Raw genomic sequence first — 115,343 nt, 5'->3', positions numbered from 1 at the left:
CCGCACGCGATCCGCGCCGGCGTCGAACTCAAGACCCATTGCCGGGTGCGCGAGATTCTGACCAACGAGCACGGCATGGCTTCGGGCGTCGTCTATTACGACAAGGATGGGGTCGAGCAGTTCCAGCCGGCCGAGGTCGTGATCATCGCCTGCAACGGTGTCGGCACACCGCGGCTGCTCTTGAACTCGGTCTCCGGCCGTTTTCCGAATGGCCTCGCCAATTCATCCGGCCTGGTCGGCAAGAACCTGATGTTCCATCCCTATGCGCAAATCTACGGTTTCGTGAAGGAGCCGACTGACTCTAACCGCGCGCCGCCGACCTGCCTCTGGAGCAAGGAGTTTTACGACACCGATCTGTCGCGCGGCTTCGTCCGCGGCTACGGGATCCAGTTCGGCCGCGGCGCAGGGCCGGTGTTCGAAGCCGTCGCGAGCGAGCAGAAGGGCATTCTGCCATGGGGCGCGGATCACCACCGCGTCTTCCGCAGGCTCAATGGCCATCGGCTCGGGGTGTCAGCGATTTGCGAGGATCTGCCCGAGGAACACAACCGCGTCACGCTCGATCCCGTGCTGAAGGACTGCCACGGCATTCCCGCACCGAAGATCGACTACACGATCAGCGAAAACAGCCGGAAGATGATGGCGCACGGACTGGCGCGGGGTAGGGAGATCCTCGAAGCCGCGGGTGCCACGGACCTCTGTATCAACGACCCGATCCCATGGGGCGGCTGGCATCTGCTGGGTACGGCGCGGATGGGGACCGATCCGGCGCGCTCCGTCGTCAACGAATGGGGCCGGTCGCATGATGTGAAGAATCTCTTCATCGTCGACGGCAGTGTGTTCGTGACGTCAGGTGGCGTGAACCCGACCTCGACGATCCAGGCGATCGCGCTCTACGTCGCCGACCAGATGAAACAACGTCTAGCCAATCTCTTCGACTGAGGCCGCCATGTCCGTGTCAAATGAACTGACCTCAGCCCAGCGCGACGATCTCCGCATCGTCGCTGCGATGATCGTCCCCGCCAGCGACGAGTACAAGGTGCCCGGCGCAGACGACCCTGCGATCCAGGCCGACATGCTGGCGACGCTCGGGCGCGACACCGCACTGGTAGCACAGGCGCTCGATCACCTAGCGCAGCTTGCCGACAAGCCGCTCGCCGACCTCGATCCGGTGCGTCGCGATGCGGTGGCGCAGGAGTTCCGCGCATCGGGTGGTGCTGCGGCAGCAACCCTCGTTCGCGTCGTGCTGCAATGCTACTACCGCGACGATCGTGTGCTGCGATCGCTCGGGCTGGAGCTCCGCGCGCCGTTCCCGCAAGGTTACACGCTGGAACAAGGCGACTGGTCGCTTCTCGATCCGGTCAAGGCGAAGCCGCCGCATCTGCGGCGGGCCACGTAAGCCTCAGGGCAGGTTTACGCGGAGGTTGAGGCTCTTGCGGCGAGGTAATCCCGTAACCATCTGATCGGCGAAGGAATTCGCCATGTTGGATTTTAGCCCAGATAACGCCGATGACGGATCGTCATCGCGCGCGACCGAACACGCCCCCGCCAACGACCAGGCGCTGCTGGACGCCTATTCCAACGCCGTGATCGGCGTGACCGAACGCGTCGGCCCTGCCGTCGTGCGCGTCGAAACCGGCCCCAAGGTGCGCACCGCGCGGGAGCGCGGCGGGCTTGGCTCGGGCATCGTCATCTCGCCCGATGGTTTCGTGCTGACCAACAGCCATGTGGTCGGGGCGTCGAAAGAAATCCGGTTGCGGGATACCGAAGGTTTTGTCACCGACGCGCACGTGCTTGGCGTTGATCCCGACACCGATCTCGCCTTGCTGCGCGCCGACGGCGCGCGCGATCTGCCCTATGCCTCGCTCGGCAATTCCAAGAGCCTGCGCCGCGGCCAGCTGGTGGTCGCGATCGGCAATCCACTTGGATTTGAGTCGACCGTGACCGCCGGCGTGGTGTCGGCGCTGGGCCGTTCGATCCGCTCGGTGAGCGGGCGGACCATCGAGGACGTGATCCAGACCGACGCTGCGCTCAATCCCGGCAATTCCGGCGGGCCGCTGGTGTCGTCGGCAGCGGAAGTGATCGGGATCAACACCGCGATCATTCAGGGCGCGCAAGGTATCTGCTTTGCGGTCGCCAGCAACACCGCGCAGTTCGTGCTGTCGGAGATCATCCGCCACGGCTATGTGCGCCGCGCCTATATCGGTGTGTCCGGCCAGACCGCCCCGATCCCGCGACGACATGCAGTGGTGGCCGGTGTCGACAACACAATGGGCGCGCTCTTGGCGCAGATCGAGGCTGACAGCCCTGCGGCGCAGGCCGGCCTGTTGCCGGGAGATGTCGTGATAAAACTGGATGGCGTCGAGATCAACGGCGTCGACGACCTGATCCGCGCACTCGACCGCGACCGCATCGATCGCAAGCTGGAAATGGACGTGCTCCGCATGGGAAGGTTGCGGGCGGTGGATATTCATCCGGTGGAGCGGAAGAGGGCGGCAAGGCAGTAATTATTGTATCAGCGGGCGCCGCTCTTCCCCTCTCCCCTTGTGGGAGAGGGTGGCTTCGCGAAGCGAAGACGGGTGAGGGGTTCTCTCCTCACGGCAAGATGAGCGATGTGGATAGAACCCCTCATCCGGCGCGCCTTGCGCGCCACCTTCTCCCACAAGGGGAGAAGGAAGAAGAGACACCCATGTTCGCGCCGTTACCCCCGCAACGCCGCCAGCAATTCATCCGGCGCTTCGGCCATCATCATGTGGCCGGCGCCTGATAGCACCACGACGCGCGCGTTCGGCGTTGCCGCTGCCAGCGTCTTGCCGGCTTTTGCCGGGGTCATCATATCGCGTTCGCCGAGAATGAATGTCGCTGGCACCTTGACCGCCGCTGCGGCAGCGAGCGCGCCCTCGTAGGAATTGCAGGCGTTGAGATCGTTGTACAGCACGCCCGGACGGGTCTGCTGCAGCACCCGCTGCGCGCCCTGATGCATCCATAGTCCCGGCGCGAGGCTGCCGCCGAGTTCGGCCTTGAAGCCGAGACCCCAGATCGAGACCATGTCGATCGCATCGGGATTGTTGAACTCCGCGGCCTTGAGCAGGTCGGGGCCGACGGTCATCGTGGCCGCGGTTCCGATCAGGCTGAGCCCTGAGACCTTGTCCGGATGACGCGCCGAGGTTTCCAGCGCGATCAGCGATCCCATGGAATGTCCGACCAGTTTTGCCTTGGGCGCGCCGGCCGCATCCAGCAGTGCCGCGGTCCAGTCGGCCATGTCCGATATCGTCGGCAAGGCGTTGCCGGCCGAACGGCCATGGCCCGGCAGATCCGGCGCCAGCACGGCATAGCCGTGATGGGCGAACCAGCGGCTGTGCAGCGCCCAGGTCGAATGATCAAAACCCGCGCCGTGCAGCATCACCACCGCGGGCAGCGACGGATCGAACGGACGACCGCCGGTGGCAACGAACGTATCGGACCCTTTGACTGACAGTTGCATGGCTCACACCTTCTGCGATGCGCGAAGCGCCTGGCCGAGATCGTCGATGATGTCAGCCACAGCTTCAATCCCGACGGATAGCCGCACCAGTTCCTCGCCGACGCCGGCGGCCTTGAGTTGCGCCGCGTCCATCTGCTGATGCGTCGTACTGGCGGGATGGATCACCAGCGTCTTGGCGTCACCGACATTGGCGAGGTGGCTGACCATGCGCAGCGTCTCGATGAATTTCTTGCCCGCGGGACGGCCGCCCTTGATGCCGAAGCTGACGATCGAGCCGGCGCCCTTCGGCAGCAGCCGCAAGGCCAATTGATGGTCGGGATGATTTTCCAGCGCGGGATGCAGCACCCACTCGACCGCCTTGTTGGCTTTGAGGAATTCCAGTACCGCGAGCGTATTGCTCATATGGCGTTCCATGCGAACACCCAGCGATTCCACGCCCTGCAGCAGCTGGAACGCATTGGTCGGCGACAGGCACGCGCCGAAGTCGCGCAGGCCTTCGGTGCGGGCGCGCATGATGAAGGCGGCCTGGCCGAATTGCTCGTCGAAGACGATGCCGTGATAGCCGGCATACGGCTCGGTCAGGACAGGGAATTTGCCGGAATCGTGCCAGTCAAAATGCCCGCCATCGACGATGACGCCCCCGATCGCGATGCCGTGGCCGCCGATCCATTTGGTCGCCGAGTTCATCACGATGTCGGCGCCGAGCTCGATCGGCCGGCTGAGGAACGGCGTGGCGAAGGTGTTGTCGATCAGCAGCGGGATCTTGGCGTCATGGGCGATTTCCGCGACCGCCGGAATATCCAGCACCTCAAGGCCGGGATTGCCGATGGTCTCGCCGATGACAAGCCTTGTGTTCGGCTTGATCGCGTCGCGGAACTCGTCGAGCGCGCGCGGTTTCACGAATGTCGTCGTGATGCCGAAGCGCGGCAGCGTGTGCGCCAGCAAATTGATGGTGCCGCCATAGAGCGAAGAGGAGGCGACGATATGGTCGCCGGCATTGAGTAGGGTGGCGATCGCCAGATGCAGCGCCGCCATGCCGCTCGCGGTGCAGATCGCGCCGACACCGGCTTCCAGCGCCGCAAGCCGCTCTTCGAGCACTGCGGTCGTCGGATTGGAAATCCGCGTATAGATATGCCCGGCGCGTTCGAGGTTGAACAGCGCGGCGGCGTGGTCGGAATCCTGGAACACGTAGGACGTGGTCTGGTAGATCGGCACCGCACGGGCGCCGGTGACGGGGTCCGGGCGCTGGCCGGCATGCAGGCTCAGGGTTTCAAAGGCAGGCGGCTTGGGTGCGGGCATGCGGGCCTCGTCAGATCGTTGGGTGGCCAGGGATTGCGTGTTGCGTGTTGCCGGTTCAGACGTGCACGGCGGCGCGGACGCGGCCGGCATTTCCGAATACGCGTATGTATCGCTCGACCTCGGAGGGCGAGCCTGTCGCCTTTTCCGGATTGTCCGACAGTTTGACGGCCGGCCGTCCATCGACCGACGTCACCTTGCAGACGATCGAGATAGGATCGAGATCGGCCGATCCGTCCGGCGCGCAGCCGACGAAATCATTGGTGAGGTTGGTACCCCAACCGAAGCTGACGCGGACCCGCCCGGTAAAATGCCGATAGGTCTCTTCGATCGAGCCGACGTCCATGCCGTCGGAGAACACCAGCAGCTTCTCCCGGGGATCACGGCCCTTCTGCTTCCACCACTTGATAATGTCTTCGCCGGCCGCGATCGGCGGCGCGCTGTCGGGTCGAAAGCCGGTCCAGTCGGCGACCCAGTCCGGCGCATCGCGCAGGAACGGCTTGGTGCCGAAGGCGTCGGGCAGGGCGATCAGCAAATTGCCGCCATAGGTATGGCGCCATTGATCGAGGATGCGATAGGGCGCCCAGCGCAATTCGGTATCGTCATTCGCAAGGGCCGCTGCAACCATTGGCAATTCATGCGCATTGGTGCCGATCGCTTCGAGATCATTGTCCATCGCGAGCAGCACGTTGGAGGTGCCTGTGAACGATGAGCCGAGGCCTTCCTTGACCGCCTCGACGCACCAGCGTTGCCACAGAAAACCGTGACGGCGGCGGGTGCCGAAGTCGGACAACCGCAAGCCCTCGAGCTTGCGCAGCCGCTCGACCTTGGTCCAGAGTTTTGCCTTGGCGCGGGCATAGAGCACGTCGAGCGCAAATCGCCCCTGTCCCTTCAGCGCCTGGCGCGAGCGCAGTTCGTTCAGGATCGCGAGCGCCGGGATTTCCCACATCGTGGTGTGGGTCCACGGCCCGTGGAAATGCAGTTCATACTGGCCGTCCACCTTGCGCAGCTCGTATTCGGGCAGGCGGAAATTGGCGAGCCAGTTGATGAAGTCGGGCGAGAACATCTGGGTCTTGCCGTAGAACGTATTACCGGCGAGCCAGATCAGTTCCTTCTTGGTGAAGCGGATGGAGCGGGCGTGGTCGAGCTGGGCGCGCAACTCGCCCTCATCGATGATCTCGGCCAGCCGCACATGCTTGCTGCGGTTGATCACCGAAAACGTCACCTGCTGATCCGGGTAGAATTCCCGAATCATCTGCAGCATCAGCAGCTTGTAAAAGTCGGTATCCAGCAGGCTGCGAACGATCGGATCGAGCCGCCAGCCGTGGTTGTAGGTCCGGGATGCAATATCTGTGACTGCCATGCCGGAACTCTATCGCGCCCGCGGCGGCCCAACCAGTGGCTTTTGGCGGCAGCATGCCAGCTCAGCGCGCCATTTCCTGCCGGATTCGCCCAACGGTTGCGTGGATATCGCCCCATCCCGGCCTCTCCGGGGCAAATTGTCGCCGCAGGTAGGCGGCGAGTTCAGCGACCTGGCCGTCGGTCAGGCTGTCCTTGAAGGCGGGCATATAGCCGAGGTCGCTGGTCACGGGGGCTTTGATGCCGTGCAGGATCACCTGGATCAGATTGTCAGGCACGGCGCTGTGCAGGTTGCTGTTCAGCGCCAGCGACGGCCGGCTGCCGAACAAGGGCGCGCCACCGACCTCGTGGCAGACCGCACAGGCACCCTGGTAGATCCGCGCGCCGACGCTGGAGGCCGCAACGAGCCGGGTGCTGGTCGCCGCCTCGAGTTTGGCGGCGAGGGCATCCTGTGCCCGCTTGTCGGCGGCGGTCTCATTGAACGAGCCGAGATAGACGGCCATGGCGCGGATATCCTGATCGGGCAGCGCAGCGAGTTCCTTCACGACCGGCGCCATCGGTCCCGCGGCGACGCCGTGCAAGCGCGACTCGCCGGTCCGCAAATAGGCGTAGAGCTCATCTTCGCTCCAGGGGATCGGCGCCTGCGACAGTGACGTCAGGGCGGGTGCTTCCCAACCTTCGGCGAAGCCGCCCGCGAGGTAAGCACTTTGCTTTTCCGCTCCCAGCGCATTGCGCGGCGAATGGCAGGCGCTGCAATGGCCGAGGCCTTCGACCAGATAGGCGCCGCGATTCCACACGTCCGATTTGCTCGGGTCTGCCTGGAACGGCTTTGGCTGATGGAACAGCGCGTTCCATCCGGCCAGCAGCGGGCGGATGTTGAACGGGAACGCCAACTTGTTTTCCGGATTTTCCGCGCGCACCGGCGATTGCGCCATCAGGTAGGCGTAGAGCGCCTGCAGATCGGCATCGGTCGTCTTCGCGAAGTGCGTATAGGGAAACGCCGGATAGAGGTGCCGTCCATCGCGATGGATGCCTTCGCGCATCGATCGCTCGAAGGCGGGATAGGACCATGCGCCGATGCCGGTTTCCACGTCGGGCGTGATATTGGTGCTGTAGATAACCCCGAACGGCGTATCGAGCGGCCGGCCGCCGGCATTGAGCACGCCATTGATGCTGGTGTGGCAGACCGCGCAGTCGCCGAGCGCCGCGAGTTGCTGGCCGCGCGCGATGGTCGCCGCCGAATAGACTGACGCATCCGGCCGCGCGATCGGCCCGATCGCGCGCCACGGCAGTACAGCAGCGCCGATGCCGACCACCGCCGCGCATAATGCCGCCGCCGTCGCCAGCACGCCGCGCCGTCCGGCAAACGGGTTTTGCCATTTGGTGAGATCGGGTACGGGCGGCGGCGCAGGCAATGCCTCCGGCACCGCCGCCGCGTCGCCGTGCAATCCCCGCAAAATGCGCTCCGGCGTGAACGGCAATTCGCGAAAGCGCACACCGGTCGCATCATAGATCGCGTTGGCGATGGCGGCAGCGCTGGGGACCGAGGCGGACTCGCCGACGCCGAGCGGTGGCTGGTCCTGCCGCGGCAGCATCAAGACATCGATCTTCGGCAGGTCAGGAAATTTGACGATGGGGTAGGCGCCCCATTCGCGCGCCGTCACGGACGCGCGGTCGAACGAGACTTCCTCCATCAGCGCGCGGCTGGTCGACTGGATCACGTTGCCGTGGATCTGATGACGCACCCCTTCCGGGTTGATCATCAGCCCGGAATCCTGGCCCGCGACCACGCGGGTGACGCTGACATCGCCGGTCGCCTTGTTGACGGCAACATCGGCGATCCACGCCGACCACGCCGCGCCATAGCCCGGGAATTTGCTGTGCACATAGAGCGCATAAGCAAAGCCGCGCCCGCGCACGATGTCGCCCTCGGCTTCAGGCTCCTGCCGTACCGGTCGCGGTTTCCAGCCCGCGCGCTCGGCGACCGCATTGACGAGATCGACGGCGCGCGTGTCCTTCAGGTAGCGCAGGCGATATTCGATCGGATCGACGCCGGCTTCAGCGGCGAGTTCGTCGATATAGGATTCATGCGCGAAAGTATTGGGCAGCGCCGAGACGCCGCGGAACCAGGAGGCGCGCACGATCGGCGGCATGTCGTGCGCCACCACGCGCATGTTCTCATAGTCATAAGGCGGGATCGCGGTGCGATCGCCCATCTCGAACACGGCGGGCTCCGGCGCGATCCGTCCGGTGAGCAGCAGCGCCAGTGTCGGCGCGCCGTTCGACGGATAGCGCGTCGCAAAATCATAGGCCGCGACGCCGCCGTCGGCGTTGAGCCCGCCATTGACGTCCATCAATTGCCCGGTGCCCTTCGGCTCCCAGGCGTGTTCCTGCTCGCGCGTCAATTGCACGCGGACGGGACGGCCGACCGCGCGCGACAGCAATAGCGCATCGGCGGTGACGTCGTCGGCGCAGTTGCGGCCATAGCAGCCGGCGGCTTCCATCCTGATCACATCGATCTCGGCTTCAGGCCGCTCGATCAGCAGTGCTAGATCGGTGCGCAGGATGTGCGGGTTCTGCGTGCCGGACCACACCCGGATCGCGCCGTCCTGATAGTCGGCGACCGCGCAGGAGGGGCCGATGGAGCCGTGCATCTGATACGGCCAGACGTAAGTCCGCGCCATCGGCTTGGCGGCTGATGCAATGGCGGCGTCGACGTTGCCCTTGTCGATCAGCGTCCGCGGCGTCGATGGGTTGGCCCGCAGCACCGTTTGGAGATCGCCGAGGTCGGGCAGGACAGGCACCGGCTTCCAGCTCACCTTGAGCTGCGCCGCCGCCTTGATCGCGTTCTCCTCGCGCTCGGCAACGATACCGATGAAATCGCCGATCCTCACCACGGCCACCAGCCCCGGGATATCGCGCACCGAAGCTTCATCGACCGCGATCAGGCTGGTGCCGACGAACGGGCCGGCGTCGATGCCGGCATAAGGCGGCCGCACGACGCGGCCATGCAGCATACCGGGCACGCGCATGTCGTGAACGTAAACGAGTTCGCCGGTCGCCTTCGCCGGCAAGTCGACGCGGGGCACCGATTGCCCGACGATGGAATAGGCGCTGACGTCCTTCACCGTTACGTCTTCGGTGAGTTCGAGCCGAATGATCTCGCCGGCGATCAATTCTCCATAACTGACAGTGCGGTTGTCCTTGCCGCGGATCAGCCCGTCTTCGATGTTGAGATCACTGGCCGCTACCTCCAGCCGTTCCGCCGCACGCGCGATCAAAAATTGCCGCGCCTGCGCTGCAGCCTTGCGCAGCGGCACCGCCGTGATCTGGATGGTTTCGCTGGCGATCGTCGCGCCCTGGTTGGGAACGACAGAGGTGTCGCCCAGCACCACGACGACGCGGGCAAAGGACACGTCGAGTTCCTCGGCGACGATCTGTCCGAGTGCGGTGCGGATTCCGGTGCCGAGATCGACGTGGCCGTTGTAGGCGGTGACCGAACCATCAGCGGTGATCTTGACGAAGGTTTCGAGCGCCTCTGCCTGACGAACCACCGACAGCGATCCCTGCGCTCGTTCACTGCTCGCTGGCGTCTCCGACGTTGCCATCAGTCGTGCGCCTCGACGGCGTGGCCCGCGGCCCGCATCGCCGCCCGGATGATCTCGATATGCGCGCCACAGCGGCACAGATTGTAGCGTAGTGCTTCCAGCACTTCGGCCTCAGAAGGGTGCGCGTTGCGCGACAAGAGCGCCTTGGTGCTGATGATCATGCCGTTCAGGCAGTATCCGCATTGCGCGGCCTGCTCGCGGATGAAGGCCTCTTGAACCAGATCGGGGTGCTCGCGCGAGCCGAGGCCTTCAAGCGTCACAATGTCGCGCCCGGCGCAGCCTTCGATCGGGATCACGCAGGAACGCGCCGCCTCACCGTCGATCAGCACCGCGCAGGCGCCGCACTCGCCGAGCCCGCAGCCATATTTCGGTCCGTTCAAGGCGAGGTCGTTGCGCAGCACATAGAGCAATGCGGTGTCGGGCGCGGCGTCGACATCGCAGCTTTTGCCGTTGACGGTCAGGCGCATCGTGCTCTGCGTCATGCTGTGCGCCTTGATCCCTGGGCCCCGGTTGCGCTGCAAAATGTGGTGCGGACGTCCTTCGAAGATACCGTTTGTATACAAACGTGCAAGCGGGGCGTTCCCTGACGCAATGCCTTGCCCGCTTTATAAACACGGCGCGAGGCAAATGAGTTTTTATGCGGCAATCGCGGTTTTTCGCTTGGGGCCCCGCTTGACAGGGTTTCCGTCCGCGCGCAACATCGTTCGTGTACGAACAAAATGATCGTCTCGCGGGAATGCGGGTATGATCGACGCCTCCCAGCGAGCAGGCTTGTTCACGATGACGGATACAACGACTGCCGGTGGCGACAAGATCCGCTGCGATGCCTGTCCGGTGATGTGTTACATCAAGCCGGGCGCGGCGGGCGCGTGCGATCGCTATGCCAATCATGACGGCGTATTGGTGCGCGTCGATCCGCATATCGTGCTGGAGCGAACGGTGTCGCATGGCGGACGGCTGGTGCCGTTCCAGGCCGGCGGCGGCGATTGGGACGGCAAGCTGGTCCGTGAGCCCAATGTGTTTGTGACTGCGATCGGCGCCGGCACGACGTACCCCGACTACAAGCCGGCGCCCTTTATCGTGTCGTCGGAGATCGACGGCGTCGACATGGTCACCGTCGTGACCGAAGGCATTTTCAGCTATTGCGGCGTCAAGGTGAAGATCGACACCGATCGCTATCTCGGTCCCGAGACCGCGACCGTCCGCGCGCAGGGCGAGGCGATCGGCCATGTCACAACAGGCGAATATGGCTCGCAGATGCTCTCGCTCGGTGGCGTGCATCATCTGACCGGCGGTTCCAAGAAAGAGGGGCGCGTCACCTGCGACGCGTTGATGGACCTCTCCAATTGCAAGCCGGTCGAACTGACGATCGACGGCGGCGCGACCGTCGTGGTGCAGGCCGGGTATCCGCCTGTTGTCAATGGCGTCGCGGAAGAGCGGATGCGGGTCGGCTGCGGCTCGGCCACCATCGGCATGTTTGCCAAGCAATGGCACGGCAAAGTCGATGAGGTCGTGGTGGTGGACGACCACATCACCGGCGTTCTCTCGGAGCACCAGGCCGGCAAGCTGCTGGATATTCCCGATACCGGGATCAAGATGAAGGGGCGGCGCTCGACGCCGGGGCGTTATTTCCAGGTCGCCGAACCCGGCACCGGCTGGGGCGGCACCAAAATTTCCGATCCGCTGTCCGTGCTGGGCCCGTTCAATCCGAAGGAGGCGCGGCCGGGCCTGACCATGCTGATGGTTTCGACCACGGGCGAGCACGCCGCCTACTACGTGCTCGACGAGGCGCTCAAGCCGGTTGAGACGCAGATGCCGCTCGATCTGAAGCTCTCGGTCGAGCGTATCCAGGAAAATTGCGAACCGGCGCTATGCACGGTGTTGTTCATGGGCGGCGCCGGCGGCTCGCTGCGCGCCGGGGTCACCGACAATCCGGTGCGGCTGACGCGGTCGGTCAAGGATGCGCTGACGCGGGTCACCAGCGGCGGTGCGCCGGTTTACGTCTGGCCGGGTGGCGGCATCACGTTCATGGTCGATGTTACCCAAATGCCAGCCGGCGCCTTCGGTTATGTGCCGACGCCTGCATTGGTGGCGCCGATAGAATTCACGCTGCGGCTTTCGGACTATGCGGCGCTCGGCGGCCACATGGACTACGTCCGGCCGCTGGCCTCGCTCAAGGACAACACCGAAGTCCGCCCGATGCCTTACATTCCGGTACGGCACGCATGAAACGCCTGCCGCAAATAGCGCTTCTTCCTGACGGCAAGCGGCTGCATTTGCAGGACGGTCCAATCGATCTGATCATTGAGGCCAAGGGGCAGGAGGCGGAGGTCCGCGCCGCCTATGACGCCGCAGTGCGTCGCTTCACCGGTTTGCTCGATGAACTCTGCGAGGAATTGACGACGCTGCGTCAGCCGGTAAATCCCGTGCAATGCGCCCTGCAAGGCGTGGTCGCGTGCCGCATGCATGCGGCGGTCGCTCCGTTTGCCGCCCATCATTTCATCACGCCCATGGCAGCGGTGGCCGGCTCCGTCGCGGAAGAGATTCTCGGCGCGATGCTGGACGCGGCTCGTCTCGAGCGCGGCTATGTCAATAATGGCGGCGACATCGCGCTGCATCTGACCGGCGGCGAACAATTCACCGTCGCCCTGATGGACCGGCCGGACCGGCATGGCCTGATGCGCACGATGATCGTCGATGCCGACGGCCCGGTCCGGGGCATCGCGACCAGCGGCCGCCATGGCCGCAGCTTCTCGCTCGGCATTGCGGATGCCGTCACCGTGCTGGCGCGAACGGCGTCGCAGGCCGATGCCGCCGCCACCATCATCGCCAATGCCGTCGATTTGCCCGGTCATCTCGCGATTGTCCGCTGTCCGGCCAATGAATTGCAGCCCGACAGCGACCTCGGTCCGCGCCGCGTCACCCGCGATGTCGGGCCATTGACCGAAGACGAGGTCGAAGCCGCGCTGGAGGCGGGGGCTCTCCGCGCGCAACAATTGTTCGCAGCCGGGTTGATTGAAGGCGCGGCGTTACGCCTGCTTGGCGAAACGCTCGTGGTCGGAACTACTGGCTGTGCGACGCCTGCGTTGCATGCCCATCACGGAAGCGCGATAGAAAGTGAAGTTCATGCTTGAGCGGGAAAAAGGCCAATGAGCGCCATCATTCGCAAGATCGTCACGGTGGTCGAGGAAACCCATCTGGAGATGGGAAAGACCATCGCGCCGCCGACGCGGCGTGCCGCGGCGATTGCCGTGATCGAAAATCCGTTCGCCGGAAAATATGTCGAAGACCTTTCGCCTTTGATCGCGATCGGCGAGGAACTCGGCGAATTGCTGTCGAAGCGGGCGGTGGCGGCGCTTGGGATCGACGGCGCCAACGCGCAGAGCTACGGCAAGGCCGCAGCGGTCGGCGAAAACGGCGAACTCGAGCACGCGGCCGCGATCCTGCACCCGAAGATGGGCGCGCCGGTGCGCAAGGTGCTGAGCAAGGGCGCGGCGCTGATCCCGTCCTCGAAGAAGCGCAGCGGTCCGGGCACGACGCTGGATATTCCGCTCGGCCACAAGGACGCGGCCTTCGTGCGCAGCCATTTCGACGGCATGGAAGTGCAGATCAACGACGCGCCGCGCGCCAACGAGATCATGGTCGCGGTGGCCGTCACCGACAGCGGCAGGCCGCTGCCGCGTGTCGGTGGATTGACGGTTGCTGAAGTCAAAGGTGAAGACGGTTTGAGATAGGGCATGATCCGGAAAAGTGAGTACCGGTCGTCCGAAGAGATCATGCTCAAGTAAAATTGGTTTCAACATTGGAGGGTGAGGGTATGCGACGAAGTTATTTGTTGGGAGCGGGATTGGCCATCGCGGTTACGGGCATGGCGAGCTCTGCTTTTGCCCAAAGCGAGATCAAGATCGGTGAGATCAACAGCTATTCGCTGCTGCCCGCCTTCACCGAGCCCTACCGCAAGGGCTGGCAGCTCGCGGTCGAGGAAGTCAACGCCGCCGGCGGCATCAACGGCAAGAAGCTTGTGGTCGTCTCCAAGGACGACGGCGGCAAGCCGGCTGACGCCACCACCGCCGCCAACGAACTGGTGTCGAGCGAGAACGTCGCGATGCTGACGGGCACCTTCCTGTCCAACATCGGCCTTGCCGTCAGCGATTTTGCAAATCAGAAGAAGGTATTCTTTCTCGCGGCGGAACCCCTGACCGACGCCATCACCTGGTCGAAGGGCAACCGCTACACCTTCCGCCTGCGTCCTTCCAATTACATGCAGGCGGCCATGCTGGTGGAAGAAGCCGCCAAGCTGCCGGCCAAACGCTGGGCCACGATCGCGCCGAACTATGAATACGGCCAGTCGGCCGTTGCCGTGTTCAAGAAGCTGATGTCGGAAAAGCGTCCCGATATCGTCTGGGTCGACGAGCAGTGGCCGCCGCAGGGCAAGATCGATGCGGGCCCGGTGGTGCAGGCCGTGGCCGCCGCCAATCCCGAAGCGATCCTCAACGTCACCTTCGGCGCCGATCTCGTGAAGCTCGTTCGCGAAGGCAATACGCGAGGCCTGTTCAAGAACCGTTCGGTGGTGTCCTTCCTCACCGGCGAGCCGGAATATCTCGATCCGCTGAAGGACGAAACGCCTGAGGGCTGGATCGTAACGGGTTACCCCTGGTACGACATCAAGACGCCGGACCATGATAAATTCCTGAAAGCGTATCAGGCCAAATTCAACGACTATCCGCGCCTCGGCTCGATCGTCGGCTACCAGACGATCAAGGCGGCCGCAGCGATCGTCGCCAAAGCCAACTCCACCGATCCGGAGAAGCTGATCGCCGCGACCGAAGGGCTGTCGATGCCGTCGCCGTTCGGCGAAATCACCTTCCGCAAGATCGACCACCAGTCGACGCTCGGCGCTTACGTCGGCAAGACCGCGCTGAAGGACGGTAAAGGCGTGATGGTGAACTCGGTCTATCGCAAGGGCACGGATTATCTCCCGAGCGATGCCGAAGTCGAAAAGCTTCGCCCGAAGGATTGAGATCGTCGGTTACTTCTCCCTCGCCCCGCTCTTGCGGGGAGAGGGTCGGGGTGAGGGGCTCTCACCGCGCGTCCTGTGCTCGTGGTTAGACCTGTACCCCCTCACCCGAATTGCTTCGCAATTCGACCTCTCCCCGCAAGCGGGGCGAGGTAAGAACAGACCTCATCCTGAGGAGCCACGCGTGAGCGTGGCGTCTCCAAGGATGATGCCACCGACCTGACCAACGCGAGCAAAAGACCGCCCATGGCCTTCTACTTCGTTCAGTTCCTGACCGGTCTCGCCAGCGCGGCGTCGTTGTTTCTGGTCGCGTCAGGTCTGTCGATCATCTTCGGCGTGACGCGGATCGTTAATTTCGCCCATGGCGCCTTCTACATGCTCGGCGCCTATGTCGCGTTCACGCTGACCGAGCGCTTCTCCGGCGCGCTCGGCTTCTGGGGCGGCATCGTGGTCGCGGCGCTGATCGTGGCCGTGGTCGGCGTGATCGTCGAGATGGTGCTGCTGCGGCGGATCTATCACGCGCCGGAACTGTTCCAGTTGCTCGCGACCTTCGGCCTGACCTTGATGGTCGAAGACCTCGTGGTGCTGATCTGGGGGCCCGATGATCTCCTCGGCCGCCGTGCGCCGGGTTTCAAGGGCGCAGTCGATTTCTTCGGCCAGAACATTCCGACCTACGATTTGTTCCTGATCGCAATCAGTCCAATCGTGCTCGGCGGGCTTTGGCTGCTGTTCCAGCGCACGCGCTGGGGCGTGCTGGTGCGCGCGGCGACGCAGGACCGCGACATGGTCGCAGCGCTCGGCGTCAATCAGAAATGGCTGTTCACCAGCGTGTTCGCGCTCGGCGTCTTTCTGGCAGCGCTGGGCGGCGCTCTGCAGATCCCGCGCGATGCGGTGCATCACGCGCTCGATCTGCGCATTATCGTCGACGTGTTCGTCGTGGTCGTCATCGGCGGGCTCGGCAGCATCATCGGCGCCTTCGTGGCCGCGGTGCTGGTGTCAGAGCTCAACGCCTTCGGCATTCTGATCTTCCCGAAGATTTCCATCATCCTGGTATTCCTGGTCATGGCGGTGGTGCTGATCGTCCGTCCGTGGGGCCTGTTCGGCAAGCCGGAGGCAGCCGCGCGTCGCACGCCGGGGCTGACTGTCAATCCCTGGCGGCCGCTGACGACAAACGAGCGCTGGCTGGCGATGGCCGGGCTTGCGGTTGCGGCGATGCTGCCGCTGTTCGCCGGCAATTATGCGCTCACCGTCGGTTCGGAAATCGCGATCTTCGTGATCTTTGCCGCCAGCCTGCATTTCCTGATGTCGGTCGGTGGGCTCGCCTCGTTCGGCCATGCTGCCTATTTCGGGCTCGGCGCCTATGGCGTTGCGTTCCTCGCCAAAATGGCGGGGCTCCCGATGATCGTCTCGCTGCTTCTCGGCCCGCTGCTCGGTCTGCTCGGCGCGGCCATCTTCGGCTTCTTCGCCGTGCAATTGTCCGGCGTCTATTTCGCGATGCTGACGCTGGCGTTTGCGCAGATCGTCTGGTCGATCGCGTTCCAGTGGGTCACGGTGACCGGCGGCGACAACGGAATTTTGGGCGTCTGGCCGGAGAAATGGGCGGCGGGTCCGGCGAGTTTCTACTGGCTGTCGCTCGGCATCGCCGCGATCGCGGTGGCCATATTGCGGGTGATCGTGTTCTCGCCGTTCGGTTTTGCGCTACGCGCAACGCGGGATTCGCTGCTGCGCAGTGAAGCTATCGGCATCAACGGCAAGCGCGTGCAGTGGACCGCCTTCGTCATCGCGGGCACCGTCGCCGGATTTGCCGGCGCGTTGTTCGCGTACCTGAAAGGCAGCGTGTTCCCCGACAGCCTCGGCATCTCGCTGTCGGTCGATGCGCTGGTGATGGTGCTGCTCGGCGGCGTCGAGACCGTGTCCGGCGCCGTGGTCGGCGCCATCGTCTTCAAGGCGCTCAACATCTGGCTGGTGAGCCAGACCGATTTGTCCAAGCTTGTGCTCGGCGGCTTCGTCGTGCTGATCGTGGTGGCGTTCCCCAAAGGCATCGTCGGGGTGCTGGAGACGATCCGCAATCGCCGCAAGTCTTCGACGTCTGAATCATCGTCTAAGTCGTCCCTAGCCACTTCCCGGATCGAGACCGCCGAATGAGCATGGTCCCCACATTGCTGTCGGTCGAGAACCTGAGCAAATCCTATGGCGGGGTCCACGCCGTGCGGAGCGTTTCGTTTGCGCTGCGCGCCGGCGAAATCCTGGCGCTGATCGGGCCCAATGGCGCCGGCAAGAGCACCTGTTTCGACATGCTCAACGGCCAGAACACCCCCGACAGCGGCCGGATCAATCTGCTCGGCGAAGAAACCGTCGGCAAAAAGCCGCGCCAGGTCTGGCGGCTCGGTGTCGGCCGCACCTTCCAGATCACGGCGACGTTCCCGACCATGACCGTGCGCGAGAACGTGCAGGTCGCGCTGGTGTCATACGGGCGGCAATTATTCAATCTCTGGGGCTCGACGGCGCGTTACGCCCGCGAGGAAGCCGGCCGGCTGCTCGACCTCGTCGGCATGGGCGCCTATGCCGGGCGTCCCTGCGGCGAGCTTGCCTATGGCGATCTGAAGCGGCTCGAACTCGCAATCGCCCTCGCCAACCAGCCAAAACTTCTATTAATGGACGAGCCGACCGCGGGCATGGCGCCGCGCGAGCGCATCGAACTGATGCGGCTCACCGCGCAGATCGCCCGTGAAAAATCGATCGGCGTGCTCTTTACCGAACACGACATGGACGTGGTGTTCGAGCATGCCGACCGCATTCTCGTGCTCAACCGCGGCAGCCTGATCGCCGAGGGCACACCCGAACAGGTCCGCGGCAATCCGCAGGTCCGCGCGATCTATCTCGGCGAGGGCCTGGTCTATGATTCGCGGCACCGCGAGGGAGCCGGCGCATGAAGCTCTCGGTGCAGGACCTCAACAGCTATTATGGCCCGGCGCATATCCTGTTCGATATTGCGCTCGAGGTCGGCGAGGGCGAAGTCGTGGCACTGCTCGGCCGCAACGGTGCCGGCAAGTCCACCACCTTCCGTTCCATCGTCGGTCTGGTCCAACAGCGCTCCGGCCGTATCCTGTTCGAAGGCAGAGACGTCTCCACCGAGCCGACGCATGCGATCGTGCGCGGCGGGCTCGGCTATGTGCCTGAGGAGCGGCGCATCTTCACGGACCTGACGGTCGAGGAAAATCTCGAAGTCGGCCGCCAGCCCAAGCGTCCCAATGCGCCGCATTGGACCCGCGAAAAGTTGTTCACGCTGTTTCCGAATCTGGGCGAGATGCGCGGGCGCCCTGGCGGGCGCATGAGCGGCGGCGAGCAGCAGATGCTGACGATCGCGCGGACGCTGATGGGCAATCCATCCCTCGTGCTGCTGGATGAGCCTTCCGAAGGGCTGTCACCGAAGATCGTGGAGCAGATGGTCGACGCCATCCTGGCCATGAAGAAGGAAGGCGTCAGCATCCTCGTCTCCGAACAGAATTTGCATTTCGCCCGGCTGATTTGCGACCGTGCCTACATCATCGAGCGCGGCAAGATCTGCTATGGCGGCACGATGGCTGAACTCGACGCACGTCCGGACATCCGCGACGCGCATCTGTCGCTGTGACCGGCGGCGGCAAACAAGAAGAGAGAGCGTAGATGGGCAGGAGTGTTTCGGCGAAACGGAGCGTCAAGCCTGCGCGGCCGTCCTACATTCTGGACGAGCAGGTCGGCTTCATCCTGCGCCAGGTCTGGCAACGCCATTCGACGATTTTCGCCCGCGAGATCGGCATCAATCTGACCCCGACGCAATGGGCGGCAGTTGCGAAGCTGACCGAGACCGGTCCGTGCTCGCAAAATCTTCTGGGCCGGCTGACCGCGATGGACGTTGCCACCATCAAGGGTGTGATCGACCGCCTCACGGCGCGCGGTCTGACCGAGACCAGCCCGGATCCCGAGGACGGCCGCCGTCTGCTGGTCAGTCTCACGCGGGCAGGGCAGCAGCTCGCGGAGAAAGCCGCGCCCAATGCACTCGCGATCACCCGGGAAACGCTGGCGCCGCTCGACGCCAAGGAGCGCGAGATGCTGATGGCGCTGCTGGACAAGCTGCGCTGACGCGGAGGCGTGCCTTCCGATCGAAGCGAATTCACGCCGCAGCGCCGCACGGTGGTTGCGCTACTCCGCAAGACTGAGCACCAGTGCAATTGCTCCCACCAGAATGAGACTGATTGCCCATGACCTATCCAGGTTGAACCAGCTCCGCGATACGAATTTGAGGCCAAGATAACGGTACACCAGCCATGCCAGGCATCCGCCGGCCGCGATCATCGCGATGGCGTGGACGACGGCGACCAGTCCGGCCATACCGAGATTGGCGTTGATGAGGCTCAACGCTGCCTCGTGGCCCTTGTCGAGGTCGGCCTCCCGGCAGAGCCCGAGATAGATCGGCACCAGCATCAGCCCCGCGCCGTGCGCGATTGCCACGGCAAAGGACCACAGCCCCAGTTGCGTCGGCCGTATCCGCGCCAACGCTCTTGGATGGCGCCGATCGACAAGGCGGAAGATACCGAACCCGATAACCAGGAGACTGGCGCCGATCTGGATCTGGCGTTGCCATTCGACGAGGGTGACCAGCAGCGCGAAGGGGAGGAGCACCAGCAGCATCGCCAGCAGATGGCCGGCCGTCAGCGGCACCAGCGCGGCGCCGAGGGCACGCGTCGTCCTTTCCATCAATCCGGCGGATACAGCGAGCGGCCATCCCATTCCCGGATTTACGCCGTGGTAGAAACCGCTCGCGATGACAGCCAGCCAGAGCCAAGCCGGTGTCCAATCCGCCGTAGTGCTCACATTCAAGCCGACGGATAACAGAATGAATCGGTCGAACAGTCTCCTCCATCGAGCCTGATCTGATGCGCGCGGTATCCGTCGGGGAAGCTCACGCAATAGTCCTTTGCCAGTTCGAGGCCGCCTTTCGGGTTTGCATTGGCCATCACCTCGACGCCCGGAATGCCCTGCGGATAAAATTGGTCGTCCCAGGTCGAGTAGAGCGAGTTGGTCCAGTAGACGCGTTTGCCGTCGCGGCTGATCTCGACCATCTGAGGTCCGCCGGCGTAGGCCTTGCCGTTCGGATGAGGCGTGCGGCGTGCGATGCCGCCGATATGGACCGATCCGGCAAGTTCGGGCTTTCTGGGGTCACTGACATTGTATTGACGCATCTCGCCGGTGCCCCAGCAGGCGACGTAGAGAAACTTGTCATCCATCGACAGGTCGATGTCGGACACCAGCGGCGGCACTGCGCCAAAGCCCTGCAGAAGCGGCGGCAACTCGTCCTTCGCCGCGGGCTCGGGCGGGATGGTCGCCGTCTTCTCGATGTGAAATTTTCCGCCATCGCGCCACCAGGTCCAGATCGAACCTTCAAGGTTCGTGGTGTCGACCACGACGCCCAGGAAGCCGTACTCCTTGACGGGATCATGCGCGGGACGCACCTCCAGCGCCATTTGATGGTTGGCGCCGAGATCGATGGTCTGGACGTTTCGCCGGGCCCGCAGATCCCAGAAGTGGACCCGATGGCCGTATTTGTTCGAAAGCAGATCCTCGGGCACGATCCCGTTCTCGAACTGCGGCGGCAGCGCCCACTCGCTGCTCACCATGTAATCGCGGGGCAGATTCCACCAGAAATCATAGTGCTTCTCTTGAGGACCGCGATCGATCTCCCACCGTCCGAGCACTTCGAATGTCTCGCAATCCATGATGAAGATGCCGGGCGGTCCATCGGTGCCGTCCTTGCCACCGCCGCCGAGCGTTGAAACGTAAATACCATCCGGCCCGCAATGGATCGTGTGCGGCCGGGAGTACCCGGTCTTTTTGAAGACCTCCTCGGGCTCGATGATTTTGTGAATCTTCGCCTGTGTGGGATCGGGTTTGGTATCGACGATGTAGATCCGGGAGGACCGCATACCGGGGATGATGAGGTAGCGGCGCTCGAGGAAGGCGTGCCCGGTGAGCGGCGACAAGGCCGATGAACAGGCGTTCCATCCGAAATGATGAAACTCGTCGCCCTTGTTGGGCATCGTCACGGTGTGGACGATCTGACCGAAACGCGGAGAGCCGGGCTTGACGTCGATCACGGCAAGCGCGTCGGGTTTTGAAAAGTCCGGGCTGAGCAGCAAGGTGTAGGCGAAGCTCTCTGGCGGAGCTTCCATCGCAAGCTTCGGCGACGCGTGAAACGTGGGGTCTGGTCTCATCGTCATCGTACTGCCTCCCTGTTTGCCTTGGTGGGTACCAACATGGCTCAGCGGCATGCAGCAGAACTAACCCGGCTCGTTGAGTCCTCTTAGACTGTGCCGCCGGCGGGGTTCGCTGACGGTGACCATACACCTCAATGCCATCAGGTGAAAGAAACGATCCGGGCTCCGATCTCGCGGCGGCCGGGAAGGCCGCACCGCACGCGCCCGCCATCTCGAGACAAATGCCGGCGTCGCTCAGTCAGGGAGAGCGAGATGCTGATGGGTTTGTTGAACGAGATGCGGTGATTGCGGATAGCCCGGGAATTTCACATAATTGCGTCGGGCTGGATCCGGACACGGGGCGGGGAGCGCAATGAGCGACTGGTTGCACAATCTGCCTGTGCCAGTGATGGCGCTTTCCATCTTTGCCTTCACCTATCTGCTTGCCATCATCATCTTCGCAGCGGTTGCGGCGCTCGCGACGGGAGAACGCGCAAAATCATTCCCAGGCGATTTCGCCGGGCATGCTGCCGGTGCTGGGCATCATCTTCGGCCTGTTCGTCGCCTTCACCGCCGCCCAGGTCTGGAACGACAATGATCGCGCCAGTGCGGCGGTGAGCCGTGAAGCCAGCGCGCTGCGGGCCATCGTGCTGCTCGCCGCCGGCCTGCCGTCCGAACAGGAGGGCCGGGTGCGCAATCTCGTTCGCGGCTATATCGAGCAAGCCGCCAAGGTTGAATGGCCGATGATGGCAGGGCAGACAGCCTCGCTGAGGCCAGCTCCTCCGGCTCTCACCGAGGCGCTGCAACTCGTTGTCTCGATGTCGCCGCAGGGAGCGGGCCAGCAGACCGCGCAGCGCGAGATCATCAGCGCATTGGGAGTAGCGCTCGATGCGCGCCGGCAGCGGATCATCATCAGCCAGGCGGAAGTCAATCCGGTTAAATGGTGGAGCCTGTATTTGCAGGCGATTTGCGAACTCTTCGTGATCGCGCTCGTTCACTGCGGTAACCGGCTGGCATCGGGGATCGCGATGGCGCTGTTCGCGACCGGCGTCGCCGCCTCGGTGTTGCTGATCGCCGCCCACGACCGGCCATTCACCGGTCAAATTTCGGTCGGACCGGAGCCGCTTCTGCAGATCATGCCGGATGCGTCGACGGGCCGGTGAGCGCTGTATTCTGCGAGCGCGAGATCAAACGAGGCCCGGAGTGCCTAGGAGTCCGGGCCTCGTGATCAAACAACCCCTGGACATCGGTGTGATGACCGAAGTCCATCCCCCAGCTGTTCGCGAACGCTTTATAGGCAATGTCGCTTAAGGTGACTAACCCGGAGAACTACGGGGCGCGCACTTCCATCGTCACAACTGTGGGCACACTTGCGCTTGCGTCAGGGCCGGTCGCCATGTCTCAAAGGTGCCATAAGCGAACGTCGGCACTTCACTCGATCACCTCGTCGGCGCGCGCGAGGACGGTCGCAGGCAGCTCGATGCCCAGTTGTTTTGCGACGCGGAGATTAATCCTGAGATAGAATTTGGTAGGTCGTTCGAAAGGCAGGTCGCCCGGCTTCGCGCCTTTCAGAACGCGATCAAGCTGCGAGATCAAGTGACGGTTAGCGTCGGAGAAATCCGGCCCGAACGACATAAAGCCGCCGTTAGCGACCCAGTCGGGCGAAGGAAAGATCGCGGGTTTGTTGCTCGCGCCGACCAGCTTGATGACCTCGGCCATGTGAGCACTGATCAAGGCATCTGGGACAAACACGAGGGCGTCTAATCTGGTCAGGACTTCCGGGCCTAATGCCTTCGCAAGATTAGCGGGGTCATCGATGTTGATGGACTCGACCGTAAAACCGAGCTTACGGCCGGTCTCCAGGACAGGCGCCAGGCTCTGCGCACCGCTGCTTAGCTTTGTCGTCACCGTCCCGAGGCGGAGGGCGCGCGGGACAACCTCCCGCATCAGTTCGACGCGCTTTTCTGTGGTTTCCTCGGAAAAAACCGCGATACCGGTTACGTTGCGGCCGGGACGCGCGAGGCTATCCGCCAATCCTGACCCGACCGGGTCAACGGCGGTGAGCGCGACAATCGGAATTGTTTGAGTTGCCTTGTAAGCAGCCAGCGCGGCTGGCGTGCTTATCGCGAGAATGACGTCGATGCCGTCCTCTCGTATCAACTCTTGCGCCAGCCGAGGGAGCGCATCAACATTCCCCGCCGCGTCCCGAAACTCAAGACGAATATTGCGTCCTTCGACGTAGCCGAGCTCCCTCAAAATCCTGCGGGTTCCTTCCGCCTGCGACGCAACGTGGACCGGGGCGAGACTTATGACGCGCGGTATTCTTGCCGGCTGTTGTGCTCTTGCGGCAAGCGGCCACATCACCGCTCCGCCCAGAAGACTTACGAACTGGCGTCGTCGCATGTGACCTCGCTGGTCGCTCTCCGCGCTATCGCCGAACTATAGCAGGCTAAGGCTGTGCGGCGAACGGCATGTGACCACCAACTCGGCGATAGCCACGCCGGCAATCCAAGTGCCGACAGGTGAAATGTCGCGTTGGGTCAAACTCGGAAGTCTGAGTGCGCAAGTGGGAAGTCCGCTTTGCCCTCAGCAAGAGGCATCTTCAGCCAGACCTTTCAGGTCCGAAAAAGCGCGCCAATACCCGACATCATCCGCCGGTCAGGACAGGGAGGTGGGACCGCGGGGGCGGGTGTACCACGGATTATCTCCCACGCCGCAGAGCCCCTGCGTGCTATCGTTCTGGGTATCGAAAATATCGGCCTTAGCCCGGGACGGAGTTGCGATGAACCGGCGCGATTGCTCGGCGTTCTCGGCGGCGCGGCCATCGCGTGGTCGCTCGCCTTCCCTGATGCGAATGGGCAGGAATTGAGAAAGGTCTATCGAGTGGGCTTTCTAACATTGTCTCAACTCAAATAGGACATTCTGGACATGTCGACGCTCACCCCGCATGGCGCGTGCCTGCTGTGGAAGCCGGAATTGATCTGGCTGAATGCCGTTTCCGACGCCATGCTCGCCAGCGCCTTCTTTGCTACCGCGTTCGTCCTCGGGTTTTTCGTGTGGCGGCGCCGCGATGTTATGTTCCGCGGCGTATTCTGGACATTCGCCGTCTTTGCCGCAGTCTGCGGAGTGACCCGGCTGCTGTCGATCCTCACGTTGTGGGTGCCGGCCTACGGCATCGAGGCCTTTACCAAAGGCTTCCTGGCGCTGATATCGGTCGTGATCACGGCGGCACTGCTGCTAATGCTGCCGCGAATCCTGGTGCTGCCGACACGCAGGCAACTTCAGCAAGCCAATGCGGCGCTTGAGGAGGAAATCCGACAACGGCGCAAGGCCGAGGCCATGGTCAAACGCTTTCAGGAGATAGAGGCGAGCGAGGCCCAGGTCCGGCAAGCGCAGAAGATGGAAGCCATCGGCCAACTCACCGGTGGTGTCGCGCACGACTTCAACAACATTCTGACCGTGATCACCGGAACCATCGAAATCCTCGGCGAGGCGGTCAAGGATCGTCCGCATCTCGGCCAGATCACCGATATGATTAGCGCCGCCGCAGCGAGGGGGGCCGACCTGACGCGGCATCTGCTGGCCTTCGCCCGTCGACAACCGCTGCAGCCGCGCAACACCGACGTCAACGTCCTGGTCATCGATGCAGTACGCTTGCTACGACCGACCCTCAGCGAGCAGATCGAAATCGAATCGATGCTGGTGCACGATTCCGCGCCGGCCCTGATTGATCCCAGCCAGCTCTCGACTGCGATCCTGAACCTTGCACTGAATGCGCGTGACGCCATGCCGAACGGCGGCAAGCTGACGCTCGAAACCAAGAATGTCGTGCTCGACGAGAACTACGCCAGCATGAACAGCGAGGTTAATCCGGGCAACTACGTCATGATCGCGGTGAGCGACACAGGGGCGGGAATTCCCGGCAGCCTGCTCGACAAAGTGTTTGAACCATTCTTCACCACCAAGGAGGTCGGGAAGGGATCGGGGCTCGGTCTCAGCATGGTCTACGGCTTCGTCAAACAGTCGAACGGACATATCAAGATCTACAGCGAAGAGGGCCACGGCACCACCGTGAAGCTTTACCTTCCGCAGGCGGCAGGTATTACGGACGCGCTGGCCGCCGAGACCGGCATCCCGGGGGTCGAGCACGGCGACGAATCCATCCTGATTGTCGAGGACGACGCGCTGGTGCGCGAATACGTCGTGGCGCAGATCAGCCGTTTCGGATACCATACACAGGCCGCCGGCAATGGCGCCGAGGCGCTGGCAATCATTGATCATCCCGGACGCATCGATCTGTTGTTCACCGACGTGATAATTCCCGGGGGACTGAACGGCCGTCAGCTCGCGACCGAGGCGTTGAAACGCCGTCCTGGACTAAAGGTGCTTTATACGTCCGGTTACACCGAGAACGCCATCGTCCACCATGGCCGGCTCGATGCCGGCGTGCTGCTACTGCCGAAGCCTTACCTCAGCTCCGATCTCGCGCGGATGATTCGAACCGCGCTGGCATCGTGAATTCCCTGGGATGGGGAGGCGATCCTTTGATCCAGGGGGCGGCGTCGCGCGGCCAGCACCGGACCGGCATTGGCCGATGAGGTTGGCCGGCTTTGGCGCAATCACATCGCTCTGACCGTCGACCGGTGAGGCCCGGTTTACCCTATGAGCGGACTTCTCAGCAAAGACGGGTATAGCCACAACCGGATGTCATGGCCCTGTGGCACGAGGCGTGCAGTCTATGCAGTGCTGGGAATTTTAGTGTCCCAGTTCAGGAATAAGCGCCGCCGGGCGATACATTTTGATCCCGGCGGCGTGTCTTTTTGATACTGGCGCCGGCCAGGCCGCCAGCCACGGCCGTCGACCGCGCGAGATGGATGATCATCTCTGCGTTCGTAGCTTGCTGTGGTTAATGATGGGATATCTGAGGCTGCCGTTCCTTAGCCTCGTAGTATTCGGCCGAGAACTGAATTGACCATCGCGAGAAGAACGAACGCAACTTCTGCGTGGGCTTTTCCACGCCGAACCGTTCGGCGACATGCACCCCGCGCAGCCACCTTACCGCCGATGTGAAGCCGGCAGTGCGCTCGAGCCTCTCAACCGCCGCGATGCCGGCGGTCTCTGCCTGCCGATAGCGAAAACCGATCTTCTTGATCACATACAGGCGCCTGATGGTTTCATAGCTCTTGAACACGCGCTGCACGAACGGATGTTTCCTGGCCTGTGGCCAGGCTGCCGGGTACACCGGCAGCACCAGCAGCTTGCTCTTGGCGATGACAGTTGCCAGCGGATGCAAGAGCTGCATCCAGGCCGGCCAGGACGCGACCTTGGCAAACAATACCGCGTGCATCGCCGTTGCAGCCCCGAAGGAGATCGGCAGCCAAAGCACCGCGCCCACGAGCACGAGCAACGCGGTGTTCGGCGTCAGGTGCCGGCATTTTCGGAACACCCATGCCATACCGCTTTCAAAGGCAAGGTACACAGCATGTTCGAACGTCCGATAGCTGATCTTCCGCCGCAGCCACGACCAGTTCCGGCGGATCGATATACCCCACTGTCGACGTTTCGTCTCGGAAACGGGCAGGAAGTGCAACGCGCCGTTTATGACAGTAACGATGACATTGCCGAGAACCCTGACAGCGAAGAGCGGAAGCCAGACAACCTGCATTGCCAATGGGAAGGCGTAGTCGAGCAGCCGCATCAAGATCGAAAGAATGAAACGCAGGATCTTGTTTGCGGCGAGCGCGACAGAAACAATTGGTATGATGATCACATCGTCGAGTGCACCGGAGAAGCGGCTTTCCTCGTTCCATGCCGGGTTATGATCATGGGTCACGGTGCAACGGCTCCGGGCCGAAGACAGGGGATCGTGCCGGCTCAGACTAGCACACTGCAAGGGCCAGCGGGTGGCCTCAGATGCGGGTCCGGGTCGTGGGAGCGATGGCCCTATGCCCGCTAAGGGTCAAAAGCGCCGATAGCCGGTGGGATGAAGCGAGCATTTCATGCCCATCGACGATCTCTGGCACCGTCGTCGCCGGCGGCGTGTTGAGGTTGCGCTGGCGTATTACGGTGAAGTATCAAGGGTGCACTGGTCCGGCGATGATCTCTTGAGCCGAACTTTGAGTGCACCGTCGCTGCAATGTGGGCGCGCTCATTCCCTGCGGTCATGCTCCGTGCTGCCGACGGCATGATCCGAAGGGAATATGCTTTCGTAGATCGCACGGGCTTCCCGGATCAAGCGGGCTCGCTCGAGTTCGGATTTCGGAACAAAACGGATGACTTCGCCCACGGGGCTCTCCAGGGTTGGAAAAACATTCCTCCAACAGTTGGTTCGGATATTCATGGTTGTAAGATCCACTCCGATCACAAGAACTTATTTCTCGATGGATATTGCGCTGTGAAAATCCCCTCTCTTTTCGGGGTCACTGGGGGAAAACTGTGAGTGCAGGTTCCTTTCCGATGCAGGCGGCGCGAGGCCGCAGGGCCCCGGGGGGCCGATGGGTTCCGGTCACCGTGTTCTTACGGGTCGCAATTGGCAAACAGCTTGCGACGGGTGTGTCAGCTGTTCGGCATCCATGCACATTGTGTGCCGAACCAGGCCATAGGGAGCATGCAAATGAACATACAAGCTCGTTTTGAGACAGCACGCGAAAGCGCAATACGAGAGGTCGCAGCAATCAGCAAGATGCTGGCGGATCTTGTTCGCACCGTTCAACTGATCGAATTCGAAATCGCAGCCGAGGAAGAGCGCGCCCGGGTTTCCGACCAGTCCGACGTCAAGTATCCGATACTGGCGAGGACGCTGATCGAGCGGCGCGACAATCTTAAGGTGACCATTGCCGCCCTTGAACAGCGTCACACCGAGCGAGCGCTGCACGAGCAGATGGCACCCGCGGCTTAACGGCACCGCCGCCGAGAGGCGCGGCGGCGGCGTCGTCCGATACGAAACCGCGGGTCGTAACGAAGGGAAGGCATCACGCGCTAGGAACGCGAGAAAACGCGCAAGCACTCTGACGTCGCTTCCGCAAGCTGCTCGACCAACGCGCCGGCAGTCGTGTCGCTGGCGAGTGCTGCGGATTGACCGGCAAATAAAGCGGTAAGCTCCCTGTCTCCCGTGCCCCCGAGCGGCGCGGTGAGACTGAGCTGGCCGGGAAATGCCACCGGCCTCAGCTCCGAGGCCACGAGGTCGTCGATCAATCCGTTTTTCACATAGCGCGCCGGCCGGCCGGTGATCACGTCGGTGACGACAGTACAGGCGTCGGTGGGCTCGCGCAGCGCCGCGCGATGGGCATCGAGCACGTTGGCCTCTTCGCAGCGCAGGAAGGCCGTGCCCAACTGTACGGCGCTCGCGCCAAGGACAAAGCTAGCGGCCACCGTTCGCCCATCGGCCACGCCCCCGGCGGCAATGACGGGAACCCTCACCGCATCCACCACTTGCGGCAACAGCGCGAACAGGCCTGGCTGCATGCTGATGTCGACACCGGTGAAGGTGCCGCGATGTCCGCCGGCTTCGGTACCCTGCGCGATGATGGCGTCGACACCGCGCTGCTCAAGCATCCGTGCCTCAGCCACGGTCGTGGCGCTGGATATGATGAAAATTCCGGCGTCCTTGATGGCGTTGATGACCTCCTGATCAGGCAGGCCAAAATGGAAGCTCACCATCTGTGGCTTGGCCCGCATCAGCATCGAAAGGTGTTCGTGGCTCACTTCACCCGCCGCACCTTTCGGCTCGGGCACCGCTCCGAGACCCTTTGCGTCGAAGTGCGCCTGCAGACGCGTCCGCATCGGCTCGCTGACGTCAGGGGTAATCCTGGGCTCCGGCCAGAGCGGATAGTTGACGTTGAGGCTGCCGCCGCTCAGCTGTTGGAAGCCAGCGATCCGCCGCTCTGCTTCCTCGGCCGAAAACCCCCACATGCCCAGGCCGCCCAGACCACCGGCATTGCTGACCGCCGCGGCGAGTGCAGGGGTACTGAGCGAGCCCATCGGCGCCTGAAGGATCGGCCATTTGAGATTGAGCCTGTCGGTGAACGCGTTTTGGGACCACATCAATCGTTTTCCCATTCGTTATAACTGTCGTAAGTATTCTGTAATTGGCCGAAAGTCTCTCGCCATCCGATACGCGCCGGGTGCCATCGCCGCCGGCGGCACGCGCCGTTTCCTAATCAACGTACGCCTGGCACTCGATCTCGACCTTCATTCGTGGATCGACCAATCCCTTCACCTCGACGAGCGTGGAGGCCGGCAGATTTTCGCCGAAATAGGCGATGCGGCGCGGGTTGATTTTGGGCCGTTCCGTGATGTCGGTCATGAAAACCTGCACCTTGACGACATGCTCGGGCCCGGCGCCAGCCGCCTTCAGGCACTTGTCCATCACAGCGATGGCGATGTCGAATTGGGCAACAACGTCGGACGGTATGCTGCCGTCCTGCGCCTGGCCGACGACGCCAGCGACCCAGACGTGGGGGCCTGCACGGGTCACGTGGCAATAGTGGCTGACTGGCTTTGGAACGTCGGGAACGATGATGCGCTGGATTTTGGGCATGCCTGGCTCGCGAGTTGGGATCGACGCCCGGAGGTTAGCTGCAGTTGGCCGGGCCGGCCAGCACTGCCGCTCCCCGTGGTTTGGTGGCTGTCGGCCCTAGTGCAGCAGCGGCCCGATATGCTTTGATGCGCCGGGCTGGAACTGAAACGCGTGGGTGGCCTCATGTACATAGTCATTCGAAAGTACACCAAGGTTCGCTCGGTTGCGGATGCTGCTCGCCGCGCCAAAAGCGGCATCGGTCAGATGCTCAGGGAATCGCACGGATTCAGATCTTATTATGTCCTCGATGGGGGCGACGGCGTCGGTGTCGCTGTCATGATGTTCGAGGACCGCGAAAGCGCCAGTGCGGCGAACGAAAAGGTGCTCGAGTTTGTTCAGGCAAGCCTGCATGACCTGAATCTTGGAGACCCCGAAATCATCGCCGGGGAGGTTTTGGTGAATATTGAATCTGATGCGTAGCTGTTCATAAAGCCTACCCATCCGCTGCGTGCGCAAGCAAGGCGTCGCCACGAAGCCGTGAGCGCGCAGCGCGAACCACGCTGTGCAATTCAACGAGGGCGGATGAAGCGAGTGTTTAGTGCCCGACGATCTCCGGCACCCGTGTTGCCGGCGGCGTGTTGAATTGCTTTAATTCTGTATAGAACCTGCAGGTGTAGTTGAATGTCGTGCAATTTTTATTTGCACCCAAGAAAAGATGCGATAGCGTTGATTGTTCGGTGTGGGTCTCCCAATGCCAAGTGCATTCGACTGGGGCAACAATATGCGCCTCGTTTAATTCGCCTTAGTAAGCCTTCGCGACTGGGACGCTTCCGATTGGAGATCGTGCGTTGATCGGCGAAATCGGAACTGCCAATGTCTCATGATCGAATCTGCCTTTCGTACTCGCCAGCAGGTCGGCGATCGTTGCAACTCGCCTCATTGAACGGTGATGAATGAGCAGCCTCTTGAGGGTAGCGATCATCGTCGCCTGCGTTTGTGTCCAAATCTTTGGGACGTCTGCGGCGCAGTCAGGCCAGTTTGCGAGACCATTGAGCGGAAAACAGGTAACTTTGCGCGGCCAAAAAGCCGAGGTGGCGATGATAGCTGACAGTTCGAAAGCAGAGTGTTCTGTCCGTGTCGGAAGATTCGTCGATCAGTTAGACAAGGTGCTCAGCACCCAGAATTCGGTGGATCCAGTACAAAAGCTATTCAAAGAGTACTTTCCTCTTGAGGGATGCGATCCGGACGAAGTTGTTAAACTCTGTCGACGGTCGCAGTACTTCAGCGGAATTACGACTGATCCAAATTCATTCGTAATTTCCTTCGACAGCCGAATTCGTAATCCGCATTCGGGAATCTACGTGCAATTTAGTCTTGATAGGCGCTCGGGAAACTCTGAATTGCCGTTCGTCAAGATAAAGATTTAGGGGCTGAGATGGCTGAGATTGGCGTTCTTCAGAACGTGTCGCTTGCGAACCGTAGCGCCAGCGATTTCCATATCGTGTAGGAAAACCGTCTGCATGAGACGCAACACCGAAACGACAGGTGCGGTCGGCCAATCCGCCGGCCGCGCGTCAACTAGTGCCCGCCAACAATCTCCGGCAGCCGTGTCGCGGGCGGCGTGTTGCGGCTGCGCTGGGTGCGGACGATGCCGTCGATGATGGTCATGCCGATGCCGGGCAGGTCGCCGAGTTGCACGCTGTGCAGCAGGCTCTTGCCCGGCGAGTGCTGCGCCATGTCCATGATGACGAAGTCGGCGGAGCGGCCGACCTCGATCAGGCCGCAGTCGAGCGCGCGCATGCGGGCGGTGTTGCCGGTGGCGAGGCAGAAGGCGATTTCCGCCGGCAGTTCGCCGAGCGATGACAATAGCGACACCATGCGCAAAATGCCGAGCGGTTGCACGCCGGAGCCGGCCGGCGCGTCGGTGCCGAGAATGACGCGGTGCAGGTCGCCCATCTCGCGCGCGGTGCGCAAGGTAAACAGCGCCGAGCGTTCATTGCCGTTGTGAACCAGCTCCAGCCCGCGCTTGCAGCCCTCGCAGATGCAGCGGATCTGGTCGTCGGGTAGCGCCGTGTGACCGCCATTGATGTGGCCGACCACATCGGTGTCGGCTTCCAGCACCACGTCCTTGTCGATCAGGCCGGAGCCCGGGATCGAAGGCCCGCCGGTGTGGATCGTGCTCTGGATGCCGTATTTGCGCGCCCATCCCACCATCTTGCGCGCGGTCGGGCCGTCCTTGACGCCACCGAGGCCGACCTCGCCGAGCAGCTTGACGCCAGCCGCGGCGAGCTCCTTGAAGTCGTCCTCGACCATTTCGTTTTCGATCACGGGCGCGCCGGCATGGATCTTCACGCCGCCGGGCCGCAGCGTCCAGAATGCGCGCTGCGCGAAAATCGCCATCGCCTTGACGCCGACGACGTCGCGGGGACGGCCGGGCATATGCACTTCACCGGCCGATATCATCGTGGTGACGCCGCCATGCAGATAGCTGTCGATCCAGCCCATCTGGTTCTGCCGCGGCGTCCAGTCGCCGGCGACGGGATGGACGTGGCTGTCGATCAGGCCGGGGGCCACCGTGGTGCCGTTGGCATTGACGACAGTCGTGGCGCCCTCGGTGTCGACGTCCTTGAAGCGGCCGATGGCGGTGATTTTGCCGTTCTCGGCCACGATGGTGTCGGCGTCCAGGATCGGCTTTTCCAGCATCCCCGACAGCAGCAGTCCGATATTGCGGATCACCAGCTTGCTCGGGCCGCTTGCCTGGGGTGCGTCGTGCGCCATGGATTCTTCCTTGTTGTTCAATGCCTTCAGGGCGTTGCCGGCCATCTTGCCCGCGGCTTGACGGCGGGATCAAGAAGGATTATTCATTCGTACACGAATGATCGTATACGAATGATTTTGCCGACGCAATCTGCCTCCAATCGGATCGAAAGATGAGCAATTTCAATCAGGAAAGCGTTCTCAGCGTCCATCACTGGACCGACACCCTGTTCAGCTTCACCACCACGCGCGACCCCTCGTTCCGTTTTCGCAACGGCGAGTTCACCATGATCGGGCTGAAGGTCGGCGAGAAGCCGCTGCTGCGCGCCTACAGCGTCGCCAGCGCGAATTATGAAGACCGGCTCGAATTCTTCTCGATCAAGGTGCCGGACGGGCCGCTGACTTCGCGCCTCCAGCATCTGAAGGAAGGCGATGAGATCATCGTCAGCCGCAAGGCCACCGGCACGCTGGTCATCGACAATCTGCAGGACGGCCGCAACCTGTATCTGATCGGCACCGGCACCGGGCTCGCCCCGTTCCTCAGCGTGATCAAGGATCCCGAGACCTATGAGCGGTTCGAGAAGGTGGTGCTGCTGCACGGCTGCCGCCGCGTCGCGGAACTGGCCTATGGCGAGATGATCACCAAGGAACTGCCGAACGACGAATTGATCGGCGAACTCGTGCGCAACCAGCTGATTTATTATCCGACGGTGACGCGCGATCCCTTCCACAACCGCGGCCGCATCACCGATCTAATCAATTCAGGAAAGCTGTTCGCAGATATCGGGCTCGCGTCGCTCGAGCCTGCGCATGACCGCGTCATGATCTGCGGCAGCCCGGCGCTGGTGGCGGATACGCGCACGCTGCTGGGGGCTAAGGGCTTCGTCGAAGGCAATCACGGCGAGCCGGCGCAGTTCGTGGTCGAGAAAGCGTTCGCGGAGCGGTAACCGAGGACGCGAGACCGGGCCCATCCTTTCTTTGCATGGGGTTGTTTTCGCGATTTTTGTGTCTCGGCCCTCTGGGCCCATGACTAGGGTCGAATGGCCGGCGCTTCCAGCGGCATGCCCCTGGCACGCGACATCAGATAAAGCTCCAGCTCGACCAGTTCCGGCGCACCGTAATCATAGGCCTGCGCGCGGATGCCCGTCATGCAGGCGCGCAGGCGGCGCTGCAGCGATCCCAGTGATTGCCATTCCAGCCGATAAAGCGGGTAACCCGTCGGGTGTCCTTGCGTGATCGCCGATCCGGCCAGACGCTTATCCCAGTTCTCATCGTGGCAATTGGTGCAGCCGAGATTGAGCTGGCCCTGCCGCTGCATGAACAGCTCACGGCCCCTGGCGACGAACGGCGCTAGCTGCGGATCGTTGCCGGGCTCGATTGCAGCCCCGCGCGATTGCTGCGCGACAAAGGCGGTCAGCGCCAGCAATTCGCGGCTTTCGTAAGGAAGCGGCGTCGCCTGCTGTTGATTGGTGCGGCACAGATTGATGCGCTGCTCGAGATCGACGGGACGGCCGAGCGCCTTGTCGAAGGCGGGATAGTGCGCCGCGACACCCTTCATGCTGACGCGCGCGTCCTGATGGCAATCGGCGCAGGCCTTGTTTGCAACGCCCGTCTTGCGCGCCCACAATTTCTCGCCGTCGAGCACCCACAGCATGCCGGGATTTGTCGTATCGTCGTCCTGCATCGCCCTGGTGTCCGGCGCCATAAAGCTATAGCCGGAGCGGCGTTCTGCTTGCGGGATTTCAGCGCCGACGGCATCCACCGCGAGCAGGGCAGACAGGGCGATGAGGCCGGCAAATCTCATTCGACTGATATCGAGGCCGATGCGGTTTCGGAAAAGCCGTTATCGCCGATCCATTCGAACTCGAACTTGCCGCTCGCGGTCGCCGTGGTGAAGAAGGTGATGAACGGGTTGGCGGCGATCGCGGGAAACAGATCGGCGCGAAAAATCTCGGTGCCGTTATAGCGGCATGCAAAACTCGTGATGATGTCGCGCGGCACCACCTCGCCGGTGGCGGTGTGCCGATAGCCGGTTTCCATGATGTGCGACATCAGCGTCTTGATCTCGATGATGTCGCCGCGTTTGGCCTTGGCGGGAACGTTGATCAGCGCGGAGGTCATCAGATCACCTCATCGGTGCAGGCCGCCAGCGTCACCACGACGTCGACGCTGGCCGACCAGAACGAGCCGTCGGACAACCGCGCGATGGCGACGATCTTCTGGCTGTCGGCGAGGCGAATCCGCGTGGACACCTGCGCGCGGCCGCAATGCGGGCCGAGATGGAAATTGCCGATATTGGGCTGCGGGTTCTTCTCGTTGAAGATGTGGATGCTGCGGACGTGATCCTCCGGCGCCATCGGGCTTGCGACGTTGACGGTCAGCGGCACCGTGTTGCCGTTCTCGACCAGCGGCGGCACGTCGAGCTTGACCTTGCCGGTGCGCACTTGCGCGCCATTGGTGACGCTACGAATCGCGGATGCGAGTTCGGCGGGTGTCGCTTCGCCCGGTCGCACCGTGACGATCGGGACGGCGCCGAGCACGGCCACGCCGCCGGCGAGGCCGAGGAACTGGCGACGTGTGGAATCCTTGTGTTGCATCGTCACTTCCTATTCGCGCAGTGTCACCAGATAAGCCACGATATCTTCGATCTGTTCCGCCGACAGGATCGGCTTGCCGCGCCATGCCGGACCAACACGATGCAGGCCGTCCACGCGATAATAGGACGGCATGATCGTCGCTTCATTGAGGCGGCTCGCGTCCACCAGCCGCAGCCGTAGCTGGCCCTCCGACCAGCGGCTACCGGAACCGGCGAGGTTGGGCGCCAGATCGCCCTGAAATTTCTCTTCCGGAAACGGTCCGTTGTGGCAGAGGATGCAGGTGCTTTGGCGGTTGAGGAGTGTCATCCGCCCGCGCACGGGATCGCCGGGCGCGCCGGTCAGCGACATCGCAATGGCATCGCCGGTCACGGCATAGCCTCGCAGCTCTTGCGCGGCAGCGAGGCCGGGCAAAGCGAGCAGTGCGCCCGCAAGGATCGGACCCGACATGTAAAGCTTAGCCAAAGACTTCCGCCGTGATGGTCGCGAACCAGGATTGCGCATAGTCGGCCTCGCGCGCGCGGAAGTCGCGCGGCACATCCGCCGGGCTGACGCCGCCGGCGCCTTCGACGTCGGCGAACAGCCCGTTTTTCGGCTGGTAGACGCCGGCGACCGAGAAGCCGTAGCCGGGGGCCGCCAGGCTGTAGCAGGTATTGATCAGCTTCGGCGCCTCGGGCGCTCGGCCCGCGATCAGCGTGGCCACCGCGCTCGCGCAAGCCTTGGCCTGGGAATTCGCGGAGAACGCGGATTTCGGCATCGAGCCGGCAATACAGGCATCGCCGATGACGTGGATGTTCGGCGCCGATTTGGATTCGAAGGTGAGGGGATCGATCGCGCACCAGCCGGTATTGTCGGTCGCGCCTGCGATGGTGGCGATGCGGCCGGCGCGCTGCGGCGGAATCACGTTCGCCACCTGCGCGGTGTGGTTGCCGAAATCGGTAATCAGCGTGTTAGTCGCCGGGTCGACAGAGTTCACCTTGCCGCCCTGTGACAGCGACACCCATTCGATCATTCCCGGATAAAGTTCCTTCCAGGCGTTCTGGAAAAGCCGCTGCTTGGAGAAGGTGTCCTTGGCATCGAGGATGATCAGCTTCGAACGTGGCTTCTTGGTTTTCAGATAATGTGCGATCAGGCAGGCGCGTTCGTAAGGTCCCGGCGGGCAGCGGAACGGATTGGCAGGCGCGGCGATAACGACAAGGCCGCCATCGTCCATGGCTTCGAGTTGCTTGCGCAGCAGCAGCGTCTGCTCGCCGGCTTTCCAGGCGTGCGGCATCTTTGCAGCGGCAGCTTCGTCGTAGCCGGGCAGCGCTTCGAAACGCAGATCGACGCCGGGAGACAGCACCAGCCGGTCGTAGGCCAGCGACGTGCCGTCGGCGAGCCCGACGGTCCGCGCCTTGGCATCGACCGCCGTTGCCGCCTGTGCCACCACGGTGACGCCGCCGGCGGCGATCTTGTCATAGCCGAATTGCTGTTCCTCGAGCGAACGCAGTCCCGCGATGACGTTGTTGCTGAACGGGCAGGCGGTGAAGGTCCGGTTCGGCTCGACCAGCGTGACCTGCAGTTTCGGCTCGATCTGTTTCAATGCGCGGGCGCAACTGGCGCCGCCGAAGCCGCCACCGATCACGACGACGCGCGCCGCGGCTTGCGCGAATGCGGGCAGTGGAAACGCCAGCGCCGTCACGGCGGCAGCACCGGCACCAACGAATTCCCGCCGGCTCATGCGATGGTTGATGCCCATGGCTTGCGGCCCCCTTACTTCTGTGCTGCGAGCCACGCCGCAATCGCGCGCAACTCGTCGTCGGAGAAGCCTTTGGCGATGCGGGTCATCACCGTGCCGGGAAGCGAACCGTCGCGGAATCCCGTCATCGCGGTCATGATATCGCCGGCGTCACGGCCGTACAGCCGCGAAATCGGCGAGGCCGCCACGGCTCCTGCGGCGTGACAGCCGGAACAGGCCGCTGCACCAGGCGGAGGGATGGAAGCCGCCAGCAGCGGCGAACTCCACGCCACGGCCGTTGCAATTCCGATGGCAACGCAAAACGTTCTCATCCGCGGATATCCCCGAAGTTGGGGGCGGCGGCCGGTGAAGGCCGCCGCCCGCGTTGTCAAGCGAAGCTGATATCCTGGTCCTTCAGCGGCACCGAGCGGATGCGTTTTCCCGTTGCCGCGAAATACGCATTGAGCACGGCGGGCGCCGCGACGCAGATCGTCGGTTCGCCGACGCCGCCCCAGAAGCCGCCGCTCGGCACGATGACCGACTCCACCTTCGGCATCTCCGCGATCCGCATCGAATTGTAGGTGTCGAAGTTGGACTGCTCGATGCGGCCGTCCTTGACGGTGCAATTGCCGTAGAACAGTGCGGACAGGCCATAAACGAACGAGCCTGCAATCTGGCGCTCGATCTGCGCCGGATTGACGACGTGGCCAGGGTCGGTGGAAGCGATGATACGGTGTACCTTGATCTTGTTGCTGTCCGTCACCGAGATTTCGGCAGCACCCGCGACGTAGCTGCCGTAGCCCATGTGCTGGCAGATGCCGCGGTAGACGCCCTTTGGCGGCGGCTTGTCCCAGCCGACTTTTTCCGCCACCGCATTCAGCACCGCGAGGTGCTTGGGATGCTTCGACATCAACTTACGCCGGAACTCGACCGGATCCTGGCCGACCGAATGCGCCAGCTCGTCGATGAAACACTCGAGATAGATCGCGTTCTGATTGACGTTGACGCCGCGCCAGAAGCCCGGCGGGACGTGGGGGTTGCGCATCGAATGCTCGACCAGCAGGTTCGGAAAACTGTATCCGATCGCCCAATCGCCGGTGGGCGCGAGGCCCTGGAATGCCGCCGTGTCCATGCCGTTGACCAGTGCCGCCGGACGCACGGTGAACAGGATGGATTGGCCGGAGATCCGCACATGCAGCGCCGTCAGATTGTTGTCCTTGTCGAAGGCGCCGGTCAATTTGCATTGGGTGACCGGATGATAGGTGCCGTGCTGCATGTCGTCTTCGCGTGACCACAACAGTTTGATCGGCGTGCCCGGCATCTGCTTGGCGATGGAGACGGCCTGCCGGACATAGTCGGTCATGCCGCGACGGCCGAAGCCGCCGCCGAGGATCAGCTTGTGAACCTCGCATTTGTCGGCAGGCAGGCCGGAGGTTTCCATCACCGCGGCGAATGCCGCTTCGCCGTTCTGCGTTCCGGTCCAGACTTCGCACTTGTCGGGTGTGTAAAGCGCGGTGGCGTTCAACGGCTCCATCGCGGCGTGGTTCTGGTAGGGGTAGTTGTACACCGCCTCGAGCTTCTTGGCGGCGCCGGCGATGGCGGCTTTGGCATCGCCGTTCTGGTTGCCGATGAAAGCGGGCTGCGAATTGTCGAGGCCCTCGGCCAGCCATTTGGCGATCGATTCGCTCGACACCTTGGCGTTCTCGCCTTCATCCCAGACGATCGGCAACGCGTCGAGCGCGGTCTTGGCGTGCCACCAGGTGTCGGCGACGACGGCGACGGTAGAGTCGTTGACCCGCACCACCTTCTTGACGCCCTTCATGCCCATGACCTTGGCTTCGTCATAGCTCTTCAGCTTGCCGCCAAAGACCGGGCATTCCTTCAGCGCGGCGTTCAGCATTCCCGGCAGCTTGACGTCGATGCCATAGATCATCTTGCCGGTGGTCTTGTCGGCGGTATCGAGCCGCAACACGCTCTTACCGGCAATTTTCCAGTCCTTCGGATCCTTCAGCTTGACGTCTGCATCGGCGGGAGGCGACAGCCTGGCCGCGGCTTCCACCACCTTGCCGTAGGTCGTCGTCTTGCCAGACGGCGTGTGTGTAATGGTGCTGTTGGCGGCGGTGCATTCAGAAATCGGCACCTTCCACTCATTGGCTGCGGCCTGGACCAGCATCATGCGCGCGGTGGCGCCGCCCTTGCGGACGTAGTCCTGCGAGGTGCGGATGCCGCGGCTGCCGCCGGTCGAGAAATCGCCCCAGGCGCGCTTGCGTGCGACACTTTGACCCGGTGTCGGATATTCGGTGGTGACCTTCGACCAGTCGCATTCGAGTTCTTCCGCGACGAGCTGGGCGAGGCCGGTGAGCGTGCCCTGTCCCATCTCCGAACGGGCGATGCGGATCACGACGGTGTCGTCGGGGCGGATCACCACCCAGACGTTGACCTCAGGCGATCCATCGGCAGCGCGGACCACGGTGGGGCCACCGAAGGGGATGTCGAGACCGACCGCGAGACCGGCGCCGGCAGCGGCGGTACCGATGACGAAGGCGCGGCGGCTGAGTGCAGGTGTGATGTGCTTGTTCATGACATCCCTCAAGCGTTCGCGGCGGCGTGGATTGCCTCGCGCACCTGTTGGAAGGTGCCGCAGCGGCAAATATTGGTGATGGTCTCGTCGATGTCCTTGTCGGTCGGCTTCGGCTTTTCCTTTAGCAGGGCCGCTACCGCCATGATCATGCCGGTCTGGCAATAGCCGCATTGCGGCACGTCGTTCTTGATCCAGGCCTGCTGCACCTTGTGCAGTGCGCCATCGCTGGTGGCCAGACCTTCGATCGTGGTGATCTGCTTGCCAACGGCTTCGCTGACAGAGATGCCGCAGGAGCGCATCGCGATCCCGTCAATATGGATCGTGCAGGCGCCGCATTGTGCAATGCCGCAACCGTATTTGGTGCCGGTCAGTCCGACATTCTCCCGGATCGCCCACAGCAGCGGGGTATCGTCCTCGACGTCCACATTGATTGATTTTCCGTTGATAGTGAGGTTTGCCATCGCGTTTCCCCTGTTAGCTCAATTCATCAATTGAACCCGGCGCGGACAGTGGACCGCAATTTGGAACAGTTCAAATCAAGAAAATGCGTTTGCGATGCGGGAAGAAAATTGACCAGCCGGGGTTTGGTGGGCGCAGGGCGCCACATGGCCGTCATGTTCGCCAGGTGCGGCTAGGGTTTGCCTGTCTTATAGGCACAGTCCTTCAATCAATCTCGCGATGGAGCCACCGCCAGACGCAGGAAACTCATTACGCACCCGAGCGCGGCAAAGCCGGCGCCGAGTGTCAGTGCAAGCGTCGCGCCATCGTGGCCGCCGAGCGCAAAGCAGAGTGCGGCGAACGCAGCACCCAGCGTTTGTCCGGTGAGCCGTGCGGTCGCGACGATGCTGCTGGCGCTGCCGCTGCGATGCGACGGTGCGCTCGACATCAATGCACGCAAATTTGGAGTTTGAAAGAAACCGAAACCGATCCCGCACACCACCATGCGCCAGACGATGTTGGCGACGCCGGGATCCGCCGGCAGCGTCGCCAGCAACACCATCCCCGCGCATAGCAAGGCGAGGCCGATGCCCCCGAGAATGCCGACGGGATAGCGGTCGGACAGCCGGCCGCCGATCGGCGCCATGATCGCGACCACCAGCGGCCACGGCGTCATGAAGAAACCGGTCTCGACCTGGGTGCGCATCAGCACGTCTTCGAAATAGAACGGCAGCGAGACGAAAGCGATCCCCTGAACCGCAAAGGTACATACCGACGTCGCCGCCGATAGCGCAAACATCGGCCGCCGGAACAAATCGATCGGCAGCATCGGCGCCGGGTGATCCGCCTGCCGCCGCATCATGATCCAGCCGAGGATGATGGCGCCAACCAGTTCGGCCGTTACCAGCACCGGCGGTGCGCTGTGTGCCGCACTTCCGATCCCGATGATGAACAGGCCGAGGCAGCCCGTGGTCAGCGCCGCGCTCGCAAAATCGAATGCGTGCGTCGCACGTGGCGTCGGCGGCAGCGTCTTTAGTCCGATCCACACCGCGATCAGGCCGAAGGGAATGTTGATCGCGAACAGCCACGGCCAGGGGCCAAGCGCTAGAATGCCGGATGCGATCGTCGGTCCAAGAGTGAAGGCGGTGCCGACCACCAGCGCGTTGTGACCAAAACCGCGGCCCAGCATGTGCGTCGGGTAAACATAACGAACCAGCGCCGCATTCACGGCCATGATGCCGCTGGCGCCGAGCCCCTGCAGCGCACGCGCCGCCACGAGACTGGGCAGCGACCACGCTAACGCGCAGCCGATCGAAGCAATCGTGAACAGCAACAGGCCGCCGATATAGATGCGCTGATGGCCGACGATTTCGCCAAGCGCGCCGAGCGGCAGCAGCGTCGCCACCAGCGCGATCTGATAGACATTGACGACCCAGACCACATCGGCCGGGCTGACATGAAGGTCGGCGGCGATGGCGGGCAGCGCGATGTTGGCAATCGCGGTATCGAGCGAGGCCAGCGCCAGCGCGGTGAAGATCGCCGCGACCGCCCAGCGCCGGAGTTCCGGCGGCAAGCCGTCGATACCGGGCGTAGCAGGCGGCTTGGCGGTCGCAACTTCTGACATCGAGATCGGGGTTCTCCACAGCCGGCGCGGGTAACGGCCTTAAGGGGCGTGTACTACGGACGCGAGGTGTTCCACAGGCACGCCGCTGCATGATGCGTATGCGAAGGCCGGCTTCCGCGGCATTTTGAGCGCCGACTTTGTGCTACTTCCCGCCCGCCGCCTGATCGACTAGGCTCGCGGCGCATTGCGGGCGCAAGATCCGAAAACGGACGGTCGCAGGCCAAGGGGAAGCGCTTTGGACGGACAGGGGAACCGGCGCAGCGAGGTCATGCGTAGCGCCAGTGAGGGGATGCGTCGGCGCGTGTGGGCGAACCTGTGGGTTGTGCTCCTGCTGGCTATTCTCGGCTTTCTCGTCATCTATCCAATCCTGATGCTGCTGCTCGGTTCGCTCACCGACACCAACCCGGTGGTCGAGGGCATCAGCCTGCGCCATCTTTCGATCGCGAATTTTCTCGTGGTGCTGGCGAATCCCAATGTCGGGGAGGCGCTGGTCAACACGTTGATCGCCTGCGGCGGCGGCACCGCGATTGCGGTCGTGATCGGGTTGCTGTTCTCCTGGATCGTGGTTCGCACCAATACGCCGTTCAAGGGCTTTATCGCCGCCGCCAGCATCCTGCCGCTGTTTGCGCCGCCGCTGGTCGCAGGCGTGGCATGGGCGATCCTCGGTTCGCCCAAGACCGGCCTGATCAACACCATGTTCAAATGGATCGGTCTCGACTGGCGCGTCGATTTCTATTCGCTGTGGGGCCTGGTGTTCGTGTTCGGCATCTATTACGCGCCTTACGTCTACATGTTCACTTCCTCGGCGCTGCGTAACATGGACCCGAGCCTGGAGGAGGCCGCCGAGATTTCCGGCGCCAGCGCGTTCGCGACATTGTTCTCGGTGACTTTCCCGCTGATCATGCCGGCGATCATCTCAGGCATGCTGCTGTCGTTCATCGTGATGCTCGGCATCTACGGCATTCCGGCGGTGCTGGGGTCGTCGACCAATCTGGCGCTATTGACGACTTATATCTTCAAGCTCACCAACTGGTCGCCGCCGCTCTACAACACGGCCGCAGCGGTTGCGATCATCCTGATGGTCGTCACCGGCGCGCTGGTGTTTTTGCAAAACAGGGTGCTCAGCGGCCGCAGCTACACGACGGTGGCCGGCAAGGCGTTCCGCCCGCGCAGCCTCGATCTCGGGCGCTGGCGCTGGTTCACGTTCGCCATCGGTATCGTCTATCTGCTGATCGTGGTGGTGCTGCCGCTGCTCGCATTGATCGTGGCGGCGTTCCGCAAGTTCATGTTCATCCGCGACGTCAGTAGCCTGTTCGACATGCGCCAATACTCGATGGTGCATTTCAACAGCATCTTCGACAATCCGCTGACGCTGCGGTCGATCTACAACGCGGTCGAGGTCGGTGTGATCACGGCCGTGGTCGGCGGCGCGCTGGCGTTTGCGATCGGCTACACCATTCATCGCACGCAGCTGACGGGCCGGCGATGGATCGATCTGATCTCGACCGTGCCGGTCGCGATTCCCGGCCTCGTGGTCGGCGTCGCTTATTTATGGGCATGGATCGGCATACCCGGCGGGCTGTACGGCACGATCTGGATCCTGGCGCTGGCGTTCATCGCGCGCTTCATGCCGGACACCGTCAAGGCGTTGTCGACCTCGTTCATGCAAATCCATCGCGAGCTGGAAGAGGCCGCCTGGGTCTGCGGCAGGGGCATGTTCGCCACCATACGGACCATCGTGCTGCCGCTGGCGCGGCCCGGCGTGATCGCGTCGATGACGCTGTTGTTCGTGCTGGCGATCCGCGAACTCGGCTCGTCGCTGTTTCTCTACACCAGCAACACCATGGTGATGTCGGTGCTGCTGCTCGACTATTACGAGGGCGGAAATCTCGGCAAGACCGCCGCGTTCAGCCTGGTCCAAACGGTACTGCTCGGCGTTCTCATCGGCGGCGCTAACTGGCTGTCGCGCGAGGCGACGCAGAGCGGCGTTGCCCGCACCGGATAGAAAACTTGAGGGAGGATTGCTATGAATAGACGGATCTTCACCAAAATGGCGCTGGCTGGCGTCGCCGGTCTCGGCATCCTGTGGGGCGCACCATCGCAGGCGCAGGAGTTCGGTTCGCCCGAACTGATAGCGGCGGCGAAGAAGGAGGGGAAACTGGTGTTCTACACGGCGAATTTCGCCGAGGTCGAGCAGCAGGTGATCAAGGAGTTCCAGAAGCGTTACCCCGAGATCAAGGTCGAGATGGTGCGCGCGCCGGGCGGCCAGCTCATCACCCGCGTCAAGACCGAGGCCGCTGCCGGCAAGCTGATCGCCGACGTGGTCGATCATTCCGATCGCGCGCTGATGCAGCCTTTGGCCGACCTGTTCCAGGACTACGCGCCGCCGAATGCCGCGGATTACAATCCCGATTCCCTGATTTCTCCCAAACTGTGGCCGCGCGTGACCCTGGTCTGGTCGATCGCCTACAACACCGAACTCGTCAAGAATCCGCCTAAGTCGTGGATGGATCTGACCAAGGCGGAATACGCCAAGCAGACCGGGCAGGTGTTCGCCCGGTCCGGCGGCACCACCTGGACCCGCGTGATGTTCGAGCGCCAGGTGCTGGGCGAGGACTATTGGGCCAAGCAGGCGGCGACCCGTCCGATCCTTTATCCGTCGGGTGCGCCGATGTCGGACTCGCTGGTGCGCGGCGAAGTCGCTATGGGTCCGCTGCTCTACAATGCGATCTATCCGAAGCAGAAGGACGGCGCGCCGATCAAGATTTTCTTCCCGCCCGAAGGCGCCCCGGTCAATCCTTACGCCACGGGAATTCCAAAGACCGCCGCCAATCCCAATGCCGCGAAGCTGTTCCTGAACTGGTGCCTGTCGAAGGAGGGGCAAACCTTCATGATCAAGGAGCTCGGCAATCTGACCTCGCTCAAGGTGGCGCCGGTCTACCCCGAGGGTTTCGATCCCAAGGTGGTCAAGGTCTGGTTCCCGAAATTCGACGAATACGTCAAGCTGCACGAGCCATGGGTGGCGGAATGGGACAAGACCTACGGTCACCGGCAGTGAGCGATCTACGCATGACGCGGGCTTCTTCATGACGGCGACTCTTGAGGTAACTGACCTGCGCAAGCAGTTTGCGGTCGGCCGCCCGGCGATCGATGGCGTCAGCTTCGCCGTGCCGGCCGGCGAGATCGTAGTGCTGCTGGGACCGTCCGGCTGCGGCAAGACCACGACGCTGCGATGCGTGGCGGGGCTGGAACATCCAACCGACGGCGAGATCAGTATCGCCGGCCGGATCGTGTCGGCACCCGCCAGCGGCATCCTCGTGCCGCCGCGCCTGCGCGAACTCGGTATGGTGTTTCAGTCCTACGCCGTGTGGCCGCATATGACGGTGCGGCAGAACGTGGTCTATCCGCTCAAGCATCGGAAAATCTCGCGCGCCGACGCCCGCCGCAAGGTCGATGAAGCGCTCGAGCTGGTCGGCCTGTCGGAATATGCCGAGCGTCCGGTGGTCGCACTGTCCGGCGGCCAGATGCAGCGCGTCGCCTTGGCGCGCAGCATCGTCTACCGGCCGCAATTGCTGCTGCTTGACGAGCCGTTGTCGAATCTCGACGCCAAGCTGCGGTTACGTTTGCGCGACGATCTGCGCGTCATCCTCAAGCAGACCGGCATGACGGCGCTCTATGTCACCCATGACCAGGCCGAAGCCGTGGTGCTCGGCGACCGCATCGGCGTGATGCGCGACGGCAAATTGCTGCAGATGGATACGCCGGACGCGATCTATAACCGGCCGGCGGATCTGTTCGTCGCCAATTTCACCGGCGCCACCAACGAACTTCCGGGCACGCTGGTGTCGCGCAACGGCGAATTTGGCACGGTCGATTTCGGCGACGGTCGCCGCGGCGAGGTGGCGTTGCTGCATTCGCTGGGTCCGGACGAGAAGGTACGCATCGCGTTGCGGCCGGAGAACATCACCATCGGCCAGCACAACGGCGCCAATACTTTTCCCGCCCGCGTGCTCGATCGCCGCTACCAGGGCACGCAAACCGCCTATGGCATCGAACTGTTTGGCCGCCGGCTGGAAGTGGTCGAACTCGGCACCGCCGCCCGGCACCAGGTCGGCACCGAGACCCCGGTGTCGCTGCCGCGCGAAAGCTGCTGGGCCTATCGCGACACCGGGCCGGTGTCGTATGAATAGCGGGATCCGTCGTTGCGAGCGAAGCGAACCAATCCATTGTCACCTCGCGTGCCGAAGGATGGATTCCTTCGCTTCGCTCGCAATGACGCGGATAGATTCTACCCGCTCGGCCCCATCCCCAAACTCCCGTAAATCCGCCTTGCATAGGCGCCGAACTCGTCCGTGGTCTTGATCGGCAGATCGCGCGGAAACGGTAGGTCAATCGCAAAGTACTCCGCCATCCGCGCCGGGCCCGCGGTGAGCACCGCGCAATGCGAGGCGAGGAACACGGCTTCCTGGATGCTGTGGGTGACGAAGATGATGGTCTTGCCGCTCTCGCGCCAGATCCGCAGCATTTCCAGATTCATCTGTTCGCGCGTCAGCGCGTCCAGCGCACCGAATGGCTCGTCCATCAGGATCAGTTTGGGATCGTGGATGAAGGCGCGCGCGATCGCAGTGCGCTGCTGCATGCCGCCGGAGAGTTGCTGCGGATATTTGTCCTCGTAGCCGCCAAGGCCCACGAGATTGAGCAGATCGCGGGCGCGGGCGCGGGCGGCCTTCATCGGCAGCCCGACGATTTCGGCCGGCAGCAGCACGTTGTCGAGAATAGTGCGCCACTTCAGCAGCAACGCCTGCTGGAATACCATGCCGATATCGCGCGCGGGGTCGAACGGCGTCTTGGTATTGCCAATCTTGATGGTGCCGCCGTCGGCCTCGTGCAACCCGGCCAGAATTTTCAGCACCGTGGTCTTGCCGCAGCCGGATGGTCCGACGAGCGAGACCAGCTCGCCCTCGCTGACGTCCATGGTGACGTCGGAGACAGCCAGAAACTCCGTGCCCTTCGACCGGTAAACCTTGCGGACGTTGCGCAGGCTGATAAAGGGCTCTTCCGCCGTCATGCCAGCCATTTCTGCAAGTTGTCGGCGACGAAGGCGTCGTCGGAAAGATCGGCGTGCTCGCGGCAGACCCGGTCGATCTCCTGCATCTGGCCAGGGCTCAGCCCGTCGGCCGGATCGAGGCACCATAGCCCCTGCATCAGTCCCTGCCGACGCAGGATTTCGTGACAGCCGGCGATGCAGCCATGGAAATTGTTGGCGACATCGAAGAAGGCGCTGTTGCAATCGGTCACTCGGGCATCAAGTGCCAATAGGTCCGCCGGCACGGTGTCCTTGTAGCGCGCCGCCTTGCACACCTCGAACTGCTTGATCGCGGCCGCCGTCCACACCGACCAATGGCCGAGCAGGCCGCCCTTGAAGTAAGTGCGGGTGGTAACGCCGTTGTCGCGCAGGTCGAACGGCAGCATCAGATCGAGCAGGATGTGGTCGTCATTGCCGGTATAGAGCGCGACGCGGTCGAGCGCACCGGCGGCGGCGACGCCGCGCAGCACGTCGAGGGTGCGGTAGCGGTTGAACGGCGCGATCTTGATCGCGATGACGTTGTCGATCGCTGCAAAGCGCCGCCAGAAGTTTGCCGTGAGAATGACGCCGCCGACCGCGGGCTGCAGGTAGAATCCGACCAGCGGAATCTCGCGCGCCACCGCCTCGCAATGTGCGATGATCTCGTCTTCTGAGGCCGATTTCATCGCGGCAAGGCTGAGCAGGCCGGCATGGTAGCCGATGCCGCGCGCAATCTGTGCTTCCGCAACGGCTTGCTGCGTCGGACCGGCGAGGCCCGCGACCATTGCCAGCGGCCGCTTGGTCCAGTCGGCCGTGGTCTGCGCCGCCAGCTCCAGCACGGGCTTGTAGAGTCCGACATCGCGGATCGCGAACTGCGTGGTATGCACGCCCACCGCAAGGCCACCGGCGCCGGCATCGATATAGTAGCGCGACAGCGCGCGCTGGTGCCTGGTGTCGAGCGTGCGGTTGGCATCGAGCGCCAGCGGATGCGCGGGGATCACCGTGCCGTCGGCGATCAGTTGTCGTACCTCGGATTTGATTTCGCTGTGGTGCATGAAAATCCCTATCCAAATTCCGGGCCGGCGACCGCGAACGGCAATTCCCCGGCCAGCATGGTGGCGCGGCCGAACCGCATGCGCTGGAACGGCCGCTCGATGGTCCAGCCGTTGTCGGTGAGGCCGCGCAGGAACTCTTCCTGCGAATGCACGGCGTCAAGCAGCCACGGGCCTTGCTCTGACCGTACGATGGCATCGACCAGCGTCAGCGCGCTTTCGCCAGCGTCGGCAAAGACAGGGCCGACATGGCGGGCAGCGCGGCCGTCCCGGACCAGCGCAACGGCGTTGCCTGATGATACCATGCGGGAACCGGCGCGGCCGCCGAACTCGGTCAGGAGAGCGCGGCGGTCAAACCCCATGGCGCTGACATCGCGCGCGATGAAATCGGCGACGCTGCAATTCGATAGCGATTGCGCGGCGCTCACGCCTTTCGGGGCTTCCAGCCGCAGCCGCCGCAATTGCAGCGTCGGTGTGAAGCCGAGCGGGCCATAGACGTTGGCTCCATCGGGCGTCGCGTCGAGCCAGGTGGTGAGGCCGCGCTTTGTCGCTATCTTGAGGCAGGCGTCGACCAGCCGGGTCGCGACACCGCGGCGGCGCCAACTCGCGGTCACCAGCACCATGCTGATCCAGGCGTTTGCGGCGGAGTAGGGCAATAGCGCCGCGGTCGCGACCAGTTGCTTGCCGTCACGCACCCCGAACACGGTTCCCTTGCTCAGGAAAAACCGCCAGTCGGCCTCGTTCTGGTTCCAGTGCGCTTCGGTCGACAACAGCAATCCAGCCGGCGCATCGCCGACGCCGAGTTCGACGAGCTCGATGTGCTCAGTACCGGCCATCGCGCACCTCATATTTGGTGGGCTTGCCGAGGCTCGGCATCGACCGCGACACCCAGTCGGCGGTCCAGCGGATCAACTGATCGGTATCGACAACAGGCAGGCCGAACAAGCTTACGGCTTGCGACGTATTGGTCAGCCACGCCGTCGGCTCTTCCTTGCCGATGATGACAGGCGCAATTCCAAACCGTTGGCCGAATCTGGCGGCGAGATCGCGCACCGCGAGAATTTCGTGGCCGCTGACATTGATCGGCGAGGTCGGCGTGTCGCAATGTGCGAGGCAGCGCAGCGCCTGCGAGGACGCATCGCCCTGCCAGATGAAATTGACATGGCCGAGGCTGACGTCGATCGGCTTGCCCTGCAAGACCTTGCTCGCGATGTCGTGCAGCACGCCGTAGCGCATGTCGATCGCGTAGTTCAGCCGGAAAAGCCGGCCCGGCGTGGAATGCTTGCGCGAGAAATACTCGAACATGCGCTCGCGCCCGACACAGGATTGCGCGTATTCGCCGGGCGGATTGGGTGCAAGGTCCTCGTCGGCGCCCTTGCCGTTCACGGGCACGAAGGGATAGACGCAGCCGGTCGAGAACGCCACGATCCGCGAACCGGCAAAGGCCTGAGCCACCAGTGCCGGGACGTGCGAATTCATCGCCCAGGTCAGCGACAGATCGCCCTCGGCGCCGAACTTGCGGCCAGCCATGAAGATGATGTTTTGAATTCTCGGCAGCGCCTTGATCGCGGCTTCGTCGAGCAGGTCGCAATTGATGGTCTCGACGCCACGGGCCTGCAGCCAGTCCTTGACGTCAGGCTCGCTGAAGCGTGCGACGCCGATAACCCGGCGGTCAGGTGTGGCGGCCTTAGCAAGCCCCGCCAGCGTCGGCCCCATCTTGCCGGCAACGCCCAGGATCATGATGTCGCCATCGACCTTGCGCAGGTCGTCGATCAGCGCCTGGCTCGGCAGGCACAGCAGTTCATCGAGGGCGGCGATATCCGGGATCGTCTCCGGCAATTGGTCGCGTGTCAGCAGCATGCCTGTTCCCTTGTATTATTGCAGCCTGACGTCACGGACCACGAACAGCCGCTCGAGGCCGAGCACCAGGCCGTACAACGCCACGCCGAGCAGGGTCAGAAGAATGACGGCCATCACCATCGCCGGCGTATCGAGCGAGGCCTGCACCTGGATCATGAGATAGCCGAGCCCGCGCTCGGAGGCGATGAACTCGCCGACGATGGCGCCCGCGACCGCCAGAATGGCGCCGACCTTCATGCCTGAGAATACGTAAGGCAGCGCGCCCGGCAGCTGGATCTTCCGGAACAGCGTCCAGCGCGAGCCGCGCAGCGATTTCACCAGGTCCAGCAGATCAGGCTCGACCTCGCTCAGCCCCCGCGCGGTCGTCAGCAGGATCGGGAAGAAGCAGATCGAGAACGCGATCAGGATGTTCGGAAAGATGCCGTAGGAGAACCAGACGATGAACAGCGGTCCCAGCGCCACTTTCGGAATCATGTTCAGCGTGACGAACAGCGGCAGCAGCAGCAGGCTGATCAGCGGCGACCAGGTGAACATGACCGCCAGCATGACGCCGACCAGCGCGCCGAGGCAGAAGCCGCCGAGGATTTCGGCGCCCGTCACCCAGAGGTTCGAGAGCCAGGCGTACTTGGCCGACGTCAGGGTCGAGAGCGCGGCCAGCGGCGAGGGCAGGATGAATTTCGGCACCTGGAAGGCGTCGACCAGCACCTGCCAGAGCACGATCACGGCAAGATGCGCGATCAGGATGATCGCCACCGTCCTCGCCGATCGCCCTGCATCGCCAGACACCGCGTACTCCTTGTTGAGGCGCGTCCGGTTCCCGGGCGCGCGGTGGCAGTCTATCGCGGGGCGTCCCAGGTTTCAACCAGTTGGTTGATTAGGGAAGCTCTCCGCCGTCGTCCCGGGCTTGACCCGGGACCCATACTCCGCGGCCTATCGGTGAGGGCGCGAACGTTAGATACCGTTCGTAAAATAACCGCCGCGGCGTATGGGTCCCGGCTCAAGGCCGGGACGACAGACCATCACGGCCGCAGCGACTGCATCACCAAATCGACCACGTGCTTCCGGCGGGCGCGCCTTGCCGTCGGGCTCGACAGGTCCTTGCCGAAGATTGCCGACAAAGTGGGCGTGTTCGAAAAGTAGAAATAGCTCAGCCCGGCGATCGAGATGTAGAGATGCACCGGATTGATTCCCTTGCGGAACACGCCGGCGCGGACACCTTCGCTCAGGATGGCCGAGACCATGCTGACCAGCGGCGAATGCATTGCCTCGAGCTTGCGGGAGCCACGCACATGGCGGGCGCCGCCGCGGTTTTCGTCGTTGAGCAGCACGATGAAATCGGGATGGGCGGCGAGGTGGTCGAAGGAGGCCTCGATCAGCCGCTTGATGGCCTGCTGCGGCGGCAGGCCTTCGAGGTTGAGCTTGCGTTCCTGGGCGCGGATTTCCTCATAGACCCACTCCAGCACCGCCAGATACAGCGCGTCCTTGTCGCCGAAGTAATGATAGACCAGCTGCTTGTTGACGCCGGCGCGCGCCGCGATCTCGTCGACCCGGGCACCGGCGAGGCCACTATCGGCAAATTCACGGCGTGCCGCCGTCAAAAGCTTCTCCCGCGTCGCGGCCGGATCGCGCCGCTTTGGCCTGGTGCTATCAGCTCGTCTTATAGGCATTTCCAACCAAACAGTTGACAATTCGTCTCGTCCTTGTTGCATTGGTAGCGTCACGGGCGTGCAACGACAAGGCCGGCCTTGCGATCGACATCGATGACCGGTTTGCAAACCAGGAGAGATGCCATGAAGGGTTTGAGGATTGCGTCACTGGCGCTTGCGCTTGCGGTCCAGGCGGCTCCCTCTCATGCCGGCGAGGCCGTCAACCTGATCCTGAACTGGGCGCCGACCGCGGATCATTCGCCGTTCTATTACGCCAAGGCGCAGGGCTGGTACGAGAAAGCCGGCATCGATCTCACAATCGAGACCGGCAAGGGTTCCGGCGTCTCGTCGCTGAAGGTCGGCTCCGGCGGTTCACCGTTCGGCATCGCCGATCTCGCGACCATGCTGGTGGCGAAGAGCAAGGGCGCCGACGTCGTGGCGCTGATGAGCATCTACGCCAACACCGGGCAGACGTTCTATTGGCTGAAGAGCTATGGCGTGAACAGCGCCAAGGACTTTCCGGGCCACAAGATCGGCAATCCACCCGGCGACGCTTCGCGGGTGATGTGGCCGGCGTTCGCCAAGGCCGCCGGTATCGCGCCCGACGCGGTCAGTTTCGTCAATGTCGGGCCGACCGCCAAGATCGCGGCGCTGAAGAGCCATACGGTCGATATCATCAGCGATTTTTACAACGAACACGATCTCAAGGTGATCGAGTTCGGTGCCGACCTCGGCTACGTCAATTGGAAGGATATCGGGCTCAACCCGTACGGCAACTCGCTGATCGTCAACGGCGCCTACCTGGAAAAGAATCCAAAGATCGCCGACGCGTTCGTCAAGGTCAGCCAGAGGGCGTTCGCCGCCTGCGTCGCCGACGTCGCGCCCTGCCTGAAGGCGCTGCTCGAGGCCGCCTCAGGGCTCGACAAGGAGAACCAGGAGCGCCAGTGGGAGCGCATCAAGTTCCTGATGACGGACGATTTCACCACCACCAAGGCGCTGGGCTGGATCGACGCCGAGCGGATGAAGAAGGACTATGAACTGGTGCAGACTTATCTCGGCATGGAAAAGCCGTTCGAGGTCGGCACCGCGTTTTCGACTAAGATGCTCGACACGAGCATCAAGATGGATGCGAGCAAGGTGAAGAAGTGACGCGCAGCGTCATTCCGGAGTGATATCTCTCCCTCGTCATGGCCGGGCAAAAGCGCGAAGCGCATCTTCGCACCAGATGACCCGGCCATCGACGCCTTGCTTCCTTTAGTGCAGAAAAGACGTGGATGCCCGGGACAAGCCCGGGCATGACGGAGATCGCGGCCGAGAATTCAACCGCGCTCACTAGCGTCATCATTCAGCCCTGCCTCCAGCCGCTCGCACAACTCCGCAACCACCTTCTGCGTGGTCGCAAGATCCTTCAGGCGGACGCCGTCGGCGAGCGCGTTCACCCACGGCACCTGAAGTTTTGTCGCAGCCTCAAACGCTTCCTTCCCCCGATTGGTCAGCACGACCAGATGCGCCCGCCGGTGATGCGGGTTGGGCTGCAGCTCGAGCAGGCCTTCATCCCGCATTTCGTTGACGATGCGCTGAACGCCCTGACGGTTGAGTCCCATGTTGCGCGCCAGCCACGCCACAGGCTGCGGCCGCTCCGCCAGCGCAATGGCGCCCAGCACCTGCCAGCGCGCGCTGGTGAGCTCGAGGCCGGCGACCAACCGGTCGCCGGCCAGCAGCAGCCGGCCGTTGAGCCGGAATATGGCAAGGATCAGCCCGGTCAGGGCCTGTCCGGCTGGCGTATGTGGCTTGCTTCTCATTGGCAATGAGTATACGAAATGACAATATATTGTCAATATGGGGGTGCGTCATGATGCTGATCGGACAACTGGCCACCGTCGTCGCCGCCGCCTTCGCCGGCGCGGCCTTCTTCATCAATTTCGCCGAACAGCCAGCGCGTCTGCTGCTCGATGACAGGAGTCTGCTGACGCAATGGAAACCCAGCTATGCGCGCGGCTTTGCGATGCAGGCGAGCTGCGCGGTGATATCGGGAATTTTGGGATTGACCGCGGCGTGGCAGACCGGCGATTGGCGCTGGACCGTCGGCGCCATTCTCATACTGGCCAACTGGCCCTACACCATGTTCGGCATCATGCCGACCAACCGCAGGCTTAACGCTATCGCCAACGCGGATGCCGGTCCGGAATCGCGCCGCCTGATCGTGCATTGGGGAGGGCTGCATACCGTGAGAACCGCGCTCGGCTTCGCGGCGACTGCAGCCTATCTCTGGGCGCAGCACTGACGGCTTGGTGATCGCCTGGTTGATCTTTTCGCCGTGCGGACGCTTACTGCGTGTCGGCTACGGGGTATATCGGCAGCAGATCAGAGGCAATTTCGGATGACGGTCACGGACGAACCGCAAAACCAGCGCAGCCGCGCTTTCGACAAGGAGCAACTGCGGGCGAAGTATATGGAGGAGCGCAACAAGCGGCTCCGCGCCGACGGCAACGACCAGTACATCGAGGTCAAGGGACAGCTCGCGCATTATCTGGACGATCCCTATACGCCCGTCACCCCGCGCGATCCCAGGACCGACCACGTCACCTTCGCCTTCATCGGCGGCGGCTTTGCGGGCCTTGCCACCGCCGCGCGGCTGACGGAAGCCGGAGTTAAAGACGTTCGCATCATCGAGAAGGGCGGCGATTTCGGCGGCACCTGGTACTGGAACCGCTATCCCGGCGCGCAATGCGATACGGCCTCGATGGTTTATATGCCCCTGCTCGAAGAAACCGGGCACATGCCGTCGGAGAAATACGCGCACGCGCCGGAAATTCTCGCGCATTGCCGGCGCATCGGAAAGCAATACGGCCTCTACGACAACGCGTTGTTCCATACAGAGGTCACCGATCTGACATGGGATGAAGCGCATTCGCGCTGGATCGTCACCACCAACCGGGGTGATGCCTTCACGGCGCAGTTCGTCGGCATGGGCACGGGCCCGCTGCACGTGCCGAAACTCCCGGGCATTGCGGGCATCGAGGCCTTCAAGGGGCATTCGTTCCACACCAGCCGCTGGGATTACGATTACACCGGCGGCGATCCCTCGGGCGCGCCCATGGACAAGCTCGCCGACAAGCGCGTCGGCATCATCGGAACCGGCGCCACCTCCGTGCAGTGCGTGCCGCATCTCGCGCGCGCGGCCAGGGAACTCTACGTTTTCCAGCGCACGCCGTCCTCCGTCGACGTCCGCGCCAACGCGCCGATCGACCCGGAGTGGTTCTCGGGGATCGCCACGCCCGGATGGCAGCAGCGCTGGCTCGAGAACTTTACGGCGAACCAGGCCGGCGGCAATGCCGAGGAAGATCTGGTTCAGGACGGCTGGACCGATCTGTCGCGGCGGATCCGGGCGAAGATCATGCAGCTGCCGCGCGAGCAGCGCATCCCCAAAAACATGCTGGCGGCGTTTGAGGATTCCGACTTCGAAAAGATGGAGGAGATCCGATCGCGGATCGACACCATCGTTGATGACCGCGAGACCGCGGCAAAGCTCAAGGCCTGGTACCGCCAGCTCTGCAAGCGGCCATGCTTCCACGATTCCTATCTGCAGGCGTTCAACACGCCGGGCACGCACCTGGTCGATACCGACGGCAAAGGCGTCGAGAAGATTACTGAGAAAGGCGTGGTCGTCGCGGGCAGGGAATACCAGCTCGACTGCATTATTTACGCCTCGGGCTTCGAGGTCGGGACCGAATACAAGCGGCGGTCCGGCTTCGACATGGCGGGCCGGGGCGACGTCAAGCTGTCGGAGCATTGGGCCGAGGGGATGCGATCCAAGCACGGGATCCACGTCCACGGTTTTCCGAACGCCTTCTTCGTGCAGCCGACGCAGGGCGCCAACCTGATCTCCAACGTGCCGCACAACCTGACCGAAGCCGCAAAGACCATCGCGGTCATGGTCACACACGCGCAGCAGAACGGCTTCAGGCAGATCGAAGTTACCAGGGAAGCCGAGGACAAATGGGTCGAGCTGCTGTTGACCGGCGCCGGGCGGATGATCGGCGCACCGGACTGCACCCCCGGCTATTACAACAATGAGGGGCGCGAACCCGGTCCGGCGGCCAAGCTGAATGTCGGCCATCCCGCAGGCCCGCTGGCCTATTTCAAATATATCGACACGTGGCGCAGCAGCGGTGATTTCGAAGGGTTGGAGTTCCGATGAAGCAGTTCCCGGATTCTTTTTACGACGCGAGGGAGTGAACCAGTATGACCCAAACAACAAGTGCGGAAGCACCGAGCGAAACTCCCAAGCAGGCTTCCGCGCCGGTCATTGCGCAGCACGCGGCGACGCTCAAGGCGCTGCCGTTTTCGGACACGCGCGATTTCGACGACGCGGCGCGGGGATTCCTCGGCACGATCGAAAACGCGAAGGTGACGTCGCCGCAGGGCAGGGTGGTCTGGAGCCTCGAGCCCTATGGCTTCCTTTCGGCCGAGGAAGCGCCCGCGACCGTGGATCCGAGCCTGTGGCGGCAGTCGCGCCTCAACATGCATCACGGCCTGTTCGAGGTGGTATCAGGCGTCTATCAGGTGCGCGGGCTCGATATCGCCAACATGACGCTGATCGAGGGCGACAGCGGTGTGATCGTGGTGGACACGCTGACCTCGATCGAGGGCGCCCGCGCCGCGATGGAATTGTACTTCCAGCACCGGGGCAAGCGCCCGGTCGCAGCCGTGATCTTCACCCACACCCATACCGATCATTGGGGCGGTGCGCGCGGCGTGCTGGACGACGAGACGCTTGCGAGCGGCCGGGTGCCGATATTAGCGCCGAATTTCTTCATGGAGCACGCGGTCTCCGAAAACATCATCGCCGGGCCCGCGATGCTGCGCCGGGCGCAATATCAGTTCGGGCCGCTGCTGGCCAAGGGCGTGCACGGGCAGGTCGATTGCGGTCTCGGCAAGTCGATGGCGGCGGGATCGGTTGCGCTGCTGCGCCCGACCGACCTCATCATCGCAACCGGCGACAGGCGCGCCATCGACGGGCTCGAGTTCGAATTCCAGATGGCGCCGAACTCGGAAGCGCCGGCCGAGATGCATTTCTTCATCCCGCGCTACAAGCTGTTGAATCTCGCGGAGAACTGTACGCATAATTTCCACAATCTGCTGCCGTTCCGCGGCGCCGACGTCCGCGACGCGCTGGCCTGGTCGAAATATCTCGGCGAGGCGCTGCAAATGTGGGGCGGCAAGGCCGATGCAATGTGCGGCCAGCACCATTGGCCGGTGTGGGGCCATGAGCGGATCGACACCATGATCCGCCAGCAGCGCGATCTCTATAAATTCGCGCATGACCAGACCATTCGCCTGATGAACCATGGCCTCACCGCGGCCGAAATCGCCGAGACGATCAAATTGCCGGCGAGCCTCGACGGCGCCTGGCACGGGCGCGGTTATTACGGCCATATCAGGCACAATGTGAAGGCGATCTACCAGAAATATCTTGGCTGGTACGACGCCAATCCGGTCAATCTCGATCCGCTGCCGCCGGTCGAATCCGGCAGGAAATATGTCGAGTATATGGGCGGCGCGGACGCGATTCTGGCGCGGGCCGCTAAAGATTTCGCTAAAGGCGAGTTCCGCTTCGTGGCGCAGGCCGTCAGCCATCTGGTGTTCGCCGATCCCGACAATCAGGCCGCGCGCGCGATGCTGGCCGATACGTTCGAGCAACTTGGCTATGCCTCGGAAAGCTCGACCTGGCGCAACGCCTATTTGTTCGGCGCGCAGGAATTGCGGCTAGGCATGCCGAAGGTGCCGGCACGCGCGGCGATGCCGCGCGAAACGCTGGCCGCGCTGCGCACCGAGCAGCTATGGGACGTGCTTGGCGTGCGCCTCAACGGCCCCAAGGCCGAAGGCAAGCGTATCGTGCTGAATTGGCAATTTACGGACACCAACGAAACCTTCGTGCTCAATCTGGAGAACAGCGCGCTGACTTACGTGGCGGGCGCACAGGCGTCGGATGCCGATGCGACGTTCACGCTGGCGCGCAGCGTGCTCGACGAAGTGATCGTCAAGCTGACGACGTTTCCGGACGCGGTCGGCAGCGGCGCGATCAAGGTCAGCGGCAATCCGATGCGGCTCGGTGAACTGATGATGCTGATGGACGAATTCCCGCGCATGTTCGAGATTGTCGAGCCGAAGCGGACAGCGGTGACCTGAGCGGTCCGCCGTCGTCCAGATCAGCAGTCTTCATCCAGGCGTTGAAGCACGAAGCGCCGCCGGGTCACCCCGGCGGCCTCTTACTCGTAATAGGGGTCAGTGCAGCTTATCGGCCGCCACCACCACCGCCGCCGCCACCACCGCCGCCACCGCCTGCATTCAGCATGGCGTCATCGCGGCTACCGAAGGCCTGATGACGCGGGGGCGTTGGCAGACGCTTGGAGCGGGCCTCCTCCTGGTAGAACCAGCCACTTCCACAACCCAGCCTCGGCGAGGTTTCGTCACACATCCGCAGCGAAGAAAAAGCGCTGGCGCTGGTGGTTGCCAGGGCGCTCATTGCGACGAGGCCGGCCATGGCAGCCAAAGATAACTTCGATTTCATCGACATCTAAAACTCTCCATTTCTCGGTTTGGCGAAACCGGAATGGGTTCGCACAACACTTCGACGGCGTCAGATGGAAGCCGGTTCGAGCGCGCCGCTAAAAATAGGTTTGAACCGGGTGAGCATCTGGTGCGACAGCGTCGCCGCGCCGGCTCCGAGAGCCGGCGTGGCTTTGCGCGGAGGAGTATTGGAGGGGGCCTCCGGAGCCAACATTCGGTCGTCGGCTGAGGCGTTTGGTCAGCGGCGCTGCCCGCAATCGCGGTCACACACTGACGTGCGAGCCCACCGTCTTCCGGTACAGCGCGTTATAGAGCGAGGCCGAAAGATCCCAGCTGAAGGACCGCGCCATGGCGCTGCGGCGCATCAGGTCGAGGCGGTCTTTCGCCATGAAGGCATCGAACGCGCGGCGCACGCCGCCGAGGAAGGACTCCGCCGAAGGCTGCGAGAACAGGAAGCCGGTCTCGCCGTCCTTGATGGTCTCCGCCAGCCCACCGGTCTGATGACCGATCGGCAGCGATCCGAACCGCTGGGCATACATCTGGCTCAGTCCGCACGGTTCGAACCGCGAAGGCATCAGCGTGAAATCGCTGCCGGCGAAAATTCGTCGCGCCTGTCCATCGTTGAAACCGATGACGACCCCGATCGCGTCCGGCCTGCGGCGATGCGCATCGACCAGCGCCTGCTCGATATACGGCTCGCCGCTGCCGGTGACGACGATTTGTCCGCCGGCCTCGACGATCGCGTCGGCGGCGGACAGAACGAGGTCGATGCCCTTCTGATGCACGAGGCGGGCGACCAGACCGAAGATCGGACCGCGCGACACCGCAAGACCAAACTGCTTGCGGACGTAGTCGGCGTTGGCTTGCTTGCCTTGCCAATCGCCTGCGCCGAACTGCTGCGCCAGCTGCGCGCAGGCGCGCGGATCCCAGCTTTCGTCGATGCCGTTCAGGATACCGGTCAACTCCGAAGCATCCGAGCGTTGCCGCAGCAGGCCCTCGAGCCCGCAGCCAAGCTCGCGCGTCGTAATCTCTCTGGCGTAGGTCGCGCTGACCGTGGTCAGATGCGAGGCGTAAACGATGCCGCCCTTCAAGAACGACATCTGATCGTAGAATTCGAGACCGTCGATGTGGAAGGAGGCTTCGGGCGCGCCGATCCGCCGCAACGACTCCCGCGGAAACAGCCCCTGATAGGCCAGGTTGTGAATGGTCAGGATCGAGGGGACCTTGATGCCTTTCCAGGCGAGGTAGGCCGGCGCGAGTGCGGCCTGCCAGTCATTGGCGTGGACCAGATCCGCTGCCCAATTCCTGTCCAGACTGCCTGCGGCGAGTTCGGCCGCAGCAGATGCAAATCGCGCGAAACGGATGTCATTATCCGGCCAGTCGCGCCCGGATTCGTCGCCGTAGGGGTTACCCGGCCGGTCGTAGAGTTGTGGGCACAACAATACATAAACCGGCAGGCCGTCCCGTGTCGACGCCCGGCCGAGCGAGCAGGCCGGCATCTCCGCCAAAGGCGCGCATTGCCCAACGATTTCAATGTGAGTGAACTGTTCGAGGATGTCCCGGTAGCCGGGCAGCATGATCCGGACGTCGCTCCACGGGCGCAGCGCCCGGGGCAGGGCGGCGGAAACGGCGGCGAGACCGCCAACCCGGACGAAGTCATCCATTTCCGTGGTTACGAATAAGACCTTCAAGGAACGCCCTCGTACCAACCTGAACTATGACTTATGCAAGAAAGGGTCCAATTCGAACTGATGAAGGATAATGCGGCCGCGGATAAGTCGTTCCGTCAGAACGCTTCCCTGCCGGGATCGCACAAACTAGGGTCACGCCAGTGCCAGAAACCAAAGAGCCGAAGGGCCAAGGAAGCGTCAAGGGAGCTTACGGAATGACGATAGTCGGTAACGATGAGGGGAATTTGACGGGAAGCTTCGCTGGCCTGCGCGTCATCGATTTTTCGACCACGATTGCCGGACCTCATTGCACGCGCATGCTAGCCGATATGGGCGCCGAGATCATCAAGATCGAAACCGTCGAAGGCGAGACGATGCGGACCCGCCCACCGGTCCGGAACCATTGCAGCACAGCGTTCGGGCAGCTCAATGTCGGCAAGAACAGCCTCGTGCTCGATTTGAAGTCGCCGGCGGGCGTGGAAGCCGTGCGCCGCCTGATGGCGAAAGCGGACGTGCTGGTCGAGAATTTCCGCCCCGGCGTGATGCGGCGATTGAAGCTCGACTACGCTTCATTGCACGCGCTCAATCCGAAACTGGTCTACTGCTCGATCTCCGGCTACGGCCAGACCGGGCCGTCGGCGGAACTGCCGGCCTATGCGCCGGTGATCCATGCAGCCTCGGGGTATGAAATGGCCCATCTGGCCTATCAGCCCGGGCGCACCCGGCCGGACTATTGCGGCATCTATCATGCCGACGTTCTCACCGGCGTCTACGCGTTCGGCGCGATCTCGGCGGCGCTGTATCAGCGCGCCCACAGCGAAAAGGGCCAGCACATCGACGTATCGATGCTGGAATCGATGCTGAGCCTGACATTGAACGAATTGCAGTGGTCGCAATTCGAGGTCAAGGCGACGCAGCGGCCGATGTTCGGGCCGATCGAAACCTCGGACGGCTATGTCATGGTCGCGATCGCCAGCGAAAAAACCTTCCAGAGCCTGATGAAGGTGATCGGTCATCCCGAATGGGTCAACGATCCGCGCTTTGCGAAATATTCCGATCGCCGTGAAAACTGGGGCAGCCTGATGACCGGCGTCGAGGCGTGGTCGCGCGCGGTGACGACAGCGCAATGTCTCGTCGCACTCAACGAGCACGGCGTGCCTTCATCGGCCTATCGCACGGTGGCCGAGGCGCTGAAAGATCCGCAGATCGCCCATCGCGGCGCGTTGGCCGAGGTGCAGGATGGCGGCGGCAGCTTCAAGGTGCTCAATTTGCCGTTCCGCATGTCGGGCGCCAGGGTCGCGGCCGCGAAACGCATGTCGACGCTTGGCGAGCATACGCGTGCCTATCTGAAAGAGACCGGCCTGTCGGAAGACGAGATCGCGGCCTTTGCCGGCAAACCGCCGAAGGCGGCGCACGGCTAAGGGAAACCGCGCTGCGGCGACGAGGCTGAAGCCTGCGGCTTTTCATCCCGCCTCGCGAACGGCCTTGCCCGGGACTGCGATTCCAGACAATCTTACCGTCAGCCATCGACGATCCGGAACACCGGACGGACGACACTTTGAGAGGGAGCATCCATGACAGCTGCGGTCCGGTCGAGCGCACTCGCGCGATTATTTCTTGTGGCGGGATTTGCGGTCTCGCTCTGTGCCGTTCCCGCCAACGCCCAGAAGAAGGGCGGCAGCATCACGATGGGGCTCGAACTCGATATTGCAGGCTTCGACCCCCTGAAGGTCGGCGTGTACGATACGGCCGCCTTGACGGCGGCTGCGGCGATCTTCGACACCCTCACCTATCTCGATGACAAGGGCGTCGTTCAACCGAAGCTCGCGCTGTCCTGGTCGTCCTCGGAGGATTTCAAGACCTGGACCTTCAAGCTGCGGCCCGGAGTCAAGTTCCACGACGGCACACCGTTCAATGCGAAAGCCTTCAAGGAGAATTTCGACCGGCAGAAAGATCCGGCCAACAAGTGCCGCTGCGCGTTTTACATTTCGTTCGTCAATTCCGTGGAGGCGACCGATGAACTGACACTGGTCTACAATCTGAAGGATCCGTCGGTGAACTTGCCGTCGCTGGTGAGCTTCGCAAGCGGGAACAATTCCGTGCATTCACCGACGGCGTGGAAAGCCAAGGGAGACGACTACAACCGCAATCCGGTCGGCACCGGACCGTTCATATTGAAATCCTGGACCGCGGGCGACCGCTTGGTGCTTGAGAAGAACCCGGACTACTGGGACAAGGACCGCGTTTATCTCGATCGCATCGTCCTGAAGCCGCTGCCGGACGCGCAGTCGCGTTTCGCCAGCCTGCAATCCGGCGAAGCCGATGTCATCTGGGACGATGAGGCCGACGCCGACAATATCCAGAAGGCGCAGAAGGATCCGAAGCTGACGGTGCATACCTATGCCGGCTCCGGCGCGGCGGTTGCCGCCTTCAACACCAAGGTCGCGCCGTTCGACGACGTTCGCGTGCGCCAGGCGCTGGTGATGGCGCTCGATCGCAAGAAGATGTCGCAGGCGCTTACCAATGGCCTGGCCCGGCCAGCCACCAACCCCTATGGCGACGGCTCCTGGGTCAAATGCAAGGACGATGGTGCGCTTCCTGAAGACGCCGAGAAGGCGAAGGCGCTGATCAAGGAATACGGCAAGCCGGTCGAGTTCAAGATGCTCGTCACGGCGACGCCGCGCGGGCGCGCCACCGGCCAGGTGCTGCAACAGTTCTGGAAACGGGTCGGCGCCAACATGGAAATCGAGCAGGTCGACCAGGCCACGATCCCGCCACGTGCCTTCATGCGCCAGTTCCAGGTCACGCCATGGCGGATCGTCGATCTGGCCGATCCCGACGTCCAGATGTATGCCAATTTCCGCACCGGCAGCCCGGTTGCGCTGGCTAACTATTCGAACCCGGAACTAGATCAACTGCTCGACCGCGCGCGGGTCACCGCCGACCAGGCCAAGCGCGCCGAGGATTACTGCGCCATCAGCCGGCTCATCAACAAGGAAGCGATCTGGTACTGGACCTTCCAGAACACCTATTACGCAATGTCGAGCGCGAAGGTTAAAGGCTTGCCGAAGATGTACAGCGGAATCGTCGACGTATCCCGCGTCTGGCTGGAATAACAGCGCATGCTCGGTTTCGTCGCGCGAAGGCTCCTGTATCTCGTGCCGGTGCTGATCGCGGTATCGCTGCTGACGTTTCTGATCGCGTCGCTGCTGCCGGGCGATCTCGCCTACACGATCCTCGGCGATCAGGCGACGCCGGAAAAGGTTGCGGCCCTTCGTCAGGAAATGGGATTGGACCAGCCGATCTGGGTCCGTTACTTCGGCTGGCTCGGTAACATCCTCCAGGGCGATCTGGGCCGATCGTTCCGTACCGGCCAAACCGTATTGCAGGCGGTTACCGAGCGGCTTCCGATCTCGCTGGAACTCATGGTCCTGGCCCAGGTCATCGCGCTCGCAATCGGCGTTCCCCTGGCGATCATTTGTGCTGCGCGCAGCGGCGGACCGTTCGATCGCTTCATGACCGGCACCGCTTTCGGCATGCTGTCGGTGCCGACTTTTCTGTCGGCGATCCTGCTGATCTATCTGTTTGCGGTGGAGTTGCGCTGGCTGCCGGCGACGGGCTACGTGCCGTTCGGCGAAGATCCGGCCAAAAACCTGCGGTTCATGGTGCTGCCGGCGTTGACGTTGGCGCTCGCCGAATGGCCCGGCATCATGCGCGTGCTTCGCTCCGACATGATCGCGACGCTGCAGGAAGATTATATCGCGCTGGCCAAGGCCAAAGGCCTGAAGGCATCGCGCATCCTGTTCGTGCACGCGCTGAAGCCTTCGTCGCTGACGCTGGTCACGATCACCGGAATCAATATCGGGCGATTGATCGGCGGCGCCGTCATCGTCGAGACGGTTTTTGCGCTGCCGGGAATCGGCCGGCTCCTGGTCGGCGCCATTACCACGCGCGACCTCATCATTCTGCAGGGCGTGGTGCTGCTGGTCGGAGCCGGATTCGTGCTGATCAACTTCATCGTCGATATGCTCTACGCCATGCTCGATCCGAGGATCCGCCATGGCCACGCTTGAACTCGGCATCGACGCGTCAGTTGCCGAAGCCCCGGTGCGGCGCGGCCGCCGGCTCGGACCGCTGTTCTGGATGGCGATCGTCTGGATGATTTTCGTGTTTGCGGTGGCGATCTTCGCCGACGTGCTGCCGCTGCCGAGCCCGACCGACATGGACATGCTGGAAAAGCGCGCACCGTTCTCAGCAGAGCACTGGCTTGGCACCGACGGCCTCGGCCGCGACGAACTAGCCCGGGTGATCTACGGCGCGCGGATATCGCTGATTGTGGGGCTGTGTGCGCCGATCATCGGGCTCACCTTCGGCGGCGCACTCGGCATCCTGGCGGGCTATTTCCGCGGCCGATTCGAATCGGTGGTGGTCGGCAGCATGGATGTGCTGCTGGCGTTTCCGCCGCTGATTCTGGCGCTGGCCGTGACCGCCTATCTCGGCCAGTCGATCCTGCACTTGACCTTTATTCTCGGCCTGCTCGGCGTTCCCGCCTTCATGCGGGTGGCGCGGGCGGCAACGCTGACACTGGCGCGCCGCGAATTCGTGATCGCGGCGCAGGCGCTTGGCGCGACGCATACGCGCATCCTGCTGCGCGAGTTGCTGCCCAACGTGATGCTGCCGTTGTTTGCGTTCTTCCTGCTCGCCGTCGCCATCACCATCGTGGCCGAAGGTTCATTGTCGTTCCTGGGCCTCGGCGTGCCGCCGCCGATATCGAGCTGGGGCAGCATGATCGGGGAGGGGCGCGAAAGTCTCGAGATGGCGCCCCGGCTGGCTTTCATTCCGGCCATCGCGATGTTCCTGACCGTCTTGTCCTTTAACCTGGTCGGCGACACGCTCCGGGCGCTCACCGATCCCCGTCAGGGCGCGCTGTGACAGAGGGTACCCTGCTTTCCGTCGAGGATGTCATCGTCGATTTGCCGACGCCGCGCGGCAATCTGCGCGCGGTGGACCGTGTCGACCTCACCATCGGCGCCGGTCGGACGCTCGGCGTGGTCGGCGAGTCCGGTTGCGGCAAGACCATGCTGTCGCGCGCGATCCTGCAATTGCTGCCGAAAAGAGCAAAACTCTCCGGCCGCGTGATGTTCGACGGGCAGGATCTGCTGCAGCTGTCGCCGGAGAAACTGCGCAAGCTGCGCGGCCGTTCGCTGGCGGTGGTGTTCCAGGATCCGATGACCTCGCTCAATCCGGTGCTGACCATCGGCACCCAGTTGATTGAGACCCTGCAGGAACACCTCGAACTCGATATGGCCGCCGCGACCAGGCGCAGCGTCGAGCTGCTCGCAGCGGTCGGCATTCCCGCGCCCGAGCAGCGCCTGATGCAATATCCGCATCAGCTGTCGGGCGGCATGCGGCAACGTGTGGCGATCGCGATCGCACTGTCCTGCGAGCCGAAGCTGCTGATCGCGGACGAGCCGACCACCGCGCTCGATGTCACGATCCAGGCCCAGATCCTCGATTTGCTGGCACGCGAGCAGCGCCGCCGGCATATGGCGATGATCCTGATCACCCATGACCTCGGCGTCGTCGCCGGCCGCACCGACGAGGTCGCGGTCATGTATGCCGGCCGCGTGGTGGAGCGTGCGCCGACGCCGGCCTTGTTCAAGAAAATGCGGATGCCCTATACCGAGGCGCTGCTTGCCGCGCTTCCAAAGATCGACGCCGCGCCACATACGCCGCTGCCGGCGATCTCGGGCCGTCCACCCGATCCGACACGGCCGCTGAAAGGCTGTTCGTTCTCGCCGCGCTGCCGCTATGCGTGGGCCCAATGCCATGTCGAGAAGCCGCGGCTCGAGGAATCGAACTCGCCTGCTCACCAGTTTGCCTGCTTCCGTCCGATCGGCACCGGTGCGGGTGCCGGCGCATGACGCAGCAAGCCTCACCCGCCGTTTCAAACGACCCGCTGCTCGACGTCGATAATCTCGTCGTTGAGTATCCGGTCGGCAACAAGATCGTGCACGCGGTATCCGGCGTTTCCCTGCAGATCGCCCGCGGCGAAACGCTCGGGCTGGTCGGCGAATCCGGTTGCGGCAAGTCGACGCTCGGCCGCGCGGTGCTGCAGCTGCGCCGGCCGGTATCGGGCCGGGTGCTGTTCGACGGCCAGGACCTCACGGCGATGCACGGCGACACGCTGCGCCTGATGCGCCGGCGCGTGCAGCTGATCTTCCAGGACCCGATCGCGTCGCTGAACCCGCGGCGACGGATCGGCGACATCATCGCCGAGCCGCTGATCATCTCGGGCGTCAAGGATTCGGCCAAACGCCAAAAGCTCGTCGACGAAGCGCTCAGCGCCGTTGGGCTTGATCCGGCGCTGGTGGTCGGACGGCTGCCGCATGAATTCTCCGGCGGGCAATGCCAGCGCATCTGCATTGCGCGCGCGCTGGTGCTCAATCCGGAATTCATCGTTTGCGACGAGCCGGTCTCCGCGCTCGACGTCTCGATCCGAGCGCAGATCCTCAACCTGCTGGAAGAGATGAAGTCGCGCTATGGCTTGACGCTGCTGTTCATCGCGCATGATCTCGCCGTCGTGAAGGCGGTGAGCGACCGCGTCGCGGTGATGTATCTCGGTCGGTTGTGCGAGGTCGGTCCGTCCGAGCAGTTGTTCGCAAGGCCGGCGCACCCCTATACCGCACTGCTGATCGAGGCGATTCCGATGCCCGATCCCGACGTGCGTCCCGCCGAGACCGTGCCGGTCGGCGAGCCGCCTTCGCCGATTTCGCCGCCATCCGGCTGCCGTTTTCGGACCCGCTGTCCCCGCGCGGACCAGCGGTGCAGCGACGAGATGCCGGAACTTCGCGCCGTGGCGTCCGGACAGTTCGTGGCTTGCCATCATCCGCTGATCTGAATATCGAAGGATCGAGTGCGTTTGTCTCGTCTGGACAGACGTGGCAATGTCGGGCCGAAATTACCCATTCAAGAACAAGAATGACGGGAGAGAACCGATGAAGAGTTTCCAGGTCGCCGAGTTCAACGCCCCCTTGAAAGAGGTCGATCATCCGACGCCGGAGCCCACGGGCTCGCAGGTGTTGATCAAAGTGAAGGCGGCCGGCGTGTGCCACAGCGATCTCCACATCTGGGAGGGCGGCTACGATCTCGGTCACGGGCGCAAGCCGCTGTCGCTGAAAGACCGCGGCGTTTCGCTGCCCCGCACGATGGGCCACGAGACCGTTGGCGAGATCCTGGCTTTCGGTCCCGACGCCAAGGCCGCGAGCGGTGGCCTTAAGGTCGGCGACGTCACGCTGGTCTATCCCTGGCTCGGTTGCGGCAAATGCGAGACCTGTGTCGGCGGTGACGAGAACATGTGCGTCGTCAAGCCGAACTCGCTCGGCGTCTATTGCGACGGCGGCTACGCCGATCACATGACCGTGCCGCACCCGAAATATCTGTTGAACCTGAACGGGCTCGATCCCGTCACGGCGGCGCCTTATGCGTGCTCGGGTGTCACCACCTACAGCGCGCTGAAAAAAGTCGAGAACGTCCTGCATACGCCGATCGTGATCTTCGGCGCAGGCGGCCTCGGCCTGATGGCGCTGTCGCTTCTGAAGGCGATGGGCGGCAAGGGCGCGATCATGGTTGATATCGACGCGCGCAAACGCGAAGCCGCCGAGGCGGCAGGCGCGCTTGCGACCGTCGACGGCAAGGCCGCGGATGCACTGGAGCAGCTGCAGAAAAAAGCCGGCGGTCCGATCCGCGCGGTGATCGACCTCGTCGGCAATGCCCAGACCACGCAGCTCGGTTTCGACTGCCTGACCAAGGGCGGCAAGCTCGTGATCGTCGGCCTGTTCGGCGGCGGGGCGACCTTCGCGCTGCCGCTGATTCCGATCAAGGCCATCACGATCCAGGGCAGCTATGTCGGCAATTTGCGAGAAACCCAGGAGTTGCTCGATCTGGTCCGCAGCAAAAAAATCGCGCCGATCCCGGTTACGACAATGCCGCTCGCCAAGGCCAACGAGGCGCTGACCGATTTGCAGAAGGGCAAGCTGGTCGGCCGCGCGGTGCTGACGCCGTAGAGTATTTTTCCGTCATGCCCGGCCTTGTGCCGGGCATCCACGTCTTGCTTCTCGAAACAGCGATGAAGACGTGGATGGCCGGGAAAGGCGAGCGGAAGCGACGCCGTCCTTTCAGACGGCTTTGCCCGGCCATGACGAACTCATTATCAATCCGTCGTGAAGGAAATCCATGTCCGCCAATAACGCACTCCACATCGCCGTACTCGGCGGCGATGGCATCGGCCCCGAAGTGATGGCCCCGGCGCTCGAAGTCTTGCGAAAGATCGAGGCGACAACGGATCTGAAATTTCGCTTCACCGACGCGCCGGCGGGCGCCAATAATTATCTGGCGACAGGAAAATCGATGCCGGACAGCACGGTGCGGCTGTGCGAAGAAGCCGACGCCATCCTGCTCGGCGCCTGCGGTCTGCCGTCGGTACGCTACCCAGACAATACCGAGATCGCGCCGCAGATCGAACTGCGCATGCATTTCGATCTCTATGCCGGCGTGCGCCCGGCGCGGCTGATTCCGGGCGTGCCGAGCCCGATCGTCGGCGCCGATCAGAAGGGCATCGATCTGGTTCTGATCCGGGAATCCACCGAAGGCCTGTTCGCGTCGATGGGCAAGGGCGTCGTGACCGATACCGAGGCGCGCGAGACACTCGTCATCACCCGCAAGACCTCGGAACGGCTGTTCGAGTTTTCATTCCGCCTCGCCGAACGCCGCAAGGCGCGCGGGCGCACGAATGGCGGGCTAACCTGTGTCGACAAGGCAAATGTGTTCAGGGCGTTCGCGTTCTTCCGCGGGATGTTCGACGAGGCCGCGCAGCGCCACCCTGATGTCAGGGCCGAGCGGGTTTACGTCGATGCCTGCTCGCTCATGATGGTGAAGCGCCCCTGGGATTTCGACGTCATGGTGACGGAGAACATGTTCGGCGATATTCTTTCCGACCTCGCCGCCGGCCTGATCGGCGGTCTCGGCATGGCGCCGTCGGCGGATATCGGCGACCGCCACGCGGTGTTCCAGCCCTGCCATGGCACGGCGCCCGATATCATGGGGCAGGGCAAGGCCAATCCAACGGCCATGATCCTTTCGGCGGCGATGATGCTGGACTGGCTCGCCGAAAAGCACGGGCTGGAGACCGCCGCCGAAGCCGGCGAGCGCATCGAGCGCGCGGTCGACAAGGCCTATGCGAATGGAATCAAACCGATGGAGTTCGGCGGCGGCAACGGCACCGCGGATATTACGAAGGCGGTGCTGGCGGCGTTGTGATTTTTGTAGGGCGGATTGAGCCGAAGGCGTAATCCGCCGTCGACAGAACGGCGGATTACGGTAACGCTAATTAGCGAAGTATAACCCACCGAAGCAAGCAAGATGGCGGATTAGCTGACGCTAATCCGCCCTACGAAGACTCATCGTCCCTTGAACTTCGGCTTGCGCTTTTCCATGAACGCAGTGCGGCCCTCGCGAAAATCCTCCGAGTCCATGCAGGCGGTGCCGATCTGCTTGATCGCGTCCATGTCGCGACGGCTTTCGTCTTTCAGCACCTCGGCGATGGTGATCTTGGCGGCCTTGATCGCGAGCGGTGCGTTGCCGGAAATCGTGCGTGCGATCTCCATGGTCGCGTCCCACAAATCAGGCCCGGGCAAGACGCGGTCGACGAGCCCGATCCGCAATGCTTCGGTGGAGTCGATCCGCATGCCCGTGTACATGATGAGCCGCGCCCAGGACGGGCCGACCAGCGAGACCAGGTGCTTGAGGCCGTCATAGCCATAGGCGATGCCGAGCTTGGCGGCGGGAATGCCGAACTGGCTGTTGTCGGCCGCAAGCCGGATGTCGGCCAGCATCGCGACCTGCATGCCGCCGCCGAGGCAGAAGCCCCGGATGCAGGCGATCGTCGGCTTCGGATAGTCCGCCAACAGCGCGCGCTGTGCGGCGCTGCGTTTTGAGTACTCTTCGGAGGCTTCGGCGTTGTGGCGGGTCTTTTCGAACTGGCTGATGTCGGCGCCCGAGACGAACGCCTTGTCGCCGGCGCCGGCCATGATCACGACGCGGATGTCGGGATTGTCGCGCAATTCGATCAGCGCGCTGCCGAGCCCTTCCCACATCTCGAGCGACATCGCGTTGCGCTTCTCGGGATTGTTGAAGGTGATAATCCCGACGCCGTCGCTGACGCGCTGCAGGATCTTGCGGTCGGCGTAGGATTTTTCAGAGTTGTTGGGAACATCTAGCATCGCTCGGACTCCGGTCCGTGTTCAGGAGGCTTTCGGCTGTCGTGCCACGGTTCGGCGATCCCGGGCAAGGTCTGGAAGCACGCCCAATCCTGCCATGCGTTTTCGCTGTGGCGTGCTATGGTGGTTCGCAACAGACAAGAAGCAAGAAGCGTCATTCTCTCGGGAGGAATGCATGCCGCTGACGCGCCGGGAAGCGATTGCGGGATGCGGCGGTGGGCTGGCCTGGCTGGCCGTTTCGCCAGCGCAGGCTCAGGCGACCTATCCCAACCGGACGATCAGGATGATCGTGCCGTATCCGCCGGGCGGCACCACCGACTTGCTTGGCCGGCTGGTCACCGACCAGTTCAGGAGCGGCCTGGATGCAACCGTCATTGTCGAGAACAAGCCGGGGGCCGGTACCACGCTGGGCGCAGACCTGGTCGCAAAGTCGGAGCCCGACGGCTACACGCTGCTGATGGCGACCTCGACCACGCTCGCCATCAACAAGACGCTGTACAGGAAATTACCCTACGACCCCACAAAGGACTTTGAGCCGATCGGCCTTTTGGCCGGCGTGCCCTTTGCCCTGATCGTCAACCCGACGATCCCGGCCAAGACGCTACCGGAGTTCATCGCCTACGCCAAATCAAAGCCCGGCCTCAGCTATGGCTCGGCCGGCAATGGAAGTCCGCAACATCTCGGCGCCGAAATGCTGAAGTCGGCAGCCGGAATCGATGTCCGCCACGTGCCATATCGCGGCAGTGTGCCGGCGATGCTCGATGTGATCGCGGGGCATATCCCCTTCATGGTGGTGGACCTGCAGCCGGCGCTGCAACAGATCCGCGAAGGCAAGGTCAGGGTGCTCGGCGTGACCACGCCCAAGCGCGTTTCGATTGCGCCTGATATTCCCACCCTCGCCGAAGCGGGCCTCACCGGCTTTGAACTGGTGGCCTGGCAGGGCGTGGTCGCGCCGGCGGGCACGCCGCGCCCGATCGTCGATGCATTGGCGGCGCAACTCGCGAAGCTGACGGCTGACCCGCCAACGCGGGAGAAGTTGATAAAGCTTTCGCTGGAGCCGCTGCCGCCGTCGACACCGGACAGTTTTGCAGCTTACATCAAGACCGAAGTCGAGCGCTGGGCCGTGATCGTCAAGAACTCCGGCGCCGAACTCGAATAACAAGAATGCCTCTGCCAAGAAGTCCTCTGTAAAGGCTCCTCTGCAAGCGCACGGTCAGTGTCCGGCATGAATGATAGCAATGTCCTAATCGTTGGCGCCGGACCGGTCGGGCTCACCCTTGCGATCGACCTGGCCTGGCGCGGCATCGACGTGACCGTGGTGGAAACGCGGGCGCCCGCAGCGCCGCCGGAACCGAAATGCAACCACGTCGCCGCCCGCACCATGGAGATCTTCCGGCGGCTGGGCCTCGCCGAGAACATCCGCAATGCCGGATTGCCGGCGGATTATCCGCACGACATCAGCTACCGCACCTCGTTCACCGGGCAGGAGCTGACGCGGATTCACATTCCCTGCCGGCGCGATCGCTTCACCGCGACGGATGGCCCCGATTGCAACTGGCCGACGCCGGAGCCGCCGCACCGCATCAACCAGATATTCCTTGAGCCGATCCTGTTTGCGCACGCGGCGGCGCAATCGCGCATCCGGATCATCAACCGGACCTCGGTCGAGGACGTCGTGGTGGAAGATACCGGCGCGCGCATGAGCTTGCGTGATCTCGACACCGGCGCCGTGAGGACCGTGAATTGCCGTTACCTGATCGGTTGCGACGGCGCGCGCTCGATTGTTCGCAAGGCGATCGGCGCCGAATTGTCCGGCGATGCCGTGATCCAGCGCGTGCAGTCGACCTACATTCGCGCACCCGGGCTGATCGATCGTCAGCGATGCGAACGCGCGTGGGGCACCGGTGCCATCAACCCGCGCCGCTCGGGCATGGTATATGCGATCGACGGTCGCGAGCGCTGGCTGGTGCATAATTACATGAAGCCGGGCGAGGGCGGTTTCGACGAGGTCGACCGCGATGCCTGTCTGCGCACCATCCTCGGCATGGAAGGTGATTTCAACTACGAGATCCTCTCAAAGGAAGACTGGTACGGCCGCCGGCTGATCGCCAGCAAGTTTCGTGATCGCTGCGCCTTCATCGCCGGCGATGCCGCGCATATCTGGGTGCCCTACGCCGGCTACGGCATAAACGCAGGGATTGCGGACGCCATGAATCTGTCGTGGCTGCTGGCGGCGCATCTCAACGGCTGGGCGCCACCCTCCATCCTCGACGCCTATGAAGCGGAACGCTGGCCGATCACCAGCCAGGTGTCACGGTTTGCGATGTCGCATGCGGAAGCCGAAATTCGCCGCCGAGGGTCGGTGCCAGCGGACATCGAGGCGGCGGGTCCGCAAGGCGAGCGCGTGCGCGAAGAAATCGGCCGGCTCACCTATGAGATCAACGTCCAGCAATATGCCTGCGCCGGCCTCAATTTCGGCACCTATTACGATCGCTCGCCGATCATCGCCTATGACGGCGCCGCGGCTCCGGCCTACACGATGAGCCTCTATACGCCCTCGACAGTCCCGGGCTGCCGTACGCCGCATTTTCGGCGCGCCGACGGAAGTTCGATTTACGACGCCATGGGCGAGGGGTTTACGCTGTTGAGGTTCGATTCAGCCGCAGACGTCGCTGCGCTCGAGGCGGCGGCTCGCGTGAGGGGTGTGCCACTTGCGGTGCTCGATGTCGAGGGAGCGGACATTGCCACCGGTGATGGCAACGGTCTGGTGCTGCCGGGTCTGGTGTTGTCGCGGCCGGACCAGCACGTGGCCTGGCGGGGCGTTCGCGTGCCGGACGATCCGCTCGGGCTGATCGATCGTGTGCGCGGTGCCGGAAGCTAGAGCCGTTTCGGTTCTGACGGAGTCACAACCGGGCTCTATTTGTCGAAGGCGTGGATTTGTTGAAGACGTGGATTGTTGGAGCCGTGGTTATTCGCGGCGTATTTTTTTGACGCGTACTTTTTTTGACGCATACTTTTCACGCGTGTTCTTCGCGCGAACCGGCCCCGGTCCGCGCGAAAGCACCAGGCAACCGATCAGTCTTCGTTCGCTGCGATCGATTCCATCAAGGACACCAGCTGACGTTGTACGGTCTGGTCCTTGATCTTGCTGTAGGCTCGCAACAACCGCAGGCTGAAAGCGCTGTCGAGGAACAGCAGGCTCTCGACCTCACGCGCCTTGCCGTCGCCGTCGTAGAAGAAGGTGACGGGCACATCAAGCGCGGTAGCGATCTGCTGAAGACGAGCTGCGCCGACACGGTTGACGCCCTTCTCGTACTTCTGGACCTGCTGGAAGCTGACGCCGAGCTTGTCGCCAAGCTCTGCTTGCGAGATCTTCTGCTCAACACGCCGCAGGCGAATCCGCTTGCCCAATTCAATGTCGGGTTTGCCGGCACTGCGCTGCTTCATCTTCTTTGCTGCTGATGTTTTCATTCTGGTTTTACCGTCCTTCGATCGGGAAACCCTGAGCGATCAAGCCAGGGGTTCATCCGCATTTACCGCGTTAAGTTCGTCAGGGTCGTGAGTTCGTCGTTAGAACCACGGGATATCGAGTGATTGCGGGATGGTAGCCAAACGCATTTGCGCATTGGAAACACCCTGATACCGGCGCCGTCGGCTGCCTCCAGCCATTGGCGCCCGGGGCATAATTTAGCAAAACCCCGCACCCGTACATTTGGCAAACTATTCGACAAACTACAACCACCGCGAGTTCACTTGCCACAGATTTTGGGAGCATACTTACCGTGTAACGCCTGTGTACCCGGTACTTCTACGGATATTTGTGGCGGGTTGTGGGCCGATGAAATACCTCTTTAGGTGTACGAAAGGACTTCCCGTGGCTTGTATCGAGCACATGCCTCAACCGTGATATCTGAAAAAATACAGCACGGTCGATACGATTTTCAAATCGATAGTGTGCTGGACAATTGAGTAAAACTTCTGGATCATCAGGTCAGGCTCTCACACGATCCATTGCGTGACAGCGGCCGAATTATTTTGGTGCCTTTTCGTGGAGAGGCTCATGAAGCGACGATCCGAACCGCCTCCAATCTATCTTGCAAGCTCGGGAACTGACAAAATGCCGGCGGCCCATTCAGAAGAACGATTGTTGTCGCTCCTCGCAACGCTGGAGGAATGTCGGGCGTTTCTGATGGATAAGGCCAGCCCGGAGGCCGCGAGATTGCTGTCGCTGGCCATTCTCGAGCTTCGGATGGAACTGCATCGGGTGACGGATTCCGAACTCAAGGCGCTGTGCGACCTGATGGTGACGGATGCTCAGGCTGCGCATACCACCAAGGCCGCACCGGGCCCGCGATTGCCGCCTTATTTGAAGCTCATCAAATAAGCGCTGCCTTCGGCCCGATAGGCCTGCGCAAAAACTCCCCGACCGGCCGGCCTGCACGGCGCCTTTGCCGGTGCGACTCGTTGTCGCTCTTTGGTTGCGGGCAACCCCATCCCGACTCCAGCCTGCGGCGACATCCTCCGGTTAGGCTCTTCGAACTCGCGCCGCGGCTTGTCGCGGTCGAAATCGCCATCCGCTCAAGCCTCCTGATCGAGCGCCGCAGTCACCGTGCAGACGACGCCGCGCGGCAGGAAGTCGACGGTGGCTTCGCCGCCGAGCTGGTCTCGCGCGCTGCGTTCGATCAGGCGAGAGCCGAAACCGCGCTGCACCGGCGCAGAAACGTGCGGTCCGCCGGACTCGCTCCAGATCATCCGAAGTTTGCGGCCACCGCCTTGTGCGATGATCTCCCAATCCAGCGTAACGGTTCCACTGTCGTTCGACAGCGCACCGTATTGTGCGGCATTGGTCGCGATCTCGTGCACGATCATCGACAACACCACGGCGAGCCGCGGCGATAGCGGCACCTTCGGTCCGAACATCCGCACCCGCTCCGGATTGTTGAGCAGATAGGGATTGAGAACCCGTGCGACGACGTCGTGCAGTTCGGATCCCTGCCACTTCTCCTGGCTGAGCAGATTATGCGCTTCGGCGAGCGCACCCAGCCGGCCCTCGAATGTCTCACGCTCGGTCCGGCTGGCGCTGCGAAAGGTCTGCATGGCGATCGACTGCAGGATCGCGAGCGTGTTCTTGACGCGGTGGTTGAGCTCGTCAATCAGGAGATCGTGCAGCATCTCGCCGCGGGCAATCGCCGTCGCCATCCGCACTGCAAAGCCAAGGCCGACCAGCAGCAGCACGCCACCGATCACGCTGGTGATCGCCAGATTGCGCCATAACGGGGCGACCAGCGAGCTTTCCGCAATCCCGCCGGCGACCGTCCAGCCGGTGAGCGAGGAGCGCGCAACGCCGGTGGTCAGCGGCGCGCCTTCGAGCGACACGGTCGCAAAGGTTCCCTCGGGTTTGCGAAACAGCTCCGCATAGAGCGACGGCGATGCCCGCTGGCCGACCGTGTTCTGCGGGTTCGGTACACGCGCGAAATTGGTGCCTTCGCCGTCGAAGATCGAAATCGTCCAGTCCTTGCCCGGAAGCTGCTTTTCGATCGTGTCCTGGAAAATCTCGATCGGCGGGCTGAACGAGATGTCGTAGATCACCTCGCCGTCGCGAATGACAGGCACTTCGACCGTCACGATCAGGCCCTTCTTGACCACGCCGGTGAACAAGTTCGAGTAGTATAGGGCATCGAGCACGAGGCGGATGCCGCGCACGGTCTCCAGCACGCGCTGCGTCGCGTCCTTGCGGTCCTGGACGTAATTGTTGAAAACGATGCCGGCCGCGAAAATGATCAGCGGCAGCGTGGTTCCCGCCACCAGAAGGACGAGACGCATCGACAGTGAACGCTTTGGCAATGCTCGTCCCGGATCGGCGCCCCCAAACCGGCGCGAGCATAGGAGAAGCAGCCGGCATCCGCCAAGGATTTTAGTCCGATTTCGCGTTCGTGACCGGCGGAGCGGCGGCCTGCGTGGTGCGCCGCATCATTGCGTAAGCTGCAGCGCTGTGCTGTTCGATCCGCGCATTGGAATTAGCTTCCATCGCAACGCTCTTTTGAATACGCTTCGAAAATTGCAAGCCGCAACGTCGGCAAAGCTCACGACCCGGTACAAGGGCGGAGCACAGGGAGGGACAACATGAAACGCAGAACAGTATTAACCGGGCTCGGTGCGACAGCGGCCGTCTTTGGAATGCCGTCCATCTTAAAAGCGCAGGCGCCGGTCACGCTGAACGGCGCCGTGCAGTTCAACGACGACCACGCGTTTACCAAGGCGCTGGTTCGGTTCGAAGAGCTGGTGAAGAAGTATTACGGCAAGCCCGTCAATTTCACGCTGCACAAGAACTCGTCCCTCGGTCTCGAGAAGCAGTATTTCGAGTACATGTCGCAGGGCAAGGCGGTCGATTACGGCATCGTCTCTCCGGCCCACATGTCGACCTTCGCCAAGGCGGCGCCGTTCATCGATGCTCCCTTTGTGTTCAAGGGTATCGACCACATGAACAAGGTCGTCGAGGCGAACATCCTGGCGCCGGTCGCCGACGAAGTCGCTGCGAAGGCCGAGGTGGTGCTGATCGGGTACGCCGGGGGCGGCATCCGCAACATCTTCGCTAACAAGCCGCTCAAGAACCTGGCCGACATCAAGGGCCTCAAGGTGCGTGTACAGGGCGCGCCGATCTGGTCGAAGACGTTTGCCGCCGCCGGCATGTCTCCGACGGTCATCGCCTATAATGAGGTCTACAACGCCATCCAGAATGGCGTGATCTCGGCCGGCGAGAACGAAGCCGCCGGCGTCGAGGCGATGAAGTTCTACGAAGTGGCCCCGCACCTCAATCTGACCCAGCATGCGGTGTCGATCCGGCCGATCTGCTTCTCGGTCAAAACGCTCAAGACCCTGCCCAAGGATCTGCAGGACGCCATCATGAAGGCGGGCAAGGAGGCCGGGGACTTCGGCCGCAAGCTCGAGTCGAGTGAGGAAGTCATCAAGCTCGACGCGCTGGAAAAGGCGGGCAAGCTCAAGCGCGTGCCGTTCGAGGAGCGCGACGCCATGAAGAAGCTCGCCGATCCCGTGATGGCTACCTACGCCAAGGAAATCGGCGCAGAGGCCATCTTCGAGAAAATCAACGTCGCCTAGGCTGCGCGTCGCAGACCGGAGTTTCGGGGCAAGCTTCACCGCTTGCCCCGTTCGATGAGTGTTACCGCGCGGGGGCGCCAATGACCGAACTGCCGATCGATTTCAACCCGTCGCTGTGGCGGCGACTGACGCGCGCCTACGGCAAATTGCTGGAAATCCTCCTGGCCGCCTGCGTCGGAATCCTGGTGATTCCCGTCACGCTGCAGATCATCTCGCGCTATACGCCGTTCATCCCATCCTACATCTGGACCGAGGAGATGGCGCGGTTCCTGTTCGTCTGGACCATCATGATCGGGGCGATGGTCGGCGTCAGGGAGGCGCAGCATTTCGAAGTCGATGTCTGGCCCGATTTGTCGCGGCGGTCGGAGGCCGCTGTGCGGATCACGGGACGGCTCGGGATATTGGCGCTGGCGCTGGTGTTCGTGTGGGCGGGCCTTGAGTTCACGCGGTTTGCCTGGAACAGGACGTCGGAGCTGGCCGATCTGCCGCTCTGGCTGATTCACGTCGCATGGCCGGTGGCAGGCTTCACGTGGATCGCGTTCGCGGGCGAACAGATCGTCGATGAGGCGCGGATCTTGTTCGGGGTGGCACGATGAGCGGCAGCGTTCTTTCCGCCGGGCAGGCCGCTATGGTCCTGTTCGGCGTTTTCATCGGCCTGCTCATCCTGCGCGTACCGGTCGCGTTCGCGCTCGGGCTTGCCTGCCTGCCGATCCTGCTGATCGAGCCGCGGCTGTCGATGATGATGCTCGCGCAGGAAACCTTCAATGCCTACAACTCCTTCATCCTGCTGGCGGTGCCGTTCTTCCTGCTGACCGCGAACCTGATGAGCATCGGCGGCATCACCGACCGCCTGGTGTCGCTGTCGCGTTCGATGGTCGGGCACTGGCCAGGCTCGCTGGCGCAGATCAACGTCGTGCTGTCGGTGTTCTTCGCCGGCATCTCCGGCTCCTCGACCGCGGATGCGGCGAGTCAGTCGAAGATCTTCATCGATGCCCAGACCAAGGAAGGCTACGACCTCTCGTTTTCGATCGCCATCACCGCGGTGTCGGCGGTGCTTGCGGTCATCATCCCGCCGTCGATCCTGATGATCGTGTGGGGCGGGTTGATCTCGACGTCGATCGCGGCGATGTACCTGGCCGGCATCGTCCCCGGATTGTTGATCGCGGGCGCGCAGATGGTCACCGTGCATGTCTATGCGGTGCGCCGCGGCTATCCGACCTATCCAAAGTCGAGCTGGGTCGAGATGCGTTGCGCGCTCTGGCGATCTATACCGGCGCTGATCACCCCGTTCATCATCGTCGGAGGCATTCTCCTCGGCTGGTTCACGGCAACCGAGTCCGCCTGCGTCGCGGTGCTGTATTCGGTGGCGCTGTCGGCTTTCTTCTACCGCGAAACCGGCGCCAAAGAACTTTACAAGGCCTTGCTCGACACCGGGCGCCTCGCCGGCGTCGCGCTGTTCTGTATCGGCACGGCGAGCGCATTCGGCTGGCTGCTCGCCTATTACAAGATTCCGCAGGAACTGCTGGCCAACGTCTCGACATGGGGCATGGGGCCGATCGCGGCGGGCTTCTTCATCTCCTTCTGTTTTCTGGTGGTCGGCTGCTTCCTCGATGCCATTCCGGCGATCGTGATCGTCGGCACCGTGCTGGAGCCCCTGGCGCGGGCGGTCGATCTCCATCCGGTGCAGTTCGCGATCATCTCGATCGTCTCGCTGGCGTTCGGGCTGGTGACACCGCCTTACGGGCTATGTCTGATGATCGCGTGCTCGATTGCCGGGGTGCGGCTGCGTTATGCGCTCAAGGACACCGTGATCATGCTGATCCCGATGCTGCTGGTGCTGGCGGCGCTGATCATCTGGCCCAGCGTATCGCTGTTCCTGCCGCGCCTGATCGTGCCGGAGATGTTGAAATAGCAGGCCATCTATCCCGCGGCGATCATGCCGCGGGATGAGGCTCCGGCTTCAGAGATTGCTGTCGGTGATCGCCGCATACACCAGGGTGCGCAGCTCGCGCCGCAGCGGATAGGCGCTCGACGGCAGCACCTGGGTCATGAAGATCGTGATCAGTTCTTCGGCGGGATCGATGAAGAACGAGGTCGTCGCCGCGCCGCCCCAATTATACTCGCCGGGGCTGCCGGGAATCAGCGTCTGCTCGGGATGCATGGTGACGGCAAAGCCGAGGCCGAAGCCGATGCCGTTATAGGTGGCTTCGCTGAACAGTGAGCGCGACATGCCAGGCAGGTCCAACCCGCCGGGCAGATGGTTCGACGTCATCAGCTTCAGCGTCTTTGGCCCGATGAGCCTGACGCCGCCAAGCTCACCGCCATTGAGGAGCGCCCGGCAGAAGGTGAGATAGTCGGCCGCGGTCGAGCACAATCCGCCGCCGCCGGAGACGAGCGAGGGCGGGGTAAGGAACGAACTCGTAGCCGGGTCATCCTGCAGCTTCAATGTGGCCTCGCCGGCCGTCATGCCGATCTGTACGCCGGCGGAATAGCAGGCCGCAAAACGATGCGCCTTGTCTGCCGGCACGAAGAAGTCGGTGTCGTTCATGCCGAGCGGATTGAAGATGCGTTCCTTCAGGAACTGCTCGAACGGCATGCCGCTGATCTTGCCGATCAGATAGCCGACCACGTCGGTGGCAACCGAATAGTTCCAAGCTTCGCCCGGCGAAAATTCCAGTGGGATCTTGGCGAGATCCTCGATCATGCTTTGCAGCGTGCCGGCCTTGATGACCTCGCCGATCTTGTTCTCGCGATAGGCGGCGTCGACATTGGAGCGCTGCTGGAAGCCATACGTAAGACCCGAGGTGTGCCGCAACAGGTCCACGATCAGCATCGGCCGCGACGGTGGCCGGGTCAGGAAGGCCGGGAAGCTGCCGGCCTGGAACACGCCGAGGTTCTTCCATTCCGGAATGTATTTGTGGACGGGCTCGTCGAGCGCGACGCGGCCCTCCTCGAGCAGCATCATGAAAGCCACGCTCGTGATCGGCTTGGTCATCGAATAGATGCGGAAGATGGTGTCGTCCTTGACCGGGACCTTGCGCTCGAGGTCGGCAAAGCCCTGCGCGGTCGAATGCACGACCTTGCCGCGGCGGTAGATCAGGACCTGTGTTCCCGGGAAGCGGCCGGCGTCGATGTAGCGCTGCTTGAGATGGTTCTCGAGACGATCCAGCGCCGGCTTCGACATTCCGGCAGACTCGGGCGAGGCGGGGGTAGGGGCTAGCATCAGGGCTGATCTCCGGCTGGCGAGGGAGCCTTGATAGCCGAAAAGTGTGCCCCGTTCCAACCGCCTGCGCTTACCCCGTGCGGTATGGTGGTGTAGGCTTGACCGAGCCACCATGCACCCCGCAGGACAGCCAAAATGCCCCAATTCAACGAAACCGAACTGACCGCCGCTGTGATCCGCAGCTTCGATGACACGCCGGATCCGCGGGCGAAATTCCTGCTGCAGGAATTGGTGAAATCGTTGCACGATTATGTCAGCCGGACCGATCTCACCTTCGAGGAATGGGAATACGCGATCGATTTCCTGACCCGGACCGGACAGAAGTGCACCCCGATCCGCCAGGAATTCATCCTGCTCTCCGACGTGCTCGGGGTCTCGATGCTGGTCGACGCCGTCAACCACCGCGAACGCGAAGGCGCCACCGAGACCACCGTGCTCGGGCCGTTCTATGTCGGCGAACACAAGGTGACGCCGCACGGCACCGACGTCTCGGCCAATTTGCCGGGCGAGCGGATGTTCGTGCAGGGCCGCGTCACGGATCTTGCGGGCAAGCCGCTGGCGAATGTTCCCGTCGATATCTGGCACGCCGATGACGAAGGCTATTACGATTCACAGAAGGCGTCTTATGCCACCGAGGGACCCTCGTCGCGGGCGCGCTTCGTCACCGATGCCGATGGCCGGTTCTTCTTCCGCACCATTTTGCCGTGCAGCTATCCGATCCCGACCGACGGTCCGGTCGGCGAAATGATCATCCAGACGCGGCGGCACGCGATGCGGCCGGCGCATGTGCACTTCCTGGTCGATGCGCCTGGCTATCAGCCGCTGATCACGCATGTGTTCATGGAGGGCGACAAATATCTCGATTCCGACGTGGTGTTCGGCGTCAAGGACGAGCTGGTCGCGAAGATTGAAAAACGCACTGACGCAACGATGCCGGACGGCAAGCCCGCGGCCGCGCCGTGGCACCTGATGACCTACGAATTCAGGATGAAACCGGGCGATGGCGCCGCGCCAAAACCGATGATGGCCAGGACCACTGACAAGACACCTGACAACGCCAAAGAGGACGCCTGAGGCAGGCTGGTGCGAGGCCTGCCCAATCATTGTGCACCGCACAAGGATTGGGCGAATCGCAAATTTGAAAAGCGATGACTGGTTCCTGACCGCTGCCGATTTTTGCGGCATTGGTTCTGCATCGCACTGATATTTAAAAGTTTTTTGTAGTGAAGAAGGCTTGGCACGAAGCTTGAATAGCTAGTGCTGACGCCATTGATGCCGTCCCTTGAGACCACTCATCCGAATTGTGACGCCGCACTCCGGGGGCATCCCTGGAACGCGCCCTCGTGCGACCACGCGCGGTGATCCATTCGGACGGCCCCATTTCCAACGAAGGATAGAGAGACCCATGACGAAGCCCACCCATCCGACCTCACACGGCCTCAGCCGCCGCCGGCTCTTGAAAGCGACCGCTGGTACGGCGGCGTTGCTGGCCGCGGCCAAGCTAAATTTCCCGGCTGGCGCCTTCGCGCAAGGGGCGGGGCCCGAAGTGAAGGGGGCCAAGCTCGGCTTCATTGCGCTCAGCGATGCCGGCGCGCTGTTCGTGGCCAAGGACAAGGGCCTGTTCGCCAAGCACGGCGTCCCCGATGTCGACGTGCAGAAGCAGGCCTCATGGGGCACCACGCGCGACAACCTCGTGCTGGGATCGGAAGGCAACGGCATCGATGGCGCGCATATCCTCACCCCGATGCCGTATTTGATCTCGGCCGGCAAGGTGACGCAGAACAACCAGCCGACGCCGATGTACATCCTTGCGCGGCTCAATCTCGACGCGCAGTGCATCTCGGTCTCCAATGAATACGCCGATCTCAAGGTCGGCCTGGACGCCAAACCGTTCAAGGAAGCGCTGGAAAAGAAGAAAGCTGCCGGCAAGCCGATCAAGGCGGCGATGACGTTCCCGGGCGGCACGCACGATCTGTGGATCCGTTACTGGCTCGCCGCCGGCGGCATCGACCCCGACAAGGACATCGAAACCATTACGGTGCCGCCGCCGCAGATGGTCGCCAACATGAAGGTCGGCACCATGGACTGCTTCTGCGTCGGCGAACCCTGGCCCGGCCAGCTCGTGCATCAGAAGATCGGCTACACCGCGGTCAACACCGGCGAGCTCTGGAACAAGCATCCCGAGAAATCCTTCGCGATGCGCTCGGCCTGGGTCGACAAGAATCCGAAGGCTGCGCAGGCCATCACCATGGCGATCCAGGAGGCGCAGCAATGGGCCGACAAGATGGAGAACAAGGAAGAACTCGCCACCATCATGGGCAAGCGGCAGTGGATCAACTGCCCGGTTGAGGACATTCTCGATCGCGCCAAGGGCAAGTTCGACTACGGCACCGGCAAGGTGGTCGAGAACTCGCCGCACATCATGAAGTACTGGCGCGACCACGCCTCCTATCCGTTCCAGAGCCACGATCTCTGGTTCATGACCGAGGACATTCGCTGGGGCAAGTTCGAACCCGGCTTCGATTCCAAGGCGCTGATCGCCAAGGTCAACCGCGAGGACATCTGGCGCGACGCGGCAAAGGCGCTCGGCGTCGCGGCAGCGGATATTCCGGCCTCGAAGTCACGCGGCAAGGAGACCTTCTTCGACGGCAAGGTGTTCGATCCGGAAGATCCGGCCGCGTACCTGAAGTCGCTGTCCATCAAGCGTGCTGATGTCTGATCCGGCAGGACCGCCCGCAAGCGGGCGGTCCGCCTCGTGAACACGGAGACGCATTTCCCATGAACATGCCTGCGATCAAGACCGAACCCGCCACCGCGATTGTTACGCACGCGGCGGCCCCGGTTGCCACCCCGGTCGTGACGATGACGCCGAAGCGTCCGCCGCGTGCCGAAAAATACAGCAAGATGGTCAAGGACACCGCGGTGCGCGTCGTGCCGCCGCTGATCGTGATCGCGCTCCTGATGCTGTTCTGGGAGCTGGTCTGCCAACGCGCCGGCTCCACCTTGCCGCCGCCCTCGCGCGTGTTCAAGGACACCAAGGAACTGATCTTCGATCCGTTCTTCGATCGCGGCGGCATCGACAAGGGCCTGTTCTGGCACTTGTCCGCAAGTCTGCAGCGCGTCGCGCTCGGCTATTCGATCGCTGCGATCGTCGGCGTCGCGCTCGGCACGCTGGTCGGCCAGTCGGTCTGGGCGATGCGCGGCCTCGATCCCTTGTTCCAGGTATTGCGCACCATCCCGCCGCTGGCGTGGCTGCCGCTGTCGCTGGCCGCGTTCCGCGACGGCCAGCCCTCGGCGATCTTCGTGATCTTCATCACCTCGGTGTGGCCGATCATCATCAACACCGCGGTCGGCATCCGCAACATCCCGCAGGATTACCGCAACGTCGCGGCCGTGGTGCAGCTCAATCCGCTGGAGTTCTTCGGCAAGATCATGATCCCGGCCGCTGCCCCCTACATCTTCACGGGCCTGCGCATCGGCATCGGCCTGTCCTGGCTCGCAATCGTCGCGGCCGAGATGCTGATCGGCGGCGTCGGCATCGGCTTCTTCATCTGGGATGCCTGGAACTCCTCGCACATCAGCGAGATCATCCTGGCGCTGTTCTATGTCGGCATCATCGGCTTCGTGCTCGATCGCTTGATCGCAGGACTGGGCAAGATCGTCACCCGCGGCACTTCCGCAGGCTGAAGGGAGCATATCATGCAGGCCTATCTGAAGCTCGACCACATCGACAAGACCTTCACCCGCGGCAATGCCTCGACCGAGGTGCTGAAGGAAATCAACCTGACGATCGACAAGGGCGAATACGTTTCGATCATCGGCCATTCCGGATGTGGAAAATCCACGCTGCTCAACATCGTGGCCGGCCTTACCGACTGCACCAATGGCTGCGTGCTGCTGGAAAACCGCGAAGTCAATTCGCCGGGACCGGATCGCGCAGTGGTGTTCCAGAACCACAGCCTGCTGCCCTGGCTGACCGTCTATGAAAACGTACGGCTCGGCGTCGACAAGGTGTTCGCTTCGAGCAAGACCCGCAGCGAACGCGATGCCTGGGTGATGCACAATCTCAACCTCGTGCAGATGGCCCATGCCAAGGACAAGCGCCCGTCGGAAATCTCCGGCGGCATGAAGCAGCGCGTCGGTATCGCCCGAGCGCTGGCGATGGAGCCGAAGGTGCTGCTGCTCGACGAGCCCTTTGGCGCGCTCGACGCGCTGACCCGCGCGCATCTGCAGGACTCGGTGATGGCGCTGCACCAGAAGCTCGGCAACACCATCCTGATGATCACCCATGACGTCGACGAGGCCGTGCTGCTGTCGGACCGCATCGTGATGATGACCAACGGGCCGAGCGCGCGGATCGGCGAAGTACTGGAAGTGCCGCTGGCGCGTCCGCGCAAACGGCTCGAGCTCGCAACCAACCCCGGGTACCTCAAGTGCCGGCAGCGCGTGCTCGAATTCCTGTACGAGCGGCATCGCTTCGTCGAGGCGGCGTAGTTCTTGTTATCTCCGCGCCCGCGCGGGCGCTGAAGCGGCCGAGTGAGGGTACGTCATGAGCGAACCGCTGGTGATTGTCGGCAACGGAATGGCTGCCGCGCGTCTGGTCGACGAACTGGCCAAGGTCGCGCTCGGCCGCTACGCCATTGCCGTGATCGGGGACGAACCGCGGCTTGCGTATAATCGCGTGCTGCTGTCATCGGTCCTTGCCGGCGAGACCGCCTCGCATGATATCGAGCTCAGGCCCGCTTCATGGTGGCGCGACCGCGGCGTCACCCTGAAATACGGCTGCCGGGCCACCGAGGTCGATGTCGGGCGGCGCGAAGTCAAAATCGAAAATGAAGAGAGTGTCCCGTTCTCGAAACTGGTCCTGACCACGGGTTCGTCGCCGCTGCGGCTCAACGTATCAGGCGCCGATCTTGCCGGCGTGCACACGTTTCGCGACAGCCGCGACGTCGATCTCCTGCTGACGCTGGCCGCGCAGAAGAAGCGCGTCGTGGTCGTCGGTGGCGGGCTGCTCGGGCTGGAAGCGGCCTACGGGCTCGCCAAGGCCGGCGCGCCGGTGACGCTGGTTCATTTGATGGACCGGCTGATGGAGCGCCAGCTCGATGCGCCCGCCGCGGAACTGTTGAAATCGCTGGTCGAGCGCAAGGGCATCGAGATCCTGCTCAATGCCAACACCGCGCGCATCCATGGCACGACACGCGTCGAGGGCCTCGAACTGACCGATGGCCGCCGCATCGATGCCGATGCGGTGATCTTCGCAGCGGGCATCCGGCCGAATATCGCTCTGGCAAAGGAAGCCGGCATTGCCGTCAACCGCGGCGTCGTCGTCGACGACGTCATGCAAACCGTCGCGCCCGGCATCTTTGCGATCGGCGAATGCGCCGAACACCGCGGCATCTGCTACGGCCTGGTCGAGCCGGCCTACGAGCAGGCGCGCGTGCTGGCGCGGCATCTCGCAGGCCGCGACACCTCCTATAGCGGCAGCATCGTGGCGACCAATCTGAAGGTCTCCGGCGTCAGCGTGTTCTCAGCGGGTGATTTCGTGGGCACTGAGGGCTCCGAAACCATCGTGCTCAGCGATCTCAACTACGGCACCTACAAGAAACTCGTGGTCGCGGACGGACGGCTGACCGGCGCAGTCTTGATCGGCGATGTCAGCGACGCGCTCTGGTATCTCGAACTGATCCGTACCCGCCAGCCCACCGCGCCCATTCGCGCCGACATGATGTTCGGCCGTTCGCTCGCGATCCGTTCAGAGGCGGCATGAGCCGGTTGCTCGCATGACCGCCGTCGATCCCCATTTGCGCGTCACCAAGACCACCTGCGCCTATTGCGGCGTCGGTTGCGGCGTGCTGGCGACGCCCGACGGGCGGGGCGGGGCGTCGATCTCGGGCGATCCCGAGCACCCGGCGAATTTCGGCCGGCTGTGCTCGAAGGGCTCGGCGCTCGGCGAGACGCTGGGTCTGGAAAATCGCCTGCTGCATCCGATGATCCGCTGTGACAATGGGACCATGGAGCGCGTGGCCTGGAGCGACGCGCTCGACCATGTCGCGCATCGTTTTCAGCACATCATCGCGCGCGACGGACCCGGCGCCGTCGCGTTCTATCTCTCCGGGCAGCTGCTGACCGAAGACTATTACGTCGCCAACAAGCTGATGAAGGGATTCGTCGGCAGCGCCAATGTCGACACCAATTCACGGCTGTGCATGGCGTCGTCAGTCGCCGGCCACCGCCGCGCGTTCGGGGCGGACACCGTGCCCGGCTGCTACGAAGATCTCGACGAGGCCGATTTGCTGGTGCTGGTCGGCTCCAACGCGGCCTGGTGTCATCCGGTGCTGTACCAGCGCATGCTGGTCAACAAGCAGAGCCGCGGCGCTCGCATCGTGGTGATCGATCCGCGCCGGACCGATACGGTCGGCGATGACGATCTGTTTCTGGGGTTGAAGCCGGGAACCGACACCGCATTGTTCAGCGGTTTGCTGGTGCACCTCGCCGACAACGGCGCGCTCGACCGCGACTACATCGAACGCCATACCACTGGCTTCGACGACGCGATGATGCGGGCGCGCAGCATGGCCGGCAGCCTCGGCGCGACGGCGCTGGCAACCGGCCTGTCCGAGCCTGATGTCGCGGCGTTCTTCCAGATGTTCGCCAATACGCCGCGCGTGGTCACGATGTATTCGCAAGGCGTCAACCAATCGGCGCAGGGCACCGACAAGGTCAATGCGATCCTCAACTGCCACCTTGCGACGGGTCGGATCGGTAAATTGGGCGCGTCGCCGTTCTCGCTGACCGGACAGCCCAATGCGATGGGCGGCCGCGAGGTCGGCGGGCTCGCCAACCAGCTGGCGGCCCATATGGGTTTTTCGCCGCCGGATATCGACCGCGTGCGCCGGTTCTGGAAGGCGCCGCGGATCGCCACCCATGAAGGGCTGAAAGCGGTCCAGATGTTCGAGGCCATCGCGCGCGGCGAGATCAAGGCGCTGTGGGTGATCGGCACCAATCCGGCGGTGTCGCTGCCCAATGCCGACGCCGTCAGCGCGGCGCTGAAGAAGCTCGAATTGTTCGTCGTCTCCGAAAACGTTGTTACCAACGACACCGTCGATGCCGGGGCGCAGGTGCTGTTTCCGGCGCAGGCCTGGGGCGAGAAATCCGGCACCGTGACCAACTCGGAACGCCGCATCTCCCGTCAGCGCGCGTTTCTTTCTTCGCCGGGCGAGGCGCGGCCGGATTGGTGGATCATCGGCGAGATCGCAAAGCGGCTCGGCTTTGGCGCGGCATTCAATTTTGCATCAGCCGCCGATATTTTTCGCGAGCACGCCGCACTCTCGGCGTTCGAAAACGAGGGCAACCGCGATTTTGACATCGGCGGCTTGCAGGCGCTGTCGGACGAAGCGTTCGATACGATGGCGCCGGTGCAATGGCCGATCCGGCTCGATGCGCAGCCGCAGGCGCGCTTCTTTGCCGAAGGCGGATTCTTCACTGGCGAACAGAAGGCCGGTTTTATCGCACCCGAGACTCCCGCGCTGCGGACCGAGACTACGGCCGCGCGCCCGCTGCGGCTGAACACCGGCCGCGTCCGCGACCAATGGCACACCATGACCCGCACCGGGATGAGCCCGCGGCTCGGCCAGCATCTGCCGGAGCCGTTCGTCGAAGTGCATCCGGACGACGCGGCAAGGCACGGCGTCGCCGACGGCGATTTCGCGCGGGTCACGACCGATTACGGACAATGCACGCTGCGGGTTGTCGTCAGCGAGCGCCAGCAGCGCGGCATGCTGTTCGCGCCGATCCACTGGAGCGCGGTCACCGCGACCGGCGCACGCGTGGGATCGCTGGTCGCGCCGCTCACCGATCCGTTCTCCGGCCAGCCCGAGAACAAGGCGACGCCGGCCTCGATCACCCCTTACGAATATGTGTTCCGCGGCTTTGCGTTGTCGCGCACGCCGCTCGAGCTACCCGCGCATGCCTGGTGGGCGCGCGTCGCCGTCAATGGCGGCTATGGCTATCTGCTCGCGGATAACGCCGATCTCAGGGGCTGGCAGTCCTGGCTCGGATCGATCGCCGGCGATGACCTCGCCGAATACAAGGACTTTGGCGGCGGCGTCTATCGCGCGGCGTCCTTTGCCGCCGACCGTATCGAGACCTGCCTGTTCATCGGGCCCGCGCGGGACGCCGGCGACTGGAATGTGGTCAAGGGCCTGTTTGCCGCCGACGCGCTCAGCAACGATCAGCGCCGCATGCTGTTGTCGGGCAAATCGATGGACGGTCTTGCCAATGCCGGCCCGATCATCTGCGCCTGTTTTGGTGTTGGCCGCACCACGATCTGCGACAGCATCGCCGCAGGCGCGCGATCCGCGGCCGACATCGGCGCCAAACTGAAGGCGGGCACCAATTGCGGCTCATGCATTCCGGAGTTGAAGCGACTGATCGCGCAAACCGCGCCGAACGCCGTGCCGCAGTTGGCCGTGGCTGCGAATTAAAGCAGGTCCATCAACGTCATTGCGAGCGTAGCGAAGCAATCCATTCTTGCTTCCTTTTTGCCGCCCGATGGATTGCTTCGCTTCGCTCGCAATGACGGAGGAGGCGACGCGAATGACTCGAGCACACCCGTATCGTCCTACTCCGACGCCAGCCGCGAGAATCGGAAATTGCAGTGGCTCGCGCCGCCAGCCAGCGTTTGTGTCCTTTCCAAATGGATGCCCCGCGTTGCATAGGCGTCGAAATCAAGCCCGCAGATGTTCGGCAGGATTTCTTTGTCGCCATGGCGATCCGCGAATTTGCAGAAGCCGCAAGCCTTGTAGTTGATGCCGAATTCAAACTTGTCACCCGTATCAGGCTCGACGAAATCGTAGACGAAATCTTCCGGAAATTCTTGGCGGTGGCTTTTTGCAGCCTGCTCGCGCAGCAAAGCCTGATTCTCTGACGACATGAACTGACGACCCGAGGCGAGGCGTTCCGCTTCGGGCACGGTGAGCAATTGCGCCTTGTAGGTTTCTCGCTCGATTTCGCCGATCGCGGACAGCGGAACGTCGTGTCGCCGGAGCACCCGGCTGATGGCCATAAAGCCGATGAGGCGCATGAAGAAATCGCTCATACGGCTTGCCGAGCCTCCGACATAGGGCATTTGGGTAAGCACGATTTCGAATTCGTCCATCACCTCCTGCCGGATCCCATCAATATCGGATAGATGCGCGCGCTCGCACAACATCGCTTCGGCAAGGTCGAGGCGATGGCGCATGGCGGTCTCCATCGCACCGCGATGCTGTTCGTAAAAGGGGTGAATCTCAGCCATAGGCAGTCTCCTGTTCGACGAACTCCAGCGCCAGGCCATGCGATGCGGCGGGCGAAGTCAGCAACACATTGCCGATGACCTCGAACGCGACGCCGTTATTCTTCAGGACTCGCCCGGTCGCATCGAGATCGGTGACCGCCAGCCGCGCCGCGCAAAAGCGCGGCGAACCATCGGCGGCGCAATTCGGCAGCCGGCGTGCCAGCTCGGACGGGCCGAGCACGGTGATCCGGTCGCCGCTCTCGCCCACCGTCAATCGCCCGGGCGCAAGCTCGGCGGCCCCCTCCGTGAGGCGCTCGAGGAACGCGCGGTGCTGCGCCGGCTCCGGCGCCGACATCACGACCTCGACCACGCGCAGGGCGCCGTTGGGGTGATGCTGGTATTCGGCCTTCCAGAACAGTTCGGGCGGATGGCGTTGCTGGCAGGTGAAGAAGGCGATCCCGGGCATCGCGGGATCAGTGGCAAACGCCAGTGAAAATCCAACGCGGGCCGTGCCACCGCCCGGCAGCACCGCGTCACGGCCAAAATCGAACGGCGCATAGGCGCCGATATGGGCCGCGTTGAAGCGCACCGCTTCGGCATGGGAGTCGGTGCTGTGCAAGGCCAGCATCGACATCCCTTCACCGGTGCGAAGAAAATCCTGATTGTGGGCGGCGAAGCTGAAGTGGCCGGGCGCGGCTGGCGGCACTGCCCCAGCATCGGTGACGGCAAGCAGCTCCAGAAAATTATTCCCGAACATCGCCAGACGGTTGCTGGTTCCAAAGGGATGGACACCGGTCGGCGTGAGAGAAAAGCCGAGCGTTTGCCAGTCCGGCGCGGCCTTTGCCAGATTGTGGACGCAAATAACGAGATGATCTAGTCGGCGAGGCATGGGATCTCCGGATGCTGCGAAGCGACCGTAACCGGGGACATCAGGTCAGCGCAAAGCATAGTTCCTTCGCTCAAGCACTAGAAAATCTATTGCAAGGCCAGGGCCCATCAGTGACAAACTGCAGCGCGATGACCTACACCCTTCCACCACTCAATGCGCTTCGCGCATTCGAAGCCGCTGCGCGACATCTCAGCTTCAAACTGGCTGCGCACGAGCTGCATGTGACACCCGCCGCCGTGGGGCAGCAGGTGAAAGCGCTGGAGGCGCGCCTCGGCGTACGCCTGTTCGAGCGGCTGCACAAACAGCTCATCCTGACCGCGGCCGGCCAGGCCTATCTGCCCGAAATATCCGACGGCTTTCGTCTGATCGCCGATGCGACCACCCGGTTGAAGCCGGCCGGCGCGGTGCTGCTGCAGTTGGGGCTCCATGGCAGCTTCGACCTGCGCCGGCTGGAGTTGGCGGCGTTTCGCGGCGCGCATGTGGAAATCGGTTTGCGGGTGCTGCAGCCCGCCGGCCTGCACGAGCTGGTCGGGGGCAAAGTCGACCTGCTGATCGCCCGCGGTCTTGGCCACCATCCGGGCTATCGCTGCGACCGCGTCAATGAGGGATCCGGTTTGGGCGATTGGCTGATTGCGCCCGAAGGCACCGCTGACTGTCCTGAGGTCGTCAGCTTCCGCGATTGGCTGCGCGCGCTGCCGGTCGAGAACCCGCTCGAAGTCCATCGCCGTCCTCGTCTGGTCGGCAACATCAGAAGTTGAGGCGATCGTGAAGCAGAAAAAATTCGGCGTCAAAGGCCCGGAAGTGTCCGTCATCGGGCAGGGCACCTGGTACATCGATCGCGGCGACCGCAAAAGCGCGGTCGCAGCACTATGCCGCGGCATCGAGCTCGGCATGACCCATGTCGACACCGCCGAAATGTATGGCGATGCCGAACCCGTGATCGCGGAGGCGATGGCCGCCGGCAAGCGCGAGGATCTCTATCTCGTCTCCAAGGTGCTGCCGAGCAACGCGTCGCGTCGCGGCACCATTGCCGCCTGCGAGCGATCGCTGAAGCGGCTGAAGACCGATCACCTCGACTGCTACCTGCTGCACTGGCGCGGATCCCATGAGCTTGAAGACACCGTGGCGGCGTTCGATCAGTTGATATCAGCCGGAAAAATCCGCTCATGGGGTGTCAGCAATTTCGACACCGACGATCTCAACGAATTGCTGGCGGTCGCCGGGCAGGGCAGGATCGCCTGCAACCAGGTGCTCTATCATTTGCAGGAGCGCGCGATCGAGCATGCTGTCATCCCGTGGTGCGAACGGCACGGTGTTGCCGTCGTCGCCTATTCACCGTTCGGTCACAATGATTTTCCCTCGCCGCACAGCAGGGAAGGGCAGGTGTTGCAGGCGATTGCCGACGCGCGCCACGTCACCGCGCGGCAGATCGCGCTCGCGTTTCTGACGCGCCTTGCAGCGGTGTTTGCAATTCCGAAAGCCGCGAGCGCGGAGCATGCCGCGGACAATGCGGCGGCGGGAAAGTTGACGCTGAGCGCCAGCGAGATCGAAGCCCTCGACAAGGCCTTTCCGCGTGGCCCGAAGCCGCGCGGTCTGCCGATGCTCTGATAGAAGCCTCGAAGGATGAATCGGCCACCGACGGGCCGTCACCCTTCGAGGCGCGCAAGAGCGCGCACCTCAGGACGACGGATTGCGACGCTTTGGCAGATGACGGTTCTTAACAAAGTGTTGCAATCGCGCCCTCAGCGCATATCCGCATCCCGTTATCGGACCTTGTTGTTCCGCCTCAGATAGCGTTTTTTAGAGCCTCGCCCGATTCGATCATTATTGCTTTCGAGATTGCCGTGACACCGCCCCCCGCCGCAGCCGCCAGGCTGGACAGCGCGCCATTGCCGTTGCCCGAGAAGAAGTACTTCACTCCCAAAGCGCCCGCTCGTGCCGATCGTCCGTTCAAGGGCATCGCGCTGATCCTGGCGTCGACGGTCTTCCTCGGCGTCTCTGACGTGACGGCCAAATATCTGTCCGCGACGCTGCCCTCGATCGAGATCGCCTGGATCCGCTTCGTGGTGTTCGCCATGATCATGACGCCGGCGATGCTGCCGGGCTCACCGCTGTTTGCGTTGCAGACCAGGCGGCCCGGCCTGCATTTGATGCGCGGCCTCACCGTGCTGGCCTCTTCGCTGTTCTTCATCTCCGGCCTGCGGTTTCTCCCGATCGCGGAAGCCTCCGCCACCGGCTTCGTCGCGCCGCTGCTCGTTACCGCGCTGTCGATCGTGTTCCTGAGCGAGAAGGTCGGCCTGCGCCGCTGGATCGCGACTGGCGTCGGCCTGATCGGCGTCATCATCATCCTGCGGCCGGGCACCGGTGCGTTTCACCCCGCGGCGTTCTTTCCGCTGGTCTCGGCGCTGGCCTGGGCCTGCACGCTGATCATGACGCGGATGATGAGCGGCACCGAGCGCGCCATCACCGTGATGACCTATTCGTCGATCGCGGGCGTCTGCATCCTCAGCGCATTGGTGCCGTTCGTCTGGGTGACGCCGACCTGGCACGACATCGCCTTCGGCATCTTCATCGGCGTCGCCTCGACCGCGGGACAGTGGATCGTGGTGCTGGCGTTCCGTTACGCCGATGCCTCAGTGCTGGCGCCGTTCTCCTATACGCAATTGCTCTGGGTCAGCATCCTCGGCTTCCTGATCTTCGGCGAAGTCCCTGACGTCTACACCGTGACCGGTGCCTGCTTCATCGTCGCCAGTGGCCTCTACACAGCCCATCGCGAACGGGTGCGCCGCTCGCAGCTGCTGACGGTCGCGGCCGAGTCGTCGCCGAACGCCTGAGCGGGTCCCGGCCGACGCCCTTGCGCTGGATGAGAGGGGCGCCGCCCTCCAAGCGTTGCCCGGGTACCACAGGTGCCCCGGAAAACGCCCATTTTCCGGTGTCAAAACAAGGGATTCCCGGCAAACCGTAATTGTACGGTGGAACCCATGCTAGGTTGTGCCCGGACAGCGCCGCAGAGCGCTGGGGGTACTGGGGTTTGGGCGTGGTTTTTAAGTCGGCATCGGGCGTGGAAAAACGGCTGCGGCAGCGCGTGGCCGGGCTGCTGTTTGGCATTGGCCTGGCGTTCGCGGCGGTGCCGGCGGCACAAGCGCAGTCCGTCTGGGGCGGCACCGGCAGCACGACCGTTACAAGCGACTACAGCCTCGGCACCAACTGGTCCAATCCGCCGGCCGGTGCGCCGCCGATCCTTCCGACACAGGCGGCCGTTTTCGGTTCGACGGGATCAGCGACGATAACCATCGGTGCCGGTCCGATGTTGCCGGACTCCTGGACCTTCAACGCCAATTCGCTTTCGTTCACGATCAGCGGGAACCCGGTTGCCTTCAGCCTGTCAGGGCCAACCGGCGGCCTTATCAACAGCGCCAACACCGGCCAAACCATTACCATCTCCGCCAACGTCACTGATGGTATCGGTGGTCCCATCATGGTGCAGCAAACCGGCAACAGCACATTGGTGCTTGCGGGCACCAATGGCTATTCCGGCGGGACGGTGATTTCAGCCGGAACGGTGCAAGTAACGAACGCGGATTCGGTCGGCAGCGGCACGATCACGCTGAGCGGCGGTACCTTCCAGATGCAGTCGCCGACGGTCGTGAGCGTTGCTTTCACCAACAACATCGCCGTCAGCGCCGCCGGCGGCACGGTCGACGCGAACGGCGCCGAGGTCAATCTTCAGGGCGTGATGGCTGACGGCGCCGGCGCCGGCGTTTTGCGTTTGATCGACTCGACCGGCTCCGCGACAGCCAACGTTCAGCTATCGGGCACCAATACCTACACCGGCGGGACGCTGGTGGTTGGGACCACGGTGCTGGTCACCAATTCCTCTTCGGTCGGCACCGGAACGGTGACGCTCGACAATGCCGCATTCAAAGCCGACGGCGCCGGCGACATCACCTTCACCAATAATTTCAGGATCAATAACTCCGGCGCAGGCGCTACGATCGACGCCAACGGCATCATACTGACCATTGCCGGCAACATCTCCGACGGCGTCGGCGCGGGTAAGCTGACGGTGGACAGTGCGGGCGGTGGCACCGTCGTCCTGCTCGGCAACAACACCTATACCGGCGGCACGGAAATCTGCAATTGCGTGGCATTGCAGCTCGGCGATGCGACGCATACGGCGTCGCTCGTTGGCGATATCACCAACTTCGGGCGTCTCGATGTCGTCAACGCCAACACGTCCGGCATCACTTCGCTGACCAATGACGGCGGCGCGGCGAATTTTCTCAATGCGACCTCCGCCGGTAGCATGACCATCAACAACATCAATGGCGGCCAGCTCACCTTTGGCGTTTTCGGCGGTACCGATACGGCCACCGCGGGTAGTGTTACCATCATCAACGATGGCGGCAGCGCGGTCGGCTTCTTCGCCAACACCAACGCCGGCACCGCGAAGATCACCAATCAGAACGCGGCCCAGCTGGTTTTCGTCGACCGGGCCTCGGCCGGGTTCGCGACCATCACCAACGACAATTTCGGCACGACGGCGTTCGGCCAGGCCTTCGGAACGGATACTGCGAGCGCCGGCAGCGCCACGATCACCAACAATAATTTGGGGTTGACCGAGTTCAACGCATCGTCCACCGCGGCCAACGCCACCATCATCACCAACAACGGCGGCGCGACCGGTTTCTTCGACAACAGCACCGCCGGCAACGCCAAAATCATCACCAATGACGGCGGCACCACCAGCTTCTTCGACAACGCCAACGGCGGCACCGCGCAGTTCATCACCAACGGCACCGGCTCTGTCGAATTCGGCGGCAGCGCTGGTCCGAACGGTGATGGGCGCATCACGGTGGGCTCGCTTGCCGGTTCCGGCAATTACTATATCGGCGGCGGCAATACCCTGGTCGTTGGTGGCAACAACCTCTCCACCGAGGTGACCGGCGTGATTGCCGATGATTGCGGCTGCTTCCCGGGTCCCGGCTCGCTGGAGAAGGTCGGCACCGGCAACCTGATCCTGTCCGGCGTCAACGCCTACACCGGCAGCACGACGGTGAACGGCGGCATACTCACCGTCAACGGTTCGATCGTCGCGTCGAGCGGCGTGACCGTCAACGCCGGCGGCACGCTCGCCGGCAACGGCATCGTCGGCAACACCACGATCAACGGCGGCGCGTTGGCGTCCGGTAACTCGATTGGCCTGCTCACCGTGCAGGGCAGTCTTCTGTTCACGGCGGCGGCCAGTTACATGGTGGAAGTCTCGCCCACCACGGCCGACCGCACCAATGCGACGGGCGTTGCGACGCTCGGCGGCGCCACGGTCAATGTGAGCTTCGAACCCGGCAACTACGTCGCCAAGCAGTACACCATCCTCAACGCTGCCGGCGGCATCAGTGGCGCGTTCAACCCGGTGGTCGGCAACGTTGCTCCGAATTTCAAGACCAGCCTGAGCTACGACGCCAACAATGTTTATCTCAACCTCGCGCTCAGTTTCACCAATGGTCTCACGCCGAACCAGCAGAACGTCGCCAACGCGTTGACGAATGCCTTCAATTCCGGCGGCGGCGTTCCGGTCGCGGTCGGCTCCCTGACGCCCGCAGGCCTGACGCAGATCTCGGGCGAGCTCGCGACCGGCTCGCAGCAGTCGACCTTCGATGCGATGAACATCTTCCTCGGTCTGTTGACCGATCCCTTCATCGCGGGCCGCAACGGCGGCGCCAGCGTCGGCGGCGGCGCGACGCCGTATTCCGAGGAGAGCGGTTCGTATGCCTATGCCGCGAAGAACAAGGGTACGGCGCGCGACGCCTTCGCCAAATTCCCGACCAAGGCCGATGTCGCACGCAACGATTTGTTCGATCAGCGCTGGAGCGTGTGGGGCTCGGCCTTTGGCGGCGGCAGCAACAGCGAGGGCAACGCCAACCTGGGATCGAACAACGCCTCGGTGCGCGCGTTCGGTCTCGCCGCCGGCGCGGACTACCGGATCTCGCCATCGACGCTGGTCGGCTTCGCGCTGTCCGGCGGCGGCACCAATTTCAACGTCAATGGCTCGGGCTACGGGCGGTCGGACCTGTTCCAGGCCGGCGCCTTCGTGCGCCATAATGTCGGTGCAGCCTATGTCACCGCCGCGGCGGTCTATGGCTGGCAGGACGTCACGACGGATCGCACCGTCACCGTGGCCGGCGTCGACCGCCTGCGCGCTGAGTTCAACGCCAATGCCTGGTCAGGACGCGTCGAAGGCGGCTACCGCTACGTCACGCCTTGGATGGGCATCACGCCCTATGCCGCCGGCCAGTTCACCACCTATCAATTGCCGGCCTATGCCGAACAGGTGGTGTCGGGTTCGAATGCCTTTGCGCTGAACTATGCGGCAAAGGATGTCACCACTGGGCGCAGCGAACTTGGCGTCCGGCTCGACCGCTCCTTTGCGATGCAGAACGCGGTCCTCACGCTGCGCGGCCGCGCCGCCTGGGCGCATAATTTCAACACCGATCGCAGCATCACGGCGCTGTTCCAGTCGGTGCCCGGCGCCACCTTCCTCGTCAGCGGTGCGGCGCAGGCGCCGAACACCGCGCTGACCACGGCCTCCGCCGAAATGAAGTGGCTGAATGGCTGGTCGGCGGCGGCCACCTTCGAGGGCGAATTCTCCGACATCACCCGCTCCTATGCGGGCAAGGGCGTCATTCGCTACAGCTGGTGACGCCGTCTTCCGGGGTGAACCTCCGCGTGTTTTCGTTCTTTCCTTCCGCAGCCAGCTGTGGGAGAGGAAAAGATAACGAATAACAGGAGAGAACGCCGATGCGGGCTGCAATCTTCCGGAACGGTGAGATCGTCGTCGACCAGATGCCGGAGCCCAAGCCGGGCCCGGGCATGGTGCTGGTCAAATCACTGGCCTGCGGCATTTGCGGCTCAGACCTGCACGCGCGCAAGCACGCCCACCGCATGGTTGAACTTGCAAAACATTTTCCCGGCCGAAAGCCGATGGACCTTTCGCGTGACGTCGTGTTCGGCCACGAATTCTGCTGCGAAATTCTCGACTACGGCCCGGGTGCCACGCGAAAACTCAAGGCCGGCACCAGGGTATGTTCGCTGCCGGCGCTGCTGACCGCGGAAGGCCCGCAGGGCATCGGCTATTCCAACGACAATGTCGGCGCCTATGCCGAGCGCATGCTGCTCAGCGAAGCGCTGCTGCTCGAAGTCCCGAACGGCTTGGCGGCCGAGCATGCGGCGCTGACCGAGCCGCTGGCGGTCGGCGTTCACGCGGTTGCGAAAGCCAATATCAAAGGCGGCGAAGTGCCGCTGGTGATCGGCTGCGGCCCGGTCGGGCTTGCCGTGATCGCCGCCCTCAAGATCAGGGGATTGCACCCGATCGTAGCGGCGGATTATTCGCCGGCGCGCCGGGCGCTCGCTGAAAAACTCGGCGCCGATATCGTCGTCGACCCTGCGCGCACGCAACCTTATACGACATGGGCCGAGCACGCCGCGATGTCGCCGGAGGAGAAGGCCGCGCGGCCGCCGCTGCAGGCCCTGTTGCCGGCGCTGAAGCCCGCGCTGATCTTCGAATGCGTCGGCATCCCCGGCGTGATCCAGCAGGTGTTCGAAGGCGCGCCGCGCGATGCGCGCATCGTCGTGGTCGGAGTCTGCATGGAGACCGACCGCTCCGAGCCGATGCTCGGCATCCTCAAGGAGCTCAACGTCCAATATGTGCTCGGCTACACACCCGATGAATTCGCCTATTCCCTGCGCCTGATCGCGGAAGGCGAGGTCGATGCGGCCTCGCTGGTGACCGCAAGCGTCGGCATCAACGGCGTCGCGCAGGCGTTCGCAGATCTGGCCAATCCGGAGCGGCACACCAAGATCATCGTGGAGCCGTGGCGGTAGATCTTATGTCGTCCCGGCCTTGAGCTCAGATGTGCAATTGCACATCGGGGGACCCATACGCCGCAGCGGAAATTGTTGAGCAGACTGGGCGACGACTTTTTCAACAACAGATGACCGGGATTATGGGTCCCGGCGTTCGCCGGGACGACGAATAGATAGAGGGAGCCAGGAAATGATCACACTGACCGCAAGAGACGTCCTGCCGGAAGACGGCGCTGATGGCACGCTGGTGGGGCGGGTCTGGATGCCTGATCTCGCAGGCCCGGCTGTGGTCGCCGTCCGCAACGACGGCGTCTTCGACGTCAGTGCACGGTTCTCCACCGTCAGTGCGCTGTGCGACGAGGCCAACCCCGCGGAGGCGCTGCGCGGCACCGCGGGGACGCGGATCGGTGACCTCGAAAGCATCGTCGCCAACACGCCGCCCGATCGGCGTGACCGGGCAAAGCCCTGGCTGCTGGCGCCGCTCGACCTGCAGGTCCTGAAAGCCGCGGGAGTCACGTTCGCGATCTCGATGCTGGAGCGCGTGATCGAGGAGCGGGCGCGCGGCAATCCGGCCTCGGCGGACGCAATCCGCAAGGAAGTGGTGCGGCTGGTCGGCGACGACCTTTCAAAACTCAAGCCCGGCTCAGGCGAAGCGATGAAGCTGAAGGCGGTGCTGATCGAGCAGAACGCCTGGAGCCAGTACCTGGAAGTCGGCATCGGTCCCGACGCCGAAGTGTTCACCAAGGCGCCGACGATGTCTTCCGTCGGCACCGGCATGGACGCCGGCCTGCATCCGAAATCGACCTGGAACAATCCGGAGCCGGAAGTCGTGCTTGTGGTGTCGAGCCGCGGCACGATCGTCGGCGCGATGCTCGGCAACGACGTCAATCTGCGCGACTTCGAGGGGCGCTCGGCGCTGCTGTTGTCGAAAGCCAAGGACAACAACGCCTCCTGCGCGGTTGGCCCGCTGCTGCGGCTGTTCGACAACGGTTTTTCGCTCGATGACGTCAGAAAAATGGATGTCGGGCTGACCGTGAACGGACAGGACGGTTTTGTCCTCGACGGCCATTCCTCGATCAGCAAGATCAGCCGCGACCCCACCGACCTCGTCGCGCAAACCATCGGGCCCGTGCATCAATACCCTGATGGTTTTGCGCTGTTCCTCGGCACGATGTTCGCACCCGTGAAAGACCGCGATGCACCGGGCGAGGGCTTTACCCACAAGCGCGACGACATCGTCACGATCTCCGCGCCCCAGCTAGGCAAGCTTGTCAACCGCATGCGCACCAGCGACGAATGCGAGCCCTGGACCTTTGGCATCGGCGAATTGATGCGAAATCTGGCGAAGCGGAAGGTGCTGTAGCGTTGCTTCGTAGGGTGGGTTAGCGACTTGTCCGCCGTAGCTCGAAGAGCGAAGGCGGAAGCGTAACCCACCTCTTTTGTTGCCACGTTCACGGTGGGTTACGGCTTCGCCTAACCCACCCTACGATCTGACGCTTCTGGTTACGGCATCACGAGCGTAATCACGCCGTCCTCGATCACCCCGTCCTTGATGCCGTCGCGCGCCATCGATTCGATGACGGGCCATTTCTCGCGGAACAGAACCGACGCCTCCTGCATGCTTGGCGCGTCGACCTTGACGCAGCAGGCCCGACGTTCACCGTCATTCGCGATCTGAAAGAAGAAATTGTAGCCACCCGGTTCCCCATCGCCATTCATCCGATTTCGTTCATGTCGCATTCAGTTGTCCCCTGATTTGCGTCGATCGGGGATCAGTTGCGTTTTCAATTTGGATTTTCGTGCGGCGCGATTGTGTCGCAGGAAATTTTCGCCGCACCTGTTGCAAACATAAGACAATTGGAACCAGCGCAGCTCCGCGAACTGCTCATCTCATCGGCAGATGCCCAGCGGACTAGCGCCACATCCCGCGCATGCGTGCACCGACATCAATGCGCGGACCATTGCTCGCGGGCCGATCGCCTCCCGCCACCGCGAGCGGCCAAATCGTCTTGTCGAACAGGGCGAGCAGGCGATCGGGAATGAAACGGGTTCTCGACGCATAGACGTGGCGGTCGCCCTTCGCGTGCTGCCCGTGCGTGAAGAAACGCTGCGGGACGACAAGATGCAGATCGTCCTTGGCCCGGGTCATGGCGACGTAAAGCAGCCGTCGTTCTTCTTCGATCTCAGCCGTCGTTCCGGTACCGAGGTCGGAGGGCATGCAGCCGTCGACCACATTGAGCACGTACACCGATTTCCACTCCTGGCCCTTGGCGGAGTGGATCGTCGACAGGATCAAATAGTCCTCGTCGAGCAGGGGAACGCCGGCCTGGTCGCTGGTGGCGTCCGGCGGATCGAGCGTCAGTTCGGTGAGGAAGCGTTCACGGGACGCATATCCGCTCGCGATTTGTTCAAGCTGGACGAGGTCGGCCCGGCGGGTTTCGGCATCCTCGTGAATGCGGTCGAGGTGCGGCTCGTACCACGAACGGGCGCGTTCGAGATCGGCCGGCCAGTTTGAATGACGCAGGTCCGCAATGGCAGCAATGAATGTCTTCCAGTCCTCGCCGGCGCGGGGCGGGATCGGCGCCCGGGCGAGAGCTGCGATCGGTTCGAGATCGTCAGCCATATGATCAAGCACGCGCTGCGCCGAGGCGGGGCCGACGCCCGGGATCAGGTGCATCAGGCGGAAGCCGGCCACACGGTCGCGCGGGTTCTCGACGAAGCGCAGCAGCGCCAGCATGTCCTTGACGTGGGCGGCGTCGAGGAATTTCAAACCGCCAAATTTGACGAACGGGATGTTGCGCCGGGTCAACTCGACTTCCAGCGGACCGCTATGGCTGGATGTCCGGAACAGGACGGCTTGCTCCTTCAGGCGCGCGCCGGACTCCCGGTTCTCCAGGACGCGTTCCACGATGCAGCGCGCCTGGTCGGCTTCGTCGCGCACCGTGACGAGTTGAGGTCTCGTGCCCGAACTCCGGTCGGTCCATAGATTCTTGGTGAAGCGCTCGCGCGCCAGATCGATCACGCCGTTGGCTGCGGCCAGAATGGCCTGTGTCGACCGATAGTTGCGGTCAAGAGTGATGATGCTGGCCGGTGGCGAGAATTGCGTGGGGAAGTCGAGGATGTTGCGCACGGTCGCAGCGCGGAATGAATAGATCGCCTGCGCATCGTCGCCGACGACCGTGAGGCCGTGGCCGCCGGGCTTGAGTGCCAACAGAATGGACGACTGCAGACGGTTGGTGTCCTGGTATTCATCGACCAGGACATGGTCGAAGCGGCCGCCGATATCGTCGGCGATTTCAGGCTCGTTCATGGTCTGCGACCAGTAGAGCAGGAGATCGTCATAATCCAGCACGTTCTGGCGCTGCTTGGCCTCGACATAGCCGGCGAACAGCTCTTTCAGTTCGGCGGCCCACCCTGCGCACCAGGGGAACGATGCCCCCAAAACCTGCTCGATCGGCGCTTCGGCGTTGACGCATCGCGAGTAGATCGCAAGACACGTACCCTTGGTCGGGAAACGGTTTTCGGTCTTGGAGAAGCCGAGATCATGCCGGACCAGATTCATGAGGTCGGCGGAGTCTTCGCGGTCGTGGATCGTGAAGGCGGGGTTGAGGCCGATCTGATCGGAGTATTCACGAAGCAGACGCGCGCCGATGCCGTGGAAGGTGCCCGCCCAGGCCAGGGCATCGGTCATGATGCCGGCGTTGTCACCCATCACCTTCCGCGCGATCCGTTCAACGCGCCTGGTCATTTCGGACGCGGCGCGGCGTGAAAACGTCATCAGAAGAATGCGGCGGGGGTCGGCGCCGCTGACGATCAGATGGGCCACGCGATGCGCAAGCGTGTTGGTCTTGCCGGATCCGGCTCCGGCAATCACCAGCAAGGGCGCGAAGGGGCCCGGTCCGATCGCGCCATGCTCGACCGCGCGGCGCTGTTCCGGATTGAGATTGTCGAGATAGGCAGCGGCGATTGACACGAATGGTTCGTCCCCAGGAGCGAATCAACGGTCACTGATTCTCGCTTTGTTCGCAATGATCCCTCGCCCATTGCCGGAAGGAACTCAGCCAGTTCCCGGGCGTTTGAATGGGATATGTACTCGTTCCGCAGAGGTGACAACTGCTTCAACGTGCATCGATTCTCGTCCCTGGCCAGACCATCTGGAAAAAGGGCGAAGCAAGCCGGGTGGCGGTGCTGAACGACGCGGCCGAATATTTCGCGGCCCTGCGGGACGTGCTGCTTCACGCGGAGCGGCAGGTCTATATCGTCGGCTGGGATATGCACAGCGAGACCGACCTGGTGGGGCCGTCAGGCCGGGCCGAAGATGGCTTGCCGGTCAGGCTCGGCGCCTTCCTGAAGGCCTTGCTGCAGAGCAAGCCGGCGCTGCGCATCAACATCCTGACCTGGGATTTCGCGGCGCTATATGCCTCGGAGCGCGAATGGAATTCCGCCAAGAAATTCACTTCCGGATGTGACGGACGGCTTTGCTTCTGCCTGGATGCCTGTCTGCCGCTGGGCTCCGCCCAGCATCAGAAGATCGTCGTGGTCGACAATGCGATCGCCTTCGTCGGCGGCCTCGACCTCACGATCCGCAGGTGGGACACCAGCGAGCACTGTCTCGATCATCCGTTGCGCCGCGATCCCGACGGCAAGCCTTACCCGCCATTCCACGATGTCCAGTGCATGGTCGAGGGATCGGCGGCTGCCGCGCTCGGCGAAATCGCAGTGGCGAGGTGGACGGCGGCCGGCTGCACCAGCGAACCTTTGCTGCCCGTCGCAGGCGACCATTGGCCGGCATCCGTACCGGCGCAGGCGCGGGCGATTACGGCCGGCATCGCGAGAACCGAACCGAAAACCGAGACCTGCGAGGAAATAGATGAGGTCGCCCGGTTGTTCGAGGCCTCGATCAACGCGGCGAACCGCTTCATCTATATCGAGAACCAGTTCACCAGCGCGAACGAGATCGCGCGTTCGCTGGCGCGGCGGATGGTGGACGTTCCCGCGCTGCGTGTTCTCATCGTGACTCCGAAGGGACATTCGTCTTGGTTCGAATCCCAGGCGATGCAAGGCGGCCGCGGAGGCTTTCTCGATCCGTTCGTTGCCGCCGGCGTCACCGATCGTCTTCGTATCCTCTATCCGTCGGTCGCCGATGAGAAATCATCCGCGGCGGTGATGGTGCACAGCAAGGTCATGATCGTCGACGACGGCTTTCTCCGCGTCGGCTCCGCCAACATCAACAACCGCTCGATGGGGGCGGATACCGAATGCGACCTGGCGTTCGAGGCGACGTCCGAACGTCACCGCGATTTCATCCGCCGCCTGCGGCGCCGGTTGATCGGGCACTTTTGCGGGCTTGAAGAAGCTGTGATCGCTGATAACGAGGACGACCTGTTCGGATTTATCGAACGCCATGCGGCGAGTGGCGCGGGCAGGGCGCTGGTGCCGATCGATTTTGAACATGCGCCGGCGCTGATCGGCATCGTGCAGCCGATCGCGGATCCCAGGCATCCGCTCAACCTTCAGCGCACCGCACGGCGGATGTGGAACGGGCGTACCGTGATGGCGGCGGCCGGCACTGCGGTCGCGCTGGCGGGGCTGGCCCTTGCCTGGCGCTATACGCCGCTGAGCAGCTACACCGATCTCGGATACGTAGCCTCGCTGATTTCGCAGCACGCGCAGTCGGCATTCGCACCGCTGTATGCGGTTGCGCTGTTTGTGCTGGGCGGGCTGGTGGTATTTCCGGTGATCGTCCTGATTGCCGCGACGGCGGCGGCGCTGGGGCCCTGGATCGGTGCCCTCAGCGCCACCGTCGGGGTCCTCTTGAGCTCACTGCTGTTGTTCATGATTGGCCGTCTCATGGGTCACAAACGCCTTCAGGCGGTACTCGGCGCTCGCGCCTTGCGCGTACAGAAACGCGTCGCCGGCCGGGGTGTTGTCGCGGTGGCGATGATCCGGATGGTCCCGATCGCTCCATTTACGCTGGTCAACCTTCTGGCCGGCGCGAGCCAGCTCCGACTGAGCGACTTTCTGATCGGAACCCTGCTTGGAATGGCGCCGGGCATCATTATGATGGCCGCGCTGGGCGCGCAGATCGCGGACTTCGCCAGGAATGCCTCATGGTCGAACATCGTGCCGCTCGGCCTGACCATCGTGCTGTGGATCGCGGTTTGTCTCGCGGTCCAGTTCCTGGTGACCTGGCTGAGCGGTCGGCGCACGTGACGGGTACGCTGCGCGTCATGACATGGAACGTGCACGGCACGTTCAATCTCAATCCCGATTTCGACCTTGAAGGCGTCTGTTCGGTCATCGAGAGATGGTCGCCTGACGTCGTCGCGCTGCAGGAGGTCGACTCGCGCGGACGTTCCGACGATGTTTTCGGACGGCTGGCGGACGCCGTCGGCGAGCATCGTGTGGAGGCCCGCTCGATCGTCGCGCAGGACGGTCACTATGGGCAGACCCTGCTGAGCCAATGGCCCTTCGCCTGCGAACCCACAGTGACGGACGTCTCCTATCAGGAGAGGGAACCGCGCCGGGCGATCTCTGCGCGCATCCTTACGCCGATCGGCGAAGTGACTGTGGTGGCGACCCATCTTGGCCTCTCCATGCACGAGCGTTATGCGCAGGCGCAGGCGCTCGCCGCGCTGGTGAATGCGCCCCGGACCATCGTCCTCGGCGACTTCAACGACTGGTTCTGGTTCAAGTCGGTGCGCCGGGCGCTGGCGGCGCGGTGTCCGGTTCGAACCCGCCTGCGGACGTTTCCGTCCCGGCTTCCCATCCTGCGTCTCGACCGCATCTACGCCACGCCGAGCGGGACGATCGTGAACGCGTGGACCGATGACAAGGCGAGGAGTTGCTCAGATCATCTGCCTGTTATTGCGGACATCGCGTTTTCGCATGATAATTTGTGATATCGGTTGACTATTCCATTCGAGCGATCGCCCGCCATGAATGATTTGCGCATCCGGCCGATGCAGCCCGACGAAATCTCGATAGCCGTCGATTGGGCGGCGGCCGAAGGCTGGAACCCGGGCTTTACCGACGACGCGTGCTTCGCAACCGTCGATCCCCAGGGCTTCCTCATCGGCGAGCTCGATGGCGCGCCGGCCGCGACCGTCTCCTGCGTCAATTACAGCGATCATTTTTCCTTCCTCGGTTTCTATATCGTGCGTGCGGATCTGCGCGGCCGCGGCTACGGTCTGCGGATATGGAACGCGGCCATCGCGCATGCGGGATCGCGCGTGATCGGGCTCGACGGCGTGGTGGCGCAGCAGCAAAACTATCGGCGGTCCGGCTTCGAACTGGCCTATGCCAATGTCCGTTACGGCGGCACCGTCGCTGCCCCTCCTGTGCGACAGGCGGGTATGGTCGCGCTCGCCGAAATCCCGATGGCGGCCGTGGAGGCCTACGATGCGACCGTGTTTCCGGCGCCGCGCGCCGCGTTCCTGCGCGCCTGGATCAGTTCGCCCGGGCATAGCGGCCGCGCGCTGCTGCGCGATGGCGCGCTTGCCGGATGGGGCGTGATCCGTCCATGCCGGCAGGGCCACAAGATCGGCCCGCTGGTCGCCGACGACCGCGCCACGGCCGAGGCGATTCTGTCGGCTTTGCTGGCCGATGTGGGCGGCGGCGAGGTCTTCCTCGACGTGCCCGCCATCAACCGCGACGCCGTCGCGTTGGCGCAGGATCTGGGGCTCACGCCGGTGTTCGAGACGGCGCGAATGTATACCGGCGCGATTCCGCCGTTGCGGCTGGACCGGGTGTTCGGCGTCACGACCTTTGAGCTCGGGTAGCCGCGCTATTCCGCGGGTGCGAGCTGTCCGCCAGGGCGTGATGTTGCGGTCTGGCGCACCCGGACGCGGGCACGGCGCTTGCGCCACCAGATCACGACGCCGGTCACCGACAGCGCCGCAACCACCAGTCCCATGATCGAGATCAGGATGCGGCCGGGCAGCCCGACGATACGGCCGGAATGCAGGGGGAATTGCGCCTGCACGAAGATGTCGGCGGCGGTGCCGACCCACGGCAGTCGCGCGCCGATCGGCCGTCCGTCCTCGCTGTCGTAATAAAGCTGCGCCGGGCCGACGCCGCCGCTGCCATGATCGTCGCCGGGGTGGAAGAAGGCCGCGGCATAGACGCCGTGCGCCGGGCCATAATTGATCGAGCCGACCGGCGTGGTCCAGCCGCGGGCCTTGCCATCGGCGGCCGCACGCGCGGCGATGTCGGCAAAGCTGACCCTGGGTTCGATCGGATCGTCGAGATGCCGGTACGGACGCTGCTCATAGGGCGTCGGGGTGTAGTCCGACACCGTCTTCATCAACGGCGAGAACACCTCGAAATACAGGTTGAGCGAGAACGCCGTGAAGGCGATCACGAACAGCAGCGCCCAGGTCCACAGGCTGAAGGCGCGGTGGAGGTCGAAATTGATCCGGTAAGCGCTGCCCGAGGTCTTGACCTTCCAGGCCGGCGCCCAGCGCGCCCAGAAGCCGCGGCCGAGCTCGCGCTCGACGGCAGCGGCGCGGCCCACCCGGGCGCGGCGACGCGACGGCAGCGTCAGATAGAAACCGACGAAGCAATCGATGGTCCAGATGATGGCAATGACGCCGAGCACGCGCATGCCCCAGCGGTCGCTGCCCCAGAACTCCGGAATGTGCATGGTGTAGTGCAGCTTGTAGAGGAACGAGACGAAGTTCTCGCGCGTCACCGGCCACACCGCGCCCCAGTAGCGCCGCCCGAGCTCCGCGCCGGTGTTGGGATCGAGGAAGATCTGATTGTAATCGAGGCTGAATCGCTTGCCGGTGGCGGGATCGATCCGCGGCAGCACGAAGAACCACAGCGAGTGGTCCTTTTCCGGCGTCATGAACATGTGGATGACGCGCGCGCGGGGGTCTCGCTGCTCGATCAGCTTGACGAGATCGACGGAGGGTATCGCCGGACCGCTGCTGGTCACGTCGAACAGATGCTTGTTGAGCGCGTCGTCAATCTCGTGATCCCACGAGATGATCGCGCCGGTAATGCCCGAGAAAAACAGAAAGCCGGCGGTGAGAAGGCCGGCCCAGCGATGCAGTCGCCCGAAGATCGCTCTCATGGCGTTCGCCCGTGTAGAGGTTGCCTCACCATCGATAGGTCACCTTGCCGATCGCCTTGCGCCCCTCCGCGTAGAAGCATCCCGACAGGCTGTAGCAGGCGGCGACATAGCGCGTGTCGGCGAGATTGGTGACGTTCAGCGAGAGGCGCCAATTGTCCTTGTTATAGGCGAGCAGCGCATCCAGTACGGTGGCCGCTTCGACCTTGAAGGTGTTGGCGTCATTGCCCCAGGTCGCGCCGACATAGCGGATGCCGCCGCCGAACTGGACCCCGGCAAGCGGCCCGCTCCGCAGCGTGTAGTCGCTCCACAGCGAGGTGCGGTTGAGCGGCACCGTGGGGGGCGCCTTGCCGACATTGACCGGGTCCTGCGTGATCACGGCGTCGACATAGGCGTAGGCGGCGCGCAGGTTCCAGCCATCGGCCAGCGATACCGTGCCTTCGAGCTCGATGCCGCGCGACTTCACCTGGCCGGTCTGTTCGGCGGTATAGAGCGGTGGCGGGTATGTAACGACGTTGGAGCGCGTCAGGTCGAACGCCGCGAACGTGAACAGGGCGTTCAGGCCGACCGGCTGGTACTTGACGCCGACCTCATACTGAACGCCGGTCTCGGGGTTGAGCAACTGGCCCGCCGCGTTGGTCGCCAGCACCGGCAGGAAAGATTCCGAATAGCTGATATATGGCGCGATGCCGTTGTCGAAATTGTACATGACGGCTGCGCGGCCGGTGAACGCCGAGGCGTCGGTCGTGGCCGAGGTGTTGAACAGACCGCTGTCGACCTTCGTGGTGACGAAATCCTGGCGGCCGCCGAGTTGGAACGAGAGCCGGCCGAGCTTGATCTGGTCCTGCGCGTAGAGCCCGACCTGCGATTGCTTGATGCCGGTGTTGTCGCTCATGGCCCCGATGGCCCAGTCGTAGCTGTAGACCGGGGCGAACACGTTGATCTCGGGGGCCGAGGTCGTCACGCCATAGGCGGTGTCGCGGAACGAGGTGTTGCGGTAGTCTATACCCACCAGCGTGGTGTGGCTGAGGAAGCCGGTGGTGAACTTGCCCTGCAGCTGATTGTCGACCGCGAAGGAATTGATGTACGAGTTGCTCGTGCTGCCGTAGCGCGCGAGCAGACCTGCGGCCTCGTTGGTGTAGCCGCCGCCATAGAACACTTTTTCTTCGTTGTGCTGGTAGGCGTAGCGCAGATTCTGCCGGAAGGTGACGGCGTCGCTGAAGTTGTGCGAGAGCTGGTAGCCGGCGGTCGCGATCTCGGTGTTGAAGGCGTCGAAACTGGGCACGCCCGCGAAAAACGAGACCGGGATGGTGCGGCCGTTATTGGGCCACACCGTGCCCGAAGCCGGCAGGAACTGCAGTCCCCATCCGGCCCTGTCCCTCTGATAGTTGGCCAGGAAGGTGATGGTCGTATCCTCGTTCGGCTTGAAGGTGACGGCCGGCGCGATGAAGACGCGGTTGTCCTTGGTGAAGTCGACCTGGGTCTCGCCGTCGCGAACGACGCCGGTCAGCCGCCACAGCACGGTGCCTTCCTTGTTGGCGGGGCCGCCCATGTCGAACTGGCCCTGATAGCGGTTGAAGCTGCCGCCCGAGATCGAGGCTTCACCGAACTGCTGCGCGGTCGGCAGCTTGGTCACGTAATTGAGGATGCCGCCGGTGCCGCTGCCGCCATACATCGCCGACGACGGCCCCTTGAGGACCTCCAGCCGCTCGGCACCGTATGGATCGAGACCGTTGAAATGCACGTAGTTGCTGGACGGCACCCGCAGACCGTCGATGTAGAGGCCCGGCATGGTCATGTCGAAGCCGCGGATCTGCAGGCCGCCGAAGCGCGTGTCGGAGCCGCCGTTGACATCGCCGCTGACGCCAGCGGTGTAGCGCAACGCCTCGCCGATCGACACCGCGCCCTGGTTTCTGACCTGGTCGGTGGTGACGACGGAAATCGATTGCGGGGTTTCGATGAGCGGCGTGTCGGTCTTGGTCGCGGTGGCGGAGCGGGTCGCGACGAAGCCCTGCACCGGACCATTGGCGCGCTCGCCGGCGCCGGGACCCGATGGGATCGCAGCCGGCGCCGCTTGCGGCGCGCGGGCGGCGCGATTGGCGCGCGCGCCGCGCGCGGTTGCCGCGCGGCGGGACGGTTGGGCCGCGGCCGGGCGCGCCCGCTGCTGCGGCGATTCCACTGTGATTGGCGGCAGTGACGACTGCGCCAGCGCGGCGCCCGTCGGCAGGGCGAGGGCAAATCCGCTGACTGCCCCGAGGCAGATCATCCGTGTCAGTTGAAGTCGGGTGGCGAAAGGCGAGTGGAACTCTTTTGGTATCACGCTGCGATGTATCCTGAAGCCTGCCGGCTTGGCCGGTACGATTTTTTTGAGGCTTCGCTCTAACGCAGGCACCTTCGCAACGCGATGGGTGGTTACTAGAATTGCTCCAGATTGAAAACTTCCATTTTATGGATGGTCGCGCGACGTCCGCTCTGCTTCCAGAGCGGACATCCACGGCGCCCGGGCGTGATCGCGGCTTCCGATCGTCGAAGCCCCGGGTTCTTCGAACAGCCGCCGTTATCTCACCGCGACCGGCGACACTGTCGAGCCCGAGCCGCCCTGAATCTTGAGCGGCTGCATCACGAAGGCGAATTCCCCGACGCCCTTTTGCGCGAGTTCGTCGAGTTTCATGTTCTCCAGCAGGTGGATGCCGTTCACCACGAGCGCGAGCTGGTGCACCGGCAGCGACAATTGCTTGTCGGGGTTGGGCGCGACCTCGACCGGCCAGTTGTCGGCGCCGAGCAGCATCGGGTCTTTCGCAGCAAGCCAGAGCGCGGCCGGCACGCCGATGCCCGGGCAGGATTTCACGTAGCGCGGATTGTCCTTGCCGTAGAGCTTGCCCCAGCCGGTGTGGATGACCACCGCGTCGCCAGGCTGCAGCGTCAGGTTCTGCTTCTTCAGCGCGCCCTCGAGATCCTCCACGGTGATTTCGTAATTGTCACCCAGCATCTCGACGCCCTTGAATCCCGCGACGTCGATCAGGACGCCGCGCGTGAACAACGTGCCGACATTATGGATGCCGAACTTCTTGAAGCCGGTGCGATCGACATTCTCGTCGACCTTCTGGCAATTGTACCAGCTGTTGAGATGGGTCTGGTGCGCAAAACCGTCGAACTGCGTGCCGACCTGGCCGAGTTCGGTGATGATGATCTCTTCGTTCGAGCCGCGCATGTTGGAGAACTGGTTCATGAAGGTGCGCTTGGTGTGCACGTCGAAGCGCCGTGTCCCGAAGAACGCCATGCTGGGACCGAGCACGTGCGCGAGCTCGATGACCTCGCCGCTCTTGATCAGCTTCGCGGCGTTCATTACGGCTGCGGGTTTCTGGTGATTGGCCGAACCGCGCTCGTCGGCCGCGCCCCATTTCGATGGGCAACGCTGGCTTTCCGCCGGAACGGTCCAGCTTGGCGCCTGCGCATAGGCGGCGGCGGAAAACGCAAGCGTGATCGCCGCACCCAAAGTGAATGCTTTCATCCCTGTTCCTCCCAAGAGCGGGTGCTCTGGAAAACGGCACCCCAGGATTGAGTATGCGGGTCCCGTCCAGCCGGTTCAAGGCATGACAACGTGCCTGAGACGATGTGCCATCCGGGCGAGGTAATCCATGATGCCCAAGCAGACCATGCACCGCAGCAAACAACATGGTGCTGCTTCCGACGAAAAACACGCTAGATTGAAGTCGCCACGTGCTCGCGATTCGGAGGAGCCATGTCCACACAGCGCCGGCGAGGCTTGCAGGGTGCGGGTCCAGCGAAGCGATCAACCGTCGAGAAATATTCTGCCCGGCGATTTCCGATTCAGCATGAAATTCAGAAACTGGAAGAAGAACTGAATGCCTTCAACGACCGGATCGCAGAACTGGAAGATGAAGGTCACCGCGGCCATGCGATGAACGTGTTGAAGGAAAATGCGATAGATCTTGCGCGACGGATCGACGAACTTCGCAGCTTGCTCGTCGACCCCACAAAGAGAGGCCGGTCTCCGTAGGCTGCTTCAATCCATGCCCTCAGTCCCTGAGGGCTTTCTCGTGAGCTTTCAGCGCGGCCGCCATCAGCTTCGGAAGGTTCCTGGCGTAGGACTCGATGAAGGCCGCATCGCCGCACGCCTGGGGGGCGCGGGCGGCCTGCTCGGCGATGCGAGCGGCCTTTGCCTCGCACTTCGCGAAGATGTGCCAAAACCATTCCGGCTTTTTGGCCATCGCTTGCTTATGCCTCTTGAGGACTGCGGCCCCAACGGCGCTCATCGCACTTACCGCGCCCGCGCTCAGGGTACTGAGGGCTTGTGCGCTGATGATATCTTCGCGCGCTTGCGCGGGTCCGGTGGCTGCGGTTGCTCGAGCTTTGGTCGGCATGATCGGCTCCTGATGCGCCCCATCTCGATCATCTGCCCGCGAAGTTGAGGAACACTCAATTTAAATAGGTTGCGAACCGTTCTGGATTTCGCTCCGTTTTATGTATCTTTTTAGATTTTCCGATGGCTTAGCTTCAAAGAAGGCTTAGCTTCAAGGAAGGCGTTGCTTCAAAGCAGTGCAGGGGCAAGACGCGGACGCGGCCGGTCGTGTCGCCGCTTGCGCCGCCAGGCGCGTCATTGTTCCAGCCCTTTGGCGATCTTGCCCTTGATCTTCTTCGCTTCGGCTGGATCGGGCTTGAGCGACAACGCCTGCTCCCAGGATTTGCGCGCCTCGTCCTGGCGTCCCGCCCGCCAGTGCACATCGCCGAGATGGTCTCTTATTTCGCTGAACGTTGGTTCGAGTGCGGCCGCGCGCTCCAGGACCTTGATCGCCTCCGGGTAGTCGCCGAGGCGGTAGTGCGCCCAGCCGAGACTGTCGAGCATGTTGCCGTCATCCGGCCTGAGCTTGACGGCCTTCTCGAGCAGCGCCAGGCCTTCCCTGAGCTTGAGGTTCCGCTCGACCCAGTTATAGCCGAGTTGATTGAGCACGTCGGGTTGATCGGGGTCGAGCTCCATCGCCTTGAGAAAATCCGCCTCCGCCTGCGGCCATTTGCCGAGCCGCTCAAAGCTCACGCCGCGGTAAAGCCACCAGGTCCAGTGCGCCTTTTCCGGCTTGCCGGCCAGTTCGATCACCTTGCCGTAATCCCTGGCGGCACGATCGAAATCGTTTCTGCGGCGCCAGGCATCGCCGCGACCGCTATATGCCCGCATATTTTTCGGATCGAGGCGGATCGCCTCGCTGAAATCCTTGATGGCGCGGTCGTTATCGCTCTTGCTGGCGTAGACGCTGCCGCGATTGGCATAGGCCGCCGCATCCTTCGGCCTGAGGCGGATCGCCTCGTCGTACTCCTTGATGGCGCGTTCAGAATCGCCCTTGGCGACGAAAACAGCGGCGCGATTGAAATAGGCAGCCACATATGTCGGATCGTGGCGGATCGCCTCGCTGTAGTCAGCGATGGCGCGGTCGTTGTCGCCCTTCTCCCGGTGGATATTGCCGCGATTGTAATAGGCAATCACATATTTCGGATCGAGGCGGATGGCCTCGTCGAAATCCTTGATGGCGCGGTCGTTATCGCGCTTGCTGGAGTGGACGACGCCGCGGTTGTAATAGGCCTTGGCATCCTTCGGATCGAGACTGATCGCCTCGTCGAAGTCCTTGATGGCGGGGTCGTAATCGCCCTTGTAGGAGTTGACAGACCCGCGATTGAAATAAGCAGCCGCATATTTCGGGTCGATGCGGATCGCCTCGCTGTAATCCTTGATGGCGCGGTCGTTATCGCCCTTGTCCTTGTGGGCATTGCCGCGATTGAAGTAGGCAACCACAAATTTCGGGTCGAGGCGGATGGCTTCGTCGAAATCCCTGATGGCGCGGTCGTGATCGCCCTTCTCGGAATAGGCGTGTCCGCGATCGTTATAGTCGTCGGCATTCTTTGGTATCAGCGCCGTTTGCCCCGCTCTCGGCCGCAGCCGTGCCGCCTCGTCGAAATCCTTCCTGGCCCGGGCAGGGTCTCTCTTGCTTTCATAGGCCCGCCCGCGGATCTCATAGGCTAGCGCATATTTCGGATCGAGGCGGATCGCCTCGTCGTACTCCTTGATGGCGCGGTCGTAGTCGCCTTTGAAGAAGTAGGCGCCGCCACGATGCAAATGGGCGCTCGCATCTTTCGGATTGAGGCGGATCGCCTCGCTGTAATCCTTGATGGCGCGGTCGTGATCGCGCTTGCCGGTGTAGGCAAGCCCGCGATTGAAATAGGCCTCCGCAAAATTCGGATCGAGGCGGATCGCCTCGTCGTGATCCCTGATGGCGCGGTCGTGGTCGCCCTTGCCGGAGTAGGCATTGCCGCGATTGCTATAGGCATCCGCCAATTTCGGATCGAGGCGGATCGCCTCGTCGTGATCCCTGATGGCACGGTCGTTGTCGCCCTTGCCGTGGTAGGCCTTGCCGCGACCGGTATAAGCCAGCGCATATTTCGGATTGAGGCGGATCGCCTCGTCCAGGTCCTTGATGGCGCGGTCGTAATCGCCCTTCATGAAGTACGCGCGGCCGCGGGCGTTATAGGCACGTTCCAATTTCGGATCGAGGCGGATCGCCTCGTCGTAATCCTTGATGGCGCGGTCGTTATCAACAGTGCCGTAGGCATAGCCGCGATTGACATAGGCGTTGGCGCGGCTCGTCTCGCTCTCTGCCGCGCCGCGCGCCAACACCTGCGTGCATCCGGCGATCTTGCGTTCCTGGTCGGCGATTTGACCGCAATCCTCCCACGCCTTGTCCGCCGCGCGGGCCGGCGGTGGGAGCAGGGGCAGGAACGCCAGAGCCAGGATGAGGGCTAAGAAACGGCAACGCCGGAACATCACGTACTCCATCCAAAGCGCGCAAGGGGGAGGCGGCGCGGCGCATATTGTCGTCACGGCGTGGATCGCCCCCCGGGCATGGCCAGCAAAGCCTGCGATGAGAATGAGCCCGCTTGGTAAGTCTGACCGACGTCTCCTTCGGTTCTTGGCCGTGTAAAAACACCCTTCCAAGGAAGTCGGTGAGAAGCCAGGACCGGTTCGGTCTCACGCCGCGATCGCAGCCATCAGCGGCTTGGTCCCGACGATGTTCATGACCCGTGTCAGGTTATAGGCGAGGACCGAGAGTGCCATCTCGGCGGCTACTTTTGGAAGCGTTTTGGTGAGGAAATGTGTCGCTCCCATGCGGGCTTTCATCGTGCCGAACGGATGCTCGACCGTCTCGCGACGCAGGCGCATGGCTTGTGGGTTTGCATCAAGGCGCTGCTGCACAGCTTCGAGTAGATGCTCATGCTCCCATCGTGGAATCCGCCGCTCTGGCCCTGTCGTGCACTGCGATTTAAGCGAACATTCCTGACAGGCTGTGGTCCAGTAGCGCCGTAGCCGCTTGCCGTCCTCCTCGCTCGTAAAGCGATAAGGCAGTTGTTCCCCGGCTGGACAGCGATAGGCGTCCTCATCTGGCAAATAGACAAAGTCCTGCTTGCCGAAGCGGCCATCTGACTTGGCACCCGACGTCTGCGGCTTGGGCAGAGTTACCGTGATGCCGGCCTCGTGACACGCGAGGATCTCCAGGCTGCTGAAGTAGCCGCGATCGGCAACGGCCTCGAGCGTCTCGGTCTCGAGAACAGCCTTGGCCTGCCTGGCCATATTGGCCAGTTGAGCCCGATCTGAGCCGCTGTTCGTTACCTCATGCGTCACAATCAGATGATGCTCGGTATCCACGGCGACCTGCACGTTGTAGCCGACGACGCCGGACCCACGCCCGCTCGTCGCCATCGAACGGCTATCGGGATCGGTCAGTGAGATTTGCTGGTCGGGCGAAGCGAGCATCTGCTTCTCGTAAACGGCAAGCTTGCCCATTTCCTCCTTCAGCTTCGTCAGTTTCTCGGTAAGCCTCGTCACCTTCGCGGCCAGTGCCTCCGTCGGCTCCTGCCGGTCGGCCGTGTCAAGTTGGCTCAGATAGCGCGCGACGCTCTCCTCCAGCTGGGCACGCCGCCGTTCCACCTTCGCCCGCGTGAAGTTCTTGTCCCGATTGTTCACGGCCTTGAACTTGCTGCCATCGATGGCAACGCTCGCCGTCGCGAGGAGACCCATCTCTCGGCAGAGTTCGACGAAGCGCGCACATACCCTGCGCAGCGCCAGGCCATTGTCTTGGCGGAAGTCCGCAATCGTCTTGTGATCAGGTGCGAGCCGACCCAGCAGCCACATGACTTCGACATTGCGCCCGGCCTCGCGTTCGAGCCGCCGGCTCGACTGCACCCGGTTCAGATAGCCGTAGATGTAAAGCTTGAGGAGAACCGAGGGGTGGTACGATGGCCGACCAGTCGCCGCTGGTTCCACTCCCTCAAAGCTCATCTCAGCCAAATCGAGCGTATCGACAAACACGTCGATCACGCGAACGGGGTTGCTCTCGTCAATGAAATCATCAAGGCATTCGGGCAATAGCGTCCACTGCCCACGATCCGCCTGCTCAACGAAGCGCCGCATCAGCTTCCCCCGCAGAATCACGAGAGAATAATAGCAAAGCAGCGGCGTTTTCACACAGCCAGG

Annotated in this window: 100 protein-coding genes (1 of these 100 running past the window's edge); 55 read left to right on the top strand and 45 right to left on the bottom strand. The window is 63.2% G+C overall.

Annotated elements, in window-relative coordinates; all coding sequences use genetic code 11:
- From JQ574_RS12235 to JQ574_RS12225, 3 genes are all read left to right on the top strand, one after another.
- A protein-coding gene (locus JQ574_RS12235) for a GMC family oxidoreductase (protein WP_212208517.1) crosses the window boundary here: on the top strand, nucleotides 1–939 show its 3' portion. The gene continues 663 nt to the left of window position 1, outside the view; only the last 939 of its 1,602 coding nucleotides appear in the window; the start codon falls outside the window, past its left edge; its stop codon occupies nucleotides 937–939.
- 7 nt (nucleotides 940–946) lie between these two features.
- On the top strand, nucleotides 947–1,396 hold the full coding sequence (locus JQ574_RS12230) for a hypothetical protein (RefSeq protein ID WP_212208516.1): 450 nt from the start codon (nucleotides 947–949) through the stop codon (nucleotides 1,394–1,396).
- An 82-nt stretch (nucleotides 1,397–1,478) separates the two neighbouring features.
- A complete protein-coding gene (locus JQ574_RS12225; protein ID WP_212208515.1) occupies nucleotides 1,479–2,504 on the top strand; it encodes a S1C family serine protease in 1,026 nt (341 codons plus the stop codon).
- Nucleotides 2,505–2,698: 194 nt separating this feature from the next.
- On the opposite strand, the gene JQ574_RS12220 is transcribed toward JQ574_RS12225, so the two are convergent.
- From JQ574_RS12220 to JQ574_RS12200, 5 genes are all read right to left on the bottom strand, one after another.
- Nucleotides 2,699–3,481 carry an alpha/beta fold hydrolase gene (locus JQ574_RS12220; protein WP_212208514.1) on the bottom strand — a complete coding sequence of 261 codons (783 nt, stop codon included), beginning with the start codon at nucleotides 3,479–3,481 and terminating at the stop codon, nucleotides 2,699–2,701.
- A gap of 3 nt (nucleotides 3,482–3,484) precedes the next feature.
- Nucleotides 3,485–4,780, bottom strand: coding sequence for an O-acetylhomoserine aminocarboxypropyltransferase (locus JQ574_RS12215; RefSeq protein ID WP_212383556.1), 1,296 nt, complete (start codon nucleotides 4,778–4,780; stop codon nucleotides 3,485–3,487).
- 55 nt (nucleotides 4,781–4,835) lie between these two features.
- Entirely contained in the window at nucleotides 4,836–6,140 is a 1,305-nt protein-coding gene (gene pncB / locus JQ574_RS12210; protein ID WP_192734885.1) for a nicotinate phosphoribosyltransferase, read from the bottom strand.
- Between the two features lie 61 nt (nucleotides 6,141–6,201).
- Nucleotides 6,202–9,744, bottom strand: a complete 3,543-nt coding sequence (locus tag JQ574_RS12205) for a molybdopterin cofactor-binding domain-containing protein (protein WP_212208512.1) — start codon at nucleotides 9,742–9,744, stop codon at nucleotides 6,202–6,204.
- Nucleotides 9,744–10,226: a (2Fe-2S)-binding protein gene (locus JQ574_RS12200; RefSeq protein ID WP_212208511.1), complete on the bottom strand. Its 483-nt coding sequence runs from the start codon at nucleotides 10,224–10,226 to the stop codon at nucleotides 9,744–9,746. Before JQ574_RS12200 ends, JQ574_RS12205 begins: the two co-directional genes overlap by 1 nt.
- A gap of 298 nt (nucleotides 10,227–10,524) precedes the next feature.
- Here JQ574_RS12200 and JQ574_RS12195 point away from each other — a divergent pair, with 298 nt between their 5' ends.
- From JQ574_RS12195 to JQ574_RS12160, 8 genes are all read left to right on the top strand, one after another.
- Nucleotides 10,525–11,973 carry a 6-hydroxynicotinate reductase gene (locus tag JQ574_RS12195; protein WP_212383554.1) on the top strand — a complete coding sequence of 483 codons (1,449 nt, stop codon included), beginning with the start codon at nucleotides 10,525–10,527 and terminating at the stop codon, nucleotides 11,971–11,973.
- The gene (locus tag JQ574_RS12190; RefSeq protein WP_212208508.1) at nucleotides 11,970–12,878 is read left to right on the top strand and encodes a UPF0280 family protein; all 909 of its coding nucleotides are present in this window, start codon (nucleotides 11,970–11,972) and stop codon (nucleotides 12,876–12,878) included. The genes JQ574_RS12195 and JQ574_RS12190 overlap by 4 nt, the downstream gene beginning before the upstream one ends.
- A 15-nt stretch (nucleotides 12,879–12,893) precedes the next feature.
- Entirely contained in the window at nucleotides 12,894–13,478 is a 585-nt protein-coding gene (locus JQ574_RS12185; protein WP_212208507.1) for an amino acid synthesis family protein, read from the top strand.
- Nucleotides 13,479–13,561: 83 nt separating this feature from the next.
- Complete coding sequence (locus JQ574_RS12180; protein WP_212383552.1) at nucleotides 13,562–14,764, top strand: ABC transporter substrate-binding protein; 1,203 nt, start codon at nucleotides 13,562–13,564, stop codon at nucleotides 14,762–14,764.
- A gap of 243 nt (nucleotides 14,765–15,007) precedes the next feature.
- On the top strand, nucleotides 15,008–16,906 hold the full coding sequence (locus JQ574_RS12175) for an ABC transporter permease (protein WP_212208505.1): 1,899 nt from the start codon (nucleotides 15,008–15,010) through the stop codon (nucleotides 16,904–16,906).
- Nucleotides 16,903–17,694, top strand: a complete 792-nt coding sequence (locus JQ574_RS12170; protein ID WP_212208504.1) for an ABC transporter ATP-binding protein — start codon at nucleotides 16,903–16,905, stop codon at nucleotides 17,692–17,694. Before JQ574_RS12175 ends, JQ574_RS12170 begins: the two co-directional genes overlap by 4 nt.
- Complete coding sequence (locus tag JQ574_RS12165) at nucleotides 17,691–18,395, top strand: ABC transporter ATP-binding protein (RefSeq protein WP_192734877.1); 705 nt, start codon at nucleotides 17,691–17,693, stop codon at nucleotides 18,393–18,395. The genes JQ574_RS12170 and JQ574_RS12165 overlap by 4 nt, the downstream gene beginning before the upstream one ends.
- Nucleotides 18,396–18,427: 32 nt before the next feature.
- Nucleotides 18,428–18,883, top strand: coding sequence for a MarR family winged helix-turn-helix transcriptional regulator (locus JQ574_RS12160; protein ID WP_212208503.1), 456 nt, complete (start codon nucleotides 18,428–18,430; stop codon nucleotides 18,881–18,883).
- Nucleotides 18,884–18,943: 60 nt separating this feature from the next.
- Here JQ574_RS12160 and JQ574_RS12155 read toward each other — a convergent pair whose 3' ends face one another.
- Together JQ574_RS12155 and JQ574_RS12150 are read right to left on the bottom strand one after the other, a co-directional pair.
- Entirely contained in the window at nucleotides 18,944–19,531 is a 588-nt protein-coding gene (locus JQ574_RS12155; RefSeq protein ID WP_249119288.1) for a hypothetical protein, read from the bottom strand.
- 86 nt (nucleotides 19,532–19,617) lie between these two features.
- Nucleotides 19,618–21,018, bottom strand: a complete 1,401-nt coding sequence (locus JQ574_RS12150; RefSeq protein ID WP_212208501.1) for a selenium-binding protein SBP56-related protein — start codon at nucleotides 21,016–21,018, stop codon at nucleotides 19,618–19,620.
- 349 nt (nucleotides 21,019–21,367) lie between these two features.
- Between JQ574_RS12150 and JQ574_RS35050 the strand changes: the two genes are divergently transcribed.
- Both JQ574_RS35050 and JQ574_RS12145 read left to right on the top strand, forming a co-directional pair.
- Nucleotides 21,368–21,592: a hypothetical protein gene (locus tag JQ574_RS35050; RefSeq protein WP_249119287.1), complete on the top strand. Its 225-nt coding sequence runs from the start codon at nucleotides 21,368–21,370 to the stop codon at nucleotides 21,590–21,592.
- On the top strand, nucleotides 21,519–22,157 hold the full coding sequence (locus tag JQ574_RS12145) for a DUF4239 domain-containing protein (protein WP_249119286.1): 639 nt from the start codon (nucleotides 21,519–21,521) through the stop codon (nucleotides 22,155–22,157). Before JQ574_RS35050 ends, JQ574_RS12145 begins: the two co-directional genes overlap by 74 nt.
- 268 nt (nucleotides 22,158–22,425) lie before the next feature.
- Here the strand turns inward: JQ574_RS12145 and JQ574_RS12140 are convergent, their stop codons facing one another.
- On the bottom strand, nucleotides 22,426–23,355 hold the full coding sequence (locus JQ574_RS12140; RefSeq protein ID WP_212208500.1) for an ABC transporter substrate-binding protein: 930 nt from the start codon (nucleotides 23,353–23,355) through the stop codon (nucleotides 22,426–22,428).
- A gap of 567 nt (nucleotides 23,356–23,922) precedes the next feature.
- Here JQ574_RS12140 and JQ574_RS12135 point away from each other — a divergent pair.
- Entirely contained in the window at nucleotides 23,923–25,512 is a 1,590-nt protein-coding gene (locus JQ574_RS12135) for an ATP-binding protein (protein ID WP_212208499.1), read from the top strand.
- A 388-nt stretch (nucleotides 25,513–25,900) separates the two neighbouring features.
- Here the strand turns inward: JQ574_RS12135 and JQ574_RS12130 are convergent, their stop codons facing one another.
- A complete protein-coding gene (locus JQ574_RS12130; protein WP_212208498.1) occupies nucleotides 25,901–26,827 on the bottom strand; it encodes a hypothetical protein in 927 nt (308 codons plus the stop codon).
- A gap of 315 nt (nucleotides 26,828–27,142) precedes the next feature.
- Complete coding sequence (locus JQ574_RS12125) at nucleotides 27,143–27,280, bottom strand: hypothetical protein (protein ID WP_212208497.1); 138 nt, start codon at nucleotides 27,278–27,280, stop codon at nucleotides 27,143–27,145.
- 327 nt (nucleotides 27,281–27,607) lie between these two features.
- On the opposite strand from JQ574_RS12125, the gene JQ574_RS12120 reads away from it, so the two are divergent.
- Nucleotides 27,608–27,892: a hypothetical protein gene (locus JQ574_RS12120; RefSeq protein WP_212208496.1), complete on the top strand. Its 285-nt coding sequence runs from the start codon at nucleotides 27,608–27,610 to the stop codon at nucleotides 27,890–27,892.
- Between the two features lie 80 nt (nucleotides 27,893–27,972).
- Here the strand turns inward: JQ574_RS12120 and JQ574_RS12115 are convergent, their stop codons facing one another.
- Both JQ574_RS12115 and JQ574_RS12110 read right to left on the bottom strand, forming a co-directional pair.
- Nucleotides 27,973–29,052 carry an NAD(P)H-dependent flavin oxidoreductase gene (locus tag JQ574_RS12115; RefSeq protein ID WP_249119285.1) on the bottom strand — a complete coding sequence of 360 codons (1,080 nt, stop codon included), beginning with the start codon at nucleotides 29,050–29,052 and terminating at the stop codon, nucleotides 27,973–27,975.
- Nucleotides 29,053–29,149: 97 nt separating this feature from the next.
- Nucleotides 29,150–29,533 (bottom strand): RidA family protein, encoded by a 384-nt coding sequence (locus JQ574_RS12110; RefSeq protein WP_212208495.1) that lies wholly within the window; start codon nucleotides 29,531–29,533, stop codon nucleotides 29,150–29,152.
- A gap of 162 nt (nucleotides 29,534–29,695) precedes the next feature.
- On the opposite strand from JQ574_RS12110, the gene JQ574_RS12105 reads away from it, so the two are divergent.
- Complete coding sequence (locus tag JQ574_RS12105; protein ID WP_212208494.1) at nucleotides 29,696–29,992, top strand: hypothetical protein; 297 nt, start codon at nucleotides 29,696–29,698, stop codon at nucleotides 29,990–29,992.
- A gap of 473 nt (nucleotides 29,993–30,465) precedes the next feature.
- Complete coding sequence (locus JQ574_RS12100) at nucleotides 30,466–30,939, top strand: hypothetical protein (protein WP_212208492.1); 474 nt, start codon at nucleotides 30,466–30,468, stop codon at nucleotides 30,937–30,939.
- 151 nt (nucleotides 30,940–31,090) lie between these two features.
- Here the strand turns inward: JQ574_RS12100 and JQ574_RS12095 are convergent, their stop codons facing one another.
- Nucleotides 31,091–32,290, bottom strand: coding sequence for an amidohydrolase family protein (locus JQ574_RS12095; RefSeq protein WP_212208596.1), 1,200 nt, complete (start codon nucleotides 32,288–32,290; stop codon nucleotides 31,091–31,093).
- A gap of 152 nt (nucleotides 32,291–32,442) precedes the next feature.
- Between JQ574_RS12095 and JQ574_RS12090 the strand changes: the two genes are divergently transcribed.
- Nucleotides 32,443–33,216 (top strand): ferredoxin--NADP reductase, encoded by a 774-nt coding sequence (locus JQ574_RS12090; protein WP_212208491.1) that lies wholly within the window; start codon nucleotides 32,443–32,445, stop codon nucleotides 33,214–33,216.
- 83 nt (nucleotides 33,217–33,299) lie between these two features.
- Here JQ574_RS12090 and soxA read toward each other — a convergent pair whose 3' ends face one another.
- From soxA to JQ574_RS12045, 9 genes are all read right to left on the bottom strand, one after another.
- Nucleotides 33,300–34,073: a sulfur oxidation c-type cytochrome SoxA gene (gene soxA / locus JQ574_RS12085; RefSeq protein WP_212208490.1), complete on the bottom strand. Its 774-nt coding sequence runs from the start codon at nucleotides 34,071–34,073 to the stop codon at nucleotides 33,300–33,302.
- Nucleotides 34,070–34,390, bottom strand: coding sequence for a thiosulfate oxidation carrier complex protein SoxZ (soxZ, locus tag JQ574_RS12080; RefSeq protein ID WP_212208489.1), 321 nt, complete (start codon nucleotides 34,388–34,390; stop codon nucleotides 34,070–34,072). Before soxZ ends, soxA begins: the two co-directional genes overlap by 4 nt.
- Complete coding sequence (locus JQ574_RS12075; RefSeq protein WP_212208488.1) at nucleotides 34,390–34,866, bottom strand: SoxY-related AACIE arm protein; 477 nt, start codon at nucleotides 34,864–34,866, stop codon at nucleotides 34,390–34,392. Before JQ574_RS12075 ends, soxZ begins: the two co-directional genes overlap by 1 nt.
- Nucleotides 34,867–34,875: 9 nt before the next feature.
- Complete coding sequence (soxX, locus tag JQ574_RS12070) at nucleotides 34,876–35,313, bottom strand: sulfur oxidation c-type cytochrome SoxX (protein ID WP_249119284.1); 438 nt, start codon at nucleotides 35,311–35,313, stop codon at nucleotides 34,876–34,878.
- A gap of 7 nt (nucleotides 35,314–35,320) precedes the next feature.
- Nucleotides 35,321–36,595: an FCSD flavin-binding domain-containing protein gene (locus tag JQ574_RS12065; RefSeq protein WP_409363395.1), complete on the bottom strand. Its 1,275-nt coding sequence runs from the start codon at nucleotides 36,593–36,595 to the stop codon at nucleotides 35,321–35,323.
- Between the two features lie 20 nt (nucleotides 36,596–36,615).
- Nucleotides 36,616–36,912: a c-type cytochrome gene (locus JQ574_RS12060; RefSeq protein ID WP_212208485.1), complete on the bottom strand. Its 297-nt coding sequence runs from the start codon at nucleotides 36,910–36,912 to the stop codon at nucleotides 36,616–36,618.
- Between the two features lie 56 nt (nucleotides 36,913–36,968).
- A complete protein-coding gene (locus JQ574_RS12055) occupies nucleotides 36,969–39,161 on the bottom strand; it encodes a molybdopterin cofactor-binding domain-containing protein (protein ID WP_212383550.1) in 2,193 nt (730 codons plus the stop codon).
- Between the two features lie 8 nt (nucleotides 39,162–39,169).
- Nucleotides 39,170–39,622: a (2Fe-2S)-binding protein gene (locus JQ574_RS12050; protein WP_212208482.1), complete on the bottom strand. Its 453-nt coding sequence runs from the start codon at nucleotides 39,620–39,622 to the stop codon at nucleotides 39,170–39,172.
- 206 nt (nucleotides 39,623–39,828) lie between these two features.
- On the bottom strand, nucleotides 39,829–41,223 hold the full coding sequence (locus tag JQ574_RS12045; RefSeq protein WP_212208481.1) for an MFS transporter: 1,395 nt from the start codon (nucleotides 41,221–41,223) through the stop codon (nucleotides 39,829–39,831).
- Nucleotides 41,224–41,491: 268 nt separating this feature from the next.
- On the opposite strand from JQ574_RS12045, the gene JQ574_RS12040 reads away from it, so the two are divergent.
- Genes JQ574_RS12040 through JQ574_RS12030 form a run of 3 tightly spaced genes read left to right on the top strand, consistent with a single transcriptional unit; the run spans nucleotide 41,492 to nucleotide 45,413 of the window.
- Nucleotides 41,492–43,228, top strand: coding sequence for an iron ABC transporter permease (locus JQ574_RS12040; RefSeq protein WP_212208480.1), 1,737 nt, complete (start codon nucleotides 41,492–41,494; stop codon nucleotides 43,226–43,228).
- 21 nt (nucleotides 43,229–43,249) lie between these two features.
- Nucleotides 43,250–44,281, top strand: a complete 1,032-nt coding sequence (locus JQ574_RS12035; RefSeq protein WP_249119283.1) for an ABC transporter substrate-binding protein — start codon at nucleotides 43,250–43,252, stop codon at nucleotides 44,279–44,281.
- Nucleotides 44,282–44,309: 28 nt separating this feature from the next.
- Nucleotides 44,310–45,413 carry an ABC transporter ATP-binding protein gene (locus JQ574_RS12030; protein WP_192734850.1) on the top strand — a complete coding sequence of 368 codons (1,104 nt, stop codon included), beginning with the start codon at nucleotides 44,310–44,312 and terminating at the stop codon, nucleotides 45,411–45,413.
- Between the two features lie 98 nt (nucleotides 45,414–45,511).
- Here JQ574_RS12030 and JQ574_RS12025 read toward each other — a convergent pair whose 3' ends face one another.
- The 6 genes from JQ574_RS12025 to JQ574_RS12000 form a co-directional block, all read right to left on the bottom strand.
- Entirely contained in the window at nucleotides 45,512–46,300 is a 789-nt protein-coding gene (locus JQ574_RS12025; protein ID WP_212208479.1) for an ABC transporter ATP-binding protein, read from the bottom strand.
- Nucleotides 46,288–47,343, bottom strand: a complete 1,056-nt coding sequence (locus JQ574_RS12020; protein WP_212208478.1) for a dihydrodipicolinate synthase family protein — start codon at nucleotides 47,341–47,343, stop codon at nucleotides 46,288–46,290. Before JQ574_RS12020 ends, JQ574_RS12025 begins: the two co-directional genes overlap by 13 nt.
- An 8-nt stretch (nucleotides 47,344–47,351) precedes the next feature.
- Nucleotides 47,352–48,176, bottom strand: coding sequence for a GNAT family N-acetyltransferase (locus JQ574_RS12015; RefSeq protein WP_212208477.1), 825 nt, complete (start codon nucleotides 48,174–48,176; stop codon nucleotides 47,352–47,354).
- A complete protein-coding gene (locus JQ574_RS12010; protein ID WP_212208476.1) occupies nucleotides 48,163–49,200 on the bottom strand; it encodes an NAD(P)-dependent oxidoreductase in 1,038 nt (345 codons plus the stop codon). The genes JQ574_RS12015 and JQ574_RS12010 overlap by 14 nt, the downstream gene beginning before the upstream one ends.
- Before the next feature lie 15 nt (nucleotides 49,201–49,215).
- Nucleotides 49,216–49,986 (bottom strand): ABC transporter permease, encoded by a 771-nt coding sequence (locus JQ574_RS12005; protein WP_212208475.1) that lies wholly within the window; start codon nucleotides 49,984–49,986, stop codon nucleotides 49,216–49,218.
- 233 nt (nucleotides 49,987–50,219) lie between these two features.
- Entirely contained in the window at nucleotides 50,220–50,867 is a 648-nt protein-coding gene (locus JQ574_RS12000) for a TetR/AcrR family transcriptional regulator (RefSeq protein WP_212208474.1), read from the bottom strand.
- Between the two features lie 123 nt (nucleotides 50,868–50,990).
- On the opposite strand from JQ574_RS12000, the gene JQ574_RS11995 reads away from it, so the two are divergent.
- Nucleotides 50,991–51,995, top strand: coding sequence for an ABC transporter substrate-binding protein (locus tag JQ574_RS11995; RefSeq protein ID WP_212208473.1), 1,005 nt, complete (start codon nucleotides 50,991–50,993; stop codon nucleotides 51,993–51,995).
- Between the two features lie 170 nt (nucleotides 51,996–52,165).
- Here JQ574_RS11995 and JQ574_RS11990 read toward each other — a convergent pair whose 3' ends face one another.
- Complete coding sequence (locus tag JQ574_RS11990; protein ID WP_212208472.1) at nucleotides 52,166–52,648, bottom strand: MarR family winged helix-turn-helix transcriptional regulator; 483 nt, start codon at nucleotides 52,646–52,648, stop codon at nucleotides 52,166–52,168.
- 53 nt (nucleotides 52,649–52,701) lie between these two features.
- Here JQ574_RS11990 and JQ574_RS11985 point away from each other — a divergent pair, with 53 nt between their 5' ends.
- From JQ574_RS11985 to JQ574_RS11975, 3 genes are all read left to right on the top strand, one after another.
- Nucleotides 52,702–53,130, top strand: coding sequence for a DUF1772 domain-containing protein (locus JQ574_RS11985; protein WP_212208594.1), 429 nt, complete (start codon nucleotides 52,702–52,704; stop codon nucleotides 53,128–53,130).
- Between the two features lie 96 nt (nucleotides 53,131–53,226).
- Complete coding sequence (locus JQ574_RS11980) at nucleotides 53,227–55,047, top strand: NAD(P)/FAD-dependent oxidoreductase (RefSeq protein ID WP_212208471.1); 1,821 nt, start codon at nucleotides 53,227–53,229, stop codon at nucleotides 55,045–55,047.
- 44 nt (nucleotides 55,048–55,091) lie between these two features.
- Nucleotides 55,092–57,038 (top strand): alkyl/aryl-sulfatase, encoded by a 1,947-nt coding sequence (locus JQ574_RS11975; RefSeq protein WP_212208470.1) that lies wholly within the window; start codon nucleotides 55,092–55,094, stop codon nucleotides 57,036–57,038.
- A gap of 106 nt (nucleotides 57,039–57,144) precedes the next feature.
- On the opposite strand, the gene JQ574_RS11970 is transcribed toward JQ574_RS11975, so the two are convergent.
- Together JQ574_RS11970 and glgA are read right to left on the bottom strand one after the other, a co-directional pair.
- Nucleotides 57,145–57,426, bottom strand: a complete 282-nt coding sequence (locus JQ574_RS11970) for a hypothetical protein (protein ID WP_249119281.1) — start codon at nucleotides 57,424–57,426, stop codon at nucleotides 57,145–57,147.
- A 256-nt stretch (nucleotides 57,427–57,682) separates the two neighbouring features.
- Nucleotides 57,683–59,110: a glycogen synthase GlgA gene (glgA, locus tag JQ574_RS11965; RefSeq protein WP_212208469.1), complete on the bottom strand. Its 1,428-nt coding sequence runs from the start codon at nucleotides 59,108–59,110 to the stop codon at nucleotides 57,683–57,685.
- 194 nt (nucleotides 59,111–59,304) lie between these two features.
- On the opposite strand from glgA, the gene JQ574_RS11960 reads away from it, so the two are divergent.
- From JQ574_RS11960 to JQ574_RS11925, 8 genes are all read left to right on the top strand, one after another.
- The gene (locus tag JQ574_RS11960; RefSeq protein ID WP_212383548.1) at nucleotides 59,305–60,510 is read left to right on the top strand and encodes a CaiB/BaiF CoA-transferase family protein; all 1,206 of its coding nucleotides are present in this window, start codon (nucleotides 59,305–59,307) and stop codon (nucleotides 60,508–60,510) included.
- 153 nt (nucleotides 60,511–60,663) lie between these two features.
- A complete protein-coding gene (locus tag JQ574_RS11955; protein ID WP_212208467.1) occupies nucleotides 60,664–62,205 on the top strand; it encodes an ABC transporter substrate-binding protein in 1,542 nt (513 codons plus the stop codon).
- A 6-nt stretch (nucleotides 62,206–62,211) separates the two neighbouring features.
- A complete protein-coding gene (locus JQ574_RS11950; protein ID WP_212208466.1) occupies nucleotides 62,212–63,162 on the top strand; it encodes an ABC transporter permease in 951 nt (316 codons plus the stop codon).
- Entirely contained in the window at nucleotides 63,149–64,021 is an 873-nt protein-coding gene (locus tag JQ574_RS11945) for an ABC transporter permease (RefSeq protein ID WP_212208464.1), read from the top strand. Before JQ574_RS11950 ends, JQ574_RS11945 begins: the two co-directional genes overlap by 14 nt.
- A complete protein-coding gene (locus JQ574_RS11940) occupies nucleotides 64,018–65,013 on the top strand; it encodes an ABC transporter ATP-binding protein (RefSeq protein ID WP_212208463.1) in 996 nt (331 codons plus the stop codon). The genes JQ574_RS11945 and JQ574_RS11940 overlap by 4 nt, the downstream gene beginning before the upstream one ends.
- Nucleotides 65,010–65,990, top strand: coding sequence for an ABC transporter ATP-binding protein (locus JQ574_RS11935; RefSeq protein ID WP_212208462.1), 981 nt, complete (start codon nucleotides 65,010–65,012; stop codon nucleotides 65,988–65,990). The genes JQ574_RS11940 and JQ574_RS11935 overlap by 4 nt, the downstream gene beginning before the upstream one ends.
- Nucleotides 65,991–66,087: 97 nt before the next feature.
- Nucleotides 66,088–67,155 carry an alcohol dehydrogenase gene (locus JQ574_RS11930; RefSeq protein WP_212208461.1) on the top strand — a complete coding sequence of 356 codons (1,068 nt, stop codon included), beginning with the start codon at nucleotides 66,088–66,090 and terminating at the stop codon, nucleotides 67,153–67,155.
- A gap of 169 nt (nucleotides 67,156–67,324) precedes the next feature.
- A complete protein-coding gene (locus JQ574_RS11925) occupies nucleotides 67,325–68,407 on the top strand; it encodes an isocitrate/isopropylmalate dehydrogenase family protein (RefSeq protein ID WP_212208460.1) in 1,083 nt (360 codons plus the stop codon).
- Between the two features lie 140 nt (nucleotides 68,408–68,547).
- Here the strand turns inward: JQ574_RS11925 and JQ574_RS11920 are convergent, their stop codons facing one another.
- On the bottom strand, nucleotides 68,548–69,369 hold the full coding sequence (locus JQ574_RS11920; RefSeq protein ID WP_212208459.1) for an enoyl-CoA hydratase: 822 nt from the start codon (nucleotides 69,367–69,369) through the stop codon (nucleotides 68,548–68,550).
- 172 nt (nucleotides 69,370–69,541) lie between these two features.
- On the opposite strand from JQ574_RS11920, the gene JQ574_RS11915 reads away from it, so the two are divergent.
- Together JQ574_RS11915 and JQ574_RS11910 are read left to right on the top strand one after the other, a co-directional pair.
- Nucleotides 69,542–70,525 carry a tripartite tricarboxylate transporter substrate binding protein gene (locus JQ574_RS11915; RefSeq protein WP_212208458.1) on the top strand — a complete coding sequence of 328 codons (984 nt, stop codon included), beginning with the start codon at nucleotides 69,542–69,544 and terminating at the stop codon, nucleotides 70,523–70,525.
- Nucleotides 70,526–70,591: 66 nt separating this feature from the next.
- Nucleotides 70,592–72,247 (top strand): FAD-dependent oxidoreductase, encoded by a 1,656-nt coding sequence (locus JQ574_RS11910; protein ID WP_212208457.1) that lies wholly within the window; start codon nucleotides 70,592–70,594, stop codon nucleotides 72,245–72,247.
- Nucleotides 72,248–72,441: 194 nt separating this feature from the next.
- On the opposite strand, the gene JQ574_RS11905 is transcribed toward JQ574_RS11910, so the two are convergent.
- On the bottom strand, nucleotides 72,442–72,837 hold the full coding sequence (locus JQ574_RS11905; RefSeq protein WP_192734827.1) for a helix-turn-helix domain-containing protein: 396 nt from the start codon (nucleotides 72,835–72,837) through the stop codon (nucleotides 72,442–72,444).
- A gap of 646 nt (nucleotides 72,838–73,483) precedes the next feature.
- Between JQ574_RS11905 and JQ574_RS11900 the strand changes: the two genes are divergently transcribed.
- Nucleotides 73,484–73,750, top strand: coding sequence for a hypothetical protein (locus JQ574_RS11900; protein WP_212208456.1), 267 nt, complete (start codon nucleotides 73,484–73,486; stop codon nucleotides 73,748–73,750).
- Between the two features lie 194 nt (nucleotides 73,751–73,944).
- On the opposite strand, the gene JQ574_RS11895 is transcribed toward JQ574_RS11900, so the two are convergent.
- Complete coding sequence (locus JQ574_RS11895; protein ID WP_249119280.1) at nucleotides 73,945–75,189, bottom strand: sensor histidine kinase; 1,245 nt, start codon at nucleotides 75,187–75,189, stop codon at nucleotides 73,945–73,947.
- A 300-nt stretch (nucleotides 75,190–75,489) separates the two neighbouring features.
- Between JQ574_RS11895 and JQ574_RS11890 the strand changes: the two genes are divergently transcribed.
- The 3 genes from JQ574_RS11890 (at nucleotide 75,490) to JQ574_RS11880 (ending at nucleotide 78,394) form a co-directional block, all read left to right on the top strand.
- Complete coding sequence (locus JQ574_RS11890; RefSeq protein ID WP_212208454.1) at nucleotides 75,490–76,482, top strand: TRAP transporter substrate-binding protein; 993 nt, start codon at nucleotides 75,490–75,492, stop codon at nucleotides 76,480–76,482.
- Between the two features lie 80 nt (nucleotides 76,483–76,562).
- Nucleotides 76,563–77,078 (top strand): TRAP transporter small permease, encoded by a 516-nt coding sequence (locus JQ574_RS11885; RefSeq protein ID WP_212208453.1) that lies wholly within the window; start codon nucleotides 76,563–76,565, stop codon nucleotides 77,076–77,078.
- Complete coding sequence (locus JQ574_RS11880; RefSeq protein WP_212208452.1) at nucleotides 77,075–78,394, top strand: TRAP transporter large permease; 1,320 nt, start codon at nucleotides 77,075–77,077, stop codon at nucleotides 78,392–78,394. Before JQ574_RS11885 ends, JQ574_RS11880 begins: the two co-directional genes overlap by 4 nt.
- A gap of 48 nt (nucleotides 78,395–78,442) precedes the next feature.
- On the opposite strand, the gene JQ574_RS11875 is transcribed toward JQ574_RS11880, so the two are convergent.
- Complete coding sequence (locus JQ574_RS11875) at nucleotides 78,443–79,705, bottom strand: serine hydrolase (RefSeq protein ID WP_212208451.1); 1,263 nt, start codon at nucleotides 79,703–79,705, stop codon at nucleotides 78,443–78,445.
- A 135-nt stretch (nucleotides 79,706–79,840) separates the two neighbouring features.
- Here JQ574_RS11875 and JQ574_RS11870 point away from each other — a divergent pair, with 135 nt between their 5' ends.
- The 6 genes from JQ574_RS11870 (at nucleotide 79,841) to JQ574_RS11845 (ending at nucleotide 88,188) form a co-directional block, all read left to right on the top strand.
- On the top strand, nucleotides 79,841–80,779 hold the full coding sequence (locus tag JQ574_RS11870) for a dioxygenase (protein ID WP_212208450.1): 939 nt from the start codon (nucleotides 79,841–79,843) through the stop codon (nucleotides 80,777–80,779).
- Nucleotides 80,780–81,110: 331 nt separating this feature from the next.
- Nucleotides 81,111–82,424: a CmpA/NrtA family ABC transporter substrate-binding protein gene (locus tag JQ574_RS11865; protein WP_212208449.1), complete on the top strand. Its 1,314-nt coding sequence runs from the start codon at nucleotides 81,111–81,113 to the stop codon at nucleotides 82,422–82,424.
- A 59-nt stretch (nucleotides 82,425–82,483) separates the two neighbouring features.
- Nucleotides 82,484–83,392 carry a nitrate ABC transporter permease gene (gene ntrB / locus JQ574_RS11860; protein ID WP_212208448.1) on the top strand — a complete coding sequence of 303 codons (909 nt, stop codon included), beginning with the start codon at nucleotides 82,484–82,486 and terminating at the stop codon, nucleotides 83,390–83,392.
- A gap of 12 nt (nucleotides 83,393–83,404) precedes the next feature.
- Nucleotides 83,405–84,199 carry an ABC transporter ATP-binding protein gene (locus JQ574_RS11855; RefSeq protein ID WP_212208447.1) on the top strand — a complete coding sequence of 265 codons (795 nt, stop codon included), beginning with the start codon at nucleotides 83,405–83,407 and terminating at the stop codon, nucleotides 84,197–84,199.
- Between the two features lie 55 nt (nucleotides 84,200–84,254).
- Nucleotides 84,255–85,472 carry an NAD(P)/FAD-dependent oxidoreductase gene (locus JQ574_RS11850; protein ID WP_212208446.1) on the top strand — a complete coding sequence of 406 codons (1,218 nt, stop codon included), beginning with the start codon at nucleotides 84,255–84,257 and terminating at the stop codon, nucleotides 85,470–85,472.
- 13 nt (nucleotides 85,473–85,485) lie between these two features.
- Nucleotides 85,486–88,188: a nitrate reductase gene (locus JQ574_RS11845; protein WP_212208445.1), complete on the top strand. Its 2,703-nt coding sequence runs from the start codon at nucleotides 85,486–85,488 to the stop codon at nucleotides 88,186–88,188.
- 137 nt (nucleotides 88,189–88,325) lie between these two features.
- Here JQ574_RS11845 and JQ574_RS11840 read toward each other — a convergent pair whose 3' ends face one another.
- Together JQ574_RS11840 and JQ574_RS11835 are read right to left on the bottom strand one after the other, a co-directional pair.
- A complete protein-coding gene (locus tag JQ574_RS11840; protein WP_212208444.1) occupies nucleotides 88,326–89,000 on the bottom strand; it encodes an L-2-amino-thiazoline-4-carboxylic acid hydrolase in 675 nt (224 codons plus the stop codon).
- Nucleotides 88,993–89,868: a VOC family protein gene (locus tag JQ574_RS11835; protein ID WP_212208443.1), complete on the bottom strand. Its 876-nt coding sequence runs from the start codon at nucleotides 89,866–89,868 to the stop codon at nucleotides 88,993–88,995. Before JQ574_RS11835 ends, JQ574_RS11840 begins: the two co-directional genes overlap by 8 nt.
- A gap of 128 nt (nucleotides 89,869–89,996) precedes the next feature.
- Between JQ574_RS11835 and JQ574_RS11830 the strand changes: the two genes are divergently transcribed.
- The 6 genes from JQ574_RS11830 to JQ574_RS11805 all read left to right on the top strand — a co-directional run bounded on the left by JQ574_RS11830 (nucleotide 89,997) and on the right by JQ574_RS11805 (nucleotide 99,094).
- Nucleotides 89,997–90,626 carry a LysR family transcriptional regulator gene (locus JQ574_RS11830; RefSeq protein ID WP_212383544.1) on the top strand — a complete coding sequence of 210 codons (630 nt, stop codon included), beginning with the start codon at nucleotides 89,997–89,999 and terminating at the stop codon, nucleotides 90,624–90,626.
- Nucleotides 90,627–90,633: 7 nt separating this feature from the next.
- Nucleotides 90,634–91,476: an aldo/keto reductase gene (locus JQ574_RS11825; RefSeq protein ID WP_212208441.1), complete on the top strand. Its 843-nt coding sequence runs from the start codon at nucleotides 90,634–90,636 to the stop codon at nucleotides 91,474–91,476.
- Between the two features lie 281 nt (nucleotides 91,477–91,757).
- The gene (locus JQ574_RS11820; RefSeq protein WP_249119302.1) at nucleotides 91,758–92,702 is read left to right on the top strand and encodes a DMT family transporter; all 945 of its coding nucleotides are present in this window, start codon (nucleotides 91,758–91,760) and stop codon (nucleotides 92,700–92,702) included.
- A gap of 203 nt (nucleotides 92,703–92,905) precedes the next feature.
- Complete coding sequence (locus JQ574_RS11815; protein ID WP_312018262.1) at nucleotides 92,906–96,568, top strand: autotransporter domain-containing protein; 3,663 nt, start codon at nucleotides 92,906–92,908, stop codon at nucleotides 96,566–96,568.
- Between the two features lie 98 nt (nucleotides 96,569–96,666).
- Entirely contained in the window at nucleotides 96,667–97,749 is a 1,083-nt protein-coding gene (locus JQ574_RS11810) for a zinc-binding dehydrogenase (protein ID WP_212208439.1), read from the top strand.
- Between the two features lie 172 nt (nucleotides 97,750–97,921).
- Nucleotides 97,922–99,094, top strand: a complete 1,173-nt coding sequence (locus JQ574_RS11805) for a fumarylacetoacetate hydrolase family protein (RefSeq protein WP_212208438.1) — start codon at nucleotides 97,922–97,924, stop codon at nucleotides 99,092–99,094.
- Between the two features lie 140 nt (nucleotides 99,095–99,234).
- Here JQ574_RS11805 and JQ574_RS11800 read toward each other — a convergent pair whose 3' ends face one another.
- Both JQ574_RS11800 and JQ574_RS11795 read right to left on the bottom strand, forming a co-directional pair.
- A complete protein-coding gene (locus JQ574_RS11800; RefSeq protein ID WP_212208437.1) occupies nucleotides 99,235–99,450 on the bottom strand; it encodes a hypothetical protein in 216 nt (71 codons plus the stop codon).
- A gap of 193 nt (nucleotides 99,451–99,643) precedes the next feature.
- Nucleotides 99,644–101,704, bottom strand: a complete 2,061-nt coding sequence (locus JQ574_RS11795; RefSeq protein WP_212208436.1) for an ATP-dependent helicase — start codon at nucleotides 101,702–101,704, stop codon at nucleotides 99,644–99,646.
- Nucleotides 101,705–101,910: 206 nt separating this feature from the next.
- Between JQ574_RS11795 and JQ574_RS11790 the strand changes: the two genes are divergently transcribed.
- Genes JQ574_RS11790 through JQ574_RS11780 form a run of 3 tightly spaced genes read left to right on the top strand, consistent with a single transcriptional unit; the run spans nucleotide 101,911 to nucleotide 105,512 of the window.
- Nucleotides 101,911–103,944, top strand: coding sequence for a VTT domain-containing protein (locus tag JQ574_RS11790; RefSeq protein WP_212208435.1), 2,034 nt, complete (start codon nucleotides 101,911–101,913; stop codon nucleotides 103,942–103,944).
- The gene (locus tag JQ574_RS11785; protein ID WP_312014595.1) at nucleotides 103,941–104,633 is read left to right on the top strand and encodes an endonuclease/exonuclease/phosphatase family protein; all 693 of its coding nucleotides are present in this window, start codon (nucleotides 103,941–103,943) and stop codon (nucleotides 104,631–104,633) included. The genes JQ574_RS11790 and JQ574_RS11785 overlap by 4 nt, the downstream gene beginning before the upstream one ends.
- 36 nt (nucleotides 104,634–104,669) lie before the next feature.
- Nucleotides 104,670–105,512, top strand: coding sequence for a GNAT family N-acetyltransferase (locus tag JQ574_RS11780; RefSeq protein ID WP_212208433.1), 843 nt, complete (start codon nucleotides 104,670–104,672; stop codon nucleotides 105,510–105,512).
- 5 nt (nucleotides 105,513–105,517) lie between these two features.
- Here the strand turns inward: JQ574_RS11780 and fsrB are convergent, their stop codons facing one another.
- The 3 genes from fsrB to JQ574_RS11765 all read right to left on the bottom strand — a co-directional run bounded on the left by fsrB (nucleotide 105,518) and on the right by JQ574_RS11765 (nucleotide 110,315).
- Nucleotides 105,518–106,807: a siderophore utilization protein FsrB gene (gene fsrB / locus JQ574_RS11775; RefSeq protein WP_212383542.1), complete on the bottom strand. Its 1,290-nt coding sequence runs from the start codon at nucleotides 106,805–106,807 to the stop codon at nucleotides 105,518–105,520.
- Nucleotides 106,808–106,832: 25 nt separating this feature from the next.
- Complete coding sequence (locus tag JQ574_RS11770) at nucleotides 106,833–108,821, bottom strand: TonB-dependent siderophore receptor (RefSeq protein ID WP_212208591.1); 1,989 nt, start codon at nucleotides 108,819–108,821, stop codon at nucleotides 106,833–106,835.
- Between the two features lie 540 nt (nucleotides 108,822–109,361).
- Nucleotides 109,362–110,315: a cyclase family protein gene (locus tag JQ574_RS11765; RefSeq protein ID WP_212208431.1), complete on the bottom strand. Its 954-nt coding sequence runs from the start codon at nucleotides 110,313–110,315 to the stop codon at nucleotides 109,362–109,364.
- A gap of 231 nt (nucleotides 110,316–110,546) precedes the next feature.
- Here JQ574_RS11765 and JQ574_RS11760 point away from each other — a divergent pair, with 231 nt between their 5' ends.
- A complete protein-coding gene (locus JQ574_RS11760) occupies nucleotides 110,547–110,825 on the top strand; it encodes a hypothetical protein (RefSeq protein WP_212208430.1) in 279 nt (92 codons plus the stop codon).
- A gap of 19 nt (nucleotides 110,826–110,844) precedes the next feature.
- On the opposite strand, the gene JQ574_RS11755 is transcribed toward JQ574_RS11760, so the two are convergent.
- The 3 genes from JQ574_RS11755 to JQ574_RS11745 form a co-directional block, all read right to left on the bottom strand.
- Nucleotides 110,845–111,189: a hypothetical protein gene (locus tag JQ574_RS11755; RefSeq protein WP_212208429.1), complete on the bottom strand. Its 345-nt coding sequence runs from the start codon at nucleotides 111,187–111,189 to the stop codon at nucleotides 110,845–110,847.
- Nucleotides 111,190–111,422: 233 nt separating this feature from the next.
- Nucleotides 111,423–113,636 carry a tetratricopeptide repeat protein gene (locus JQ574_RS11750; protein WP_212208428.1) on the bottom strand — a complete coding sequence of 738 codons (2,214 nt, stop codon included), beginning with the start codon at nucleotides 113,634–113,636 and terminating at the stop codon, nucleotides 111,423–111,425.
- Nucleotides 113,637–113,840: 204 nt separating this feature from the next.
- Entirely contained in the window at nucleotides 113,841–115,280 is a 1,440-nt protein-coding gene (locus tag JQ574_RS11745) for an IS1182 family transposase (RefSeq protein WP_212383578.1), read from the bottom strand.
- Nucleotides 115,281–115,343: the final 63 nt, after the last annotated feature.

It is taken from the genome of Bradyrhizobium sp. AUGA SZCCT0158, from assembly GCF_018130065.1.
Taxonomy (GTDB): Bacteria; Pseudomonadota; Alphaproteobacteria; order Rhizobiales; family Xanthobacteraceae; genus Bradyrhizobium.
Note: the sequence above shows the minus strand (reverse complement) of the source record. Positions and strands in the feature narration are given on the sequence as shown.

Coding starts and splice junctions, on each gene's coding strand:
- JQ574_RS12230 (WP_212208516.1), top strand. CDS start 947: ATGTCCGTGTCAAATGAACTGACCTCAGCCCAGCGCGACGATCTCCGC.
- JQ574_RS12225 (WP_212208515.1), top strand. CDS start 1,479: ATGTTGGATTTTAGCCCAGATAACGCCGATGACGGATCGTCATCGCGC.
- JQ574_RS12220 (WP_212208514.1), bottom strand. CDS start 3,481: ATGCAACTGTCAGTCAAAGGGTCCGATACGTTCGTTGCCACCGGCGGT.
- JQ574_RS12215 (WP_212383556.1), bottom strand. CDS start 4,780: ATGCCCGCACCCAAGCCGCCTGCCTTTGAAACCCTGAGCCTGCATGCC.
- pncB (WP_192734885.1), bottom strand. CDS start 6,140: ATGGCAGTCACAGATATTGCATCCCGGACCTACAACCACGGCTGGCGG.
- JQ574_RS12205 (WP_212208512.1), bottom strand. CDS start 9,744: ATGGCAACGTCGGAGACGCCAGCGAGCAGTGAACGAGCGCAGGGATCG.
- JQ574_RS12200 (WP_212208511.1), bottom strand. CDS start 10,226: ATGACGCAGAGCACGATGCGCCTGACCGTCAACGGCAAAAGCTGCGAT.
- JQ574_RS12195 (WP_212383554.1), top strand. CDS start 10,525: ATGACGGATACAACGACTGCCGGTGGCGACAAGATCCGCTGCGATGCC.
- JQ574_RS12190 (WP_212208508.1), top strand. CDS start 11,970: ATGAAACGCCTGCCGCAAATAGCGCTTCTTCCTGACGGCAAGCGGCTG.
- JQ574_RS12185 (WP_212208507.1), top strand. CDS start 12,894: ATGAGCGCCATCATTCGCAAGATCGTCACGGTGGTCGAGGAAACCCAT.
- JQ574_RS12180 (WP_212383552.1), top strand. CDS start 13,562: ATGCGACGAAGTTATTTGTTGGGAGCGGGATTGGCCATCGCGGTTACG.
- JQ574_RS12175 (WP_212208505.1), top strand. CDS start 15,008: ATGGCCTTCTACTTCGTTCAGTTCCTGACCGGTCTCGCCAGCGCGGCG.
- JQ574_RS12170 (WP_212208504.1), top strand. CDS start 16,903: ATGAGCATGGTCCCCACATTGCTGTCGGTCGAGAACCTGAGCAAATCC.
- JQ574_RS12165 (WP_192734877.1), top strand. CDS start 17,691: ATGAAGCTCTCGGTGCAGGACCTCAACAGCTATTATGGCCCGGCGCAT.
- JQ574_RS12160 (WP_212208503.1), top strand. CDS start 18,428: ATGGGCAGGAGTGTTTCGGCGAAACGGAGCGTCAAGCCTGCGCGGCCG.
- JQ574_RS12155 (WP_249119288.1), bottom strand. CDS start 19,531: ATGGGATGGCCGCTCGCTGTATCCGCCGGATTGATGGAAAGGACGACG.
- JQ574_RS12150 (WP_212208501.1), bottom strand. CDS start 21,018: ATGACGATGAGACCAGACCCCACGTTTCACGCGTCGCCGAAGCTTGCG.
- JQ574_RS35050 (WP_249119287.1), top strand. CDS start 21,368: ATGAGCGACTGGTTGCACAATCTGCCTGTGCCAGTGATGGCGCTTTCC.
- JQ574_RS12145 (WP_249119286.1), top strand. CDS start 21,519: ATGCTGCCGGTGCTGGGCATCATCTTCGGCCTGTTCGTCGCCTTCACC.
- JQ574_RS12140 (WP_212208500.1), bottom strand. CDS start 23,355: ATGTGGCCGCTTGCCGCAAGAGCACAACAGCCGGCAAGAATACCGCGC.
- JQ574_RS12135 (WP_212208499.1), top strand. CDS start 23,923: ATGTCGACGCTCACCCCGCATGGCGCGTGCCTGCTGTGGAAGCCGGAA.
- JQ574_RS12120 (WP_212208496.1), top strand. CDS start 27,608: ATGAACATACAAGCTCGTTTTGAGACAGCACGCGAAAGCGCAATACGA.
- JQ574_RS12115 (WP_249119285.1), bottom strand. CDS start 29,052: ATGGGAAAACGATTGATGTGGTCCCAAAACGCGTTCACCGACAGGCTC.
- JQ574_RS12110 (WP_212208495.1), bottom strand. CDS start 29,533: ATGCCCAAAATCCAGCGCATCATCGTTCCCGACGTTCCAAAGCCAGTC.
- JQ574_RS12105 (WP_212208494.1), top strand. CDS start 29,696: ATGTACATAGTCATTCGAAAGTACACCAAGGTTCGCTCGGTTGCGGAT.
- JQ574_RS12100 (WP_212208492.1), top strand. CDS start 30,466: ATGAGCAGCCTCTTGAGGGTAGCGATCATCGTCGCCTGCGTTTGTGTC.
- JQ574_RS12095 (WP_212208596.1), bottom strand. CDS start 32,290: ATGGCGCACGACGCACCCCAGGCAAGCGGCCCGAGCAAGCTGGTGATC.
- JQ574_RS12090 (WP_212208491.1), top strand. CDS start 32,443: ATGAGCAATTTCAATCAGGAAAGCGTTCTCAGCGTCCATCACTGGACC.
- soxA (WP_212208490.1), bottom strand. CDS start 34,073: ATGAGATTTGCCGGCCTCATCGCCCTGTCTGCCCTGCTCGCGGTGGAT.
- soxZ (WP_212208489.1), bottom strand. CDS start 34,390: ATGACCTCCGCGCTGATCAACGTTCCCGCCAAGGCCAAACGCGGCGAC.
- JQ574_RS12075 (WP_212208488.1), bottom strand. CDS start 34,866: ATGCAACACAAGGATTCCACACGTCGCCAGTTCCTCGGCCTCGCCGGC.
- soxX (WP_249119284.1), bottom strand. CDS start 35,313: ATGTCGGGTCCGATCCTTGCGGGCGCACTGCTCGCTTTGCCCGGCCTC.
- JQ574_RS12060 (WP_212208485.1), bottom strand. CDS start 36,912: ATGAGAACGTTTTGCGTTGCCATCGGAATTGCAACGGCCGTGGCGTGG.
- JQ574_RS12055 (WP_212383550.1), bottom strand. CDS start 39,161: ATGAACAAGCACATCACACCTGCACTCAGCCGCCGCGCCTTCGTCATC.
- JQ574_RS12050 (WP_212208482.1), bottom strand. CDS start 39,622: ATGGCAAACCTCACTATCAACGGAAAATCAATCAATGTGGACGTCGAG.
- JQ574_RS12045 (WP_212208481.1), bottom strand. CDS start 41,223: ATGTCAGAAGTTGCGACCGCCAAGCCGCCTGCTACGCCCGGTATCGAC.
- JQ574_RS12040 (WP_212208480.1), top strand. CDS start 41,492: ATGCGTAGCGCCAGTGAGGGGATGCGTCGGCGCGTGTGGGCGAACCTG.
- JQ574_RS12035 (WP_249119283.1), top strand. CDS start 43,250: ATGAATAGACGGATCTTCACCAAAATGGCGCTGGCTGGCGTCGCCGGT.
- JQ574_RS12030 (WP_192734850.1), top strand. CDS start 44,310: ATGACGGCGACTCTTGAGGTAACTGACCTGCGCAAGCAGTTTGCGGTC.
- JQ574_RS12025 (WP_212208479.1), bottom strand. CDS start 46,300: ATGGCTGGCATGACGGCGGAAGAGCCCTTTATCAGCCTGCGCAACGTC.
- JQ574_RS12020 (WP_212208478.1), bottom strand. CDS start 47,343: ATGCACCACAGCGAAATCAAATCCGAGGTACGACAACTGATCGCCGAC.
- JQ574_RS12015 (WP_212208477.1), bottom strand. CDS start 48,176: ATGGCCGGTACTGAGCACATCGAGCTCGTCGAACTCGGCGTCGGCGAT.
- JQ574_RS12010 (WP_212208476.1), bottom strand. CDS start 49,200: ATGCTGCTGACACGCGACCAATTGCCGGAGACGATCCCGGATATCGCC.
- JQ574_RS12000 (WP_212208474.1), bottom strand. CDS start 50,867: ATGCCTATAAGACGAGCTGATAGCACCAGGCCAAAGCGGCGCGATCCG.
- JQ574_RS11995 (WP_212208473.1), top strand. CDS start 50,991: ATGAAGGGTTTGAGGATTGCGTCACTGGCGCTTGCGCTTGCGGTCCAG.
- JQ574_RS11990 (WP_212208472.1), bottom strand. CDS start 52,648: ATGAGAAGCAAGCCACATACGCCAGCCGGACAGGCCCTGACCGGGCTG.
- JQ574_RS11985 (WP_212208594.1), top strand. CDS start 52,702: ATGCTGATCGGACAACTGGCCACCGTCGTCGCCGCCGCCTTCGCCGGC.
- JQ574_RS11980 (WP_212208471.1), top strand. CDS start 53,227: ATGACGGTCACGGACGAACCGCAAAACCAGCGCAGCCGCGCTTTCGAC.
- JQ574_RS11975 (WP_212208470.1), top strand. CDS start 55,092: ATGACCCAAACAACAAGTGCGGAAGCACCGAGCGAAACTCCCAAGCAG.
- JQ574_RS11970 (WP_249119281.1), bottom strand. CDS start 57,426: ATGTCGATGAAATCGAAGTTATCTTTGGCTGCCATGGCCGGCCTCGTC.
- JQ574_RS11960 (WP_212383548.1), top strand. CDS start 59,305: ATGACGATAGTCGGTAACGATGAGGGGAATTTGACGGGAAGCTTCGCT.
- JQ574_RS11955 (WP_212208467.1), top strand. CDS start 60,664: ATGACAGCTGCGGTCCGGTCGAGCGCACTCGCGCGATTATTTCTTGTG.
- JQ574_RS11950 (WP_212208466.1), top strand. CDS start 62,212: ATGCTCGGTTTCGTCGCGCGAAGGCTCCTGTATCTCGTGCCGGTGCTG.
- JQ574_RS11945 (WP_212208464.1), top strand. CDS start 63,149: ATGGCCACGCTTGAACTCGGCATCGACGCGTCAGTTGCCGAAGCCCCG.
- JQ574_RS11935 (WP_212208462.1), top strand. CDS start 65,010: ATGACGCAGCAAGCCTCACCCGCCGTTTCAAACGACCCGCTGCTCGAC.
- JQ574_RS11930 (WP_212208461.1), top strand. CDS start 66,088: ATGAAGAGTTTCCAGGTCGCCGAGTTCAACGCCCCCTTGAAAGAGGTC.
- JQ574_RS11925 (WP_212208460.1), top strand. CDS start 67,325: ATGTCCGCCAATAACGCACTCCACATCGCCGTACTCGGCGGCGATGGC.
- JQ574_RS11920 (WP_212208459.1), bottom strand. CDS start 69,369: ATGCTAGATGTTCCCAACAACTCTGAAAAATCCTACGCCGACCGCAAG.
- JQ574_RS11915 (WP_212208458.1), top strand. CDS start 69,542: ATGCCGCTGACGCGCCGGGAAGCGATTGCGGGATGCGGCGGTGGGCTG.
- JQ574_RS11910 (WP_212208457.1), top strand. CDS start 70,592: ATGAATGATAGCAATGTCCTAATCGTTGGCGCCGGACCGGTCGGGCTC.
- JQ574_RS11905 (WP_192734827.1), bottom strand. CDS start 72,837: ATGAAAACATCAGCAGCAAAGAAGATGAAGCAGCGCAGTGCCGGCAAA.
- JQ574_RS11900 (WP_212208456.1), top strand. CDS start 73,484: ATGCCGGCGGCCCATTCAGAAGAACGATTGTTGTCGCTCCTCGCAACG.
- JQ574_RS11895 (WP_249119280.1), bottom strand. CDS start 75,189: ATGCGTCTCGTCCTTCTGGTGGCGGGAACCACGCTGCCGCTGATCATT.
- JQ574_RS11890 (WP_212208454.1), top strand. CDS start 75,490: ATGAAACGCAGAACAGTATTAACCGGGCTCGGTGCGACAGCGGCCGTC.
- JQ574_RS11885 (WP_212208453.1), top strand. CDS start 76,563: ATGACCGAACTGCCGATCGATTTCAACCCGTCGCTGTGGCGGCGACTG.
- JQ574_RS11880 (WP_212208452.1), top strand. CDS start 77,075: ATGAGCGGCAGCGTTCTTTCCGCCGGGCAGGCCGCTATGGTCCTGTTC.
- JQ574_RS11875 (WP_212208451.1), bottom strand. CDS start 79,705: ATGCTAGCCCCTACCCCCGCCTCGCCCGAGTCTGCCGGAATGTCGAAG.
- JQ574_RS11870 (WP_212208450.1), top strand. CDS start 79,841: ATGCCCCAATTCAACGAAACCGAACTGACCGCCGCTGTGATCCGCAGC.
- JQ574_RS11865 (WP_212208449.1), top strand. CDS start 81,111: ATGACGAAGCCCACCCATCCGACCTCACACGGCCTCAGCCGCCGCCGG.
- ntrB (WP_212208448.1), top strand. CDS start 82,484: ATGAACATGCCTGCGATCAAGACCGAACCCGCCACCGCGATTGTTACG.
- JQ574_RS11855 (WP_212208447.1), top strand. CDS start 83,405: ATGCAGGCCTATCTGAAGCTCGACCACATCGACAAGACCTTCACCCGC.
- JQ574_RS11850 (WP_212208446.1), top strand. CDS start 84,255: ATGAGCGAACCGCTGGTGATTGTCGGCAACGGAATGGCTGCCGCGCGT.
- JQ574_RS11845 (WP_212208445.1), top strand. CDS start 85,486: ATGACCGCCGTCGATCCCCATTTGCGCGTCACCAAGACCACCTGCGCC.
- JQ574_RS11840 (WP_212208444.1), bottom strand. CDS start 89,000: ATGGCTGAGATTCACCCCTTTTACGAACAGCATCGCGGTGCGATGGAG.
- JQ574_RS11835 (WP_212208443.1), bottom strand. CDS start 89,868: ATGCCTCGCCGACTAGATCATCTCGTTATTTGCGTCCACAATCTGGCA.
- JQ574_RS11830 (WP_212383544.1), top strand. CDS start 89,997: ATGACCTACACCCTTCCACCACTCAATGCGCTTCGCGCATTCGAAGCC.
- JQ574_RS11810 (WP_212208439.1), top strand. CDS start 96,667: ATGCGGGCTGCAATCTTCCGGAACGGTGAGATCGTCGTCGACCAGATG.
- JQ574_RS11805 (WP_212208438.1), top strand. CDS start 97,922: ATGATCACACTGACCGCAAGAGACGTCCTGCCGGAAGACGGCGCTGAT.
- JQ574_RS11800 (WP_212208437.1), bottom strand. CDS start 99,450: ATGAATGGCGATGGGGAACCGGGTGGCTACAATTTCTTCTTTCAGATC.
- JQ574_RS11780 (WP_212208433.1), top strand. CDS start 104,670: ATGAATGATTTGCGCATCCGGCCGATGCAGCCCGACGAAATCTCGATA.
- fsrB (WP_212383542.1), bottom strand. CDS start 106,807: ATGAGAGCGATCTTCGGGCGACTGCATCGCTGGGCCGGCCTTCTCACC.
- JQ574_RS11765 (WP_212208431.1), bottom strand. CDS start 110,315: ATGAAAGCATTCACTTTGGGTGCGGCGATCACGCTTGCGTTTTCCGCC.
- JQ574_RS11760 (WP_212208430.1), top strand. CDS start 110,547: ATGTCCACACAGCGCCGGCGAGGCTTGCAGGGTGCGGGTCCAGCGAAG.
- JQ574_RS11755 (WP_212208429.1), bottom strand. CDS start 111,189: ATGCCGACCAAAGCTCGAGCAACCGCAGCCACCGGACCCGCGCAAGCG.
- JQ574_RS11750 (WP_212208428.1), bottom strand. CDS start 113,636: ATGTTCCGGCGTTGCCGTTTCTTAGCCCTCATCCTGGCTCTGGCGTTC.
- JQ574_RS11745 (WP_212383578.1), bottom strand. CDS start 115,280: ATGCGGCGCTTCGTTGAGCAGGCGGATCGTGGGCAGTGGACGCTATTG.